The 115,343-nt window shown below is 59.8% G+C and carries 93 protein-coding genes, 1 tRNA gene, 2 pseudogenes and 1 riboswitch (2 of these 97 running past the window's edge); of the genes and pseudogenes, 44 read left to right on the forward strand and 52 right to left on the reverse strand.

Annotated elements, in window-relative coordinates; all coding sequences use genetic code 11:
- From hscA to AWB64_RS01830, 7 genes are all read right to left on the reverse strand, one after another.
- Positions 1-1,687, reverse strand: the 5' portion of a protein-coding gene (gene hscA / locus AWB64_RS01800; protein WP_060816903.1) for a Fe-S protein assembly chaperone HscA. The gene continues 179 nt to the left of window position 1, outside the view; the window shows 1,687 of its 1,866 coding nt (coding positions 1-1,687); its start codon is at positions 1,685-1,687; its stop codon lies off the left edge, out of view.
- Positions 1,688-1,743: 56 nt separating this feature from the next.
- The gene (gene hscB, locus AWB64_RS01805; RefSeq protein ID WP_060816904.1) at positions 1,744-2,268 is read right to left on the reverse strand and encodes a Fe-S protein assembly co-chaperone HscB; all 525 of its coding nucleotides are present in this window, start codon (positions 2,266-2,268) and stop codon (positions 1,744-1,746) included.
- 85 nt (positions 2,269-2,353) lie between these two features.
- Complete coding sequence (gene iscA / locus AWB64_RS01810) at positions 2,354-2,677, reverse strand: iron-sulfur cluster assembly protein IscA (protein WP_060816905.1); 324 nt, start codon at positions 2,675-2,677, stop codon at positions 2,354-2,356.
- Between the two features lie 142 nt (positions 2,678-2,819).
- On the reverse strand, positions 2,820-3,248 hold the full coding sequence (gene iscU, locus AWB64_RS01815) for a Fe-S cluster assembly scaffold IscU (RefSeq protein ID WP_060816906.1): 429 nt from the start codon (positions 3,246-3,248) through the stop codon (positions 2,820-2,822).
- 58 nt (positions 3,249-3,306) lie between these two features.
- Positions 3,307-4,530 carry an IscS subfamily cysteine desulfurase gene (locus AWB64_RS01820; protein WP_060816907.1) on the reverse strand — a complete coding sequence of 408 codons (1,224 nt, stop codon included), beginning with the start codon at positions 4,528-4,530 and terminating at the stop codon, positions 3,307-3,309.
- Positions 4,531-4,607: 77 nt separating this feature from the next.
- Positions 4,608-5,135 (reverse strand): Fe-S cluster assembly transcriptional regulator IscR, encoded by a 528-nt coding sequence (gene iscR, locus AWB64_RS01825; RefSeq protein WP_056352494.1) that lies wholly within the window; start codon positions 5,133-5,135, stop codon positions 4,608-4,610.
- Between the two features lie 153 nt (positions 5,136-5,288).
- The gene (locus AWB64_RS01830) at positions 5,289-5,771 is read right to left on the reverse strand and encodes a low molecular weight protein-tyrosine-phosphatase (protein ID WP_060816908.1); all 483 of its coding nucleotides are present in this window, start codon (positions 5,769-5,771) and stop codon (positions 5,289-5,291) included.
- A 660-nt stretch (positions 5,772-6,431) separates the two neighbouring features.
- Between AWB64_RS01830 and AWB64_RS01835 the strand changes: the two genes are divergently transcribed.
- Together AWB64_RS01835 and AWB64_RS01840 are read left to right on the forward strand one after the other, a co-directional pair.
- The gene (locus AWB64_RS01835; RefSeq protein WP_060816909.1) at positions 6,432-6,932 is read left to right on the forward strand and encodes a hypothetical protein; all 501 of its coding nucleotides are present in this window, start codon (positions 6,432-6,434) and stop codon (positions 6,930-6,932) included.
- 182 nt (positions 6,933-7,114) lie between these two features.
- Positions 7,115-7,912: an IclR family transcriptional regulator gene (locus AWB64_RS01840; RefSeq protein WP_060816910.1), complete on the forward strand. Its 798-nt coding sequence runs from the start codon at positions 7,115-7,117 to the stop codon at positions 7,910-7,912.
- Positions 7,913-8,000: 88 nt separating this feature from the next.
- Here the strand turns inward: AWB64_RS01840 and pbpG are convergent, their stop codons facing one another.
- Positions 8,001-9,206: a D-alanyl-D-alanine endopeptidase gene (gene pbpG / locus AWB64_RS01845; RefSeq protein WP_060816911.1), complete on the reverse strand. Its 1,206-nt coding sequence runs from the start codon at positions 9,204-9,206 to the stop codon at positions 8,001-8,003.
- Positions 9,207-10,200: 994 nt separating this feature from the next.
- On the opposite strand from pbpG, the gene AWB64_RS01850 reads away from it, so the two are divergent.
- The gene (locus tag AWB64_RS01850; RefSeq protein ID WP_060816912.1) at positions 10,201-10,776 is read left to right on the forward strand and encodes a phasin family protein; all 576 of its coding nucleotides are present in this window, start codon (positions 10,201-10,203) and stop codon (positions 10,774-10,776) included.
- A gap of 194 nt (positions 10,777-10,970) precedes the next feature.
- On the opposite strand, the gene lpdA is transcribed toward AWB64_RS01850, so the two are convergent.
- From lpdA to aceE, 4 genes and pseudogenes are all read right to left on the reverse strand, one after another.
- Positions 10,971-12,707 carry a dihydrolipoyl dehydrogenase gene (gene lpdA / locus AWB64_RS01855; RefSeq protein ID WP_060817167.1) on the reverse strand — a complete coding sequence of 579 codons (1,737 nt, stop codon included), beginning with the start codon at positions 12,705-12,707 and terminating at the stop codon, positions 10,971-10,973.
- Positions 12,708-12,875: 168 nt separating this feature from the next.
- Positions 12,876-13,088 (reverse strand): annotated as a pseudogene (locus AWB64_RS32685) (biotin/lipoyl-containing protein); the annotation flags it as partial.
- Positions 13,089-13,315: 227 nt separating this feature from the next.
- Positions 13,316-14,986 (reverse strand): dihydrolipoyllysine-residue acetyltransferase, encoded by a 1,671-nt coding sequence (gene aceF / locus AWB64_RS01860; RefSeq protein WP_060816913.1) that lies wholly within the window; start codon positions 14,984-14,986, stop codon positions 13,316-13,318.
- 86 nt (positions 14,987-15,072) lie between these two features.
- Entirely contained in the window at positions 15,073-17,772 is a 2,700-nt protein-coding gene (aceE, locus tag AWB64_RS01865; RefSeq protein WP_060816914.1) for a pyruvate dehydrogenase (acetyl-transferring), homodimeric type, read from the reverse strand.
- Positions 17,773-18,076: 304 nt separating this feature from the next.
- Here aceE and fixL point away from each other — a divergent pair, with 304 nt between their 5' ends.
- The 4 genes from fixL to AWB64_RS01885 all read left to right on the forward strand — a co-directional run bounded on the left by fixL (position 18,077) and on the right by AWB64_RS01885 (position 24,911).
- A complete protein-coding gene (gene fixL, locus AWB64_RS01870) occupies positions 18,077-20,605 on the forward strand; it encodes an oxygen sensor histidine kinase FixL (protein ID WP_060816915.1) in 2,529 nt (842 codons plus the stop codon).
- Entirely contained in the window at positions 20,602-21,249 is a 648-nt protein-coding gene (gene fixJ / locus AWB64_RS01875; RefSeq protein ID WP_060816916.1) for an oxygen response regulator transcription factor FixJ, read from the forward strand. Before fixL ends, fixJ begins: the two co-directional genes overlap by 4 nt.
- 488 nt (positions 21,250-21,737) lie before the next feature.
- On the forward strand, positions 21,738-22,601 hold the full coding sequence (gene folD / locus AWB64_RS01880) for a bifunctional methylenetetrahydrofolate dehydrogenase/methenyltetrahydrofolate cyclohydrolase FolD (RefSeq protein WP_060816917.1): 864 nt from the start codon (positions 21,738-21,740) through the stop codon (positions 22,599-22,601).
- Positions 22,602-22,778: 177 nt separating this feature from the next.
- The gene (locus AWB64_RS01885) at positions 22,779-24,911 is read left to right on the forward strand and encodes a M3 family metallopeptidase (protein ID WP_060816918.1); all 2,133 of its coding nucleotides are present in this window, start codon (positions 22,779-22,781) and stop codon (positions 24,909-24,911) included.
- Between the two features lie 71 nt (positions 24,912-24,982).
- On the opposite strand, the gene AWB64_RS01890 is transcribed toward AWB64_RS01885, so the two are convergent.
- Positions 24,983-26,257 (reverse strand): amidohydrolase family protein, encoded by a 1,275-nt coding sequence (locus tag AWB64_RS01890; protein ID WP_060816919.1) that lies wholly within the window; start codon positions 26,255-26,257, stop codon positions 24,983-24,985.
- Positions 26,258-26,520: 263 nt separating this feature from the next.
- On the opposite strand from AWB64_RS01890, the gene xth reads away from it, so the two are divergent.
- Positions 26,521-27,297, forward strand: a complete 777-nt coding sequence (gene xth / locus AWB64_RS01895; RefSeq protein WP_060816920.1) for an exodeoxyribonuclease III — start codon at positions 26,521-26,523, stop codon at positions 27,295-27,297.
- A 32-nt stretch (positions 27,298-27,329) separates the two neighbouring features.
- Here xth and ntrC read toward each other — a convergent pair whose 3' ends face one another.
- The 3 genes from ntrC to glnA all read right to left on the reverse strand — a co-directional run bounded on the left by ntrC (position 27,330) and on the right by glnA (position 31,691).
- The gene (gene ntrC, locus AWB64_RS01900; protein ID WP_060816921.1) at positions 27,330-28,835 is read right to left on the reverse strand and encodes a nitrogen regulation protein NR(I); all 1,506 of its coding nucleotides are present in this window, start codon (positions 28,833-28,835) and stop codon (positions 27,330-27,332) included.
- 137 nt (positions 28,836-28,972) lie between these two features.
- A complete protein-coding gene (gene glnL, locus AWB64_RS01905; RefSeq protein WP_060816922.1) occupies positions 28,973-30,118 on the reverse strand; it encodes a nitrogen regulation protein NR(II) in 1,146 nt (381 codons plus the stop codon).
- A gap of 157 nt (positions 30,119-30,275) precedes the next feature.
- Positions 30,276-31,691, reverse strand: a complete 1,416-nt coding sequence (gene glnA / locus AWB64_RS01910) for a type I glutamate--ammonia ligase (RefSeq protein ID WP_060816923.1) — start codon at positions 31,689-31,691, stop codon at positions 30,276-30,278.
- 331 nt (positions 31,692-32,022) lie between these two features.
- Here glnA and AWB64_RS01915 point away from each other — a divergent pair, with 331 nt between their 5' ends.
- Positions 32,023-32,487 carry a rhodanese-like domain-containing protein gene (locus AWB64_RS01915; protein ID WP_060816924.1) on the forward strand — a complete coding sequence of 155 codons (465 nt, stop codon included), beginning with the start codon at positions 32,023-32,025 and terminating at the stop codon, positions 32,485-32,487.
- Between the two features lie 28 nt (positions 32,488-32,515).
- Here AWB64_RS01915 and AWB64_RS01920 read toward each other — a convergent pair whose 3' ends face one another.
- The 5 genes from AWB64_RS01920 to AWB64_RS01940 all read right to left on the reverse strand — a co-directional run bounded on the left by AWB64_RS01920 (position 32,516) and on the right by AWB64_RS01940 (position 36,745).
- Positions 32,516-33,328, reverse strand: coding sequence for a competence/damage-inducible protein A (locus tag AWB64_RS01920; protein WP_060816925.1), 813 nt, complete (start codon positions 33,326-33,328; stop codon positions 32,516-32,518).
- A gap of 22 nt (positions 33,329-33,350) precedes the next feature.
- On the reverse strand, positions 33,351-34,208 hold the full coding sequence (locus AWB64_RS01925; protein WP_060816926.1) for an EI24 domain-containing protein: 858 nt from the start codon (positions 34,206-34,208) through the stop codon (positions 33,351-33,353).
- A gap of 159 nt (positions 34,209-34,367) precedes the next feature.
- Entirely contained in the window at positions 34,368-35,393 is a 1,026-nt protein-coding gene (locus AWB64_RS01930) for a sterol desaturase family protein (RefSeq protein WP_060816927.1), read from the reverse strand.
- Positions 35,394-35,475: 82 nt separating this feature from the next.
- Positions 35,476-36,498 carry a YVTN family beta-propeller repeat protein gene (locus tag AWB64_RS01935; protein ID WP_060816928.1) on the reverse strand — a complete coding sequence of 341 codons (1,023 nt, stop codon included), beginning with the start codon at positions 36,496-36,498 and terminating at the stop codon, positions 35,476-35,478.
- Positions 36,491-36,745: a hypothetical protein gene (locus AWB64_RS01940; protein WP_060816929.1), complete on the reverse strand. Its 255-nt coding sequence runs from the start codon at positions 36,743-36,745 to the stop codon at positions 36,491-36,493. Before AWB64_RS01940 ends, AWB64_RS01935 begins: the two co-directional genes overlap by 8 nt.
- A gap of 279 nt (positions 36,746-37,024) precedes the next feature.
- Here AWB64_RS01940 and AWB64_RS01945 point away from each other — a divergent pair, with 279 nt between their 5' ends.
- Positions 37,025-39,601 (forward strand): YadA-like family protein, encoded by a 2,577-nt coding sequence (locus AWB64_RS01945; protein WP_063493142.1) that lies wholly within the window; start codon positions 37,025-37,027, stop codon positions 39,599-39,601.
- Between the two features lie 86 nt (positions 39,602-39,687).
- Positions 39,688-40,224, forward strand: coding sequence for an outer membrane protein assembly factor BamE (locus tag AWB64_RS01950; RefSeq protein WP_157766563.1), 537 nt, complete (start codon positions 39,688-39,690; stop codon positions 40,222-40,224).
- Between the two features lie 68 nt (positions 40,225-40,292).
- Here AWB64_RS01950 and hrpA read toward each other — a convergent pair.
- A pseudogene (hrpA, locus tag AWB64_RS01955) lies at positions 40,293-44,192 on the reverse strand (ATP-dependent RNA helicase HrpA); the annotation flags it as partial.
- A 535-nt stretch (positions 44,193-44,727) separates the two neighbouring features.
- Between hrpA and AWB64_RS31840 the strand changes: the two are divergent.
- The 4 genes from AWB64_RS31840 (at position 44,728) to proP (ending at position 49,116) form a co-directional block, all read left to right on the forward strand.
- Positions 44,728-44,967, forward strand: a complete 240-nt coding sequence (locus tag AWB64_RS31840) for a hypothetical protein (protein WP_167353891.1) — start codon at positions 44,728-44,730, stop codon at positions 44,965-44,967.
- Between the two features lie 330 nt (positions 44,968-45,297).
- Positions 45,298-46,668, forward strand: coding sequence for an amino-acid N-acetyltransferase (gene argA, locus AWB64_RS01960; protein WP_060816933.1), 1,371 nt, complete (start codon positions 45,298-45,300; stop codon positions 46,666-46,668).
- A gap of 94 nt (positions 46,669-46,762) precedes the next feature.
- The gene (locus AWB64_RS01965; RefSeq protein ID WP_062876899.1) at positions 46,763-47,038 is read left to right on the forward strand and encodes an oxidative damage protection protein; all 276 of its coding nucleotides are present in this window, start codon (positions 46,763-46,765) and stop codon (positions 47,036-47,038) included.
- Positions 47,039-47,649: 611 nt separating this feature from the next.
- Positions 47,650-49,116, forward strand: a complete 1,467-nt coding sequence (proP, locus tag AWB64_RS01970; RefSeq protein ID WP_060816935.1) for a glycine betaine/L-proline transporter ProP — start codon at positions 47,650-47,652, stop codon at positions 49,114-49,116.
- Between the two features lie 22 nt (positions 49,117-49,138).
- On the opposite strand, the gene AWB64_RS01975 is transcribed toward proP, so the two are convergent.
- The 4 genes from AWB64_RS01975 to AWB64_RS01985 form a co-directional block, all read right to left on the reverse strand.
- On the reverse strand, positions 49,139-49,612 hold the full coding sequence (locus AWB64_RS01975; RefSeq protein ID WP_060816936.1) for a metallophosphoesterase family protein: 474 nt from the start codon (positions 49,610-49,612) through the stop codon (positions 49,139-49,141).
- Positions 49,613-49,675: 63 nt separating this feature from the next.
- On the reverse strand, positions 49,676-50,260 hold the full coding sequence (locus AWB64_RS01980; protein WP_060817168.1) for a TMEM175 family protein: 585 nt from the start codon (positions 50,258-50,260) through the stop codon (positions 49,676-49,678).
- A gap of 140 nt (positions 50,261-50,400) precedes the next feature.
- The gene (locus tag AWB64_RS32485) at positions 50,401-50,523 is read right to left on the reverse strand and encodes a hypothetical protein (protein WP_279616242.1); all 123 of its coding nucleotides are present in this window, start codon (positions 50,521-50,523) and stop codon (positions 50,401-50,403) included.
- Between the two features lie 118 nt (positions 50,524-50,641).
- Complete coding sequence (locus AWB64_RS01985; protein WP_060816937.1) at positions 50,642-51,619, reverse strand: ferritin-like domain-containing protein; 978 nt, start codon at positions 51,617-51,619, stop codon at positions 50,642-50,644.
- A gap of 394 nt (positions 51,620-52,013) precedes the next feature.
- Between AWB64_RS01985 and AWB64_RS01990 the strand changes: the two genes are divergently transcribed.
- Together AWB64_RS01990 and AWB64_RS01995 are read left to right on the forward strand one after the other, a co-directional pair.
- Positions 52,014-52,098 (forward strand) — tRNA-Leu (locus AWB64_RS01990).
- Between the two features lie 142 nt (positions 52,099-52,240).
- Positions 52,241-52,612 carry a hypothetical protein gene (locus tag AWB64_RS01995; RefSeq protein WP_060816938.1) on the forward strand — a complete coding sequence of 124 codons (372 nt, stop codon included), beginning with the start codon at positions 52,241-52,243 and terminating at the stop codon, positions 52,610-52,612.
- Between the two features lie 16 nt (positions 52,613-52,628).
- Here the strand turns inward: AWB64_RS01995 and AWB64_RS02000 are convergent, their stop codons facing one another.
- The 5 genes from AWB64_RS02000 to AWB64_RS30720 all read right to left on the reverse strand — a co-directional run bounded on the left by AWB64_RS02000 (position 52,629) and on the right by AWB64_RS30720 (position 55,064).
- Positions 52,629-53,054: a response regulator gene (locus AWB64_RS02000; RefSeq protein ID WP_244163904.1), complete on the reverse strand. Its 426-nt coding sequence runs from the start codon at positions 53,052-53,054 to the stop codon at positions 52,629-52,631.
- A gap of 13 nt (positions 53,055-53,067) precedes the next feature.
- Complete coding sequence (locus AWB64_RS02005; protein WP_060817169.1) at positions 53,068-53,700, reverse strand: response regulator; 633 nt, start codon at positions 53,698-53,700, stop codon at positions 53,068-53,070.
- A 136-nt stretch (positions 53,701-53,836) separates the two neighbouring features.
- Complete coding sequence (locus AWB64_RS02010; protein WP_060816940.1) at positions 53,837-54,430, reverse strand: ferritin-like domain-containing protein; 594 nt, start codon at positions 54,428-54,430, stop codon at positions 53,837-53,839.
- 151 nt (positions 54,431-54,581) lie between these two features.
- Positions 54,582-54,743: a DUF1328 family protein gene (locus AWB64_RS30715; protein WP_075643217.1), complete on the reverse strand. Its 162-nt coding sequence runs from the start codon at positions 54,741-54,743 to the stop codon at positions 54,582-54,584.
- A 144-nt stretch (positions 54,744-54,887) separates the two neighbouring features.
- On the reverse strand, positions 54,888-55,064 hold the full coding sequence (locus tag AWB64_RS30720; protein WP_075643218.1) for a DUF1328 domain-containing protein: 177 nt from the start codon (positions 55,062-55,064) through the stop codon (positions 54,888-54,890).
- Positions 55,065-55,276: 212 nt separating this feature from the next.
- Here AWB64_RS30720 and AWB64_RS02015 point away from each other — a divergent pair, with 212 nt between their 5' ends.
- Positions 55,277-56,683, forward strand: a complete 1,407-nt coding sequence (locus AWB64_RS02015) for a sensor histidine kinase (RefSeq protein ID WP_060817170.1) — start codon at positions 55,277-55,279, stop codon at positions 56,681-56,683.
- Positions 56,684-56,991: 308 nt separating this feature from the next.
- A complete protein-coding gene (locus AWB64_RS02020) occupies positions 56,992-57,132 on the forward strand; it encodes an entericidin A/B family lipoprotein (protein ID WP_060816941.1) in 141 nt (46 codons plus the stop codon).
- A 66-nt stretch (positions 57,133-57,198) separates the two neighbouring features.
- On the opposite strand, the gene AWB64_RS02025 is transcribed toward AWB64_RS02020, so the two are convergent.
- Positions 57,199-58,311: an EamA family transporter gene (locus tag AWB64_RS02025; protein ID WP_082850333.1), complete on the reverse strand. Its 1,113-nt coding sequence runs from the start codon at positions 58,309-58,311 to the stop codon at positions 57,199-57,201.
- Positions 58,312-58,723: 412 nt separating this feature from the next.
- A riboswitch (TPP riboswitch) is annotated at positions 58,724-58,854 on the forward strand.
- Positions 58,855-59,083: 229 nt separating this feature from the next.
- On the opposite strand from AWB64_RS02025, the gene thiC reads away from it, so the two are divergent.
- The 5 genes from thiC (at position 59,084) to AWB64_RS02045 (ending at position 64,343) form a co-directional block, all read left to right on the forward strand.
- Positions 59,084-61,015, forward strand: coding sequence for a phosphomethylpyrimidine synthase ThiC (thiC, locus tag AWB64_RS02030; protein WP_060816942.1), 1,932 nt, complete (start codon positions 59,084-59,086; stop codon positions 61,013-61,015).
- Positions 61,016-61,289: 274 nt separating this feature from the next.
- Positions 61,290-61,502 (forward strand): YMGG-like glycine zipper-containing protein, encoded by a 213-nt coding sequence (locus AWB64_RS02035; protein WP_060816943.1) that lies wholly within the window; start codon positions 61,290-61,292, stop codon positions 61,500-61,502.
- A gap of 213 nt (positions 61,503-61,715) precedes the next feature.
- On the forward strand, positions 61,716-62,144 hold the full coding sequence (locus AWB64_RS02040) for a hypothetical protein (protein WP_060816944.1): 429 nt from the start codon (positions 61,716-61,718) through the stop codon (positions 62,142-62,144).
- Between the two features lie 245 nt (positions 62,145-62,389).
- Complete coding sequence (locus AWB64_RS32490) at positions 62,390-62,521, forward strand: hypothetical protein (RefSeq protein ID WP_279616243.1); 132 nt, start codon at positions 62,390-62,392, stop codon at positions 62,519-62,521.
- A gap of 223 nt (positions 62,522-62,744) precedes the next feature.
- Positions 62,745-64,343 (forward strand): L-lactate permease, encoded by a 1,599-nt coding sequence (locus AWB64_RS02045; RefSeq protein ID WP_060816945.1) that lies wholly within the window; start codon positions 62,745-62,747, stop codon positions 64,341-64,343.
- 15 nt (positions 64,344-64,358) lie between these two features.
- On the opposite strand, the gene arfB is transcribed toward AWB64_RS02045, so the two are convergent.
- From arfB to recC, 4 genes are read right to left on the reverse strand one after another with little or no spacing between them, the layout of a single operon-like run.
- The gene (arfB, locus tag AWB64_RS02050; RefSeq protein WP_060817172.1) at positions 64,359-64,763 is read right to left on the reverse strand and encodes an alternative ribosome rescue aminoacyl-tRNA hydrolase ArfB; all 405 of its coding nucleotides are present in this window, start codon (positions 64,761-64,763) and stop codon (positions 64,359-64,361) included.
- Between the two features lie 5 nt (positions 64,764-64,768).
- Complete coding sequence (locus AWB64_RS02055; RefSeq protein ID WP_060816946.1) at positions 64,769-66,751, reverse strand: AAA family ATPase; 1,983 nt, start codon at positions 66,749-66,751, stop codon at positions 64,769-64,771.
- Positions 66,748-70,425, reverse strand: a complete 3,678-nt coding sequence (gene recB, locus AWB64_RS02060) for an exodeoxyribonuclease V subunit beta (RefSeq protein ID WP_099050470.1) — start codon at positions 70,423-70,425, stop codon at positions 66,748-66,750. Before recB ends, AWB64_RS02055 begins: the two co-directional genes overlap by 4 nt.
- Positions 70,422-73,802, reverse strand: a complete 3,381-nt coding sequence (gene recC / locus AWB64_RS02065; protein WP_060816947.1) for an exodeoxyribonuclease V subunit gamma — start codon at positions 73,800-73,802, stop codon at positions 70,422-70,424. The genes recB and recC overlap by 4 nt, the downstream gene beginning before the upstream one ends.
- Positions 73,803-74,078: 276 nt before the next feature.
- On the opposite strand from recC, the gene AWB64_RS02070 reads away from it, so the two are divergent.
- A complete protein-coding gene (locus AWB64_RS02070; RefSeq protein ID WP_060816948.1) occupies positions 74,079-76,571 on the forward strand; it encodes an FUSC family protein in 2,493 nt (830 codons plus the stop codon).
- A 16-nt stretch (positions 76,572-76,587) separates the two neighbouring features.
- Here AWB64_RS02070 and AWB64_RS02075 read toward each other — a convergent pair whose 3' ends face one another.
- Both AWB64_RS02075 and AWB64_RS02080 read right to left on the reverse strand, forming a co-directional pair.
- Positions 76,588-76,791 (reverse strand): hypothetical protein, encoded by a 204-nt coding sequence (locus tag AWB64_RS02075; RefSeq protein ID WP_060817174.1) that lies wholly within the window; start codon positions 76,789-76,791, stop codon positions 76,588-76,590.
- A 121-nt stretch (positions 76,792-76,912) separates the two neighbouring features.
- A complete protein-coding gene (locus AWB64_RS02080) occupies positions 76,913-77,389 on the reverse strand; it encodes an Lrp/AsnC family transcriptional regulator (RefSeq protein ID WP_060816949.1) in 477 nt (158 codons plus the stop codon).
- A 146-nt stretch (positions 77,390-77,535) separates the two neighbouring features.
- On the opposite strand from AWB64_RS02080, the gene AWB64_RS02085 reads away from it, so the two are divergent.
- Positions 77,536-78,081 carry a cysteine dioxygenase family protein gene (locus AWB64_RS02085; RefSeq protein WP_099050471.1) on the forward strand — a complete coding sequence of 182 codons (546 nt, stop codon included), beginning with the start codon at positions 77,536-77,538 and terminating at the stop codon, positions 78,079-78,081.
- A gap of 15 nt (positions 78,082-78,096) precedes the next feature.
- Here the strand turns inward: AWB64_RS02085 and AWB64_RS02090 are convergent, their stop codons facing one another.
- Both AWB64_RS02090 and AWB64_RS02095 read right to left on the reverse strand, forming a co-directional pair.
- On the reverse strand, positions 78,097-80,691 hold the full coding sequence (locus AWB64_RS02090; protein WP_082850351.1) for a mechanosensitive ion channel family protein: 2,595 nt from the start codon (positions 80,689-80,691) through the stop codon (positions 78,097-78,099).
- A 122-nt stretch (positions 80,692-80,813) separates the two neighbouring features.
- Entirely contained in the window at positions 80,814-81,272 is a 459-nt protein-coding gene (locus tag AWB64_RS02095) for a BCAL1086 family glycoprotein (protein WP_060816950.1), read from the reverse strand.
- A 319-nt stretch (positions 81,273-81,591) separates the two neighbouring features.
- Here AWB64_RS02095 and AWB64_RS02100 point away from each other — a divergent pair, with 319 nt between their 5' ends.
- The 6 genes from AWB64_RS02100 to AWB64_RS02125 all read left to right on the forward strand — a co-directional run bounded on the left by AWB64_RS02100 (position 81,592) and on the right by AWB64_RS02125 (position 92,513).
- Complete coding sequence (locus AWB64_RS02100; protein ID WP_060816951.1) at positions 81,592-81,897, forward strand: hypothetical protein; 306 nt, start codon at positions 81,592-81,594, stop codon at positions 81,895-81,897.
- Positions 81,898-82,499: 602 nt separating this feature from the next.
- Positions 82,500-83,330: an IclR family transcriptional regulator gene (locus AWB64_RS02105; RefSeq protein ID WP_060816952.1), complete on the forward strand. Its 831-nt coding sequence runs from the start codon at positions 82,500-82,502 to the stop codon at positions 83,328-83,330.
- Positions 83,331-83,893: 563 nt separating this feature from the next.
- Positions 83,894-85,264 (forward strand): MdtA/MuxA family multidrug efflux RND transporter periplasmic adaptor subunit, encoded by a 1,371-nt coding sequence (locus AWB64_RS02110; RefSeq protein ID WP_060816953.1) that lies wholly within the window; start codon positions 83,894-83,896, stop codon positions 85,262-85,264.
- A 44-nt stretch (positions 85,265-85,308) separates the two neighbouring features.
- Positions 85,309-88,428, forward strand: coding sequence for an MdtB/MuxB family multidrug efflux RND transporter permease subunit (locus tag AWB64_RS02115; protein ID WP_060816954.1), 3,120 nt, complete (start codon positions 85,309-85,311; stop codon positions 88,426-88,428).
- 4 nt (positions 88,429-88,432) lie between these two features.
- Positions 88,433-91,750, forward strand: a complete 3,318-nt coding sequence (locus tag AWB64_RS02120; RefSeq protein ID WP_060816955.1) for an efflux RND transporter permease subunit — start codon at positions 88,433-88,435, stop codon at positions 91,748-91,750.
- Positions 91,751-91,856: 106 nt separating this feature from the next.
- Positions 91,857-92,513 (forward strand): SDR family oxidoreductase, encoded by a 657-nt coding sequence (locus AWB64_RS02125; protein WP_060816956.1) that lies wholly within the window; start codon positions 91,857-91,859, stop codon positions 92,511-92,513.
- On the opposite strand, the gene kdpE is transcribed toward AWB64_RS02125, so the two are convergent.
- The 5 genes from kdpE to AWB64_RS02150 form a co-directional block, all read right to left on the reverse strand.
- Positions 92,489-93,187: a two-component system response regulator KdpE gene (kdpE, locus tag AWB64_RS02130; protein ID WP_060816957.1), complete on the reverse strand. Its 699-nt coding sequence runs from the start codon at positions 93,185-93,187 to the stop codon at positions 92,489-92,491. The two genes, AWB64_RS02125 and kdpE, sit on opposite strands and share 25 nt — an antisense overlap.
- Positions 93,184-96,027, reverse strand: coding sequence for a DUF4118 domain-containing protein (locus AWB64_RS02135; protein ID WP_060817177.1), 2,844 nt, complete (start codon positions 96,025-96,027; stop codon positions 93,184-93,186). Before AWB64_RS02135 ends, kdpE begins: the two co-directional genes overlap by 4 nt.
- 287 nt (positions 96,028-96,314) lie before the next feature.
- Positions 96,315-97,289: a quinone oxidoreductase family protein gene (locus AWB64_RS02140; RefSeq protein ID WP_060817178.1), complete on the reverse strand. Its 975-nt coding sequence runs from the start codon at positions 97,287-97,289 to the stop codon at positions 96,315-96,317.
- Positions 97,290-97,351: 62 nt separating this feature from the next.
- Positions 97,352-97,741, reverse strand: a complete 390-nt coding sequence (locus AWB64_RS02145) for a methylglyoxal synthase (RefSeq protein WP_060816958.1) — start codon at positions 97,739-97,741, stop codon at positions 97,352-97,354.
- Positions 97,742-97,758: 17 nt separating this feature from the next.
- Positions 97,759-98,538: an SDR family oxidoreductase gene (locus AWB64_RS02150; protein ID WP_060816959.1), complete on the reverse strand. Its 780-nt coding sequence runs from the start codon at positions 98,536-98,538 to the stop codon at positions 97,759-97,761.
- Positions 98,539-98,927: 389 nt separating this feature from the next.
- Here AWB64_RS02150 and upp point away from each other — a divergent pair, with 389 nt between their 5' ends.
- The 10 genes from upp (at position 98,928) to AWB64_RS02200 (ending at position 108,926) form a co-directional block, all read left to right on the forward strand.
- Entirely contained in the window at positions 98,928-99,581 is a 654-nt protein-coding gene (upp, locus tag AWB64_RS02155; RefSeq protein WP_060817179.1) for a uracil phosphoribosyltransferase, read from the forward strand.
- Between the two features lie 360 nt (positions 99,582-99,941).
- Positions 99,942-100,670, forward strand: a complete 729-nt coding sequence (locus tag AWB64_RS02160; RefSeq protein WP_060817180.1) for a YebC/PmpR family DNA-binding transcriptional regulator — start codon at positions 99,942-99,944, stop codon at positions 100,668-100,670.
- 338 nt (positions 100,671-101,008) lie between these two features.
- Positions 101,009-102,298 (forward strand): phosphoribosylamine--glycine ligase, encoded by a 1,290-nt coding sequence (gene purD, locus AWB64_RS02165; protein ID WP_060816960.1) that lies wholly within the window; start codon positions 101,009-101,011, stop codon positions 102,296-102,298.
- A 170-nt stretch (positions 102,299-102,468) separates the two neighbouring features.
- Complete coding sequence (gene hemF, locus AWB64_RS02170; RefSeq protein WP_060816961.1) at positions 102,469-103,392, forward strand: oxygen-dependent coproporphyrinogen oxidase; 924 nt, start codon at positions 102,469-102,471, stop codon at positions 103,390-103,392.
- Positions 103,393-103,495: 103 nt separating this feature from the next.
- Positions 103,496-104,152, forward strand: a complete 657-nt coding sequence (locus AWB64_RS02175) for a nicotinate-nucleotide adenylyltransferase (protein ID WP_060816962.1) — start codon at positions 103,496-103,498, stop codon at positions 104,150-104,152.
- A 4-nt stretch (positions 104,153-104,156) separates the two neighbouring features.
- Positions 104,157-104,597 carry a ribosome silencing factor gene (gene rsfS, locus AWB64_RS02180; protein WP_060816963.1) on the forward strand — a complete coding sequence of 147 codons (441 nt, stop codon included), beginning with the start codon at positions 104,157-104,159 and terminating at the stop codon, positions 104,595-104,597.
- A 64-nt stretch (positions 104,598-104,661) separates the two neighbouring features.
- On the forward strand, positions 104,662-105,132 hold the full coding sequence (rlmH, locus tag AWB64_RS02185) for a 23S rRNA (pseudouridine(1915)-N(3))-methyltransferase RlmH (RefSeq protein WP_060816964.1): 471 nt from the start codon (positions 104,662-104,664) through the stop codon (positions 105,130-105,132).
- 68 nt (positions 105,133-105,200) lie between these two features.
- Complete coding sequence (locus AWB64_RS02190; RefSeq protein ID WP_060816965.1) at positions 105,201-105,821, forward strand: Maf family protein; 621 nt, start codon at positions 105,201-105,203, stop codon at positions 105,819-105,821.
- Between the two features lie 7 nt (positions 105,822-105,828).
- Complete coding sequence (rng, locus tag AWB64_RS02195; RefSeq protein ID WP_060816966.1) at positions 105,829-107,298, forward strand: ribonuclease G; 1,470 nt, start codon at positions 105,829-105,831, stop codon at positions 107,296-107,298.
- Between the two features lie 275 nt (positions 107,299-107,573).
- A complete protein-coding gene (locus AWB64_RS02200) occupies positions 107,574-108,926 on the forward strand; it encodes a Fic family protein (protein WP_060816967.1) in 1,353 nt (450 codons plus the stop codon).
- A gap of 35 nt (positions 108,927-108,961) precedes the next feature.
- On the opposite strand, the gene AWB64_RS02205 is transcribed toward AWB64_RS02200, so the two are convergent.
- The 3 genes from AWB64_RS02205 to AWB64_RS02215 form a co-directional block, all read right to left on the reverse strand.
- Positions 108,962-109,324 (reverse strand): hypothetical protein, encoded by a 363-nt coding sequence (locus AWB64_RS02205; protein WP_244163905.1) that lies wholly within the window; start codon positions 109,322-109,324, stop codon positions 108,962-108,964.
- Positions 109,325-109,765: 441 nt separating this feature from the next.
- A complete protein-coding gene (locus AWB64_RS02210; protein ID WP_157766564.1) occupies positions 109,766-110,128 on the reverse strand; it encodes a hypothetical protein in 363 nt (120 codons plus the stop codon).
- A 56-nt stretch (positions 110,129-110,184) separates the two neighbouring features.
- A complete protein-coding gene (locus AWB64_RS02215; protein ID WP_060816970.1) occupies positions 110,185-110,523 on the reverse strand; it encodes a hypothetical protein in 339 nt (112 codons plus the stop codon).
- Positions 110,524-110,619: 96 nt separating this feature from the next.
- On the opposite strand from AWB64_RS02215, the gene AWB64_RS02220 reads away from it, so the two are divergent.
- Entirely contained in the window at positions 110,620-110,874 is a 255-nt protein-coding gene (locus AWB64_RS02220; protein ID WP_060816971.1) for an Arc family DNA-binding protein, read from the forward strand.
- Here AWB64_RS02220 and AWB64_RS02225 read toward each other — a convergent pair.
- Positions 110,871-112,169 carry a HEPN domain-containing protein gene (locus tag AWB64_RS02225; protein ID WP_060816972.1) on the reverse strand — a complete coding sequence of 433 codons (1,299 nt, stop codon included), beginning with the start codon at positions 112,167-112,169 and terminating at the stop codon, positions 110,871-110,873. The genes AWB64_RS02220 and AWB64_RS02225 overlap by 4 nt on opposite strands.
- A gap of 70 nt (positions 112,170-112,239) precedes the next feature.
- Complete coding sequence (locus AWB64_RS02230; RefSeq protein WP_060816973.1) at positions 112,240-112,959, reverse strand: hypothetical protein; 720 nt, start codon at positions 112,957-112,959, stop codon at positions 112,240-112,242.
- Between the two features lie 476 nt (positions 112,960-113,435).
- On the opposite strand from AWB64_RS02230, the gene AWB64_RS31260 reads away from it, so the two are divergent.
- Positions 113,436-114,740, forward strand: coding sequence for a DnaJ domain-containing protein (locus AWB64_RS31260; RefSeq protein WP_060816974.1), 1,305 nt, complete (start codon positions 113,436-113,438; stop codon positions 114,738-114,740).
- Positions 114,741-114,903: 163 nt separating this feature from the next.
- Here the strand turns inward: AWB64_RS31260 and AWB64_RS02240 are convergent, their stop codons facing one another.
- Both AWB64_RS02240 and AWB64_RS02245 read right to left on the reverse strand, forming a co-directional pair.
- Positions 114,904-115,191 carry a hypothetical protein gene (locus AWB64_RS02240; RefSeq protein ID WP_060816975.1) on the reverse strand — a complete coding sequence of 96 codons (288 nt, stop codon included), beginning with the start codon at positions 115,189-115,191 and terminating at the stop codon, positions 114,904-114,906.
- Between the two features lie 47 nt (positions 115,192-115,238).
- Positions 115,239-115,343: the 3' portion of a putative phage tail protein gene (locus AWB64_RS02245; RefSeq protein WP_060816976.1), read on the reverse strand. Its footprint extends 1,851 nt past the window's final position; the window shows 105 of its 1,956 coding nt (coding positions 1,852-1,956); its start codon lies beyond the right edge, outside the window; the stop codon is at positions 115,239-115,241.

Here is a 115,343-nt window from a genome sequence, read left to right on the forward strand (position 1 = left end):
CGGCCGCATCGAGCAATTCGCTGTCGGCGCTCAACGCGGCTTGCGATGCCTCGACCAGACGCTGTGCATCGACCTGCGCTTCACGCAGCGCGCGGGCGCGCATGTCGACTTCGGCCGTGGTGAAGCTTTCTTCCAGCATGCGGGCGACGTCGTCGTCGGCGAGACCGTAGGAAGGCTTGACCACCACCGACGCCTCCACGCCCGACAATTGTTCACGCGCGAATACGGACAGCAAACCATCGGCGTCCACCTGATAGGTCACGCGAATACGCGCGGCGCCAGCGGCCATCGGCGGGATGCCACGCAGTTCAAAACGCGCAAGCGACCGGCAATCGGACACGAGTTCGCGTTCGCCTTGCACCACATGAATTGCCATCGCGGTCTGGCCGTCCTTGAACGTCGTGAAATCCTGCGCGCGCGCGACTGGAATGGTCGAATTGCGCGGGATGATTTTTTCCGTCAAGCCACCCATTGTTTCGACGCCAAGCGACAGCGGAATGACATCGAGCAGCAGCCAGTCATCGCCCTCCGCGCTGCGATTGCCCGCGAGCATATCGGCCTGGATCGCGGCGCCGAGCGCCACGACCTGGTCGGGATCGAGATTGATCAACGGCGGCTGGCCGAAATACTCCTCGACCGCGCGCCGGATCACCGGCATGCGCGTTGCGCCGCCGACCATCACGACGCCCTTGATCTCCGACGCCGAGACCTTCGCGTCGCGCAGCGCCTTACGCGTCGGGGTCAACGTGCGGGCGACCAGTGCGGCGGTGAGCGTGGCGAACTCGCTTTCGGTGATCGTCAAATCGATCTTCTGACCGTCGGAGAACGTAGCCTCGACCCGCGCTTCGGGCGCGGACGACAACGCCTCCTTGGCCGTGCGCACGTGATCCAGAAGCAGGCGCACGTCTTCGGGCGTTGCCGGTTTCACATTGGTTTTCGCCAACACGTGCCGATACACCGCGACATCGAAATCATCGCCGCCGAGCGCCGAGTCGCCGCCCGCCGCGAGCACTTCGAAGACGCCTTTAGTGAGCTTGAGAATCGACAGGTCGAAGGTGCCGCCGCCAAGATCGTAGACCGCGTACAAACCTTCCGATGCATTGTCCAACCCGTAAGCAATGGCAGCGGCAGTCGGTTCGTTGAGCAGGCGCAACACGTTCAGGCCGGCGAGTTTCGCGGCGTCCTTGGTGGCCTGGCGCTGCGCTTCGTCGAAGTAGGCGGGCACCGTGATCACCGCGCCGACCAGGTCGTCGCCAAGTGAATCTTCCGCGCGATACCGCAATGTGGCCAAAATCTCCGCCGACACTTCCACCGGACTTTTCACGCCATCGACAGTACGAATCTGCACCATGCCCGGCGCATCGACGAAATCGTAGGGCGCGTTTTCGGCGCCTTCCACCTCGCTCTTGCCGCGGCCCATGAAGCGCTTCACCGACACGATCGTATTGCGCGGATCGAGCGCCGCTTCTTCCTTCGCGATCCGGCCGATACGCCGTCCGCCCTTCTCCAGATACCGGACAACCGAAGGCAGCAGGTAATGACCTTCTTCGTCGGGCAGCACTTCGGCCACGCTGTTGCGCATGGCGGCCACCAGCGAATTGGTCGTACCGAGATCGATACCCACGGCGATGCGTCGCTGATGCGGCGCCGGCGCCATGCCGGGTTCTGAAATTTGGAGTAAAGCCATCGTTGATCTATGGGGTTGGTGTCGTCTGGTTTTAATGCGAGGGCTGCGCGTCCCGATCAGTCGAGCTTTTCGATCTGGTTGCCGATCTCGCTCGCCACGCGCTCAATGAACATGAGCTGACGCACCGCTTCGCTCGCGGCCTGATCGGCGTGGCCGTCGATCAAAGCCGCCAGTTTTTCGAAGCGGATACGCTCCTGGTCGCGCAGTTCGTCAAGCAGGGTTTCGAGCGCGCCTACGTTCTTCGCTGCCGCCGCGTCTTCAATATTCTCGCGCCATTCCATTTGCTGCATCAGGAAGGCGGGTTCCATCGCCGTGTTGCTCTCGGCGTCGGCGTGTACGCCACGTAGCGACAAAATGTACGTCGCCCGTTTGAGCGGATCGCGCAACGTCTGGTAGGCCTCGTTCGCCCGCGTAGCCCACTGCATGGCAACGCGCTTTTGCGCATCGCCCGCCGCTGCGAACCGGTCGGGATGAACCTGCGCCTGCACCGTGCGATACGCTTCGTCCAGCTTGGCGGAATCGATGGCGTAAGCCGGCGGAAGACCGAACAGGTCGAAGTGACTGTCGTTGAGCGTAGCCATGGAAGGAGAAGTTGATAGACTCAAAAAGCAGTGACGCTAAAGAAAAAGGCGGCACGCGCCGCCTCTTTGCTGTTCTTTCAAGATGCTAGACGCGAAACGATTCGCCGCAGCCGCATTCGTCTTTCACATTCGGGTTGTTGAACTTGAATCCTTCGTTCAGCCCTTCGCGCGCAAAGTCCAGTTCGGTGCCGTCGATATAAGCGAGGCTCTTCGGATCGACAATGATCTTCACGCCCGCCGACTCGAACACCTGATCTTCCGGCGCGAGTTCATCCACATATTCGAGCTTGTAGGCGAGGCCCGAGCAGCCGGTCGTACGCACGCCAAGGCGCAGGCCGAGGCCCTTGCCGCGTCGAACCAGATACTTCTGCACGTGCTGTGCTGCCTTGTCCGTCAACGTGATTGCCATAGTCTCTCATCGGCAGCGGTTGTGCCCGGTGAACCACTTTCCGGTCTCGTACGCTGCAGCCTTGCTTTGAATCGAAAACCAGGGCGCCTGGATATTCTTGAAACCACAGCGCCCTTCCCTGATAACTGACTGCGTGAAGCGCTTACGCCGCGTGTTGCTTCGCTTCCACCGAAGCGGTTTCCGCAGCGCCCGCACCGTGACGTTGCTTGTAGTCCGCAACGGCGGCCTTGATTGCGTCTTCAGCGAGGATCGAACAGTGGATCTTCACCGGCGGCAATGCCAGTTCTTCAGCAATGTGGGTGTTCTTGATCGTCAGCGCCTGATCCAGCGTCTTGCCCTTGACCCACTCGGTCACGAGCGAGCTTGAAGCAATGGCCGAACCGCAGCCATACGTCTTGAACTTCGCGTCTTCGATCACGCCGTCCGCGCCCACGCGGATCTGCAGCTTCATGACGTCGCCGCATGCAGGCGCGCCGACCATGCCGGTGCCGACCGTATCGTCATCCTTGCCGAACGAACCGACGTTGCGCGGGTTTTCGTAGTGGTCCAGAACCTTGTCGCTATAAGCCATGATTCAAACTCCTTGAATTCGTATGCGTGTGCGCTCGAACGCGGGCGCAACTCGTTGCTCAGTGTGCAGCCCACTGGATCGACGAAATGTCGATGCCGTCCTTATGCATTTCCCAAAGCGGCGACAAATCCCGCAGCTTCTGAATCTTGCCCTTCAGCAAATTGATCACGTAGTCGACGTCCTGCTCGGTCGTGAAGCGCCCGACCGTGAAGCGGATCGAGCTGTGCGCGAGTTCGTCGTTGCGGCCAAGCGCGCGCAACACATACGACGGTTCCAGCGAAGCCGATGTACAAGCCGAACCGGAAGACACCGCCACGTCCTTCACTGCCATGATCAGCGATTCGCCTTCAACGAAGTTGAAGCTGATGTTGAGGTTATGCGGGACGCGCGTTTCCATGTCGCCGTTCACATACACCTCTTCCATCTCAGACAGGCCTTTCAACAAGCGGTCGCGCAACATGCGCACGCGTTCGTTTTCTGTCGCCATTTCTTCACGCGCGATGCGGAAAGCCTCACCCATCCCGACAATCTGATGGGTCGCGAGCGTACCCGAGCGCATGCCGCGCTCGTGACCGCCGCCATGCATTTGCGCTTCAATACGAATGCGGGGTTTGCGACGCACGAACAACGCGCCGATACCCTTCGGGCCATATGTCTTGTGCGCCGAAAAAGACATCAGGTCGACTTTCAGCTTCTGCAGGTCGATTTCGATCTTGCCGGTGGCTTGCGCGGCATCGACATGAAACACAATGCCTTTTGCCCGCGTGATCTCGCCAATGGCCGCGACGTCCTGAATCACGCCGATTTCGTTGTTCACGTTCATCACGGACACGAGGATGGTGTCCGGCCGGATCGCGGCCTGGAACTTCTCCAGATCGAGCAAACCGTCGTCCTTGACATCCAGGTACGTGACTTCGAATCCTTCGCGTTCGAGTTCGCGGCAGGTATCGAGCACGGCCTTGTGCTCGGTCTTCACCGTGATGATGTGTTTGCCCTTGCTCTGGTAGAAATGCGCCGCACCCTTGATGGCGAGGTTGTCCGATTCCGTTGCGCCGGACGTCCAGATGATTTCACGCGGGTCGCAATTGACCAGCTTCGCCACATTTTCGCGCGCTTCTTCGACCGCCCGCTCCGCATCCCAGCCGTACTGGTGACTACGCGATGCCGGATTGCCAAACTGCTCGCGCAGATACGGGATCATCTTGTCCACCACGCGCGGGTCGACCGGAGTCGTTGCGCTGTAGTCCATGTAGATGGGCAGGTGGGGAATGTCGTTATTCATCAGTTGCTCCGGGGATTAACTCAATTGGCTCTTTCAGGCGACACAGCCGCGCCGGTTCTTCAGGCATGCGGCAACCGTCAGCCAGCCAGGTTGAAAACGGAATTCGGTCCTTTCGGCGCCACGCGCGCAGGCTCTACTCCAGCGGTGTCGGCACGGCGATCGCGCAATACCGCCGGCGATCCATCGCGTGCGCGCTGCTGGTCGACAAGATCTTTCAGCGATACCGAGTCGAGATACTCGACCATCTTCTGATTGAGCGTGGACCAGAGCTCGTGGGTCATGCAGTGGCCGTCATGCTGCTTCGTGCCTTCGCATGCGCCCTTCCCGCCACACTGCGTGGCGTCGATAGGCTCGTCCACAGCAATGATGATGTCCGCCACCGTCACGTTCTCGGCACGGCGCGCGAGATTGTATCCGCCACCCGGACCCCGCACCGACTCCACAATTTCGTGGCGGCGCAGCTTGCCGAACAACTGCTCGAGATAGGAAAGCGAGATGTGCTGGCGCTGGCTGATTCCGGCCAACGTCACCGGGCCCTGCTCCTGGCGCAATGCCAGGTCGATCATCGCCGTGACGGCGAAACGGCCTTTCGTGGTGAGTCTCATAGTTTGTAAGCTACCGGGGGCGACTGCTAATACTCGATGATTTTGCTCAAGTATAAATAACCTACGGATTTAGTCAAGTATCTCAGGCTGTTTTTATTAGGAAATTACTGAGATGTTTGCCCGACAAAATCTGCATGCGGCTCGCGCGCGGCTTCAAGCCACCAGTTGCGTCCGAAGCGCCTTGAGCAATCCTTCGCAAGCGTCTTCGCACTGATCGAGAACGCGCTCGAAGCCTTCGTCGCCGCCGAAATACGGATCTACGACAACGCGACTGTCGTCACGGGTGGCGAATTCCATGAGCAGGCGAATCTTGTCGCGGTGCTCAGGCGGACACGCTTTCGCGAGTGCAGCGGCGTTCGCGTCGTCCATTGCGATCAGCAGGTCGAATCGCGCAAAGTCTTCCTCGCAAATCTGCCTGCCGCGCAGGACCGACAAGTCGTAACCACGCGCTTTGGCCGCACGCTGGGCGCGTTCGTCCGGAGGCTGACCAACATGCCAGTTGCCCGTACCGGCTGAATCAACGACGACACGGTCGGAAAGCTTCGCCTTCCCTACCTGATGCAGCATCACCGCTTCAGCGCTGGGCGAACGGCAAATGTTGCCAAGGCACACAAAGCAGATGGCGATAGTGTTCATCGGATTCCGGGCAACATTGGCGTCGGGCGTCGATAGGCTTCAACAGAAGCATCGATCCAGCTTCGCTACCTTCCCGCATGTTGCCAGGCAAGCGTACGCGAACAGTCCCGAATTATACAAAGGACCACGCTTTCACGCCCAAACCATGCATTCAGAACGTTTGTGAAACTGTGCCTGCTGACGAGTTCGCCGGGACCGCACCATCTGGCTCGACCAAGCCTAAAGAAATAGCACGCGCAAATTCGGCGCTGACGGTCGCAGCGCTTTGAGAATGCGTCGCAGTCCGGGCCACCGGATGAACTGCATGGCAATAACTTGCAAGCACGAGCGGCACAAGCATGGCGACGGGCCAATAGGTCGATATTGTCTTTTTCATTTCTAACCCTTTCTTGTATCCCATGGGCTGACGGGCCCACTGCAGGATGCTTGAATTTTAAGGGTTAGTCCTGATCCGATAAAGGCGCTGGAACACAAAGCATTGTTGCAGTTGTGTCAACAGCGCATGCCGGATCGGCGTTGAGTTTCCATGTAACCCGCGCCGTCAATAGATTTCAGCTCGCGCGCGCCCGTTACCGAAGAGATAAAACTTTACAAACTTCTTGCGACATCCTGCCTTCAATGCTGTCAGATACGGTAATCAATCACCGTTTGTAATCCACCATGAAACTCGTAGCTGCAGGCCTGGTCCTTGTTTCGTCCGCACTCGTTGCGGGCTGTGCCGTTTATCCCGACGGCACGCCTGCCTACGCGACCGGAGGTTATTCTTCCTATCCAGCGTATCCGGGCGGATACGATCCCGGCTACTACGGCGCTCCGGTCGTGCAATCGGGCGTGGTCATCGGCGGCGGATATTACGGTGGTCCCGGCCCGCGATACTGGGATGACGGTCCCGGATATCGCCGTCCACCGCCGGGTGGATGGGGCGACCGTGGCGGTGATCGTGGCAATTACCGTGGCGGCGACAGAGGAGACCACGGCGGCCGCGGCGGCCAGCAAGCCGGTGGCGGTGGTCCGCAAGGCGGCCGGCCGCCTCAGGCTGGCCAGCCGGTGGCGTCGCCGCCACCGCAACAACAGCAGGCGCGTACGCCTTACGTCGGCCGCTCGAACTGGAATAAGCCGTCGCCGGTTCAGGGACCGCAAGGCTCGGAACGAAACCACTAACACCTATCGCATTTTTCTCAGCAAGCCGTCCCCGATCATCTGGTCCGGGACGGCTTGTTCCATGTAGCGCCGTATCCGTTCCAAAAAACGCGACCACGGACGATGCCGCCCGTCTTTCGCACTTTTCACAATACGAGATACAATCACATTTCCGCTGTTTGACGTATCAACTGATTTTTTCCATGAGCGATACGAACCCGGAATCCAGAACGTCCATACAGGTGATCGAGCGCATGATGCGCCTGCTCGACGCGCTTGCCGCGCACACCGACCCCGTCAGCCTCAAGGAACTCTCGCAGAGCACGTCGCTGCACCCCTCGACTGCGCACCGTATCCTGAACGACATGGTGACCTGTCGTCTTGTCGACCGCTCCGACCCGGGCACGTACCGGCTCGGCATGCGTCTGCTGGAACTCGGCAATCTGGTCAAGGCGCGTTTATCGGTTCGTGAAGCCGCCATGCCGCCCATGCGCGAACTGCATCGCGAAACCGGACAGACGGTAAACCTGTCGGTGCGCCAAGGCGACGAGATCGTCTATATAGAGCGCGCTTATTCGGAGCGCTCGGGCATGCAGGTCGTGCGCGCCATTGGCGGACGGGCGCCTTTGCATCTGACATCGGTGGGAAAACTCTTTCTCGCCGCCGACGAATCTGCGCGAGTGCGCGCGTACGCCACGCGCACAGGTCTTTCCGGCCACACCCAGAACAGCATTACGGATCTCGCCAAGCTCGAACGGGAATTGTCGTTCGTGCGCAGTCAGGCGTGCGCGCGGGATAACGAGGAACTGGAACTCGGCGTGCGCTGCATCGCAGCCGGCATTTATGACGATACGGGGCGGCTGGTGGCGGGTTTATCGCTATCGGCACCGGCAGACCGGCTGCAGGATTCCTGGCTGAGCCAACTGAGCGGCACCGCGCTCGAGATTTCGCGTTCGCTGGGTTATCGGCCGGAACCGGGCGCCGACTCTCAGCAGCGTTAGACGCCTGCTATCTTGAATTCGCCAAAGTAAAAACCCGGTTCTATCCTTCGATAAAACCGGGTTTTACATTTGCGGATTCACGTGCCGCTCAGGTGCCCCCGCCGCCCACATCCGCACTCGTGATATGCGGTTCGCCAGCAGTTTCAAGGAAACCACGCAGACGGCCGGCATCGGCGAAACGTGAATACTTGCCCGACGAATCCAGCAGAATAATGACGACCGGACGGCCATGGATGGTCGTTTGCATCACAAGGCATTCGCCCGCTTCGTTGATGAAGCCCGTTTTCTGCAAGCCAATGTCCCAATTCGGATTGCGGATCAGCGCATTCGTGCTGTTGTAGGCCAGATTGCGTTTGCCGGTAAATACGTCGTAGCTGCGGTCGGTCGAGAACTTGCGGATCAACGGATACTGATAGGCAGCATTGACCATCTTTACGAGATCACGCGCGCTCGACACGTTCAGGCTCGTCAATCCCGTCGAGTTTTCGAAGTGCGTGTCGGTCATGCCGAGCATCTTCGCCTTTGCATTCATGGCGGCAATAAAGCCAGGCCGGCCATTCGGGTAATAACGCGACAACGCCGCAGCGGCGCGATTCTCGGACGCCATCAACGCAATATGCAACATGTCTTCGCGGCTCAATTCGGAGCCAACGGCCAGACGTGAACCGGTGTACTTCTCGTAGTCGCGGTCTTCGTCCGTGACGCTGATTTCCTCGGTCAGCGGCGCTTTCGAATCCAGCACGACCATGGCGGTCATCAGCTTCGTGATCGACGCAATGGGCACAACGGCGCGCGAGTTTTTATCGAACAGGGTTTCCGACGTATTCTGGTCTACCACGTAGGCGACGCTCGAACGCAACGCAAGGCTATCCGGCGTTTCGTGCAATCCGAACGCCTGCCCGACAGTCGGCGGACGCGGCTGATACGCCACCGAACGCACAGCAGCGCGGCGGCCGTGAGCGTCCATCCGATAACTCACCCGATGCCGGCGCGCACCGCGTGCAACGGGCGCCGCCTCGTCATCAGCCGCGGCCGCAACGACGGCAGCTTTCGCGGCCTTCGCACCCTTCGGCGCGCGCGCAGCAACCTTTAACGGCTTGGCGGGTTTCGCTTGCGGTGCGGTAACCGGTTTTGCGGCTTTCTTGGAAGACTTGGAAGTGGAGGTCTTGGCGAGAGCGTCGACCGGTGCGGCCGCGAAAGACGTCGCGAGCGCCACCGATACGGCAACCGACAGCGCGGTGCGGACTGCAACGCCGTGGATCACCCTGAGCGACGAAAACATTTCGGTTTTCATTAGTGTTCTTTTCTGGACCGGCGAGAGAGTGTCGCCAGTGTAGTAAAGCTTCGAAAAATTAGCAATATTAAGCACTTATAGGCAGTACTTAAACCGGATTGTAAGAGACGGGTCGAAAGGGCAATACCGTTTCAGGTCTAAGCGTAAAAAAACATGACAATCAGCACAATCGATGCGATCGCCATAAGCAATTGCCAAGCCATGACTATCAGCGGGCTAACGGCAATAGTTGGTGAAACTTGAGACACTTTTTGAGGCAGCCCGAAAGGGGTCCACAAAAACATGGCGTCCACGTTGAAAGCGAATAATTTCGTAAAAGGCGAGTGCGACGACAGAAGTGAAGCTTTTGGATATGACGTACCACAGCTCAACCGGCAATTCGACCGTACTCATCCCATTTTGTTCATACAAAATTTCACGATATCCAGCCGATCCGGGATGTTAACGTTTGTTTAACATTTTTGGTGTACTGCGTTTCAAACCTTTTCAAATACCGGTGTTAACCGGTAAGCGCGGCGTGCTCCACCACTCTCCGACCTCGCCGCGACCGAGTGGTCGGGATGATGCAGACGATGTCACAGCCATTCGCCATGACGACGCGACAGCCAAGCGCGCCGCGCGCATTGGCGCGGCGTTCGCGCGCAAATGGAAGCACGAACAGTTACCGCGACAACCCTTCACTGAAATGAAATTCCAGTTTTTTGAGACGCAATCCTAGCATCTGAATCGCAAGTGCACCCCGCCCCAATCTGGTGCAGGCGATAATGAAATATAGTTCCATATCTGGCCGGGAGCTCACGTAAGCCTTTGTTTAATAAGATTTCATCTGATGTTGCGACGCACAAAAAGATACTTGACAACTTTAGGAATATGCCTAAAATGGGTTCCATGTTGCGACGCACCAATAGCCGTTCGCCTCATAAGGTTGCCCGGTCTCGGGCACCACAAAACCCACGACCCGCGTTGATGATGGGTCGACCTTCAGGAGCGTGATATGACCCTTTTGACCCCGGAACAATTCGCCGCCGCCAACAAAGCCCAATTCGACACGCTGTTCGGTCTGACGAACAAGGCGTTCGAAGGCATGGAAAAGCTGCTTGAGCTGAATTTGCAAGTCGTGAAGTCGACGCTGGCCGAGAGCCAGGAAAACACGCAACGCGTGTTGTCGGTGAAAGATGCGCAAGAACTGCTCGCACTGCAAGCCAGCCTGGCTCAGCCGGTCGCGGAGAAGGCCCTGTCGTATGGCCGTCATCTGTACGAAATCGCATCGTCCACGCAAGCTGAATTTGCGCGCGTTGCCGAAGCCCAATATGAAGACCAAAACCGCAAGGTTCAGGCACTTGTCGACAACGTCGCCAAGAACGCACCCGCAGGTTCGGAAACGGCTGTCGCCGTGATGAAGTCGGCTATCACCGCCGCCAACACCACGTACGAAACGATTCACAAGGCAAGCAAGCAAGCCGTTGAAATCGCCGAAAGCAACTTCAACGCAGCCGCTACGGCCGCCACGAAGGCTGCATCGCAAGCAACAGCTCAAGCTTCGCGCGCTGCTGTAAAGAAGACCGTTTAAACCTGTCTTTCAAGCATTCACGCATGGAAAATCCGGTGTGAATAAATGAATCTGGCGTAGAAGTCAAAAGCCGCTCCAGCTCGTGTTGGAGCGGCTTTTTTACGTGCCGTCGCCTCTGCAAGCGCGGCCTGGGAAAACAAAAAGCGGAGCATTCTTCACAGAATGCTCCGCTTCTATTGTTCAACCGCCAGCGTTTATTTCTTGCGCTGCGGCGGCAAGTCCGTACACACGCCTTCGTACAACTCCGCGGCCATGCCGATTGACTCGCCGAGCGTCGGATGTGGGTGGATCGTCTTGCCGATATCCTCCGCGTCCGCGCCCATTTCGATCGCGAGGCACACTTCGCTGATCAGGTCGCCCGCACTCGTTCCAACAATACCGCCGCCAATGATCCGGTGCGTCTCTTCGTCGAAGATGAGCTTGGTAAAGCCTTCGTCGCGGCCATTGGCAATCGCGCGTCCCGATGCAGCCCACGGGAACACCGCCTTGCCGTACTTGATGCCTTCGGCCTTGCATTGATCTTCGGTCTTGCCAGCCCATGCCACTTCCGGATCGGTGTAGGCCACCGACGGAATCTGCAACGCGTCAAAGTACGCCTTCTCGCCATGCGCCGCTTCGGCGGCAACATGGCCTTCGTGCACGGCTTTATGCGCGAGCATCGGCTGACCTACCAGATCGCCGATAGCAAAAATATGCTCCACGTTCGTGCGCAGTTGCTTGTCCACGTTGATGAAACCACGATCCGTCACCGCCACGCCGGCCTTGTCCGCACCGATCTTGCCGCCGTTCGGACTGCGCCCGACGGCCACGAGCACGAGGTCATAGCGTTGTGCATCGGCGGGCGCTTTTTCGCCCTCGAAGCTCACGTAGATGCCGTCGTCCCTGGCTTCCGCCTTGGTCGTCTTTGTCTTGAGCATGACGTTGGAGAAGCGCTTGGCGTTGAACTTCTCCCACACCTTCACCAGGTCGCGATCCGCGCCGGCCATCAGGCCATCGAGCATTTCGACCACGTCGATTTGCGCGCCCAGCGCCGCATATACCGTTGCCATTTCCAGGCCGATAATGCCGCCGCCAATCACCAGCATGCGTTTCGGAATCTGCCGCAATTCGAGCGCGCCGGTCGAGTCGACCACACGCGAATCTTCCGGCATGAATGGCAGCTTCACCGCTTGCGAACCGGCCGCGATGATCGCCTTCTTGAACTGCACGACCTTCTTTCCGCCCTCGCCTTCGATCTCCATGTGATTCGGGCCGACAAACTTGCCAACGCCGGTCACGACCTGGACCTTGCGCGCCTTCGCCATGCCGGCGAGACCGCCCGTCAGTTTCTTGACGACGCCTGACTTGAAGTCACGCAGCTTGTCGAGATCGATCGTCGGTTCACCGAACGAGATGCCGTGATGCGCGAGCGCCTTCGCTTCTTCGGTGATGGATGCGGCGTGAAGCAAGGCTTTCGACGGAATGCAGCCCACATTCAGGCATACGCCTCCAAGCGTCGCATACCGCTCGACAATGACCGTGTTCATGCCCAGATCGGCCGCGCGGAACGCGGCGGAGTACCCGCCGGGACCAGCGCCGAGCACGAGCATGTCGCATTCGATATCGGCCGAACCTGCGAACGATGCAGCCTTTGGCGCGGGCGCGGCGCTCGCCTTTTCGGCGGGCTGCGGCGCGGCGGTCTGCGGCTTTTCCTCGACCTGGCTGACACCGCCGCCCTGGGCTTCGAGCGTGAGGATCACTGAGCCTTCGGAGACGTTGTCGCCGATCTTGACCTTCACTTCCTTGACCGTGCCCGCCATGGGCGACGGCACGTCCATGGTAGCTTTGTCGGATTCGAGCGTGACGAGCGACTGCTCTTTCTCGACCGTATCGCCGGCCTTCACATGGATTTCGATAACAGGAATGTCCGAGAAATCGCCAATGTCCGGCACCTTGACGTCCTGCGATCCACCGCCTGCGGGTTTCTGTTCAGCAGGCTTGGAAGCCGCGGCTTCTTTCGGCGCAGGTGCCGGTGTTTCGGCATTGGTTTCTGCCGGAGCAGCGGGCTTTTCGGCCGGTTTCTCGCTGCCTGCGTCGGCGGTTTCCACGATTGCGATCACGGTGCCCTGTGAGACTTTATCGCCGGCTTTGACCTTGACTTCCTTGACTGTGCCAACCAGGTCGCTGGGCACTTCGATGGACGCCTTGTCGGATTCGAGTGTCAGCACGCCTTGTTCTTTTTCGATGGCGTCGCCGGCCTTGATATTGACTTCGATGACGTCGACGTCTTTGAAATCGCCGATATCGGGTACTTTAAGTTCGGTGAGACTCATGTTGTCCCCTAAATAGGAAGCTGGCAGAACCCTCTTGAAACGCAAAGCGTAGCGATCGGTTCTGCCGTCGGCAGACTTGCCTTTCTTTGCTTATCTTCTTTTGGCAATCGCCAAAGAAAACAAGTGCCGCCCACGCGAAGGGCGACTGACAAGATGCAGTGCGAGGCAAGTTCAATGAGAAGCGCGGCAGACCACACAATCAGCGGCCTGCCAGGCACTAAAAAAAATCACAGACTTACCCGGCGAAAATCCGCCAGCACAGCAGAAAGATAGGCATTGAACCGCGCGGCCTCGGCGCCATCGATCACCCGATGATCGTAAGACAGCGACAACGGCAGGATCAATCGCGGCACGAACGCCTTGCCGTCCCAAACCGGCTTCATTGCGCCGCGCGACAAGCCGAGAATGGCCACTTCTGGCGCATTGATGATCGGCGTGAAATGCGTTCCGCCGATCCCGCCCAGCGACGAAATCGAGAAACATCCGCCCTGCATCTGATCCGGCTTCAGCTTGCCTTCGCGCGCGGCCTTCGAGAGCTCGGCCATTTCCTTCGCGATATCGGCGAGACCCTTATTGTCGGCGTCGCGAATCACCGGAACCATCAAACCGTTCGGCGTATCGGCGGCAAAACCGATGTTGTAATACTGCTTGAACACGAGGTCATCGCCGTCAAGGCTCGTATTGAACGTCGGGAATTTCTTGAGCGCGGCAACAACCGCCTTGATCACGAACGCGAGCATGGTGAACTTCACGCCGGCTTTTTCGTTTTCCTTGTTCAGCGTCACACGCAACGCTTCGAGGTCGGTAATATCGGCTTCGTCGTTGTTCGTGACGTGCGGAATCATGACCCAGTTGCGATGCAGGTTCGCGCCCGAAATCTTCTTGATGCGCGAGAGCGGCTTTGGATCGACCGGACCGAACTTCGTGAAATCGACCTTCGGCCACGGCAGCAGGTTCAGCTCGCCGCCACCGGCCGGCGCGGCGGCCGCGGTTGCCGCAGGCGCCTTGCCCTGGCCCGTCATCACGCCCTTCACGAACGCGGTGATATCCGCTTGCGTGATGCGGTTCTTCGGGCCCGTGCCGGTAACGCTCGACACGTCGACGCCAAGCTCGCGCGCGAACTTGCGCACGGACGGCGACGCATGGCTCGACGTGCGCGTGCCGCCTTCGCCTGCGGGAATCGCCGGCGCGAGCGCGAGCGCGGACGGCGCTTCTTTTTGCGCCGGAGCAGCTTGAGCTTGAGCAGGCGCGGCACCCTTCGGTGCTTCCTGCTTCGCCGCGACGGGCGCTGCGGCAGGCGCCGGCGCGGGCGACGAAGCGCCGCCTTCCAGCACCAGGATCAGCGTGCCTTCCGACACGGCGTCGCCGACCTTGACATTGAGTTCCTTGACCGTGCCCGCCGTGGGCGACGGCACGTCCATGGTGGCCTTGTCGGATTCGAGCGTGACGAGCGATTGCTCTTTCTCGACCTTGTCGCCGACCTTCACGTTCACTTCAATAACCGGAATGTCCTTGAAGTCGCCAATATCCGGCACCTTCACTTCGACCGCTCCGCCACCTGACGCGGCTGCGGGCGCAGCGGCTTCCGTAGTTTTTTCCTGCGCCTTTTCCTCGGCCGGTTCCGCGGGCTTTTCGGCGGCCTTGGGAGCCGCAGCTTCGCCGCCTTCCAGCACGACGATCAACGATCCTTCAGACACGTTGTCGCCCACCTTGACCTTCACTTCCTTCACCACGCCGGCTGCCGAACTCGGCACGTCCATGGTCGCCTTGTCGGATTCGAGCGTAACGAGCGATTGCTCTTTCTCAACCGTATCGCCCGCTTTCACCAGCACTTCGATTACCGGAATGTCCGTGTAATCGCCGATATCCGGCACCTTGACTTCGATCGCTTGACTCATTGTTTATTGTCTCCTGGGTCGCGACACGAAAATCGCCCAGTCAAAGGCCGGGCGACTTCGCGCAACAACACTCGGGGGCCGATGCGTTAAACCGTCATCGGGTTGGGTTTGGCGGGGTCGAGCTCATACTTCTTGATCGCTTCGGCGACGACCTTGCGGTCGATCGTGCCTTCGTCGGCAAGCGCATTGAGCGCCGCGACGGTGACCCAGTAGCGGTCGACTTCGAAGAAATGGCGCAGCTTTTCGCGCGTGTCCGAACGGCCATAACCGTCCGTGCCGAGCACGACAAACTTGTTCGGCACGAAACCGCGAATCTGGTCGACAAGTGCACGCACATAATCCGTCGATGCAACCACAGGACCCTTCGCGTCCTTCAGCAAATTCGTCACGTGAGCGACACGGCGCTCTTCTGTCGGATGCAACAGGTTCCAGCGCTCCACGTCCATGCCATTGCGCGCCAGTTCGGTGAAACTCGGGACGCTCCAGAGATCAGCAGCGACGTTCCAGTCGTTCTTCAACAGGTCGGCGGCGGCAATCACTTCATTGAAGATCGTGCCCGCGCCCAACAGTTGAACGCGCGGCGCTTTTGCATCGGCATCGGACTTGCGGAACGCGTACATGCCCTTGACGATATCGCTTGCGACGGAATCGCTCTGCGGAATCGCCGGATGCTCGTAGTTCTCGTTCATGACCGTGACGTAGTAGTACACGTCTTCCTGTTCGGCCACCATGCGGCGCAGACCGTCCTGCATGATCACCGCGAGTTCGTAGCCGAAGGTCGGGTCATAGCTCACGCAGTTCGGCACGGATGCCGCCCACATCAGCGAGTGGCCGTCTTCGTGCTGCAGGCCTTCGCCGTTCAGTGTCGTGCGTCCGGCCGTGCCGCCGAGCAGGAAGCCACGCGAGCGCATGTCGCCGGCGGCCCACGCCAGGTCGCCAATGCGCTGGAAGCCGAACATGGAATAGAAGATGTAGAACGGGATCATGATCTCGTTATGCGTGGAGTACGACGTCGCCGCCGCAATCCAGTCGCACATGCCGCCCGCTTCGTTGATCCCTTCCTGCAGGATCTGGCCGGTTTCCGATTCACGATAGAACATCAGCTGGTCGGAATCTTCCGGCACGTACTTCTGGCCGTCCTGATTCCAGATACCGATCTGGCGGAAGAGGCCTTCCATGCCGAACGTGCGCGATTCATCGGGCACGATCGGAACGATCCGCTTGCCGAGCGCCTTGTCCTTCAGCAGGATATTCAGGATCCGCACGAACGCCATGGTCGTGGAGATCTCGCGGCCCGGACCCGTGCCCTTCAGCACCGGTTCGAACACCGACAGATCCGGCACCGGCAGCGACTCGGCTTTCTGACGGCGCGCCGGCAGATAACCACCCAGTTCCTGGCGGCGGGCGCGCATGTACTCGAGTTCCTTCGACCCTTCTTCGAACGTCAGGTACGGCACGTCGGCAATCTGGTCGTCGGGGATCGGCAGCTTGAACTGATCGCGGAATTTCTTCAGCTGATCCGTGTGCAGCTTCTTCTGCTGATGGGTGATGTTCATGGCCTGACCGGCTTCGCCCATGCCATAACCCTTGATGGTCTTGGCGAGGATGACGGTCGGCTGGCCCTTCGTCTTCGATGCTTCCGTGTAAGCCGCGTAGATCTTGTGCGGATCATGGCCGCCGCGATTCAGGTTCCAGATGTCCTCGTCGGACCATTCCGCGACCATCGCCTTGAGTTCCGGCGTGTTGAAGAAATGCTCGCGTACGTACGCGCCCGATTCCGACTTGTAGGTCTGATATTCGCCGTCGACCACTTCCATCATCCGGCGCATCAGCGCACCGGTTTTATCGCGGGCGAAAAGCGAGTCCCAGCGGCTGCCCCACACCACCTTGATCACGTTCCAGCCGGCGCCACGGAATTCGCTTTCGAGTTCCTGGATGATCTTGCCGTTGCCGCGCACCGGACCGTCGAGACGCTGCAGGTTGCAGTTGATCACGAAGACCAGATTGTCCAGGCGCTCGCGTCCGGCCATGCCGATTGCGCCGAGCGATTCCGGTTCGTCCGTCTCGCCGTCGCCGAGGAACGCCCAGACCTTGCGGTCGCCCGCCTTGGCGATACCGCGCGCATCGATGTACTTCATGAAGCGCGCCTGATAAATGGCCATGATCGGGCCAAGACCCATCGATACAGTCGGGAACTGCCAGAAGTCCGGCATCAGCCACGGATGCGGGTACGACGAAATGCCCTCGCCGCCCACTTCCTGACGGAAGTTGTCGAGCTGGCTCTCTTTCAGGCGGCCGAGCAGGAAAGCGCGGGCATATACGCCCGGCGACGAGTGGCCTTGCACGAACACCAGATCGCCGCCGTGTTCGGGCGACGGCGCGTGCCAAAAATGGTTGAAGCCGACGTCATACAGCGTCGCGGCGGAGGCAAACGAAGCGATATGACCGCCCACGTTCGTGTCCTTGCCCGCGCGCAGCACCATGGCAATGGCGTTCCACCGCGTGTACGAGCGAATCTTGTGCTCGATGTCCTGGTCGCCGGGGATCTTCGCCTGCGCAGCAACCGGGATCGTATTGATGTATGGGGTATTGGCTGAAAACGGCAGATGTTCGCCATGCACGCGAGCGAATTCGATCTGCTTTTCGATCAGGTAATGCGCGCGATCCGGGCCTTCCGCCGAAATCACGCCATCGAGAGCCTCAAGCCATTCGGCAGTTTCCTGGGGATCTTCGTCGTCCTTGGCGTTGGCGACATATTTCATCACTTCGTCGGGTACAGCTGACATGCTCGTCTCCTGATTTGAGGAACGCTCTGTGAACAGTCGACGCGAGCCTTGTTGAAAACCGCAGGATCAACCGCGGAAAACGATGGGGACAAGCGCGCGTGCGGCAATTCTAAAGAGGCTCTAAACGGTAAAGCAAGCAATTTTTCGAATCATGAGAGTCAATCTCATAATGCGGAAAAATGCTGCAACGCACCGTGGGATAAGGACTTTTTGAGAGATGTTTAGTGTCCTTGCGATCAAATGCCGAGGTTTTGAAGCCTTTTTACGCCTTTTAACAGTCCTTCGCTGCGTTACAATTGCGCGCATGTTGACCGACCGGCTTTTCGCACGCTCGGCCCGCTCGTCGAAGAAACTCAACGACACGGCGCCGACCCGCTGGCACCACGGACCGTGGTGGTCGAACTCGTATTTGCTCACGCCGCTGATATCCATTCTGGTCTTTCTCGTCGTGATGAGCCTCATTTTATGGAGTCTCAACCGGCGCGAGCAGCAGCAGCAAGAGGACACGCTGTATCGAAATGTCGCATGGGCACAGCAGCAGATCCGGCTGTCCATGACCGGCGCGCAGGAACAGATCCAGGCGCTTGCACGCGACATTGCGTCGGGTCACGGCGATCCCCAGTCATTCCAGAGTTCGACTGGCGACATCATGCAGGGGCATCCCGAGATCCTCTACATGAACTGGTACACGGCGCAGCACAAGCCGCGCTGGCCCAATACGCCCTTGCCCGTGCTGGGCTCGCGGCTCGCGAAACCGACCGACGCGCAAATGGACGACGCGGTCCAGGCCGCCTTCGACGAAGCCCGCACCACGCGCCGCCAGATCTACTCCCCGCTGCTCTACGACGATATTGGCAACGGCTACATCACGTTGCAAACGCCGGTTTATCGTGACCGCGAATTCCTCGGTTCGATCGCGGCGGTGTTTTCCATCGAAGGGATTCTCAAGCACGACATTCCCGGCGAACTTTCCGCGAAGTACAAGATTTCCATTACCGACCTGAACAATCGCGAACTCGCCACGACCTCCACCCGGCCGCGTCTGCCGCGCGACATGTTCTACGACTTGCCGCTCGACCCGCCGGGACAAGGGGTATCGGTACGCGTTTATTCGTACCCGCAACTCACGAATTTCACCAACAACACACTCGTCTGGCTCGTGGCCGGACTGTCGTGTTTTGTGTTGTGGAGCTTGTGGAGCCTGTGGAAACACACGCGCCAGCGTTTTGAAGCGCAGCAAGCGCTTTACGCCGAGGCGTTCTTTCGCCGCGCCATGGAAAATTCGGTGCTGATCGGCATGCGTGTGCTGGACATGCACGGCCGGATCACGCACGTGAATCCCGCGTTTTGCCGCATGACGGGCTGGGACGAAAGCGATCTCGTCGGCAAGGTGGCGCCCTTTCCGTACTGGCCGAAAGACGCTTATCCGGAAATGCAGCGGCAACTCGACATGACGCTGCGCGGCAAGGCGCCTTCGTCCGGGTTCGAGCTGCGCGTGCGCCGCAAGGACGGTTCGTTCTTCCACGCACGGCTCTACGTGTCGCCGCTGATCGACAGTTCGGGACGCCAGACGGGCTGGATGTCGTCGATGACCGACATCACAGAGCCGCGCCGCGCGCGCGAAGATCTCGCCGCCGCGCACGAGCGCTTCACGACGGTGCTCGAAAGCCTGGACGCGGCCGTGTCCGTGCTTGCAGCCGACGAAGCCGAACTGCTGTTCGCGAACCGCTATTACCGGCACTTGTTCGGGATTCGTCCGGACGGTCACCTCGAGCTTGCGGGCGCGGGTTTCGATACGGCGCAGGCGTCGTCGGATTCCATCGACATGGTCGATACCTACGCCGGCCTGCCCGCCACCGCGCTGACCGAAAGTACGTCGGACGCGCAGGAAGTCTATGTGGAAGGCATCCAGAAGTGGTTCGAAGTGCGCCGCCAGTACATTCAATGGGTCGACGGTCATCTCGCGCAGATGCAGATCGCGACAGATATCACCACACGCAAGCAGGCGCAGGAACTCGCCGACCAGCAAGAAGAAAAGCTCCAGTTCACCAGCCGTTTGATGACGATGGGCGAAATGGCGTCGTCGCTCGCGCACGAGCTGAATCAGCCGCTCGCCGCAATCAACAATTACTGTTCGGGCTGCGTCGCGCTCGTGAAATCGGGCCGCATGACGCAGGACGCGCTGTTGCCGGTACTTGAAAAAACCGCGCAGCAGGCCGTGCGCGCGGGCATGATCATCAAGCGCATTCGTGAATTCGTGAAGCGCAGTGAGCCGAAGCGTCAGCCCACGCGTGTCAGCGATATCGTCGCGGACGCCGTCGGTCTCGCGGAAATCGAAGCGCGCAAACGCAAGATCCGGATACTGACCGAGATCCGTTCGCGTATGCCGGTGATCCATGTGGACCCGGTGCTGATCGAACAGGTACTTGTGAACCTGCTCAAGAACGCCGCGGAAGCCATGCATGACGCCAAGCCGAATGCCATCGACCCGGTGATCCGCGTGATCGTGCAGCGTACCGATGGCGGTTTTGTCTGCATCAGCGTGGTCGATCAGGGTCCGGGCGTGGACGAAGCCACTGCGGAGCGCCTGTTCGAGCCCTTCTACAGCACCAAGTCCGACGGCATGGGCATGGGCCTGAATATTTGCCGGTCGATCATTGAGTCGCATCGTGGACGGCTTTGGGTGGTGAACAATATCGACACCGCCGGAAACGTCACGGGCGCGACATTCCATTGCAGTTTGCCAATCGGAGAAGCCGATGGTCCGGGTAATAGCGGACCGGAGGCTCTCAGCCATCAACCCACACAACAAACTGTTACGGGAGAGCTATGAGCACAGTCACCACTCAGGAAACCGTCTTTGTCGTCGATGACGACGAAGCCGTGCGTGATTCTTTGCGCTGGCTGCTTGAAGCCAATGGCTACCGCGTCTCGTGTTTTGCGAGCGCCGAAGCGTACCTCGATGCGTACCTCCCGATCGCCCATTCCGGCGCGATCTCGTGCCTGATACTCGATGTGCGCATGTCGGGCATGAGCGGGCTCGAGTTGCAGGAAAAGCTGATTGCGGAGAATTCGCTGCTGCCGATCATTTTTGTCACGGGTCATGGCGACGTGCCAATGGCCGTGTCGACCATGAAGAAAGGCGCGATGGATTTTATCGAAAAGCCTTTCGATGAAGCCGAGTTGAGGAAGCTGGTCGAACGCATGCTGGATAAGGCGCGGACCGAGAGTTCAAGCGTGCAGCAGCAGCGCGCCGCGGCAGAGCGGTTGGGCAAGCTTACGGCGCGGGAGCATCAGGTGCTGGAGCGGATTATCGCTGGGCGACTTAATAAGCAGATCGCCGATGATCTGGGGATTAGTATCAAGACGGTTGAGGCCCATCGGGCGAATATCATGGAGAAACTTTCTGTGAATACCGTCGCCGATTTGTTGAGACTCGCGCTTTCTAATAAGCCGCAGACACAGCAGGCGCAGTAGGGGGGTTTTATGGGCGCCCAGGTGCTTTGATGGACTTGGGCAGCCCTAGGCCGAGGTTCTGCTTTTTAGGGCTTTGCGCATTCCCTGTTCGTTGTTCCTCTTTAGCACTGTTAGCCACTGTCCGTGGCGGGACTTCATTTCTTTTTCCAACGGCGAAAAAGAAACGAAGCAAAGAAAACGCCTTCCAACCGCTAATTCTTAAGTGTCCCGAGCGTGCACGTACATCTGCTTGGGACTTCAAAAGAACCGTTGCCGCCGTAATCACCGTTAGCTGAAACCCTTCCCCTCCGTATCCCTACATCCACACGCTTCGCCACCAGCGTTCTCGGGCTAGAGCAACCGGCTCGTTGAGCACCTTGTCAGCGGCAGCCTTCGTGCCGGTGAAACGCCGTCCGGTATAATTTGAGCTTGATGCAGTCCTGCGTCACGCAGCCTGCCCTCCCGCACTTTTCCGAAAAGCGGCGGACTTTCCCCCGCCGAAATCTTCCATGACCGCCCAAATCATCGACGGCAACGCCCTCTCCAAAACCCTTCGCGCCAATGTCGCCTCCCGCGCCGCCGCCCTGACCGCCCGCGGACAGCAACCCGGCCTGGCCGTCGTTCTTGTCGGCGAGAATCCGGCCAGCGAAGTCTATGTGCGCAACAAAGTGAAGGCGTGTCAGGACAACGGGCTGCATTCCGTATTCGACCGCTTTCCGTCATCGCTCACGGAAAGCGAACTGCTCGCCCGTCTCGATGACCTGAACAACGACCCCAATATTCACGGCATCCTGGTTCAGTTACCACTGCCAAAACATATCGATAGCCATAAAGTCATCGAAGCAATCGCGCCTGCCAAAGACGTCGATGGCTTCAACGTCGAGAACGCCGGCGCCCTGATGACCGGCAAGCCATTGTTCCGCCCCTGCACGCCATACGGCGTAATGAAAATGTTCGAAGCCCACCAGATCCCGCTCGAAGGCGCTAATGCCGTGGTGATCGGACGCTCGAACATTGTCGGCAAACCCATGGCCATGCTGCTGCTCGAAGCCGGCGCGACCGTCACCATCACGCACAGCAAAACGCGCAATCTCGCGGCGCTCACCCGCAATGCAGACGTGGTCGTGGCGGCAACCGGCCGGCGCAACATCCTGACCGCGGACATGGTCAAGCCAGGCGCCACGGTAATCGACGTAGGCATGAACCGCGACGAAAATGGCAAGCTGTGCGGCGACGTGGATTTCGCAAACGTGAAGGAAGTCGCCGGATTCATCACGCCCGTGCCAGGAGGAGTCGGGCCAATGACCATCACCATGTTGCTCGTGAATACCATCGAAGCCGCCGAGCGCGCCATGCAGCAAGAGCGCGACTGATTTCCTTCCACGCAACGATCGCTCACATTGCGTCAATCGCAGCCGTAGTCAGAAACGATTTGAGAATCGGCCAAGGCGTCCCCACAATAGACTTATCACCGCCGATTTGGCGCGTCGTGTTTCGCGGCGCGTCTTCGCGTTTCTTCTTTGAAATTTTCATCCGAGACCGGGAGAGTCATGTCCAGTTCGACACCATCGAATACCGCGAATCACGCTCAGTCCCAAGTCCACGGCAACCCGCTGCTCGACTTCTCCGACCTGCCCCTTTTTAACGACATCAAGCCGGAACACGTCACGCCCGCGCTGGACGTGCTTCTCGCCGATGCGAAAGCCGCCGTCGATCACGCCGCCGCACCGGACACGCCAGCGACGTGGCACGACATCGTGGAAAGCGTGGAGCGCGCGAGCGAACGGCTTTCGCGCGCGTGGGGCGTCATTGGCCACCTGAACGCCGTCGCCGACACCCCCGAGTTGCGCGCCGCCCACGCGGAAAATTTGCCACGCGTTACGGAGTTTTCCGCGAGCGTTGGACAGAATCTGGCGCTCTACGAGAAATACAAGGCGATCGCCGCGAGCAAGGAACATGAGGCGCTGACGGCCGAACAAAAGAAGTTGCTCAGCAACGAGTTGCGTGGCTTCCGCTTGTCGGGCGCCGAATTGCCGGAAGACAAGAAGCCCCGCTTTGCGCGCTTGCAGGAAGAACAGGCGGCGTTATCGAAAGCATTTTCCGATCACGTCCTCGATGCCACTAACGCGTTTTCGTACATCGTGACGAATGAAAGCGAGCTTGCAGGTTTGCCGGAAGACGTGATCCAGGCGGCGCGCGAAGCCGCGCAAAAAGAAGGCAGCGAAGGCTGGAAATTCACATTGCACTTTCCATCGTATTTTCCGGTCATGCAATACGCCGAACATCGGCCGCTGCGTGAAGCGATGTATCGCGCCTATGTGACGCGGGCGTCCGAGTTGGGGCCGAACTACGGCCATGGCAAGCCAGAATGGGACAACACGGCGAACGTGGTCGAGCAATTGAAACTGCGCGACGAAGAAGCGCACGCGCTCGGCTACCAGAACTTCGCCGAGGTTTCGCTCGCGCCGAAGATGGCCGAGTCGCCCGCCCAGGTGGTCTCGTTCCTCGAAGATCTCGCAGTGCGCGCGCGGCCCCACGCGGAACAGGACTGGATGGAGTTGCGCGCGTTTGCCGCGACCGAGCTGGGCATGCCCGAACTGCAACCGTGGGATTCGACCTTCGCCGCCGAACGGCTGCGCCAGCAACGCTATTCGTTCTCCGAAAACGAAGTGAAGCAGTATTTTCCTCAGGAGGCGGTGTTGAAGGGCTTGTTCAAGGTCACGGAGACCCTGTTCGGCGTTTCGATTCGTCGCGACGAAGCCCCCGTCTGGAATCCGGACGTGCGCTTTTTCCGCGTGGAAAACAAGGATGGCTCACTCGTCGCGCAGTTCTACCTGGACCTGTATGCACGCGAAGGCAAACGCGGCGGCGCATGGATGGATGACGCCCGCTCGCGCCGCAAGAGTCAGGACGGCAAGGTACAGACGCCGGTTGCGTACCTGACCTGCAACTTTTCGGCGCCAGTGGGTGGCAAGCCGGCCTGCTTCACGCACGACGAAGTCATCACCCTGTTCCATGAGTTCGGCCATGGCTTGCACCACATGCTCACGCGCGTCGATGAACTCGGCGTATCTGGCATCAACGGCGTGGAATGGGATGCTGTCGAACTGCCGTCGCAGTTCATGGAAAATTTCTGCTGGGAATGGGACGTTCTCACCGACATGTCCGGTCACGTCGACACCGGCGCCACCTTGCCGCGTGAGCTCTTCGACAAGATGCTGGCCGCAAAGAACTTCCAGAGCGGCCTCGGCACCTTGCGCCAGATCGTCCTTTCCATGTTCGATATCCAGCTTCACAGCAACTACGATCCGGCAGGCGCCACGAACGTCAACGATTTCGCACGCGAGATCAACGAACGTTTCCACGTCGTGCCACAAGCGCCCTTCTCACGCTGGACCAACACCTTCACGCACATTTTCGCGGGCGGGTATGCCGCGGGTTACTACAGCTACAAATGGGCGGAGGTGTTGTCGGCCGATGCGTATGCAGCATTTGAAGAAGCCGCGACGGTTGGCGGCGGATCGGTGCTGGATGCTGAGACTGGAATCCGCTACCGTCGCGAGATTCTCGAAGTTGGCGGCAGCCGGCCAGCGATGGACTCGTTCAAAGCATTCCGCGGCCGTGAGCCGAATATCGACGCGCTGTTGAGGCATAACGGCATGTCGCCTGCCGCTGCGCATTGATCGAGCAGGCCTCCCGAGTTCGCAGGGCGGTTCCGGCGCAAGCCGGGACCGCTTTTTTTACCCCGACATTCCTATCTGTCCAGCCGGAAATCGACTTGCTCCGGACGCCCTTCCAGGCTCAGGCTTGCTCGCATTGAAGGAGCTCGGCTGACTACCTTGCCGCGCCGAAGTACGGCGGTACGGGCAGCCCGCAACCTGATTGCTTCAATAGGATCGCGCGCATCCAGCATCACGCAGTCCGCGTTGTTGCCCACCGCAATTCCATATCCTTCAATGCCCAAAATCTTCGCGGGCGTTGTGGTCACTGCCTCGAATGCGGCACACATTGCATCCACGCCCGTCATTTGTGCGACGTGCAATCCCATATGCGCGACTTCAAGCATGTCGCCCGAACCGAGGCTATACCACGGGTCCATCACGCAGTCGTGGCCGAACGCCACATCGACGCCTGCTGCCATCAGTTCAGGCACGCGCGTCATGCCGCGGCGCTTCGGGTATGTGTCGGCGCGTCCTTGCAGGGTGATGTTGATCAGTGGATTGGCGATCACAGCCACGCCGGAATCGCGGATCAACGGAATCAGCTTGCTCACATAATAGTTGTCCATGGAATGCATCGATGTAACGTGCGAACCGGTGACACGGCCCTGCAAACCTAGCCTATGCGTTTCTGCCGCAAGCGTTTCAATGTGCCGCGACATGGGGTCGTCGGACTCGTCACAATGCATGTCCACGCGCAAACCCTTCTGCGCCGCAAACTCGCATAGCAGCCGGACGGATTCGGCTCCATCGGTCATCGTGCGCTCGAAATGCGGAATTCCTCCGACGACGTCGACACCCATCGATATCGCGCGCTTCAGGTTCTCAAACGCACCCTCGCTTCGCAGAACGCCGTCTTGTGGGAACGCTACAAGTTGCAAGTCGAGATACGGTTTTACTCGACGCTTCACTTCGAGCAGCGCCTCCACTGCGAGCAGACGCGGGTCGCACACGTCGACGTGCGAGCGGACTGCAAGCAAGCCGCGTGCGACGGCCCAATCGCAATACTGCATTGCCCGGTCAATCAGCGCCTCTTGGGTGAGCACGGGTTTCAGTTCTCCCCATAACGCGATGCCTTCCAGCAGCGTTCCCGACGCGTTCACGCGCGGCAGCCCATAGGACAACGTGGCGTCCATATGAAAATGCGCATCCACGAACGGCGCTGTGACAAGTGAGCCCGCAGCCTCGATTTCTTCGGGGGCCGTCGCGTCAAGTCGCGATTCGATGGCGGCAAACCGGCCATCCTTAACGCCGATATCCACAGGATCGCGCGAATGGGCGAGCACGGCTCGCCGAATGATCAGGTCCATGGGGCTGTCCTTTTGCTGATGTATTCGGGACATTGTAGCGGCCCGGAAAACGGAATTTCGAGCGCGTGAAGCACGTTAGCCATTCGGTCTACTTCAAGCGCCGGACGATGCACGCGAAACTACGGCTTCGGGTGATTTAAACGCTGCACGTCATAGAATGGCGTCTTGAGTCAAAGTGACTTGACGCTCAAGCTACGTATGCACGAAGCTGCGTTCGCGCTAGAACTCATCACCGTACAGAATACATTCCGAGCATCCACTAAATGAAAATCGCCACCTGGAACGTCAATTCGCTCAAAGTCCGTCAGCAACATGTCATCGACTGGCTGGCGACGAGCGGCGTAGACGTGCTGTGCTTACAGGAACTCAAGCTGACCGACGACAAATTTCCCGTCGCCGAACTGGAAGCCGCGGGCTACAAGAGCTGGTACGCCGGACAGAAGACCTACAACGGCGTGGGCATCCTGGTGCGCAGCGGTCTCACGGTCGACGAAACCACAATCGTGCGCAATATCCCCGCTTTCGAAGATCCGCAACAGCGCGTGATTGCCGTGACGGTAGAAGGCGTCCGGATCATCTCAGCCTATTTCCCAAATGGACAGGCGCCGGGCACCGAGAAATTTGCCTACAAGATGCGCTGGCTGGAAGCGCTGCGCGACTGGATACAAGTCGAAATGAAAAGCTATCCGCAACTGGCCCTGCTCGGCGACTACAACATCGCGCCGGAAGATCGCGACGTGCACGACCCGAAAGCATGGGAAGGCCAGAACCTTGTTTCACCCGATGAACGCGCGCATTTCGTGCAACTCATAGAACTCGGTCTCACTGATACCTTTCGCAAATTCGAGCAGCCGGAAAAACTCTTTACGTGGTGGGATTACCGCATGCTCGGATTCCGGCGCAACGCGGGATTGCGCATCGATCACATTCTGGTGACGGCCGAACTCGCCGCGCGCTGCACGGCCTGTGAAGTGGATAAAGTGCCGAGGAAGTGGGAACAGCCCTCGGACCACGCGCCGGTGATCGCGACCATTAGCTAAATGAAGCGGGAACGTTGCCGTTCCCGCTTACATCAAGCATCCAGATGCAATTCCTGGATCTTGCGCGTGATCGTATTCCGGCCAATACCCAGACGTTCGGCCGCTTCGACCTTGCGGCCACGCGTGAAATCGAGCGCTTCGCGGATCACTGCAGCCTCGAACCGCCGCGCGAGTTCATCCATGACGTCGGCGGTGTTCTCCCGCAGCAGGCGCGCAACCTCCGTGCGCAAGCCGTTCTCCCAAATACTCGCGGGAATGCCTGCAGGCGCACTGCCGAGCGCAACAGGCAAGCCATTCGGACCGCTCGCCAAAACCGCACTCGACGACGCCCCGCCCTCCGCTGCCGAAGCCGTCAGCGACGTACTTTCGCCCGCATATTCCTGCGTCGGCGTAAGGTCTGGCGGCAGGTCCTTGCGTTCGATTGTCTGCGCCGGCGCCATCACGGTCAGCCAGTTGCATAGATTCTCCAACTGCCGGACATTACCGGGAAACGGCAGCGATGCAAGAAACGCAAGCGCATCTTCGGATACACGCTTCGGTTCCACGCCCAGATCGCGCGCGCTCTTTTGCAGAAAGTGGCGCGTGAGCAGCGCAATGTCCTCGCTGCGCTCCCTCAAAGCGGGCAACCTCAATCTGATCACGTTCAACCGGTGATACAAGTCCTCGCGAAACAGACCCTGGCGCACGCGCGATTCGAGATTCTGGTGCGTCGCCGCGATCACGCGAACATTCGCCTTCAACGGGTTATGCCCGCCCACGCGATAAAACTGCCCATCGGACAGCACCCGCAGCAAGCGCGTTTGAAGATCGAACGGCATATCGCCGATCTCATCGAGGAACAGCGTGCCGTTTTCCGCCTGCTCAAAGCGTCCCTGACGCATGGCCTGCGCGCCCGTGAACGCGCCGCGTTCGTGCCCGAACAACTCGGACTCGAGCAGATCCTTAGGAATCGCCGCCGTGTTCAACGCAATGAAGGGTCCGTTCGCGCGCGGGCTATGGCGGTGCAGCGCGCGTGCAACAAGCTCCTTTCCGGTGCCTGATTCGCCCGTGATGAGCACAGTGGCGGCGGAATGCGACAGACGTCCAATAGCGCGAAACATATCCTGCATTGCCGGCGCCTGGCCGAGCATTTCAGGCGTTTCCGTGACACTGTTGTCGTAGGCCGCTTCGCCGCGCATGCTTTCGTCGACCGCACGGCGGATCAGTTCCACCGCTTTGTCGACATCGAAAGGCTTGGCAAGATACTCGAACGCGCCGCCCTGAAATGCGGCAACCGCGCTGTCGAGATCGGAGAACGCGGTCATGATGATGACCGGCAGACCGGGCAGCTTGTCGCGCACGGTTTGCAGCAATTCAAGACCCGATCCACCCGGCATGCGGATGTCGGACACGAGCACTTGCGGGCTTTCCTGTTCGAGCGCGGTCAGCGCATCGCGGACGCCGGAAAAACTGCGTGTCGCGAAGTTCTCTCTTGCGAGGGCTTTTTCAAGCACCCAGCGGATGGATTGGTCGTCGTCTACTATCCAGATCGGCTTCATAAAAGTTCGGCGAGATATCTTCGTGTGGTTCGGTTTAAGCCCGTCGAAACGGTCAGGCGCATCAGCGCTTCAAAAATATCGATGAACCCTCGTGATTGATCGTTGAATGATTGGCCACGATTGCCGGGCACGGCCGCTTATCCTTCAAACGGCAACAGGATGGTGAACTCGGTGCAGCCCGGCTTGCTTTCCACTTCAATCAATCCATCGTGCTGCTGCACGAAGGTCTGTGCGAGCGTAAGGCCAAGTCCGCTGCCGTCTTCCCGCCCGGATACGAGCGGATAAAAGATCCGGTCACGTATTTCCTCCGGAATGCCTGGACCATTGTCAGTGATATGCAAGTCCAGTGCCAGTTTGTGTAAGCGTTTGCCAATCGTCACTTTGCGTGCAATACGCGTGCGCAGTTCGATGCGCGCATCGCCTTGTGAAATGCGTTCGCGCAACGCTTCCGCTGCATTACGAACGATGTTGAGCAACGCCTGGATCAACTGCTCCTTGTCACCGCGCAGGTCGGGCACGCTCACGTCGTAGTCGCGATCGAGCGTGAGGCCACGGGGAAACTCGGCAAGGATCACGGCGCGCACGCGCTCGCAGACTTCATGGATGTTCACATCGCCCACGATATGCGGATGACGATGCGGCTCCAGCAACCGGTCGACAAGCGTCTGCAGCCGGTCCGATTCCTTGATGATGACCTGCGTGTATTCGCGCAGTTCGTCACGTTCACGCGCGCCCAGTTCGAACTCGAGCAGTTGCGCCGCGCCCCGGATGCCGCCAAGCGGATTCTTGATTTCGTGCGCGAGGTTGCGAATCAGTTGTTTGTTGACCGCGGTCAGATCATGAATGCGCTCTTCGCGATCGGTCTTCAGATGCCGCTCGTTTTCGAACAGTTCGAGCAGCACGTAATTGGGCGCGGCCTCCAGATACGCGACGATTGCATGTACATGCAGCGGCTCGCGGCCGGGACGTTCCAGCACGGCATCCAGATGGGTCGCGTTGAACCTGTGATCAGCAATCGACGCAATCGTCGATACCAGTTCGTCCGCATTGGCGAACAATTCGGGCCACGCGGTTTGAGCCAACTGCTTGCGCGAACGTTCGAGCATGGCTTCGGCCGACGGATTCGCAAATGCGATCTTCAGCGTCGACTTGTCCAGCACAAGCACGACCGTAGGCAATGCTTCCATGCCCGGCAGCAGATTGGTGGCGACGAGCGTGGCGTCGTCGGACAGCGAATTGTCGGGAGGACTCTTTCTCGCCTTGATGAGATTCTTGAGAACCATCGTGCTGTGAGACCCGGTCTTGAAACTGTGAGACGAAGATCCGGCGATTAAAAAAAGGGACGGCGCGCCGTCCCTTTTTGTTCACCTGACACTTCTGCTTCGCGTCGAGCGGCGCACTTCCCCGGCTGCCGGAAAACGAAGTGCGCGCGCCATCCGCTTACAGCGAGTAGTACATCTCGAATTCGATCGGATGCACAGCCTGGCGATAGCGCTGCAATTCCGTCGTCTTCAGTTCGATATACGCGTCGAGCATCGAATCCGTGAACACGCCGCCCACCGTCAGGAACTCGCGGTCAGCGTCGAGTGCGTCGAGCGCCTGATCCAGGCCGGCACACACGGTCGGGATCTTTGCATCTTCTTCCGGCGGCAGGTCGTACAGGTTCTTGTCCGCTGCTTCGCCCGGGTGAATCTTGTTCTGCACGCCGTCCAGACCGGCCATCATCAGCGCGGAGAAGCACAGGTACGGATTCGCCATCGGATCCGGGAAACGCGTTTCAATGCGGCGGCCCTTCGGATTCGCCACGTGCGGAATGCGGATCGACGCCGAACGGTTCTTGGCCGAATAAGCCAGTTTCACCGGTGCTTCGAAGTGCGGAACGAGCCGCTTGTACGAGTTCGTCGACGGGTTCGTGATGGCGTTCAGTGCGCGCGCGTGCTTGATGATCCCGCCGATGTAGAACAGCGCGAATTCCGACAGGCCTGCGTATCCGTCGCCGGCAAACAGGTTCTTGCCGTCCTTCCAGATCGACTGGTGAACGTGCATGCCCGAACCGTTGTCGCCAACGATCGGCTTCGGCATGAACGTCGCCGTCTTGCCATAGGTGTGCGCCACATTCTGAACGATGTACTTCAGCCGTTGCGTCCAGTCAGCGCGCTGAACCAGCGTCGAGAATTTCGTGCCGATTTCGTTCTGGCCCTGGCCCGCCACTTCGTGGTGATGCACTTCGACCGGAATGCCGATCTGCTCGAGCAGCAGACACATTTCCGAACGGATGTCCTGGAACGTGTCGACCGGAGCGACCGGGAAGTAGCCGCCCTTCGTGCCTGGACGGTGACCGGTGTTGCCGCCTTCGAACTCCATCGACGACGACCACGGCGCTTCTTCCGAACCGACCTTGACGAAGCAGCCCGACTGGTCCGCGCTCCAGCGCACCGAGTCGAAAATGAAGAATTCAGGTTCCGGACCGAAGAAAGCCGTGTCGCCCAGGCCCGAGCTCTTCAAATACGCTTCAGCGCGCTTCGCGAGCGAGCGCGGATCGCGTTCGTAACCCTTGCCATCCGACGGCTCGACGACGTCGCACGACATCACGAGCGTCGACTCTTCGTAGAACGGATCGACAAAAGCAGTATCCGCATCCGGCATCAACAGCATGTCCGACGCTTCAATGCCCTTCCATCCGGCGATAGACGAACCGTCGAAAGCGTGGCCGCTTTCAAATTTGTCTTCGTCGAATGCCGAGACCGGCAGCGAAACGTGTTGTTCTTTACCGCGCGTGTCGGTGAAACGGAAGTCGACAAACTTGACGTCCTCGTCCTTGACGAGTTGCATGACGTCGGCCACGGATTTGCTCATTACCTATCTCCTGATTAACAAAATCGACGAACACTCATTCGCCGCCTAACCGATTCGAAACCATCGGTACAGTCAAAAGCAGCTTCCATGCCAAACGCACCATTATTGCGCTAAGCGATTGAAGCTGCGCGCTTTTTCGGGGACCCGAGATTGTCTTGGAATCCGTGCACTCGCCATAACGCACCAATTTCGTGCATGCAGCCGTGCGACCCATAACGTTAGCACTGATTCAGGGCGATTCAAACTCTGCGCACCATGCTGATGCATCTATCAACCAGTGATTGGCACGCTAGAATGCCTGATTAAAATGTCCGGTTGGAGACCTTCGTCCATGAGCACACTCGAACAGTTGTATGCCAGAAGTACCGCCCGCGCAGTCGAGAACCAGCTTCCGTACGCTGGCGCTGTTCTTCCTGCCGAGGCCTTCGAACTACTGCAACTCGATCCTTCCGTACGCCTCGTCGACGTCCGCACACGCGCTGAATTAGACTGGGTCGGGCGACCCGCCATCGACACCGCCCAATACGCGCATATCGAGTGGATTCAATATCCGGGCTCTGTTCCCAACACCGCCTTTATTCAGCAGCTAGGCGAGCTCGCCGCGCCCGATACACCGATTCTGTTTCTCTGCCGAAGTGCTGCACGCTCGAAGCTCGCAGCCATAGCTGCTCAAAAGGCAGGCTTCACAAAGGCATTCGACCTGCTCGAAGGCTTCGAGGGCGACAAGGATGGACAAGGTCACCGCAAGACCATTTCCGGATGGTGCTTTCGCGGCTTGCCCTGGCTCGGCGCATAAGCGATATCGGCCGGACCGTCAGCAAGGCTTATTGCGCCGCGCCCGGCTCGACTTCCACTATCTCGCCGCCCAGCGCCGTTACGCCTTCGCGCAATCGTTCAAACGCCGCATTCGCCGTCTCCGGCTCACCCTTGACGCCCAGGTCGATATGGGCACGCCCAAACACGGCGCCGCGGGCGGTATCGCCTACGCTTGGCAAGCTGAAAACGCGCACGCCCGCGAAATCACGTTCGATGGATTCCATCAGCGGCGTAATCCGCGACTCCGGCAAGCCAAAAACGAACAAGGACCGCTCGACATAAGGCGTCGCATGATGCAATTGGGCGTATTGGGTGTCGAGCACCCATTCGATCATGGGCCACGCCATGACCGGAAATCCAGGCACGAAATGGATATTGCCGACCGAGAAGCCTGGAATGCGGTTGTAGCTGTTCGGAATGATGCTCGCGCCCTTCGGGAACGTGCCCATGTTCAACCGGTGCAGGTTGTCCGGCGCATTCAGGTCGGCGGGTTTGTCGCCGGCCGTTTCCCGGATGCGCGCACGGATCAGCTCCGCCGCTTCCGGATGCAATTCAAGCGGTACACCTAAGGCCGCAGCCGCGCACTGACGCGTATGGTCGTCGGGTGTGGCGCCAATACCGCCCGTCGAGAACACGATGTCGCCAGACGCAAACGCCCGCTTGAGCGTGGCCGTGATGCGTTCGCGGTCGTCGCCGATGTATTCCGCCCAATCCAGCGACAATCCGCGCGCCGACAACAATTCGATAACTTTTGGCAGATGCTTGTCGGTTCTTCGCCCGGACAATATTTCGTCGCCAATGATGATCACGCCAAAGCCCATGAATGCTCCCTGATCTTAGAAATTAGCCGGAAATTCGCAGCTCGGCGGGCGCGCTGGAACCGCTCAGCGGAGGCGACGCGGACGTGGTTTCCGCCCGCAGGCGCTCAAGGGCGTGCAGACAATAGTGCCCAAACCAGAGCGCCGAAAAAACTAGAATGAATGCATAGATCCAGATCGTCGCCGCGGCCACGACCGGAAACAACGGCAACAGCCAGACCGACCAGGCCCACAGCATGGTTGGCAGAGACCCGAGCAAACCGCTGATCACGCCGATACCGAACAACGGCCAACGTGCGCGCCGCACAATAGCGCGCCGCTCTGTAGCGCTCGCGTGCAATGCGAGTGCGTCGTAAGTCATTACACGGTACGTAAGCCATCCCCACAATACAGGCGGAATGATCGCGAAAAACGGCGGAATCAGCCAAAGCGGCAGCGTGACGATCAACAGTACGAGACAAACGACCGTGGTAATGACCGAATGCCCAAGACTGCCGTACCACGATCCGCCGCGCCGCATTTCAAGCGATGCGTATTGATGCCGTGTCAGTAACTTGATCACTGAAGGCATCGAAAGCGTCGCAATGAGCAACAAAATGGTCACGACGATCAACGGAATTGCCATGACCACGATAAAAAACGGCGCGATCACCGCATGCAGCGACGAAAAACCGACAGAGTCGAAAAGCCGGTACATGGCCGATGTAAGCGCCCAGCCGTCAAGCCAGTTACGCGCGGCACCCGTCAGCGTCTGCCAGAAAAACCATAGGACAGCGCCCCATGCAACCGACGCCACGGCGAACGGCATGAAGGTAAGCCAAAGCATTCTCGGATGAAAAGCGTTCGCGAGAGCGCGCACGAACGAACGCAACAAGTCATTCATGCAAAGGTCGTTTGAGATGGAAAGAAGACAGGATAAACCAGAGAGCGCATGACGCGCTGCTCGTCCGGATGGCTAACGCTGGACGGAAACGCAATTCGCCGGCGAGAGCCGGCGAACAAGACCTAATGCCTTACCGAGGGAGGCGCGATCAATCGGCAATCAGACGGCAGCAGCGTCCGAATCCGAATTGGGAGCACGAGTCGCGCGGTGCGACCTGATGCGCTCACCAATGCGTTTAAACGCGAGCAGATGTTGCGCGATGAAGCCATCGCCATAATCGCGCCCTGGGACGTCGGCCACCGGCAGCTGATCGCGAATGCCCGTGGGCTCGATATCGCGATTCCACGACACGCTTCGGAAAAGCATGTCCCACCACGGAAACAGTACGCCGAAGTTGCACCCGTACGTTGTGCCTTCGTGACCGTAGCCGATCGCATGATGCCGCCGGTGAAACGACGGGCTGACTAGGAGACGCTCGCCAAGCCACCCAAAATGCACCCGGATGTTTGCGTGCTGGACACTTTGCATCAGGTTCGTGATCGCCAGGAGCACCACGAACTGCGACGGTTGCACGCCGATCACCAATGCGACTGCGGCAAAGAAACCCGCCTGCAGGATATTGTCGAGCAGATGGTTGCGGTCGTCGGTCCATAGCGACATTTTCTGCTGGCTATGGTGAACCGCATGCAATTCCCACCAGATGCCGATCCGATGCTCCATCCGGTGATACCAATAACCGGCGAGATCGAGCACGAGCAGATAGATGAAGAACGCGACAATCGGCTGGGAGGTCACGCCCGGCCACAGATTATCGAGTTCGATATTGGAAATGTTGTGCAGCCGCAGCCAACTTTGAAAACTGTCGAAGAACGGCTGGAACGTGAAGAAGAAAAACAGGTTCAGGATGCCCAGCTTGACAATCCATGTGTACAGCGCGTCCACGCGAACGCCTTTGCGGTCCGGCCATTTTTCAGCGGGACGCAGCGCCTCCAGCGGCCGAAGGATGGCGTACATGACCAGAACTTCGAGCACACCGACGATCACCCAATAAAGCGCGTCATATGTGTCCTCGTCGTAACCCATCAGGCCGACCTTGAACAGGAATGGCTGCACCACGTCTATGTACAGCCATGTCTGCATTGTCGAGACGACCGTGTCGAGCATGGAAAGGATGGAATGAAACATGAAACTCCGCAATCGTTACCAAGCGCCCTAACAAAAGACCGCCATTCAATCTTCAATGCAGGCGGTGAATCTGTCCACCGTTTCAGCCGCCATTCGGGCCAAACACCGGCGCCCGGTCGAAAAAATAAATCCCGTGCGGTGATCGGCCGACTGCAATTGTCTGGATAAGCTTACGATTTGTCAGGTCGATAATCCCGACCTTCTTTGCGAACCGGAATGTAACCCAAAGATAGCGCTTGTCCGCGGAAAGTTCCATGTCGTCCGGACCTGGAAGCAGTCCGGTGATGTCCCCGGCGTTCGTGAGCGAATCCTGGTCGATGATGCTGATCGTGCTCGCAACCCGGTTCGACACCAGGACGTGCTGGCCGTCCGCCATCGAGCGGAAATTGTGCGCGCCATTACCCGTCTTGATGGTCTTGACGACCTTCTGGTTACGCCAGTCAACCACCGCGACATAGTCCGCGCCCGTCATGCCGACCAGCAGGTATTTGTCGTTGGGTGTCATCCAGACGCCGGCAGGCACGGGGCCGACCTTCATCTTCCATTTCACCGTCTGCGTGGGCAGATCGATCGCCGCTATCTCGCCGGATACCTGAAGCGAAATAATGGCGGTCTTGCTGTCGTTCGTGAACGCGATATGGCTCGGCATGACGGCGAGCGGGATGCGCTTCGCGATCGAAATGTTCTTGCCGTCATAGTGGTAGATGTCCAGCCGGTCGAGCCGCAAGCCGGTCGACACAAACCACTTGTTGTCCGGCGAAAACCCGACCTGGTACGGGTCCTCGATGTTTTCGACCCAGCGCTGCGGTTTTCCCGTCTTGGGATCGACGAACATCAGGTTATTCGACACCGAGTTCGCGACGATCAGCGACGCGTTGTCGGGCGTCGCCATCAAGTGGTGCGGTTCCTTGCCGGTCGGAATGGTGGACACGACCTGACGTGTGGCCTCGTCGATGAGACTCAGCGTGGCTTCGCCGGAATTCAGCACGATCACGTTGTTGGCGTGGGCCGGCGCGCCCATTGAAAAGGCAGCGATCAATACGGCAGTTGCAGCAGTCGCGCGAGAAAAACAGCGCGAGAAAAGAATACGGGAAGGATTACGCATGAAAACTCAAGTCGAAAAACAGCCACCATTGTAGAACGATTGCGCTTCCAAGAGGTTGAGCCGGCGCAGGTTTCGCGCATTTTTTCAGCAATGCTGCGTGAATGCCACGGTGGCCCGATTTTGAGGCGCTGCTTCGCGGAACGAGGCGCACATCGCCCGGCCACTGGCTTTGAAAAAGAAGTTGGGTGGGGCCGAAAAGTTGCGACAAAAATCCATCAAAAACCATCAAATTCCACACTAATTTCATTTGTTTTGCAATCCGAATCGATTATTGGATTACTCGATCAATTTAGGAAAGATCGTGTATATCGCCAGCGCTACAACACGGATGATCCTGAGCTTCTGAGTCCGAAGCGCAGCAACGTAGGCACCCTGTTCAACGCCCAAGCGGGCCAGAATTTGCAGACGGGAAATCCCCGTCATCGGGAATGCTCACGTTCAGTGCCCCAGGAGTGCGGGCACAAACGCGAATGTTCTACCAATCAATCCGACATGTATTTGTCAAATTGTTAGACATCCTTCTTTTATGAATAGAATTTTTAAAGCAGTCTGGAACGAAACCTCGGAGACATGGGTTGCGGCCTCCGAGACATCGAAATCGAAGAGCAAGCGCTCGTCAACAGCGGGCAAGCTGGTTATTGCGCAAGTCGCGATGATCGGCGGCCTGATGGTCGCGTCGTCCGCACATGCGCAGGTCAGCGACGACTGGACTTCCCCTGCGGGGAGATTAATGGCTGCGCCCGTGATGACGGGAAATAACGCTTATGCCGCCGGGGAGGACGCGGTTGCTGAGGGTGATTTCTCTACGGCGATTGGCAGCCTGGCGTCAACAGAGGCAAACAATGCAACCGCCATCGGCACGCAAGCACGTGCGAGCGCTGCGAACGCCATGGCTGCCGGCAACTACGCTACCGCTCAGGGCGAGAACGCAGTAGCTGTTGGTAACAATTCATTTTCGGCGGGAACAAGCTCAGTAGCTATCGGCGACAACACGTCGGCGCAGCGCGATTACACAGTTGCTATCGGAAGCAACGCCATGGCTTCGGCCGCGCAGGCGAGTGCGATAGGCATGAACGCCGTGGCTTCAGGAGAAGCTTCCAATGCGCTGGGCGCTAACGCCACTGCGGCTGGCCAGGGGGCAACGGCGATTGGCGCTTCGGCTCAGGCTCAAGCGCCAATCGCGACCGCGCTGGGCTCGAACGCTCTGGCATCCGGCGTCGAGTCAAGCGCACTTGGTACCGGTGCTACCGCCAGCGGCGTCGGCGGCGTCGCGGTCGGATCGTTCGCGTATGCAGCCCAAGACAGGGCTGTTGCAGTCGGCACCAGCTCAGCAGCTGTCCAGGACGCTGTCGCGGTAGGGGCCGGTGCATTGGCGACTAAAACAGAGTCGATCGCCGTCGGGCGCTCTGCCGTTGCTTCGGCAGCCGATGCGGTTGCCCTCGGCACTTCTGCACAAGCGCAGGGCGCAAGCTCGTTTGCTGCAGGTTATGAAGCAAACGCAGCAGGCGACAATGCAGTCGCAGCAGGTGTGTCTTCGATCGCCTCCGGCACCAATTCCGCCGCACTGGGTTCGAATGCCGTGGCATCCGGCCTCCAATCAAGCGCACTTGGCACCAGTGCTACCGCCGCCGGTCTGAGCAGCGTCGCGGTTGGTTCGTTTGCATATGCTGCCCAAAACGGAGCAGTTGCCGTCGGCACCGACTCAGCAGCCGCTGAAAACGCGATCGCGGTAGGCCCCGGTGCATCGGCGAGCCAAACTGAGTCGATCGCCGTCGGTCGCTCTGCTGTTGCTTCCGCAGCCGATGCCGTTGCCCTTGGTACGTCTGCACAAGCACAGGGCGCTAATTCATTCGCTGCCGGCAACAAGGCTAATGCGGCGGGAGAGAATGCAGTCGCAGTCGGCAATGCCGCGAACGCAGCATTCGCGAACTCCATTGCAATTGGCAACAATGCAATCGCCGATTCGGCCAACAGCGTCGCACTCGGTGCGGGATCGGAAGCAAAGATCGGCGCTCAATCCGGTTACGCAGCTTATGGCTTGTCCGGATCGCAGAGCTCGACCGGTGAAGTCAACGTTGGTGGCCGTACCATCAGCGGTGTTGCGCCCGGTGCGGCAGACAATGACGCCGTCAACGTCGCCCAATTGAAGGCAGTAAGCGACCAGTCTTCTGCCGCGATCGCGGCTGCGACGGCAGCGAGCGACGGTGCAGTCAAGTACGACCGAAACGCAGACGGCTCGGTGGACCATCAAAACGCGACGCTGGAAGGCAATGGCGGCACGAGTATCCACAACGTCGCGGCAGGCGTGGATACAACCGACGCTGTGAACGTTGGCCAGTTGAACGACGCCATCGGTCAAGTGAATGCATCCATGGGCGACGCAGTCAACAACGCAGTCGCAAGCGCAGTTAATAACGCTGTCATCGATGCAAAAGATCCGCTATTCAGCGCCGACGGTTCGCGAGACACGGACGCAGCATCGGCAACCGGCGTGCACTCGATTGCCGTGGGCGCACAGGCAGTCGCTACAGGAGCGGGTTCCGTCGCCGTGGGTAGCGGCGCTCAAGCTACCGCTGACAACGCAGCAGCATTTGGCCAAAACGCCTTGGCGAGCGGCTCCGGTTCGGTGGCAATGGGCAACGGCGCGCAAGCATCGGCCGCAAACACCGTGGCGCTCGGCCAGAACTCGGTAGCAGATCGCGCGAATACGGTGTCGGTCGGCGCCGCCGGCAGCGAACGTCAGATCACGAACGTCGCGGCCGGCACGCAGGGTACCGACGCGGTCAACGTGAATCAGTTGAACCAGAGCACTGGCAGCACGCTCAAGTCGGCCAATGACTACACCGACTCGAAGACCGAAGGCACGCGCCGCGACGCCTACGCTGGCACGGCATCGGCACTCGCGGTCGCAGGTTTGCCGCAAGCCGTGTTGCCCGGCCGCGGCATGGTAGCGATCGGCGGTGGTACGTATGGCGGGCAGTCGGCAGTGGCGATCGGTGTATCGCAGCTTTCTGACAACGGCGTTTGGGCTTACAAGGTAAGCGGCACCACGAGCACGCGCGGTCAGTTCGGCGTGTCGGTGGGCGCAGGCATGCACTGGTAAAGCCAGTCAGTAAGAGGATGTGTGTCGCGGGCAGGCTGGAAGCCCGCGACATCGAATTAACGAAAACAACGGAATCCGATCAAGAGATGAACCTCACTCTCAGCAAACCATCGCGTGCACTTCCCTTCGCAGCCGCGCTCGTCGTGGCGCTTGGGTTGTCAGCGTGCGGCACGGGCAGCCGCCTTTCGAACAACGGCGGTCAAGACCAACTGGTGTTTCCGGCGCCTTCGTCGGCGTCGAATATCGGCGGCAGCTACCCCCTGACCGAAGCGTTGCGAAAACTCAAGCCCGGCATGACCAAGAACCAGGTTGCGAGCCTTCTCGGTAATCCGCAATTCAGCGAGGGTTTCTTCGGCGTTCGCGAATGGGACTATGTGCTGAACGTCACAAATGACGCCGGCGCGCCGCAAATGGTGTGTCAGTTGAAAGCGGTGTTCACTTCGCGAGATGAAGCTCGTAATTTCTATCGGAAATGCGGTGACAACGTGGAAACGCTTGCCGATGGTAAATGGCAGAAGTACGTCGTAGCGCAAGTCAGCACGCAGGCAAGCGGTCCGGTTAGCACCGAACCTGTTGTTCTTTCCGGCGCGCCACTCAGTATTGAAGTGGAAACAGCAAAATAATTCTGCAGGACTTTCAAGGCGCGAGCCGGCATTCAGCCGTGTCTCGCGCTTTTTATTTTCCCTATCGCTTATCGCTGCATTGAATCCCAGACCTTATATAAGCGCTTGACTGATATTGGCATGGGCGTGCGAAGCTCTTGCGCAAATAGCGACACCCGCAGTTCCTCCAGCAACCATCTGTATTCGCTCAGTCGCGCATCCGCTACCCCGCCGCGTTGTGCAATCGCCCTCTGATAATTTTGCAGCAGCGGCGCAATCTCCGCCGACAACCGCGCGTCTCGCGCCGCATCCGCCTTCAACTTGTCGATACGCAATGCCATTGCATTGAGGTATCGCGGGAAATGGGATAGCTGCGCATAAGGCGTATCGATAATAAAACGCTTGCCTATCAACGCGTTCAGCTGCGCGGCCATATCCGCATACGGCGTACCGAATGATTTGGCCTGCGCCAACTTCTTCGTCACCATTGCGTAGTCCATCAGAATCTGCGCGGCGAGCCGGGCAATTTCCTGAGCCAGCAGCGTCAGCCGGTTTTTCCCCTGATCACGCCGTGCATAGAAATCCACGTCGTTATCGGGAAGCGGATCTTGCAGGCACGCGCGATCCAATGCTGTTTCAATGATCTGGCCCGCCAGTTCCTCCTGCGTCCCGAGCGCCATGTAATGCAACGACATTTCACGCAAGCCGCCAAGGTTGCGCTCGAGATAACGGATCGGCTCGCGCAACTGCAGCGCGAACAATCGGCGCAAACCCGCGCGATGAATTCTCGCCGCCTCTTCCGGCGAATCGAATACCTCGACGTCGCAATGCGTCGCGCGATCGACCAACGCGGGATATCCGAAAAGCGTTTGCCCGCGCCGTCGAATTTCGAGTAGTTCAGGGAGTTTTCCGAAGTCCCAAGTGGTCAGGTTTTCATACAGCGCGGTACTCGAACTGCTGCCCGACAAATCCGATGTGGCGGTGTTTCGCGTAATTGGTACTGCTGCATCGCTGCCGATGTCCAGCGTCGCACCCGCTGCAAGCTTTTGGAAATGCTGCTGAGCCTGGCCGCCGAGTTCCGAGCGCAACTGCGCGAGGTTACGGCCCATCGCGAGTTGCCGCCCGTGCTCGTCGATGACCTTGAAATTCATGAATAAGTGCGCCGGCAGCGATTCGAGCTTGAAGTCCGACGGTTTCATCGCGATCTGCGTCTGCTCGCGAATATCGGCGATCAGCGCTTCGAGCAATCCACCCGCGCCGAATGTCTTCCCGCTATGTCGCTCGATCACGCCCGCCGAAAATTCGGGCAACGGCACAAGATGGCGTCGAAGTTTTTGCGGCAGCGACTTCAAGAGCAACTGCACTTTCTCTTTCAGCATGCCGCGCACGAGCCATTCGGAACGGCGGGCATCGACTTGATTGAGACCGAACAAAGGCACTGTCAGCGTCACGCCGTCGCGCGGAGAACCAGGCTCGAAGTGATAGGTCAGCGTCATTTCGATACCTGCCATGGTCATCCGTTTCGGAAACAGGTCAGTCGTGATACCGGCAGCTTCGTGACGCATCAGGTCGTCGCGAGACAGGAACAGCAAACGCGACGATCCTTCTTTTTTCTCCTCGTCGCGATACCAGCGTTCAAATGCCGCGCCCGAATAAATACCTTTGGGAATCAGCGAATCGTAGAAACCGAAGATCAGTTCGTCATCGACGAGCACGTCCTGACGGCGCGACTTGTGCTCCAACTGTTCAATATCCGCGAGCAATTTGCGGTTATGCGCAAAGAAGGGCAAACGCGTTTCGAACTCGCCATCAACCAGCGCGCCGCGAATGAACAGCTCGCGCGCACGATCCGGATCCTGTTTGCCGAAACTCACACGGCGACGGGCGTAAACCGTCAGGCCGTGCAGCGTGGCGCGCTCGAAGGCCGCAACCTGTGCGGCTTTTTTCTCCCAATGCGGCTCTGCAATCGATTTGCGCAACAAATGTGCGCCGACTTGTTCAAGCCACTCGGGCTCGATCTTCGCGATGCACCGCGCGTACAAACGGCTTGTCTCAACAAGTTCGCCCGCCACGACCCACCGCCCTGCCTTCTTCAAAAGCGCAGACCCCGGCCACAGATAAAACTTGATGCCGCGAGCACCGAGATAATACGGCTCGTCGTCGGCCTTCAAACCGACGTTGCCGAGCAAGCCCGTCAGCAGCGCGAGGTGAATCTGCTCGAACGTGGCTTCCGATTCGTTCAGCCGCCAGCCGTGTTCGCGCACGACGGTCAGCAGTTGGGAATGCACGTCGCGCCATTCGCGCAAGCGCACGTGGTTCAGGAAGTTTGCGCGGCAGGCGTCGGTGAGTTGCTTGTTGGATTTCTTGTGCGCGATCGCGTCCTCGAACCACGACCAGATTTTCGTCCATTGCAGGAATTCCGAGCGTTCATCGGCGAATTTCTTGTGTGCGAGATCGGCTTGCTCCTGCGCCTCGATCGGCCGGTCGCGCGGGTCCTGCACGGACAACGCACTCGCAATGATCAACACTTCGCGCAACGACTGGTGATCCCGGGCGGCCAGGATCATCCTGCCGACTCGCGGGTCGAGCGGCAAACGCGCCAGTTCGCGGCCGAGCGGCGTGAGCGCATTGTCGTCGTCGACAGCGCCGAGTTCGTTCAGCAACTGATAGCCATCGGCGATCGCGCGGCCCGGCGGCGGCTCGAGAAACGGGAACGTTTCGATAGCCGTCAGGTGCAGCGACTTCATCCGCAAGATCACCGACGCGAGCGACGAGCGCAGGATTTCCGGATCGGTGAATCGCGCACGCAGGGCGTAGTCGTCTTCTTCGTAAAGGCGAATGCACACGCCGTCGGCCACCCGACCGCAGCGGCCCGCGCGCTGATTCGCCGAGCTTTGCGAGATCGGCTCGATCTGCAACTGCTCCACCTTGTTGCGATACGAATAGCGTTTTACGCGAGCGAGGCCGGTATCGACGACATAACGAATCCCCGGCACCGTCAGCGATGTTTCCGCAACGTTTGTCGACAGCACGATGCGCCGCGCGTTGGACGCCTTGAACACACGCTCCTGCTCGGCCGCCGACAAGCGCGCGAACAGCGGCAGGATTTCCGTATGCGGCGGATGGTGCTTGCGCAACGCCTCGGCAGCTTCACGGATCTCGCGCTCTCCGGGCAGGAAAACGAGGACGTCGCCAGGTCCTTCGCGACAAAGTTCGTCGACGGCCTCCACGATGGCTTCCATCAGGTCGCGATCGTTTTCACGCTGGTTTTTCGGACGGTCTTTCTGAGCGTTGGCACTAGTCGCGCCTGGATTCGGGCCGTTCGTTCCCTGCGCCGACTTCACCGCGGCGCTTGTCTCTTCAATCGGCCGATACCGCACTTCCACCGGATACAGGCGCCCGCTTACTTCAATCACCGGCGCGGGTTTTTCATCGCTGCCGAAGTGACGCGCGAACCGATCGGCATCGATGGTCGCCGATGTCACGATCACCTTCAAATCCGGTCGCCGCGGCAGGATTTCGCGCAGATAGCCAAGCAGGAAATCGATGTTCAAGCTGCGCTCGTGCGCTTCGTCGATGATGATGGTGTCGTATGCGGCGAGCAGCGGGTCGGTCTGCGTTTCCGCCAGCAAGATGCCGTCCGTCATCAGTTTCACGGAGGCGCCGGGCGACAGGTTGTCCGTAAATCGGACCTTGTAGCCGACAACCTCGCCAAATGGCGTGCCGAGTTCTTCCGCGATCCGCCGTCCCGTCGCCGATGCCGCGATCCGTCGAGGCTGCGTATGTCCGATCAGGCCCGTTCCGCCCGCGCCGAGGCCACGGCCGAGCGCGAGACAGATTTTCGGCAATTGAGTGGTCTTGCCCGATCCTGTTTCACCGCTGACGATCACGACCTGGTTTGCCTGGATCGCGGCGGCAATTTCATCGCGTCGGGCCGAAACGGGGAGCGCTTCAGGAAAATGAATCGGTGGAATCGGATTCGGCGCGATCACTCGGACCGGGCGCGGGTTGTCACGGTTGTGCGGGCGCGCGTCAGGACGTGCGGAAACAGGTTCGGGACGCGTGCGCCGGGGACCGTTATCAGACGGACGCGGATGGTCGGCCCCTGTTTTTGCACGGTTGGGAGCGATGTCCTTCGGCTGGCTGCGCACGGGTGGAACGTCGCGTTCGGTCTCACCCACGGCACTTGCAGGCCTGCCTTGATCCCCCACGGAAGAAATCTCATCCGACCCGGACCGAGGATTGCGAATTGCAACGGCCTCTGCACCCTGTTGCTGCCCGGCATGATGGCGATTGCCGCTGCGATTGCGATCCGGCTTTGCGTCGCGCCTGGGCGGCGCTGCTTTAATGTCGCTAATCTCGCGCGTGCGCTCCGCAAAAGGAAGCCTGGAAGCGCCCGGCTTCTTCTCGGTTGCGGGCAAAACCTTTGATTCTTTTCGCTCGGCAACTTCACGTGCGCGAGAGGGCGGCATCTGTTTGCCGGATGCCGGTTCGCCCGCAAGCGCATGTTCGCGGCGAGGCGGCATGGAATCGATTGCGCTGGGAGCGTGCCGCGCGGCCGGTGGAGTCGAAGGCGGTGCAATTGCCTTTTTTGCGGCTGGCCGTTCGGTCGCTTTTCCCGCGATCCCCCGCGCATTAGCCGCCGAGGAATCAGGCGATGTCGCCTTGCCGGTCAATCCAGCCAGCTCCGCCAAAGACGACAACACCGACAACCCGCCGCGCACTTCATTTTTCTGGGCGGAAGGCGACGATTCCTTCGGCTGACGGGTTGAAACGGCCGGCGAATTTCCCGATCCTTTCACATCTGTCGCAACATTTTTTTTCGATGCCGCCTGAGACGCGCCCGGACCCGGCTTCCCGCCCCCAACCGGCGTCCCCGATGCCCCCGCAAACCGCCGCGCGGCCGCTTCCTTCTTGCGGTTCTGGGCGTTACCGCCAGAATCTTCCGCGTCGTTTTCCCCATCGCCTTCGCGTGCCGCGGCATCGCGCAGCAGGGCTTCACGCAGCTTTTTCAACTGCTCCTGGGGGTCAAGCTTGTCCGCATCGGCGGGACGTTTAGAAACATTCGGCATAGCGCAGCATTATAATCCCGGCATGAATACTCAGACCGACCTCCCCGCCGCGCAGCCGCCGGTTTCCGCCGAGCAAGAAGCGCCTGATCAACACGCCCAGTTTGTCGACTGGATGCGTTCCGTCGCCCCTTATATCCACGCGTTCCGGAACAAGACCTTCGTGGTCGCGTTCGGCGGCGAGCTGGTGCAGGAAGGCAGGCTGAACGCCCTGGTTCAGGACGTCGGACTGTTGCACGCCATGGGTATTCACGTCGTGCTCGTGCACGGCTCGCGACCGCAGGTCGAAGAACAATTGAACCTGCACGGCGTGGAGTCGGAGTTTTCGCACGGCCTGCGAATCACCGATGCCCGCGCGCTCGAATCCGCGAAAGAAGCGGCTGGCGAAGTGCGCCTCGACATCGAAGCGGCGATCAGCCAGGGTTTGCCCAATACGCCCATGGCGCATGCGCACATCAGCGTGGTATCGGGCAATTTCGTGACAGCGCGGCCGGTCGGCATTCTGGATGGCGTCGATTTCCAGCATACAGGCGTGGTCCGCAAGATCGACGGCGATTCCATCCGCCATTCGCTCACCAGCAGCAAGCTCGTCCTGCTCTCGCCGCTCGGCTTTTCTCCCACGGGCGAGGCATTCAATTTATCGATGGAAGATGTCGCTTCGGCTGCAGCCATCGCACTGCGGGCCGACAAGATCATTTTCCTGACCGAAACCCCGGGTCTGGTCGATGAAAACAACGAGCTCGTGCGGGAAATGTCGCTTGATGACGCCTACCGCCTGCACGAAAGCGGTGAATTGCAGGGCGACGCCGCGTTCTACCTGAAGCACACCATTCGCGCGTGCCGCGGCGGCGTGGCGCGGGCGCATATCATTCCCTACGCGCTCGACGGCAGCATTCTGCTGGAACTGTTCCTGCACGACGGCGTTGGCACGATGATCTCGTACGAGAATCTGGAAAGCCTGCGCGAAGCCACGCCAGATGATGTCGGCGGGATTTTGACGCTCATCGAGCCGCTGGAAATGGACGGCACGCTCGTGCGGCGCGGCCGGCACCAGATCGAGCGCGACATCGATCATTTCTCGGTGATCGAGCACGACGGCGTGCTGTTCGGCTGCGTGGCGCTGTATCCGTACACGCAGGAACGCATTGGCGAAATGGCCTGCCTCACCGTTTCGCCCGAAGCGCAAGGCGCGGGCGACGGCGAGCGGCTGCTCAAGCGCGTCGAACAACGCGCGCGGGCGCGCGGTCTCACGCATATTTTCGTGCTGACGACGCGTACCGAACACTGGTTTCTCAAGCGCGGGTTTGTGAAGGTGACCGTCGACGATTTGCCGGAAGACCGGCGCCGCCTCTACAACTGGCAACGCAAATCGCTCGTATTGATGAAACAGCTCTAACAACTTTAATCAGAGACGCTTTGCACCGGCTGCCAGCGCAAGTCACGCGCCGCGAAACGAAGCGTCCAGATAACCCGCTACAGGAGAATGACAGATGGCTCGAATGATTCAATGTGCGAAGCTCGGCAAGGAAGCCGAAGGACTCGACTTTCCGCCGCTGCCGGGAGAACTCGGCAAGCGGATCTACGAAACGATATCGAAGGAAGCGTGGCAAGGCTGGCTCAAGCAGCAAACCATGCTGATCAACGAGAACCGCCTGAACATGGCCGATCCGCGCGCGCGCCAGTATTTGTTGAAGCAGACGGAAAAGTACTTCTTCGGTGAAGGCGCCGATACCGCTCAAGGCTACGTTCCGCCTGCGCAAAGCTAGTCCACGGCCGCCTTGCCCGAGGCGGAAAGTGCGTGATGAAAGCCGGTCTCCCGAGACCGGCTTTTCCATTTCAGGACGCCCGGAACGCTGTCTCGAAAAAGGTCCCGCCGCGTGGCCATTTGCGCATCTTCTTGCATCGTGCTAACATCTCCTTCTTTCCAACTGCAATTCAAAGTCAATTTCTCAAGACCGAGCCCAAAGCGAAGCGCTGAAGCCTTTGCCCCAAGCGTCATTCAAGAGATACCGGCAAGTGATTGTGGAGGCTTCCACGGGTCCTGATCTGTCCGTGGACGTTGTTCCCAGGCCTTCTCAATCCGCGATACAGCAAACCGCCGTACCGCCGCAAAAAATGCGGCGCCTGAACGGGTTTCGTTGTGTCCAGCCTTCAATTCAAGCGGTACCACGAAGTGTCATTTCGCGACCATCGTTGCGGGTCATGAGCTTGGCTCAAGAGCATTGTCGGCGCATGCACAGCGCCTCAATCCGTTGGCGAAATCCAAGGCACTGCCCCTCGCCTCGTCGCGAAACTGCACTTTCCCGGCAACGTGCGCTCAAGCGCACAGGCTGACCGTCCGCGGGGCGGGTCAGCGATACACCTGGAGCTTTTCTTCATGGCAACACCGAACGACGGCCTCTGGCGACAACCTCAAACCGAAAAAGACCTGGCGCTCGCCGATATCACCATCGTCGACAAGGCGCTTCTCAAGCGCGCTGTCGGCGCCATGGCGATCGGCAATGCTATGGAATGGTTCGATTTCGGCGTGTACAGCTACATTGCGGTGACGCTCGGCAAGGTGTTCTTTCCGTCGAGCAATCCGGGTGCGCAACTGATCGCCACCTTTGGCACGTTTGCCGCCGCGTTTCTCGTGCGCCCACTTGGCGGCATGGTATTCGGGCCGCTTGGAGACCGCATCGGCCGCAAGCGCGTACTCGCCATGACCATGATCATGATGGCCGTTGGCACGTTCTGCATCGGCCTGATTCCGGCTTATGGCAGCATCGGCATCTTTGCGCCCATCCTGTTGCTCGTCGCGCGACTGCTGCAAGGCTTCTCGACCGGCGGCGAATATGGCGGCGCGGCGACCTTCATCGCGGAATTCGCGCCGGACAAACGGCGTGGCTTCCTCGGCAGTTTCCTGGAATTCGGCACGCTTGTGGGTTATGTGCTGGGCGCCGGTTGCGTGGCGATACTGACCGCGACCATGTCCGAGCAATCGCTGCTTTCGTGGGGCTGGCGCATTCCGTTTTTGATCGCCGGGCCGCTCGGTTTGATCGGCTTGTATATCCGGCTGAAGCTTGAGGAAACGCCAGCGTTTCAACGCGAAGCCGACAAGCGCGAAACCGAGGCGCACAGCACGCCGAAAGACCAGTTCCGCGACATGCTGCTGCAAAACTGGAAGCCGATGCTGCAATGCGTCGGGCTCGTGCTGATCTTCAACGTCACGGATTACATGGCGCTGTCTTATCTGCCGAGCTATCTGTCGGCCACGCTCAAATTCAACGAAACGCACGGCCTGTTCATTGTGCTCATCGTGATGGTGCTGATGATGCCGATGACGCTGTTCGCCGGCCATCTGTCAGACAAGATTGGCCGCAAGCCCGTGATGCTGTTCGGATGCGTCGGACTCCTGCTGCTTTCGATGCCGGCGCTCACGCTGATCCGCATGGGCGACGTGCTGCCGATCTTCAGCGGCATGCTGATTCTGGGCGTACTGCTGTCGTGCTTTACCGGCGCGATGCCCTCGGCACTGCCCGCGCTGTTCCCGACGAAGATCCGCTATGGCGCGCTCGCAATCGGCTTCAATGTCTCGGTGTCGCTTTTCGGCGGCACGACGCCGCTCGTGACGGCGTGGCTGGTTTCATCGACCGGAAACCTGATGATGCCCGCGTACTATCTGATGGGCGCGTCGGTGATCGGCGTTGTTTCGGTCCTCGCGCTGCATGAAACCGCAAGAAAGCCGTTGAAGGGTTCGCCGCCGTCGGTTGGCTCGCGCTCGGAGGCGCACGCCGTGTTACGTGGGGTGCGGCAAGCCGCCGAGATGGACGAGCGCTTGACGGACGCGACCGCGCACGCGTAAGAGAAATCCAGCGGCGCAGGTGTCACTCCACCAGCGTCACGATCTCGACGCCCACCGCGCCGCCTTCTAACACCATGATCCCGAGCGTTATCGGCAATTTGAAGCGGCGCGGACCGGCGCTTCCCGGATTGACGAAAAGCGTCGCGCCACGGCGCTCGACCAGCGGCTTGTGCGAATGACCGGTGATAACAACATCGATGCCGTCGAGCCGCCTGGGGACATCGGCGATATCGTGCACGACATGAATCGCCGTCTCGCCCAAGCGCAGGGTCACGGCTTCCGGGAGTTCATCGATACGCGCGCCTGAGTCATTGTTGCCGCGAACGGCAGTGACGGGCGCGAGTTTGTTGAGCGTATCGAGCACGGCGGGACTGCAGATGTCGCCCGCGTGAATGATGTGCTCGCAGCCCCGCAGCGCGTGAAGCGCTTCGGGGCGCACGAGGTTGTGAGTATCGGAGATGACGCCGATGCGAATGGCACGAACGGTAGATGACATGGGCTTCGCTCACAGGACTTCACTCCCGAAGCGTAGCACCGATCATGCCGGTCTCAGCGGCTCTCATGGCTCCTCGGTCATCAGCACTTTTTCCACCCGGCGATCGGGCACGAGCCAGACGATAGCCACGATCGCGTACAAGGCTGCCGCGATCCATGGCTCCCAAAAGGACGCCGCGATTGCAACGAGATAAAGGACTACCGAGAGCTTGCCCTTGATGTCGGATCCGATTGCGCGCTCGAGCATGGAGTTCGCGCCATGCAAGCCGATCAGTGCACGCGTGAGGATGAACCACGCGACCGCCGTCATGAAGAGATCGAAACCGTATAGCGCGGTGGGCCAGGACGCGAGGTGATTCTCGCCCATCCAGTTGGTGGTGAACGGAAGCAGGGACAGCCAGAACAATACGTGCAGGTTCGCCCACAGGACGCCGCCATTGACCCGCTTGGCCGCGTGCATCAGGTGATGATGATTGTTCCAGTAGATCCCGACATACACGAAGCTCAGCACATAAGCGCAAAAAACGGGAATCAGCGTGCCGAGTGCGGCGAGATCGGCGCCATGCGGCACCTTGAGTTCCAGCACCATGATCGTGATGATGATGGCGATCACGCCGTCGCTGAATGCTTCGATCCGGTTCGTACCCATCTGCATCCTCGCTCGTTACATGACTGAACCGACCTGAACGCGCAGCGTGGCGCTGCACGCGCGCTGCAAATTATGCGCGAGCGTGCCGGCATTGTCGATTTAACGTGAACGAGGTAAAGCGTGCGATGACCGCACGGGTTTTACCCGGGCATCGCGGTATGAAGCCACTGAAGCAGTTGCAGGCCCGCACCCGCCGCGATGATCGACAAGCCGAGTCCGAGCCGCGTACGCTCGCGCCATGCGCCAATAGAAACGTTTTTCATGATCGCCTCCTGAAATCCGATGTTCATCGCGAAGAAGCGCCGGGTTCCGCATGACCCCACATGCGAGAACCGGCGCCGCTCACTTCACCTAAGCACACCCCACCCCACAACTCAACGCTCAGGCGAACGCGCTGCTCATGTGCAGCGTGCCGTTGACGCCCGCCGGGAAGAACCCGCCCTGCGTCACCGCGCCCTTGTTCAAATACACGATGTTAAGGACATCGTCATAACTGCGGCTGAACGCGAGACCGTTCGCATCGAGCGGCACGATGTTCGAGCTTCCCGCCGTCGCGCCGGTGATGCCTTGATCCACGTCCGTGGAGGCATCGAGGGAATCGCGGGCGTCGGAAATCTGCTGCACGGTCGTATAGATGGAAGGCGTCGTCATGCCACGCGAGAACAGCACGGTGCGCACAAGGCCCGCGTGGTATGCCTCGGCCGCGAGAATGCCGGCGGCCGCTTCCAGATACGTCTTGTTCGTGATCAGCGGCGATGCGCCTTTATAAGCCGTCACACCCACGTCTTCGAAGATGAATGCGCCGATCAGGAAGTTCGTCGGGCTCGAGTACGGATTGAACACCTGACCCGGGCCGATCACGCCTGCTGCCTGCGCCGCCAGCGAAAACGCGCCCGTCGCGCTGGTGCCGCCGACGTCGAGCGCCGGCATTGCCACGGCAGAGGCGCCCAGCGCCGTACGCAGGAAGGTGACGTGTTCGAGTTCATCGCGGGCGATTTCGGCAGCGTAGGCGCCGACCAGCGGGTCGCCGGTGAAATCCACCTTTTGCCCCGGGATCACCGTGCCGGGCGTGCCCGCGCCGCTCATCAAGCTGGCCGGCAAACCCGCGCCCGTCACTGCATAGGCGTAGAAGCTGGCTTCGAGGTATTCGAGGTTGAGCGCGAAGTTGAGAATATCGGCATCGCTCGGACCTGTCTGGGCATTGGCGTTATCGCCGGAACTCCCGCCGCACGCGCCAAGTATCGTGCCGCCGACGAGCCCCAATCCCAGCCCGCCCGCGCTTCTGAAAAACTGCCTGCGTTTGGCCAGTTTGCTGGCTCGGCGTTCGAGGATATCGAGGATCGCAATTTCTTCTGCCATGACTATCTCCTTACCTGCACTTTGAGTAATTGACCGAACGGCACCGCGTCGTCCACAGCCGAGCGAAAGCAGCGGCTGCGCCCTGGAACAAGGTGCCGTGATGCATGAAACATGAGGACGAGGTAATGAAGACAGGCCGGAGCGAGGAACCTCAATGCCATCAGGACGGCTGATCTTCACGTAGCTAGATACGCGAAGCTGCAATTGAATGGATGCATCCGGTTGCGAATATATTTCTGTTTCTTTCTTGAAGCGGGGGCGGGTCAACCCTTGAACGGGTTTCTTCGATTTAATGAGCGCAAGCGGTAAAGCACGTGAAACGGACACGCCGCAAGCGTTCGGCAATGCTCCGGATTGGCCCCCGCGCCGTCCGATGGTAGAATGCCGTCCGCTTGGCGGGGTGATGAAATTGGTAAACATAGCGGACTTAAAATCCGCCGCCTAACGGCTTGCCGGTTCAAGTCCGGTCCCCGCTACCAGCCACCCGAAACTTCTTCGAAATAACGGGCAGGGACGGGCGGGCGCCCGAGTCCGCGCGCTGTGCTCCGGTCAATCTGCCAATGCCCGCCGGCTGAAGTAGACTGCACGTTTCATCAAGCTTCTCTATTGGCGCGAGCCCACATGAAATATCGAAGCTTCTATACCGTCGTCGCCGCGGCCCTTCTCGCCGGAACCGCCGGCTGCACCGCGGCCTACCAGAACGCCCAGCTATGCAAGGCGAAGATGGTCGAGACCTATCCTGCCTCCAGCCCGAAGCTGACCTACGAAATCCCGCGCGTGTCCTATCGCGGCACACGTGTAGTGGTGGAAGGCACATACACAATGAAAGTTGCGCCGGCGGCCGCGACCCCGATCAAAACCACGAAGTCCGCCGTACCGGCCGCTGTCGAGTGCACTTTTGCCGGTGACCAACTACGCACGTTTCAATGGCTGACACCCGCCAGTCTCGCGCAGAAATATCCGTTGCAACCCGATCAGGCCGACGCGCAATGATGGCGCGCAGACGCGTTCAGGCCCGGGCGCGCGCGTAAAGATGCAGCGCGTCGAGAACGCGATCGAATTCGAGGGATTTATCGAAGAAATGGCGCACGCCATATTGCAAACAGCGCTCGCGATAAGCTGGCAACGCATGGTTGGTCAACACGGCGGCGAAAGTTGAATCGGTGATACCGGTACGTTGCAAGTAGGACAGCACTTCTATGCCAGAGCCGCTTTTCAATTGCAGGTCGACGATCACCGCGTCGAATCTCGCCGATGCCAGCAACGCAATCGCGCCCTCGGGCGTATCGGCCCAGGCGCTCACCTTCAGCTCGCCCGACGCATCAATAGCCTCCACGAGGCTACGCCGGATCAGCGGCGAATCCTCTATCAGCAAGACGCTCAGCGGCCGCTTCTGCGCGAGGCCGGTTTCGTCGGCGATTGTTTGTTGGCCCACGGCGGGCATCCTCCTACTCGATCAACCCGTTCTTGATGGCGTAATACGTCAGATCGGCATTGTTCGCAAGACGCATTTTTTCGAGCACCCGCGCGCGATACGTGCTGATCGTCTTAACCGATAAATGCAGCTCGTCCGCTATTTCTGTCGGCAGTTGTCCACCGGCGAGCTTGCAGAAAATCTGGAATTCGCGCTCCGACAATGTTTCGTGCGGACGCTCGGCAGCAGGTTTTTCCAGCTTGTCCGCGAGCGCATCGGCGATGAATTCCGACAGATATCTATGCCCGCGCGCAACCGTGCGAATGGCGCGCACGATTTCGTCGGGCGCCGCGTCCTTGTTCAGATAACCGTTCGCGCCGGCGCGCAGCAGATTGATCGCGTACTGGCTTTCCGGGTACCCGGAGAGCATCAGCACGCCCTGCTCCGGACGAATCTGCTTGATTACGCGCAACGTGTCGATGCCATTCTTATCCGGCATTGCAATATCGAGCAGCACCACGTCGAATGCGCTTTCGCGCACGAGCGCAATGGTCTCGTCCCCGGTGGACGCCTCGCCGGCCACTTCCATATCGGGTTCATCGGCGACGAACTGCCGGAACCCGCTTCGCACAATGGCGTGATCGTCCGCTATCAACACTCGAATCATCTGCGCTGCCCGCGGCCCCTTGGTATCGATTAATAACGACTCATTGTACTGACGACGCGCGGCGGGAATCATCCCGCCGCGCGTCATGTATTACTTCCGGTCATTGCTTCCGGCCGCCTGCAATCGAAATTCAATATCAGCCGTCAAGGCCGTCGAGCAGATCGGCCATGTCGTCAGCGTGCTCTTCTTCGACTGCGAGAATTTCTTCGAAGATCCGGCGTGTGGTGACGTCCTTCTCGCCCAGATATCGGACAATTTCCCGATACGTATCAATGGCGATGCGTTCGGCGATCAGATTCTCGCGGATCATATCGATAAGATTGCCGCCTTCCTTGTATTCGGAATGCGAACGCGAAGCCAGGCTTTCCGGCGCGAAATTCGGCTCGCCGCCCAACTGGACGATGCGTTCAGCGAGCGTATCGGCGTGTTCCTGCTCTTCGGTCGCGTGTTCCGCGAATTCGGTGGCGACAGCTTCCGAATGGATGCCCTTTGCCATGAAGTAATGGCGCTTGTAGCGCAACGTGCACACAATTTCAGTGGCAAGCGCGTCGTTCAGCAGCTTGAGCACGACTTCCTTGTCGGCGCCGTAGGTCGAGGTGATCGGACCATCGTCCATGTGCTGACGGGCGTCGGCTCGAATCTTTTCCACGTCCAGCACGAACGGATCGGACTTCTGACCCGCTTGATTCGACTGGACCGGTGCGGCTTTGACAGCAGACGATTTCGACATTGATGTACTCCAGATTGAGGGTTTTGCGTTCAGCGACTGACGGATACCGAACAGATATCGGGGCTTGCAGATGGCCGGGGCAGATCGTATGCGGCGCTCTTTTCCTCGTCCGCATACGGCGTGCCTGGTCTTCATCGAACGTGACCGGTCATCACGTTCGGAACACGCCAAGCAACAAGGTCACGACAAACACCACCAGGAAAATGTAGAACAGGATTTTCGCGATTTCAGCCGCGCCAGCGGCAATTCCTGTAAATCCGAACACTGCGGCAATAATCGCAATGATGAAAAAAATGACGGCGTAATGAAGCATGGTGGCCTCTCCGTCTGGACGAATTTTCAGGCTTCGGACTGCTTTGCCTGACAGGGCGCGAACGGAACGCTTCAATTGAGCGTTCCATCCAACCCACAAACCGCATAAAAAAATCAGCGGGCAAAACCAAAGGAACGCGCGTCGCTAATCGACTATTTTCTTTGTCACCACAAAGCCGAGCACGAGGAACACAACGCACAGGATCAGGAACAGCACGAACAGGAACTTCGCAATGCTGGCCGCGCCCGCTGCAACGCCGGTGAAGCCGAGCAAACCCGCAACGACGGCGATAATGGCGAAAAACAGTGCCCACTTCAACATGATCGCTACCCCAAAGAGTTGATTACTAACCGGATGGTAGCGGCGGCTCCGCTGACTTCCATCTGGACGCTGGCCGTTTTTGTTGTAGGACAGCGCCGACAATTGCTTTCAAACGTCTTGGATTGCTGCGTTTCGTATTGATCGGTATCGATTCGAAGGCCTTGCATCGGATTGAAAAGCTACACTGGCTGCATGAAAACACGACGATCCCTATGACTTCCTCCTTGCATGATCGCAGCGCAGCGAGTCCGCCCCGGAACGTCGCGCGCCACGCCGCCCGGCTCAACCTGCGGATCAACGGCTGGATGCGCCGCTGGAGCTGGGCCGTCGCAATGACCGTGGCCATTGTGATTACGGTCGGCGGACTCGTGATCCTCGAGTCGGGACGCATGCGCATTGCGGCGGAATACGAGACCGCGCTCGAAGCCAAGGGCGCGACCACGCTGCTGACGGCGCTGAATGGCGATATTGCGTCGCTCAGCGCCGACGGACGGGCGCTCGCTTCGGCGCCGGACGCGGCGGCTATTGCAGATTACAAGGCTGCGGCAAGCCGCATTCGCAGCGCGGTGACGTCGCTTGACGCCTATTACCGCCGCAAGGCCGACGACACCGCGCTCGCCAGTTTCCAGCAACTCAGCACGATCCTCGATACCCGCATCAATGCTGGACCGACCGCGCAGGCCGCCGCAAATCCGGACACGCTCGCGCCCAGCCTTGCCCTGTTGCGTCTTAACGAAGAGCGCCGGGCGCAAGCCGCACTCGAGGCAAGCCGCGCCGACCAGCGTATCTCCACCTTCTGCGTGGGCGCGTTGTGCGCGCTGAACATCGTGTTGTTCCTGCTGCTGTTTCGCAACCTTGGCATTCAACTCGACAAGCAGGATCGCGTGCAGCAAAAGCTGATTACGCAACAGGAAGAACTGGATCAACTCGTGTTCGAGCGTACGCGGCAACTCGAAGCGCTCGCCTGGCATTTGCAATCGGTGAGTGAAAACGAGAAGACGGAACTCGCCCGTGAACTCCACGACGAACTGGGCTCCATACTCACCGCCAGCAAGATGGACGTAGCCTGGGTCAACAACAAGCTGAGGAACGTGAAGCCCGCGATAGAACCCGCGGTGGCCGAAAAGCTCGGCCGCGCGCTGGCCAATCTGGATCAGGGTATTGCGTTGAAGCGGCGGATCATCGAAGACATGCGGCCTACCGTGCTCGCCAACTTCGGCCTCGTCACGGCGCTGCGCACCCTTGCCGACGAAACTGCGCAGCGCACCGGCTGGACGCTGGAACTCGCCCTGCCCGAGGACGACATCAAGCTCGGCGAAGAAGTGGAAATCGCGTTGTTTCGCGTCGCGCAGGAGTCGCTGACGAATGCAGCGAAGTACGCACGCGCATCGCGTGTTTCCATCGCGCTGGCGCTGGATGAGGAGCGTGTGTCCATGCATGTTGCGGACGACGGCGTCGGTATTCGCCCGCAGGATTTGCTGCGCACGCATACGCATGGGCTTCTGGGCATGCGGCAGCGGGTCAGCGCACGCGGCGGGCGCATCGAGATAGAGCGGCGTGAGCCGCACGGCACGGACATCCGCGTGACCATGCCCCGCGTGCGCAACTTTGCGCAGTAATCGTTCGCGTAGGAGTGCGCCGACATCGGTTGCAGAGCGCTCCTACACAATTAAAACATTCGCGCCTACAGCCTCGCGACTGGCAATTTTTTAAGATTCTTCAGACCGGTGCGGTCGATGGAAACTGTCCAGCCAATAATTGATTCAGGCGAAGACGTTTCGTGATCGGTCGTAACCAAAAGCCACGATGTATTTCGCTGGAACGCGCTTTTTCATCAGCGCGGCGTGGCGGGGATTCGAACTTCGGGCATGTGCGGCATACGCCGCAATGCCCATATCAATCGCAGCATACTCAAGGGGAATTGCTCATGACTCGACTCATCGCTTTGTTGCTGATCGCAGGAACCGCCGCGCTTGCAGGCTGCAATACGACTGCTGGCGCTGGCCAGGACATCTCGAAGGCCGGCAATGCAATCACGAATTCGGCCGACAAGCACAACCCCGAGTAATTGAAACGCGTCCGGATGCATGAAAAAGAGCCTCCCTTGGGAGGCTCTTTTTCATGCATCCATGTGTCAAACCAGCCCGCGCCTCTTGTAATCGAACCAGAACGACAAACCCACGCTAGCAAGGATGATCAGCGTCGCCATCACCGTCCATTTCGTGATTACCTCGCCCAGGAACAGCGCGCCGATCACCACGGCCACGACCGGATTCACGTACATGCAACTGCTCGCGATAATCGGGCTCGTGTGGCGAATCAGGTACGCATAGGCCACGTAGGCGGCCATTGAACCGACCAGCATCAGGTAGAGATACGACAGGAACGGCGTGAACGCCATGCTCACGATGCGCTCGCCCGACACCCATGCAACGATTGTCGCCATCAGGCCGCCGAGCCCGATTTGAAGAGCCGTCGACACCAGCAGGTCCGAAGGCAGCTTGAGCCGGCTCGCAAGATGAGAGCCGCCGGCCCAGAAGATCGCGCCGCATAGAATCGCGAGACTGCCGGCGGTGGAACCGGACGACGGATCGCCGTGATTCAGCAACGCAATACCGACCAGCCCGAGCCCGACCGCGACCCATTCGCCCTTCGCCACCTTGCGCCCGGCAATCGCGGCGATCACCGTGGCGAACAGCGGCACGGTCGCGACCATGACAGCGGCTGTTCCGGTTTCGACGGTCCGCATGCCGAACGCGAGCATCCCGCTGGATAACCCCACGAGCAGCGTGCCGACCAGCGCCGCATTGCGGACTTCCGCAGCCTTTGGCCAGACCGGATTGCGCCGCGCGGCGAAGATAAACAAGCCGATTCCGGCGAACAGGTTGCGCAAGCCGGAAAGCATCAGCGGCGGAAAGGCCTCCAGCGACAAGTGCACGGCCATATAGGTCGAGCCCCACACCAGATAAACCACGCACAGTGCAAGCGCGATCCTGCCGCCGCGCGTTGCCGGCAGGCGGAAAGGGAAATAGCCAGGAAGATTGAATGGCCGGCGCGGGCGGACGTCGATTCCTGCTTGCGGCTGCGTTGCGCCGGGCGGGAACGCATTCGTCTGTATGGCGTCCGGCGTTTGTGCGTCAGTCGCTGGCTGCGGGAACGGCAACACCTCCGCCGAAGCCTGCGGCGTGGGCGGAATGTATTGCGGGGACGACGAGGACGACTGCGGCGGCGGCAACGACGTAGACATCCGTTACTCCGTACCAACAGCAAAATTGGCTGGCCAGGCGGCCAAGCGCGAGAAAACGCCCGGGACAGCGTTCAGGACAGCCGGAACCGGCCCGGCCGGCAACCGGTGAACCGATGAACGGCACGCATGCCGCCTGGACATCGCGGCAAAACGGGCAAGGCAGAACAACATGTCGGAAGCAGCAGAAAAGGGTCGGGCATCACCATGCCGAAGCTCGATACCAGCTTGAAAACCGGCGCGAACCGCCGCGATCAATGGGCCCGGGCCGGACAGCACGAAAAAAATCCATGCGCATCCGGGAAAACACCGTGGCCGCCACGCGGTGGACGCTATTATGCAGTAAGCGCAGTACGCACACGCGAGAACGTTACAGATGGTTGCCAACTCGCTACGCCGAGGTGTATTGTTGCGGCTGCTAACGCGGGGGTCCTGCGCTGCACATCGCAATCCGTCTGTCTGGATTGTCCGTGTGTCGCGGGTGAGAAATACCCTTTGAACCTGATCTGGATAATGCCAGCGCAGGGAAGCGTTCGGATTTTGCCGCGCCGGGGTCTTTTCTCTTCTTCTCGCGCATCCTCGCCGAATCCGCCGCCTCCTCTCTCTGCTTTTTCTTCGGTCTCCCGTAGCTAGCGTTTGATCCAGCCGTTTTTCGTGCGTCGTGCATCTGTATGCATTCACGCCGGCGGCTGGGAACAGCCGTCCCCGCAACCATCTGCATGGGACCGGAGTCAGGCGCGCACGCGCCAACTCCGGCCGACACAGGAGAAACCGCATGAATGCCAACCCGAAATTCCTGTCCGCCGACGCCGTCGTCGATGCCGCCGCCATCGCGCCGCTGCCCAACTCGCGCAAGATCTATGTGACGGGTTCGCGCCCGGACATCCGCGTGCCGATGCGCGAAATCACGCAATCGGACACCAACGAGAGCTTCGGCAGCGAGAAGAACCCGCCGGTCTACGTCTACGACACCTCCGGTCCCTACTCCGACCCGCAAGCGCACATCGACATCCGGTCGGGCTTGCCGGCGCTGCGTCAGTCGTGGATTGAAGAACGCGGCGATACCGAATCGCTGAGCGGTCTCTCAAGCGATTTCGGCCGTGAACGCGCCGCCGATCCCGCCACGGCCGACCTGCGTTTCAAGGGCTTGCACCGCACGCCGCGCCGCGCCGCTGCGGGCAAGAACGTCACGCAGATGCACTACGCGCGCCAGGGCATCATCACGCCGGAGATGGAGTTCGTCGCGATCCGCGAAAACCAGCGCCGCGCCGAATATCTCGAGTCGCTTAAGAAAAGCGGCCCGAACGGTGAAAAACTCGCCGCGATGATGGGCCGCCAGCATCCCGGCCAGGCGTTCGGCGCAAAGGCGTTCGGTGAAGGTGCGCCGAAGGAGATCACCGCTGAATTCGTGCGCGAGGAGATTGCCCGCGGACGCGCGATCATCCCGAACAACATCAACCATCCGGAAAGCGAGCCGATGATCATCGGACGCAACTTCCTGGTGAAGATCAACGCGAATATCGGCAATTCGGCGGTGACGTCGTCCATTGGCGAGGAAGTCGACAAGATGACGTGGTCGATCCGCTGGGGCGGCGACACGGTGATGGACCTCTCCACGGGCAAGCACATTCATGAGACGCGGGAATGGATCATCCGCAACAGCCCGGTGCCGATCGGGACCGTGCCGATCTATCAGGCGCTCGAAAAGGTCAACGGGAAGGCCGAAGACCTGACGTGGGAAATCTTCCGCGACACGCTGATCGAACAGGCCGAACAGGGCGTGGACTACTTCACCATTCACGCGGGCGTCCTGCTGCGCTACGTGCCGATGACCGCGAACCGCATGACCGGCATTGTCTCGCGCGGCGGTTCGATCATGGCCAAATGGTGTCTCGCGCACCACAAGGAAAGCTTCCTGTACGAGCATTTCGAGGACATTTGCGAAATCATGAAGGCTTACGACGTGGCCTTCTCGCTTGGCGACGGCCTGCGCCCGGGTTCCATCTACGACGCCAACGACGAAGCCCAGCTCGGCGAACTGAAGACACTCGGCGAACTGACCCAGATTGCGTGGAAGCACGATGTGCAAGTGATGATCGAAGGCCCGGGCCACGTGCCGATGCAACTCATCAAGGAAAACATGGATTTGCAACTTGAATGGTGCGACGAAGCGCCGTTCTACACGCTCGGACCGCTCACAACGGACATTGCGCCGGGATACGACCACATCACGTCAGGCATTGGCGCTGCGATGATCGGCTGGTTCGGTACCGCCATGCTGTGCTACGTCACGCCGAAGGAACACCTTGGCTTGCCGAACAAGGACGACGTAAAGACCGGCATCATCACGTACAAACTCGCCGCGCACGCCGCCGACCTGGCGAAGGGTCATCCGGGCGCGCAGGTCCGGGACAACGCGCTGTCCAAGGCGCGCTTCGAATTCCGCTGGGACGACCAGTTCAATCTCGGCCTCGATCCGGACAAGGCCCGCGAATTCCACGACGAAACCCTGCCGAAGGACTCCGCCAAGGTCGCACATTTCTGCTCGATGTGCGGCCCGCATTTCTGCTCGATGAAGATCACCCAGGACGTGCGTGAATATGCGGCGAAACAAGGGGTATCGGATGTCGAGGCGCTGAAGCAGGGCATGCAGACCAAGGCGATCGAGTTCGTGAAGAAGGGCGCGGAGATTTACCAGCGCACGTAAGAAAGACGCGTGCCTCAACGCTGACGCTCAAGCCTGCTCCGGGCTACGTAAGAAACGGCCTGCCATACGTTGCGTGTGGCGGGCCGTTTTAGATTGGCACGCGCGCGATTTGGCTAATGTCTGCGGAATACGGCGATCAGGCACTGTTTCTGCTTAATGATTGAAAGAATCGGCAGAAACCAGTCTCGTCGTCCGGGGTGGACGCAAGACCGGAGCGAGCCGTTTCCGCAACACCCTGTCACATCTTCGTGGATCATCGATTTGGAGAGTTGAAATGGACAAGATCAAACAGATTGGCGCTGCTGCTCTCGTTGTCGCACTTCTCGGCGGCCTGTCTGCCTGCGATCAAATGAGTACCCGTCAACGCGATACAGCCATCGGCGCCGGCGTTGGCGGCGTTGCGGGCGCGGCCATTGGCGGCAATGCGCTTTCGACTGTCGGCGGCGCCGCCGCTGGTGGGATTATTGGCAATCAGGTCGGCAAGTAAGCCTGAGGAGACGGTTCTTCGTATCCGCCGCGCGGCCTGCTTCCCTATAGGCGGCCGTGCGCCCTTTCCCGCAAACCCTTCACGATATTGAAACACGTCGAAATATTGGCATCTGCGTGAATGCTTCCCCGCATTTCTTCGATGCGCTAGGCTCCTGATACCAGTCATTGTTCTTCCGAACATCGCGTTTCGACGCAACCCAGGAGTGGCATCATGAACCCGAAGCTCGCAGCCGCTGCCCTTGTTGGCGCTTTGAGTCTGAGCGGCTGTTATTACGTCCCTTACGGTTATTATCCGACGGCATACCCCGCTTATCCCGGCGCGCCCTTGGTCAGCACAGCACAAACGCAGCGAGAAATTCCCGTTGCGCCCAACGGCGCTTCCGATGCGGCGGCCGCGCAGGCATATGACAACGCTCAGGCCGACACGCAAGCCAACGCTCAATCAAGCTCCGGCACATATGCCGTCGCTGCGCCCCCGCCCGTGGTCTACGCGCCGGCCTACTATCCGAGTTACCCGGTCTATGCGCCCTACCCAGCGTATTACGGTTATCCGTATGGCTATGGTTATGGTGGCCCCTCGGTGTCGATTGGCTTTGGATGGTGGGGCGGCGGCGGTGGGCACGGTCATTACCATCACTAAGTAACGGGTAATTCAAGTGCTGCATTAGCACCCTTGCATTACCCACCTTCGTATTACGTACCCTTTACGCAATCGATGTAAGGCTTTCACACAGGCCCCGCTGCAGCAGCGCGGCCTGTTTTGTTTGCAGAAAGCCTTTCGCTCGCCAAAGCGCCTTGTATGTCATTCGGCTTGATCTGGCACGTTTTTGGCTTATGCCACCCACGAAAGCGCCGCGTTGCGCGCTCTGCCAGGGAAATCCTCATATGCTTGTCTTCGCGCTGATCCTGCTCTGGCTTGCAGCTTGTCTCGGCGTGCTTTCTGTCTGGGTACTGCGCGATGCGTCGGCGGACGACGTCTCGCCGACCAGCCCTGCACGCGAACCGGCCGGTCGCTGAAGCATTAGGGCATGGGTATTCATTCCTTGACCTCTGTCCACATCGCTCTATTCTTAGTCGATGCACATTAGGCGACCGCTTACTTAAGGTTGCTTGCTTAAGGTCGCTTGCTTCAGGCCAATTTGCCTAAAGCGTCCAGAGGCGCTGATGTCTGAAACCGCAATACCGATCGCCAGAATCGGGACCGCTGCGCCTTATTCACAATAAAAACCAGGAGACTTTCATGTTTCATCAGATTCTGACGCCAGTCGGCGGTTCGCTCGGCTGGTCTTTTCTTGTGGCGGCGTTGCCCATCGTTGTAGTGCTCGTGTTACTCGGATGGGCGCGCAGGCCCGCGTGGCAGGCATCGCTCGCGGGACTCATCGTTGGAATCGTCGTGGCGATTGCCGTATGGCATTTTCCAGTGGGACTGGCGATCGACTCCGTGGCGGCAGGCGCTGTGTTCGCCGTCTGGCCCGTGATGTGGATCGTCTTTGCGGCCATCCTGCTCTATAACATCGCGCAGCGCTCCGGGCGCTTCGAAGCGTTCCGCACGTGGATGATCGATAACCTGCCGAACGACCGCCGCATCGTGCTCGTGGTGATCGGTTTTTCTTTTGGCGCGCTGCTGGAAGGCATTTCCGGGTTCGGCACGCCGATCGCGATCACCAGTTCATTGTTGATCCTGCTCGGCTTTCCCACGCTGGAAGCGCTGACCTTCACCCTTATCTTCAACACGGCGCCTGTCGCATTCGGCGCGCTGGGCGTGCCGATCACCGTGCTCGGCGCTGTTACCCATCTTCCGACCGACGCCTTGGCCAAGATGGTTGGCCGCCAGTTGCCATTCTTCGCGCTGCTGCTGCCGTTCTATGTGATTGGCGTGTACGCGGGCTTTCGCAACATGCTCAAGATCTGGCCCGTGCTTCTGGTAGCCGGCGGGTCATTCGCGCTTACGCAATTTGTGACGTCGAACTTCATCAGTTATTCGCTCACCGACGTTTTGTCGTCGCTTGTCTCGCTCATCCTCACCATTGCGTTCTTGCGCGTCTGGAAACCCGCGCCGGACGAGCGCTTCGCCGTGAACGTGGACCGCGTCGCCCAGACGCGCGGGAAACTTTCCGGTGGGCATGGCTGGGTGCCGTGGATTGTGGTGTCGGTGGTCGTGATCGTGTGGACGGTCGCCAAGATCTTCATGATCGGCGATGTAAAGGTCGCCTGGCCTGGACTCGATAAAGCCGTCTTCATCACGCTTTACAATCAGCCGTACGCCGCAATCTGGGATTTCCAGCCGCTCGCCACAGGCACGGCGATCCTGGTCGCGGCGATCATCACCGCGTTGATCGTGCGGCTGCCGGCGCGTGAGTTCGGGGCATCGATCGCCGACACATGGATTCAGACCCGCATCGCCATCCTGACCGTGGCGACGATCGTAGGCCTCGCGTACCTGATGAACTACTCCGGCATGAACTACACGCTTGGCCTGGGCGTGGCGTCGGTAGGCGCGTTTTTCCCGCTGGTATCGGCGTTCCTGGGTTGGGTCGCCGTGTTCCTGTCCGGCAGCGATACATCCGGCAATGCGCTATTCGGCAACTTGCAGGTGGTCGCGGCGCGCCAGCTCAATCTCAACCCGATCCTGATGGCGGCGACCAACTCGTCCGGCGGCGTGATGGGGAAAATGATCTCGCCGCAAAACATCTCGACGGGCGTTGCCACAACCGAACTCAAAGGCAAGGAAGGCGTGGTGTTCGCGAAGACCTTCAAGCACTCGATCCTGCTGACTGTGTTACTCGGCGTCCTCGTCTGGCTGCAGCAAAACCTGCTGACTTGGATGATCCCGCATTGAAGGCTCTCTGGCGTCTTACTCCCCGACCACTCGGCCGCGCGTCGCCTTGACGGCGCCGCGGCGCACTTTTCCCTCCACCCTTCTCACCTGCGATGCACGCGTCGGTTTTGTCGCGACGCGTGTACGCCGGACAATACTCACGCGCTGGACCATCTCGTCGAGCCGCGCGAGCGCGGCGGCGCGATTCATGTCCTGCGTCCGGTGTTCCTGCGACTTGATGACGATCACGCCGTCGCGCGTGATACGGCTGTCGCGCAACGCGAGAAGGCGCATCTTGATGGCTTCCGGCAGCGACGACGCGCGGATGTCGAAGCGCAAGTGGATTGCGCTCGATACTTTGTTGACGTTCTGGCCGCCGGCGCCCTGCGAGCGCACGGCGATCAACTCGACCTCGTTCGGCTGGATCGCATGACCGATCACATGATTCACGATGCTGCCTCCACAATGCGCGCAGCCAGACCCGAGTCACGCCGCGTTGGCGTCTGGACGGCCTGTGCAAACACGGCCGCCGATCCAATCACGTCCACGCGGCTGCGCGCCCGCGTGATCGCCGTATAAACCAGTTCCCGCGACAATACCCGGCCAAAAGTGCTCGGCAGCACGAGCGCAGCGTGATCGAACTCCGAGCCTTGCGATTTGTGGACCGTCAGCGCGAAGGCCGTGTCGTGAGGCGGCAAGGCGGCGGGCGAGATGGCGCGCAGCGTCCCGTCGGCCATGCGGAAGCAGACCTGCATGGCGCCACTCGCCGTTGGCAATGCAATGCCGATGTCGCCATTGAACACACCGAGCGCATAGTCGTTGCGCGTGACAATCACCGGGCGTCCCGCGAACCATTGCGCGCCCGCCCCCAATGTCACCGATGCCGCGGCCCTCACCCACGCCGACACGCGAGCGTTGATTTCATCGACACCACGCGGTCCGTGGCGCGTTGCTGCAAGCACGCGAAACCGGTTGAGCGCATCGAATAGCGGCGTCGCGTCACTACCTGCTGCAAGCGCTTGGGCGAGCGCGCGGGCGTAAGGTTCGAATCCGGCGTTCAAGTGCGCGAGCGTGCGGTCGGCGAGATGCTGCCCAGAATCCTCGATAAGCGTTGCAGTGCCCGCTTCCGTCAACGTGGCAAGTGCTTCGTCCACCGAACCGCCGCGAATGGCAACCGACAATCTGCCGATATCCGACTCCAGTCCGAACCGGTAGTTGCGCTGCAGCCAGACAGCACAATCGGTGAGCGGGCTTTGGATTTCCGCCATAACGACAGTGGGCGCGGGCGGTTGCCACTTGAGTTCAGCATAGGCATCGCCCTCGGGAACCAAATAACCTGGTTCATCGAACCATGCGGGTTCGGGGTCTGGCGTGAATGGCGCCCGATCTTCTTCAGCACCGGGCAACTCGCCGATAAACCGCTCCACCGGCGCCCCCAGCGCTGTGGCAATCCGCGCGGCGGCGGCCTCGCTGAAAACCGGCCGCGCGCTCAATTCCGCGAACACCGCACCCGCTTCCACGGCCGCCAACTGGTCTTTGTCTCCGAGCATGATGAGCCGCGCATCCGGCGCGACCGCTTCCAGAAGATGCGCCGCCAGCGCGACGTCGATCATGGATGCCTCGTCGATCACGATTACGTCGAACGGCAACGGATTGTCCCGGTGATGACGGAAGCGCCCGTTCGTCTGCGTGCCGAGCAGCCGCTGCAATGTGAACGACGTGTTGGGCAAGCGCGCGGCGATCTCTGGCGGCAGACCGCCGGCGCGCTCGGCCAGCGCCTCCTGCATGCGCTGCGCCGCCTTCCCTGTCGGCGCGGCAAGTGCGACACGCAAGGCGGGGTTCTGATCGAGCAGACAGGCAAGCACGCCAACGACCGTGGTTGTCTTACCGGTCCCGGGGCCGCCGCTGACGATGGTCAGGCGCCCCGATAACGCCACCAGCGCCGCCACGCGTTGCCAGTCGATGCCATTGTCCGGACTCTTCGAAGCCGCGAAATATCGCCCTATACGCGCTTTCAGTTCCTCCGGCGCGACCGCGGCGAAATCGGTTCGCGACCGTTCGACCAACGCCTGCGCGAGCCGGCGTTCATAATCGAAATAACGCGCGAGATAAATGCGCTCGCCGGAATCGATAACAAGCGGCAGAAGGTCTGCCGCGACTTCCTTGCCATCACACACAACGCCGCTCGCAAGCAAGGCCGCACGCACAGCGCCGGGCTGTTCGCCGTAGCGCCGCGCCAAGGCGCCGAGCGCGATGCATACGTGGCCTTGTGCCGTCGCCCGGCTGACCGCGAACGCCGCACGCTGCGCCCATCGGGTATGGTTCGCGTCGGCCTGCAGGCGCTTTGACAGCATGCCGATCCTGCGGGCAAACCCATCGGCGAGCGCCAGGCTTTCGTCGGGGATCAGATTCAGATCTGGCGCGTTCATGCGGCGACTCCCTGCATCAGGCGGTCGAGCGCCTCGATCAGTTCAAAGGACGGCCTGCCGGCATGAACTCCCGCGGGTTCGCCGCCATCGCGCCAGTGTGGGCGCACGCCGCGAACAAACAAATACAAATAGCCGCCTATGTGCCGCTCGAACGCGTAATCACGCAAGCGTAAGCGCAAATAACGATGCAACGCGACGACGTAAAACAGCGCCTGCAAATGGTACGCATGCGAAGCCATTGCAGCGGCAAGCGACGCCGCGCCGTAATCGGCCGGTGTCAGGCCCAGGTGATTCGACTTCCAGTCGACGATCCAGAAGCACCCTTCGTGTTCCACGATCAAATCGATAAAACCCTTCACAAAACCGCGCAATGTCGCGGCTTCAAGTGCGACATCGGGGAAACCATGCGCCACGAGCACACGGCGCAACGCCGCGAAGTCCAGCGATTGCGCCGGGAACAGGAACTCGAGTTCGTTCATGCGCCGTTTCGACGGAATCATGTCGAGGCGCATGCCCGGCACGAGTTCGGTCGAGACCGTGTCCGCGAGCAGACGCGACATCATCAAGGGGAGATCGGTGTCCGGCGCGTCGAAGACGGAGAGCGGAACCGGGTGTTCGTGAAGCGCGTCCTCGATTGCTTTCGGCCACTTTTCAGGGTCGGTGAAATCCGCGAGTTCATACATCCGGTGCAGGCACTCGCCCGCCGATGGTCCACGCGGAAACGCGAGGATATCGTCGGGATCGAGCTGAACTGGCGTTTCGGGCAACGGAGGTTCGGAAGAAGCAATGTTGTCGATACGGCCATCGTGGTCGGGGCGTTCATCGGCGGATTGCGGCTGATTCGATTCCTCGCGCGCGCCGGCCGCGATCATGGAACTGAAGCTTGCGGTCCGCCAGCTATCGCGCAACACACGCTGGCTTGTTCGAGGCTCGGGCGCAAAGGCGGAATCGCGGCGCACGACCAACGGCTCCCGAATATCGATAACCGGCAACGGCTCGACCGAAATCGACCCGGTCGCAAGCGCTTGCCAGCCGCCGATCACGTCGGCCTCTTCGGGCGGGTCGGAAAGCCAGTCGCTGAACTCCCTGCCCGCGCCCGCCACCAGCCAGTTGAGCACGCTGCGCCGCGATTCCTTCGCCGACTTGCCGATCAGATACACCCCGCCCACCACGTAGCATCGGTACACCGCACGCGTCAACGCCACGTACACAAGCCGTGCGCGTTCGGCCGCCTGCTCGCGCGTGGCGAGCCCCGAAGCACGTTCGCCTTCTTCATCCGTGTAGCCGTAATGCAGGATTGCCGCGCCTTCGTCGTGATACTCGCGAGCGTCGGGAAGTCCCGACGAAGGCGGATCACGCAACGCGCCGTCGTTGAGGAATGGACAGAACACTACAGCGTATTCAAGACCCTTCGATTTATGCACCGTCACGATCTGCACGAGATTGCGGTCCGACTCCAGCCGCAATTGCGCGTCCTCTCCACCGCTCTGCTCGGCACGCTGCGCGGCGAGCCAACGCAAGGTCGGCGCAATGCCCGGTTGTACCGCGCCGCGAGCCTGGATCAACTCGGCCAGATGATTGACGTTGGTCAGCCGCCGTTCGCCGTCCGGACCCACGACCAGACGCTGCGCAATCCGCAACTCGCGCGCGAGCGTGCGCCACATGACGGCGAAGCCGCGCTCGTGCCACAGCATGCGATAACGCGAGAACCGTTCGACCCAGCTCATGGCGTCGGCGGAATTTTCCACAGTCTCGCTATGCTCCATGTTCCACAACGCGGTTGCGTCGAGTCCGAGCCAGTCGGTTGCGAGCGCGGCGCGCAAACGCCGAAGATCGCCCGGGGTATCGATAGCCGCCAGCACGCGTTCAATCTGCTCGGCGTCTAGCGTGCCGAACACCGATGCCTGCGCCAACTCAACGCTGCCCACGCCCCAGTTTGCAAGGACACGCTTGACGAGACTTCCCTGCCGATGCGTCTGCACAAGCACGGCGATCTGCCCCGGCGACAACGGCTTTTCGCCGATCATGACTTCGCCATTCTGGGCACCACGCAACAAGCGCACGATTTCCGCCGCGCACGCCTCGGCAGCCTGACGATTTGCGTTCGTCTTGGAGAGCACCGAGTCGCCTTGTGGCAAGAGCCACACGCAAAAATCGGCGGTATCGGAATAAGCGGCTGAAGCGGTGTTGTCGATCAACGGCTCGCGCTCGCGCGTCCCTGCGCGCACTGGCTGATAGGTCAAGCCATCAAGAATGAACGCTGCCGGATTGGCGCTGAAAATGCGATTGCAGGCGTCGATGATCGGCGCCGTGGAACGCTGGTTGACCGCAAGTGTGTATCTCGCCGTCGCCTCCTCGCGCGCCTTGAGATATGTATGCAAATCCGCGGCGCGAAAACTATAAATGGCCTGCTTCGGATCGCCGACAAGAAATAGCGGACCCTGCGGCGCAAAAATCGTGTTGAAAATGGCGAACTGCAGCGGATCGGTATCCTGGAACTCGTCGATCAACGCAGCCGGGTAGCGGGCACGAAGGGCATCGGCGAGCCACGGGTTGGCCTCGAGCGCCTGATACAGATTGGACAGCAAATCGTCGAACGACACCACGCGGCGCGTGCGCTTTCGCGCCGCCAATTCGAGCGGCGCGTAATCGAGCCATTCACGCACGATCCCAAGCCACGCCGCGCGCTGCGCCGCTTCCGCGGCGGCAGCGGCCGCGGCGAGCGTCTCCGCATGGTCGAAGAACGCATGCGACGGCGGCTCGTTCTTTACCTTTGTGCCTTTTTTCAGCGCGCTTGCCGTCAGTTTCAGCGCTTCCTTTGGCGGTGCGGCGTGACAGTCGTTATCGGCGAAATAATCGGACCATGCGGCAATCGCAGCATCGATCAGCGCACGCTTGTGCGTGGTCTTGCTGAGCTTCGCTTCGGCATCCACCAGCAATTGCACGATCGCCTCGCGTTCCGCATGCCATAGCGCGCACGCGGTATTGAACAACGCCCGCGCATCTTCTCGCGCGCCTGTCTCCAGTTCTCCCCAGCGCAGCGCGGCCAGCGGCTTTTTCAAGCGCCGCGAAAGCTGCGCATCAAGCGACGCTGGCCCCGCGCCCCGGCTCACGAGCCACGCGGCGAACGACGGATCGTGCGCCGCTGCAGGTTCGACCCGCTCACGCCAGAAGTCCGCGGCCATTTCGAAACGCAGCGCGCTGTCGTCGGCTTCCAGTTCGAATGCGAACGGCATGGCCGCAGCGAACGGCGCCTCCTGCAACGCGCGCTGGCAAAACGCGTGGATGGTGTGGATGGCGGCTTGATCGAAGGTATGCAGCGCGATCTGAATACGCTTGAGCGCCTCTTCAGGGTCGACGCGCTCAAGCGTGGTTTCGAACAGGCGCTCAATGAAAGCGTCCCCTGCCGAATCACCGGTTCCCATTGCATGCGCGATCTGTACAAGCCGCGAACGGATGCGCTCGTGCAACTCGGCCGTGGCCGCTTTCGTGAACGTCACGACGAGAATGGCGTCGGCGGCAAGCTTCTTTTCAAGCAGCAGCCGCACATACAACGCGCAAATATTCCAGGTCTTCCCCGTTCCCGCCGATGCTTCGATCTGGTTCACGCCGTCGAGCGAACACTCGAAGACATCGAGTTCGGCGGCGGCCAGTGTTGTTTGCTTGTCCATCATGCCTCGCTCCGCACGTGCTGCATTAGCGGCTCGAAAACGACACGAGCCAGCGTGGCGAAGGTTTCATCGAGCCGCAGCTCAGCGCCGCGAAATGCAATGCGTAACGCGGGATCGTCCGACTCGCCGCGCGTTCTATCCGATATCCAGACGCCCTGCGCCTTGGACTCGCTTTCAGCCACCCATGTCCACGCGGTCTTTGGAAAAAACCGCAACGGCAGGCGACGTCCCGCACGATACAACGCCGTGAGCGTGGCGAGATGCGAACAAGGATCGGCGACTGGCGTCAGTTCGAAACCGCTCGATTGCGCGCCGCGTCCATGCCATACGGTACGTCGCGGCCCATCGGGCAATACCGCGCAATAAGCCAGATGCGCAAGCCATGCGCTGAGATAATCGCGCGCACGCGGCACGTCATATCGGTAGATGATCTGGCCTTCGTCGGTCAGCAAGTTCAACGTGCCGTGAAGTTGGATTGGCTGCAAGGCGTCGGCTTGCAAAGCCGAGTCATGGCGGCCGAACAGTTCGGCATTGGGCCAGCGCGGCTTGATATCGAGGCTATAGGGTAAGCGCGCAGCGCCCTCCCCAGTCGCAATCCGCACGCGATTGGCAAGCGAATGCAAGGCCCCGATCTCACGAGATTGCCATACGCCACCTGTCGCGCCGCCCGGCATTTCAGGACTTGCACGCGCGACACGACGCGCACGCTCGAGCGCACGGGACTCGCCATCGGGGGTGAGCGCAAGCAACGACGGCAACACGCGATCAGCAAGCGCGGAACGGCCGGGATATTCGAGTTCGAACGGTTCGGTGTCGCCGAGTTCGGTTTCCGCGTCGAACAGCGCGATGCCAAGACGATCCCGCAGGATCGCGCGCGCCGGATGACGCCAAAAACGCTCGAAGTCGTCGAAGGCGATGGGTTCAGCGTCTTCCGGTGGCAACGGAACGCTGAAGAACCTGACAGCCGGTTCAGTCCTGCCGAGCGCCAGCGTTCGCGCGAGCTCAGCCCGCTCCGGCTCGTAGGTGAACAATGGCGCACTGAAGTACTCAGGTGCGAACGGCTGCAGCGGATGCTCGAACACGAAGCGTCTGCGCGCCGCTTCAAGCTCTTTTGGTGACGCGCTTTTGCCCGCCACTGTCTCAGCAAGATGATCGAGAAGTTCATCGATCAGCGCCGCGGGCGGCAACGTTGCGTTGTCGCGAATGCTGCGTCCGGTATAGGCGATCATCAGGCGATCGCGCGCCGACAACAGCAAATCGAGAAACAGGTTGCGTTCGTCGTCGCGGCGCTGCCGATCGCCAAGTTTGCCGAAACTCGCCATCAGGTCAAACTCGTCGGCGCGCGCGAGACTCGGCAACATGCCATCGTCCATGCCGAGCAAACAGATCACCCGATACGGCAAGCCACGCAAACTCGTCAACGACGAAAACGTCACACCGCCCCACGGCACACCGCCACGCGCGGCGTCGTCGAGCGCATCGGCAAGCGCGGTGCGCAGCACGTCGGCGGAGATTTCGGTTTCCGCAGCGCCTTCGTTCATGGAAAGCATCAGTGAGTCGAGCGTTGCGCGGACATCGGCGACTGAATCGGCGAAAGGCAGACCGGCGTCGAAGAACTGCGTGAGCGCTTCAAGCAAGGTTTGCGTCCAGGCTGACGGCGTGCGCGATATGGCGACGCTTTCGGCGAATGCATCGATATCGTCAATAAACCGCGTCAGTCGCCCGAGCAACTCCGAATCTGATCCATTCGCACCCTCGACAGGAAGCCATTCGTCCACAGGAGCGCCGCCATCAGGCAGCGCATAACCGAGAAAGAGCCTTGTCAATGCATCGGAAAACGTATGACGGGCAGCGGGAACGTCTGCGCCGCTAACGGCCGAAGGCGCAAGACCGCGCCGCGCGCCCGCCGCAGCGAGCCATGTCTGGGCGGTCTCCAGCGCGACGGAATCAATGCCGTATCGCGCGGCCACCGCATCCACCCGCAACCATTCGATCAGTTCGGGCGCACCCACGCTGCGCTCCGGCAGCGCGAGCCACTCGAGCAGCACCCGCGCGACCGGATTTGCCTGCGATGGCGGCAAGCCCGTGATGCGGTACGGAATACGCCGACGTTCTCCCGCAGCGCCGGCGGGCGAGGTGCCGAACACGCCATCTATCAACGGCCCTGCCGCCGCGAGATCCGGAAACGCCACGAGCACGTCGGACGGCTGAAGCCCCTCTATCTGGTCGAACCAGCCAAGCAGACGGTCGTGCAGCACTTCAAGCTGGCGCGACAGACTGTGGCAGACATGAATCTCGATCCCAGGTTCGAGCGCATGGTCGGGCGCAGCCGGCTCGCCAAGGTCGAGAATGGCGTTCTGCACGTGCGCAAGCCAGGTTGGCGTTGCATTGTGCTCGAAATGACTGGCCTCCCGCGATGCCGCGCTTTCCGTCAACTCATGCAGCATATGCAGTTGCGCCTGCGTCTGCCGGCCCCATTCCGCGAGCAGCGGATGTCCAACCTGCTGAAAATCCAGCTTGCCCGCAAGTTCGAGTTGCTCGACTCGCGCTTCGCTCACAATGTCGAACCAGAACTCGCGGCAGGGATTGATGGCGTAGACACGCACGTCGATCCAGCGTGACAGTTCGCGCAACAGGGCGATATGCAGCGGCGGCATGGTCGGCAATGCGAACACGCTCACGCGCTCGGGCCATTCGGCCTTCATCACGGCGTCGAGATCGAGCTTCGGCGATTCAGTCAGGAACTTGTATGCAGGCGGCGTTGGATCGCGCGCGCCGGTGTCTTGCGCGAGATCGGCAAGAAGCGCCCGCCATAACTCGGCCTGCCAGCGTTCGTCTTCCCGCTGAATCGCGCTCGCGTTCGGCAAGCGCGGACCATTTGCTTCGAGCGCGCCGCCAGCGGCCGCCAGGATCGACCCGCCTGCCTGCCAGTGCAGCAGCCATTCAGGCCGATACGTCAGGTAGTGATCGAACACCGTCGCAATCCGGCGCGCGAGTTCATAGCGCATGGAATCGTCGGCGGCGTCCAGATACGCGTGCAACCGCGACGAACGCTCGGGCGCGGCCTCCGCCATTGCACCAAGCAGCCGGAAGCAGCGCCACACCAGCCGGTCTGGCGCGAAAGGCGAATGCTCGGGCACGGGCAGCACACCGCCGATTCGCGCCCACAGCCACTGCGCCAGATAGCACAGGTCCACGTTCGCGCAAATCCCGAAACGCGTCGCCATGTCGAGCTCCAGCCGCCGCCGCACCGCGGCGCTCGGCACGATGACGGTCTGGCTTGCGAAGGGATCGCCGTCATTCAGCGCGAATGCGGCAACGTCGTCCAGCAACGCCTGAGACAGCGTTTCATGACGGTTCGAATAGAAAAGTTCGAGCATGGATCCTGCTAGTTCAGCGTGAAAGGCAACGGCTCGTTCGGCAAAAGCCAGGGACGTGTCGCGAGGTGAAACGACAGGATAGCAAAGGCCGTTCTCCGCGACGATTCGGCTGAATGGCCTAGGTTTCGATGCCACCGAGTTGGGTTAGACTCGAAGCCACAATGAAGCCGGGCCGAGCGCCAAGTGGCATACCGGCACTACACCGGGCCGCATCCACGTCATGAACTTACCCGATTGACACCACTGAAACGGCCCGGGCAGCAAAATAGGAAGTCGATGCGTTACTCGCTAGAAATCAGAAAATTTATTTATAGCCAGTATTTTTTCGGCGGCTTGCGTATCGCGCTGGGCGTCTCGCTGCCGGCCGTCATCATGCTGACCGTTTTTCACAATCGAGAACTCGGGTTCACGATTGCGACCGGCGCATTGGGCGCGTGCGTGGTGGACATGCCGGGTCCGCTGAAGTACAAGCACAACGAGATGCTGGCGTGCACGGTGATCGGATTTTTATCGGCGCTTGCCACGGGCATCGCGAGCGCGAATGTGGTGACGCTCTGGCTGACCGTCGTGCCGCTCACGTTTGTGTTGTCGCTGATCGTGGTGTACGGAAACCGCTGGCCGCAGATCAGCTTCGCCACGCTCTTCATGATGATCGTGACGCTGGAAGATCATTTCACGCCGATGCAGGCGCTCATCAATGCTTCGTGGATTCTGGTCGGCGGCCTCTGGTACACGTACTGGGCCACGCTTGTCAGCCGCTGGCTGGTCTATCGGATCGAGCGGCAGGCGCTCGCAGAAAGCGTCTTCAGTTGCGCCGAGTATCTGCTCGCGCGCGCGGACTTCTACGATCTCGACGCCAACATTGACGAGTGTTATAGAAAGCTGATCGAAAAGCAGATTCTCGCGGTCGAACGCCAGGACGCGGCGCGCGACATCGTGCTGCGCAACCTGCCGAAACTGCGCAGCGGCAAGCTCGATCCGCGCCGCGCAATGCTCTTCAACCTGTTCATCAACGTGGTGGATCTGCACGAAATGTTCGTGGGCGCACACACCGATTATCCGCTGGTGCGCAACACGTTCGGCGGCGCGGACATCCTGATCTTCTACCGCGACCTCATGCGCAAATCCGCGCTCGATCTCGAAGACATTGGTCTTGCTGTGCTTCAGAACCGTCCGGCGCGCCCGAAAATCAACGTGAAGGCGGAATTGCGCGCAATCGAATATGAGCTTGACCAGATGCGCAAGCATGAGGTGCCGCAGAAAAATCCCGAGGCGTACTCAGCGGTGTCGTCGGCATTCAGACGGCTCTGGAGCGCAACTCGCCTCATCGACAAGATGCGGCGTCATACACGGCACGATCCCGGCATCACGGAAACCGAGATCCGGGTCGATCCCAAACTGTCACGCTTCGTGTCGAGCCGGCGCGTGCCGTTCATGCAGATTTTCTCGAACCTGACCATGTCGTCGCCGAGCTTTCGCCATGCGCTGCGTGTGACGATTGCTGTTGGCATCGGCTTCTGGATCGGGCGGCTGCTGCCGCTGACCAACGCGTACTGGATCGTGATGACCACCGTCATCATTCTCAAGCCGGGTTATTCGCTGACCAAACAGCGCAATGCCCAGCGGATCGTCGGCACGGCCATTGGATGCACGGCCTGCGTCGGGCTGATTTTCGCGGTGAAGGACCCACATGTGCTGCTCGTGGCCATGTTCGCGTGCATGGTGATGAGCTATAGCCTGCTGCTCTTCAACTACACAGCGAGCGTTGTGTTCACGTCGGCCTATGTGCTGCTGATGCTGCATTTGCTCGCGCCGGGCGGGATGCGCCTGATCGGTGAACGTGCAATCGATACCGCCGTGGGCTGCGCCATCGCCATTGCCGCGAGCCACCTGTTCCCGTACTGGGAATACCGGCTGATGGGCAAGCAGGTGCACGACATGATCGGCGCAATGCGCAACTACCTCGAAGCAAGCTGGTGGTGGACCGGGAAGCCTGCGGCGCAAGCGGAACTAAAGAGCGCGGCGAATGGAGCGAATGCACCTCTTTTCGCCGATGCCAATGCGGCCACTGCCGAAGCAAGCACTACGGCGCTGGCAAGGGCAGCGGTGCCGGCTTTGGCATTGACCGAGCAGGATGGCAGTGCGTCAATGACCGCGCCCGCAAACGAAGCGGGCGCCACTGCAACGGCCACCTCCAAAACCAAACCGGTTAGCGGCGAAAGCACCGCCGCGACTGCTCAATCGGGTGCGTCGGCGGCAGCGGCCGAGGCTGCGTCCGCTCTCGACAGCGATTTCCGCTACCGGCTTGCACGCAAGAACGTGCACATCGCGTTCGCGAATCTTGGACAGGCGTTTCAACGCATGATGCTCGAACCGAAAGCGCAGCAGAAATTTGTTCCCGAGCTAAATGACCTGCTCGTGCGCAGCCATGTGCTTGCGTCCCAGATCACGGCCGCGGGGCCGCTACTGCAATCCGTGGGGAAATCCGCGGCGGGCCACGCCGCGCAACCGGTTCAACGGGCACTGACCGTGATTCGCGACAATCTGACACAGGCGCAAGAAGGCGTACCCGCGCCCGAGGATCAAGCGGAGCAATCGAAGCAACTGACGGTCGAACTGGATTCAATGGTAGTTGGCGCGGAACGGGCAGAAGATATTCCGTTTGACGCCGTGCAGGACCTGAAGCTGCTTGCTCACCAGTGCAAGCAAATGCTGACGGCGTCGTTTCTGATTCGCAAGAACGCGAGCCTCATCAATTTGCCCGAATGACCCGCGGACAACGCATTTATTGCGACGCGCCCGTGGCGGGCACGGCGGGCACTGTTGTACTGGACGCCGGCGTTGCGTTCTCGTGCTCGTAGTCGCGTTTTTCACGGATCGCGTTGAAAAACAGCGTCCCGATCACGAGCAGCACTACGACCACAATAAGAATGCTGATCGCGAATGTGGGATTCCTGCGCTTCGGGCCGTGGCGGCGGTCATCGGTCATGAAAATCGAGGCTCTGGTGGTTTGGACGAAGCGCACGATCTTACCCGAGGCTGATTTCAGATGGATTGCGGCGCCCGCGCCATAAATCTCATAAAACCGGGCCCACAGTGCCGGCGCCCAGTCAATTACCGGTAAGTCCAAGCGGCGGCCTGACGGGCAGCGCGGTGGAATATTTGATCTGTTCCATCGCGAAACTCGAACTCACGTCATATAGCGGAATGGCTCGAATCAAGGACTTGTATACGCGGTCATAGTCATCGATATCCGACACCACCACGCGCATCAGGTAGTCCGTTTCCCCGCTCATCCTATACACCTCGACCACCTCGGGAATATCCCGCACGGCGCGCGTGAATTCTTCTGCCCAGGTCTGCGTATGCTGGTTGGTTTTCACCGCGACGAACACCGTGGTTCCCACGCCCAGCTTGCGCGGATCGCACAAGGCGACCTGCGCGCGTATCACGCCTGCCTCCTTCAGCCGCTGAACGCGTTTCCAGCATGGCGTCTGCGAGAGATTCACCCGCGTCGCCAATTCCGCGATGGGCATGGTGACATCCTCTTGCAGCAGTTCCAGCAACTTGCGATCGATAAGGTCCATGCCTAGAGCCGCCCTTGTAGGAAATTATTCTACTTTTGCCCAACTTCACGAAATTATATGGAAACTTTTTTCACGAGCAAACCGGTATAAATAAGCTTCCGACGAATGCAGATTTACTGCCCCTTATCCCGACCGGATCTCGCGCCATGCCTCTTATTCCCGACATCGTCAACATGGAATCGCCGCTCACGCAGTTGTCTCATGCGCTCGACGCCGCGTGCCACCTCGATCCAGCATCACCGCACTTCATGCGTCACGTTCGCGCGGCACTCACGAAGTTATCCGTGGAGCCGGGGCTCTTATCGGCCGCGCAACGTCAAAGCAGCGTCGACGGCTACACGCGGCATCTGCTGTTCGCCGATCCGCTTGGCCGCTACGCCGTCGCCGCCCTCGTGTGGCGCGCCGGGCAGATGAGTCCGGTACATGGCCATCACACCTGGTGTGCCTACACGGTGGTCGAAGGAACATTGACCGAAACGCTGTTCTCATGGGACGCCGACGCACACCGCGCCGTCGAAACCCGCCAGCACGAGCGGGCTTGCGGAGCCGTTTCAGTAGTGGGAGCCGGACGCGGTGCGATTCATCGCTTGGGGAACGCATCGGCGGGTCGGACCGCCGTCTCCATTCATGTCTATGGCGTAACGGGCGCGCAAATCGCAACGCACGTGAACGACCTCTTGCAAGCTGCCTGAGAAGCTGCCTGAGCGCTACGCTTTCCCCGGCGCCGACGCAGTCGGAATCTGCGGCGGAACCTGCACGGACTGATCCGTTGCCGGCGGCGCGGGCTGAGGCTCGTGCGAAATATCACGGGCCTCCGAGACGGCGCTGCGAACGGCTGGGGAGACTGGCGGCATCGGCGCGAAATCCTTCACCTCGTCCAGTTCCTCCCACGGCGCGTCCTTGCCCGACGATTCCTTCGATACCCGCAACTGCATCTGCGGCACCGGGACATCCATCCCGATCTCGTCCATCTTCCGTTTGACCCTGACATTGAACGCCCGTGCGACGCTCCATTGCTTCAGCGGCAGTGTCTTGATCTGCCCCTTCACGACCATCCAGTTGGGATCGAAACGATCGAGTCCCCACACTTCGATTGGGCCGAGCATCTCGCGTCTGTAGCGAAAATCTGCTTTCAGCTCCGCGCCCACTTCGCGGATCATCTGCGTCACCTGGTCCACATCAGCCGAGAAAGGCACCCGCACTTCGAACACGGCATAGGCGAAATCACGCGACAGGTTCTTGACGATCTTGATCTGCGAAAACGGAATGGCGTGAATGGCGCCCTGCCCGTCACGCAGGCGCACCGTCCGGATGGTCAGCGTCTCCACCACGCCGGCGTGGCCGCCATCGACTTCAATGGAATCCCCCACGGAAATGGTGTCTTCGATGATGATGAAAAGCCCCGTAATCAGGTCGGCGACCAGCGACTGTGCGCCAAACCCCACGGCCAGGCCGATCACGCCCGCGCCCGCAAGCAAGGGCGTCACGTTCAATCCGAGATTTGCGGCCGTCACAATGGCGGCCGTAGTCAGCAGCGCGACAAACACCACGTTACGTATCAGCGGCAGCATGGTGCGCGCGCGCATGCTTGGCCCTCGCCCCTTGCCGCGCGGCGCGTTGGGATTGAGCGCCTCCTGAATCCCGGTGTCGATGATGATCCATACCAGCCACGAGACAAAAATGGTCAGCAGGATGGCGCTGACGGCATGCGTGATGCCGCGCGCGGCAACACTTTCCTCGGCCAGGTTCGCGAGCGAAAATCCCCAGAGATGCGACCACAACTCGAGAAACGCCAGCCAGATAAACAGCACCAAAAGCCGGCCGAAATACCTGACGAGCCGCCGCACATAGGCGGATTGCCGGCGCGTCTTGCGTTCAGGCAGCTTAGTGACGTGCAATACGATTGCGCTGAGAAACAAGCCGATCACGAGCAGCCCGGCGCTCGCAATATCGAGTTGCAGCACGTTTTCAGATGTACCAATGCCCGCCAGCGTCCCGACCACGGACACAGCGACAAGCAGCAACATGGGCAGATGCCATAGCGAACCGAACACCTCGAACGTTTCGGTCGCGGCCTTGTGACGGCTGCGCTGCTCGTAGGAACGGCTGCGGATCAGATGAGCGACGGGCCGCTGGAACGCCAGCGCGAAGTAACCAACCAGAATAGCGGCGCACATGTTAGATACCGTCGAAATCAGCGCGGATAGATTCGTGCCGAGCTGCTGCGCGACATCGTAGTTGGCGGCTGCGTCCCCGAGCGCACCGAGCGTGCCAATCACAAACAACAACCGGCGCGCATGGACAATCAGCACATTGACCGCCACCCGGCGATGCGCCGAGCCAAACAGCGAAAACATGATCAGGCAGATCGACGAGAAAATCGCGCCCGCGACAATCGCGTAAGCCGCGACCATCGCGAGCGTGCGGCCGAGCGAAACCGGCATCATCCGCACGAAAGTGAGCGCCGCGACGAACGCGAACAAATACGGCCCGACCCGGCGCAACGTGAAAATCAACAACTCCCGGGTGCTGGGATTGGGATGCAGCCCGAAATGAAAGTTGTAGCGGGCGTGGATGCGCCGCTGAAGGTACACGAGCAGGAAGGCGCACGCGCCCCAGCCAGCCAGCGTCAGAAAATAGTTGAGCAAAGTCCGGCCAAACGGCTCGCGGCTTTGACCCGAGACGATCGTGAACAATTCGTTGCCGGCGGCATTCAAACGGCCGCCCCAGTAGTTGAGCGGCGTGTGGCCGCGGCTGATATCGGCTTCGATGTTCGACAAACCCGACGCGATCGCACCGAGCAGCCCCGTTTTGGGCGTGATGGCCGCCACCACGGAGGACGCAGCCGTACTGGAACTTGCCGCCGATGACTCCACCGCCGCGCTCGCGTCCGCAGCGCTTGCCGCTGGTGTGGACCCATCGGCGGTCGTGGCCGCGACCGGAGGCAGCGTACCCGACTCGGCATCGCGCTTCGCGTCGCGGAGTTTCTTCAACTGAGCAACGAGCGCGGTGCGCTGGCGGTCGCTATCGAGTGCGGAAATCACCGTGTCGAGCGAGCGCGTCAGATCCGCATTGGTCGCGGGAGTCGTGGGAGTCGCGGGCGTGTCGGACGCCCCGGACGTGAATGCGGGAACGGCCGCCGCGTCGGACGCCGCCTTAGGCGTGATCAATTCCTGAAAAGATGGCAATGCAAGCGCCGGCGGCGCCGCATAGGCATCGAGCGTAAAACCTGTGAGGGCTGCAAAAACCGCTGCAGCAAAGACCAGCGCGCCAGCGAGCGCCCGGATTCGGCTTGGCTTCATGGCGGTATGGAATGTGTAAAAGACCGCCAGTTTAGCCGCTGCGCCGAAATTATCTTTAGACGAAACGGTCAGGCGCGTAACGAAATGTTGCGATGACAACCGTTGCAAGCCGAAGCTTGCCGTCACTTGTCCATGTCGGCGCGTGCGTTTCCCGGATCGGATGAAGCGGCCGGCGCGCTGGACACTCCGCTCGCCGCGCCCTGGGACCCGGGCGTCCCGCTTGCCGACCACGCCTGGAGTCTGCGCCCCGCCGATTGCAAACCCGCGCCGGTATCGCTGGCGGCATTGGCGATCGCCGCGTTTGTCGCGCTTGCCGCGCCGACCAGATTGGCTCGCGCCGTGGCCGCCACGCCGCTCGCCGACAGATCCGGCAACGTGCCCGCCGACTGGATATTCTGCTGAGCCGATTGCTTGACCGAATCGACGTGCTGTCCGACAAAGTTGGCTGCCTGATCGAATTTCTGGCCGGCCTGGCTCGCGGCGTTATTCCATCCGCCCATGGCCTGGCCTGCCGCCGCGTCGTGTTTTTCGCATGCGGCAAGAAACCCGATCACGACAATCGCGCCTGCCAGCCGGTTCATTCGTTTAATTCGTTTGGTCTGCATTGCGGTCATTTCTCATCTTCCCTCATCTTCCTTCAGGGACGTGCGTTTTGCAGCGCGTCCAGTTTCCATTCTTCACCGGTCCAGAAATCCAGCCGCCTACGCCGTACAAATAATAACCGCCGCTGCTCGCCGCTTCCTCTCCACGACCTGCCGTTAGCCGTTTGGCCAAGTTTTCAGACGTCCCGTCGCTCGCAATCTTAACAATTCGACCCGATTTCAGACGCTTCTGATTCATTTCATGTGCGGCTCTTTCTATAGTGCGGACCACTCTTGATTTCCATTGCGAAGTGTCGTCATGATCCTCATGAACTTGCTGGTCGCCCTGATCGCCGGACTGATTCTTTTTGAACCGTTTACCCGCGCGCCTGTCTCCCGTTCTGTGCGCTTTACGGGGCATCGCAACCGCGCGAAACGCGCCTTTTTCCAGGCCGGGGCGGCCTTGTTCGCGGCGCTGATCATCGCGACCAGCGAGCCGTCGCCGGAGCATGTGTCGCCAGTCCTGGTCCTGAGCAGTTCTGCATTGCTCGCAATAGCGGGGCTTTATTGGGCTTGGCGCGGAACGCGCTTGCTCAAACCAGGCAAGATGTTCTCGGCGCATTGACAAGTCGCGCAGCGCAGATCGCGCAGTACTCCGTATTTTGAAAGGCCGCATGGGTTAGAGATCAACCCTCACCGGGTGATTTCGGGACAACAGTCGACGCTCAGAAGTTCACTGGAAAATACTAAACAATCGTCGACTCCGTTAGACCGAAAAAATAGGATGACGTACTGAATTTCCGGTCTGCGAGTATCTGGATCGAACGTTGTAGTCCGGCTACAGCGCTGCATGAGCATATGACACGGATAAAAAAAAAGGCGCTACGTTGCCGTAGCGCCTTAAAAGTTCTAGCCATTCCGAGGGCCGTGCTAGAACCTGAGAGCTGGTGATCGATTGCCCTGGCGAGCCGCAAGGATACGTATTCAACCAGTGCTTTCGAAATCGGGTTCCATTTTTTACGTTATGCGAAACCGAGTCAAGCGAAATTTCAGGGGATGAGCGACTATCCAACGGTACGGTACACAGGTTTAATGACAAAAACGGGTCCAGCGGACGCATCTTCCGGCGGCTGGTTGATACGATTCGACGAGAGGGCGCTCGCCGTCGGTCAGCATCATGGATTGGCGACGTATGACCCTCCAACGAAACCAAGTTCCGAAAAATAAATGCACACAACTGAGAGCCGGCCGCCGAGCCGGGAAAAAGAAAAAGGGCGTGACGGAGAAGAAGTCGTCGCGTTATCGCGAGGGCTGGATGTTCTGAGGCGCATTGCGGCCGCCGACGCGCCGGTCAGCAACCGCGAACTCGCGGAATGGACGGGCATCCCCAAACCAACCGTTTCGCGCCTGACGGCCACCTTGGTAAGCGCCAATCTATTATTTCAATTACCTGACAGCGAGCGATTCGTCCTCACCGCCTCCGTCCTTGAATTGAGCAACGGCTTTCTGCGCAACTTCGACATCAGGGCACGCGCGCGGCCGTTCCTCATCAAGCTGGCCGACAGGACGACCTTGAGCGTGCATCTGGCGGTGCGCGACCGTCTGGACATGGTCGTTATCGATACGATCCGGCCGCGCTCGGCAGTGCTCGTGTCCCGTCTCGAAGTGGGCGCGCGCATGGATCTGGGGCGTACGGCGGTCGGCCGCGCATATCTGGCTGCGCTTGCGGAGCCCGACCGGGACAATCTGGTCGAAAGCCTGCGCACAGCGTCTGGCGACGATTGGCCAAGCATCGACAGCGGTCTAAAGCCGGGTTTGGAAGACGCGCTGCGCCGCGGCTTCGCCATTTCGACGGGCGAATGGCATCACGGGCTGAACGCGGTCGCAGCCGGCTTTGTGGGGCCGTCCGGGCAACGCTACGCCGTGAACTGCGGTGGCGCGGAATATCAGGCTCCGCGTGACGCATTGCTCGAGACCGTTGCGCCCGCGCTGCTCGAATGTGTCGCGAGCATCACGAACGAGATCGGTGGCACGCCGACCGCACGCCTGAGCGAATAGCGCGTGTTTCCGGGCAGCGGCGCTGCATGATCTATCGATGCAGCGTCGTCCATTCGTTTTCCCGCCGGTTGAAAGTCCAGCCAAAGCTTTCGATTTCATTTCATCGAGCGCACCAATGCGCGCATAAAGTTAGCAAAACCGATCACCCGCGATCGTCTCTATATGCGTCGACAAGGCCGCAGCACGCGCCTGACAGGAGTACGGAGCGCCTCAGCACAGCCCGAAACGTCGCGCGACACCCTCCTCACAGTACGAGCAAGTTCATGTAACGCTCGTAATCAATCGAAAGAAAGATAGCTGGACTGCAAGGAAGCGCGGGACGTAGCATCATGCTTCGCGCGCCGGGCCACCGCTCAAAAGTTATCATTCAACGCTTTGCGCGACCGCTTCGGGGCGCCATGACGCCATTATCGGGACTGATGCGTCGCGGCCTTGTGCACCGGCATCAAGGCAAAACGATTCCAGGCACGCTTTAAACAGTCATCACAAGCCGAGGCAGGCCGTGCGCCAGCGCATCATCAAGACAGCTTCCAAGCCCACCGACTCACCGAGCCACTGAAACGATGGACGAACAAAAAAACCACCCAGCGCCACCGCCTCACACTGAACCGCGTTCGCCCACCTCCCAGGCTTCCACTCCCCATCCGACCGCATCCCGTCCTCGCCGCCGCAAGCTGCTGTGGATCGTCGTGCTGGTGCTGATCGTGATTGGCTTGCTGGTGTGGCATCCGTGGAACCGGGGCAGCGCCGACAACACGCAGCAAGCGCGGCAGGCAGGCGGCGGCCGGCGCGGCGGTGGCCAGGGCGTGGGCGCGCAGCCGCAACCCGTCCACGTTGCGACAGTCACGCAGGGCGAGATGCCGGTGGTGATCAACTCGCTTGGAACGGTTACGCCGCTGGCATCGGTGATAGTCAAGACGCAAATCAACGGCACGCTGCAAGAAGTCGCGTTCCGTGAAGGCCAGATGGTCAGGAAAGGCGACTTGCTCGCACAAGTCGACCCGCGTCCCTATGAAATATCGTTGCGTAACGCGCAGGGCACGCTTGCGAAGGACCAGGCGTTGCTGCAAACCGCGCGCCTCGATTTAAAGCGTTACAAGATGTTGCTTTCGCAAGACTCCATCGCAAGCCAGCAAGTGGACACGCAAGCTTCGCTCGTGCAGCAACTCGAAGGCACCGTGAAGTCGGATCAGGCGAACGTGGACACGTTCAAGCTCGATCTCACTTACGCACGCATCACGGCGCCGGTGTCGGGCCGCGTCGGCTTGCGCCAGGTCGATCCGGGCAACTACGTGACCACAGGCGACACGAACGGCGTGGTCGTCATTACGCAGCTCCAGCCCATCAGCGTCATCTTCACCACGTCCGAGGACAACCTGACCGCCATCCTGAAGCCCTTGCACGCGGGCTCGAAGATGTCGGTGACGGCGTATGACCGGGCCAATACAACCTCGCTGGAAAGCGGCTATCTCGAGACAGTCGATAACCAGATCGACACCACCACCGGCACCGTCAAGCTGCGCGCGAGCTTCGACAACAAGGAGTCGCTGCTGTTTCCGAACCAGTTCGTGAATACCAAACTGCTGGTCGATGTCATCAAGGACGCGACCATCGTTCCAACGCCTGCGGTACTCAACGGCTCGTCGGGCGCGTTTGTGTACGTGGTCAAGCCGGACAATACGGTGACGGTGCGCAATGTGAAGATCGGTCCTGTCGATGGTGAACGCACCAGCATCAAGACGGGGCTGCAGGTGGGCGAACGCGTGGTGATCGACGGGTCGGATCGCCTGAAGGAAGGCGCGAAGATCACCATTCCGGGCGATGCGCCGAAGGGCGCATCCGGTGCAGCGGCGGCGTCGGCGGCGTCGGCGGCCTCCGGCGCGCGTGGCGCGTCCGGCACGCATCGCGGCCGTCACCGCTCGCAACCGCAATAACGCTTGAAGCACTCATTGACGCACATTAACCGCACCGATACCGCATGAATCCATCGCGTCCCTTTATTCTGCGTCCGGTCGGCACCGCGCTGCTCATGGCGGCAATCATGCTGGTCGGCCTCGTCGCGCTGCGCTTCCTGCCGCTATCCGCGCTGCCGGCGGTCGACTATCCGACCATCCAGGTGCAGACGTTCTACCCGGGCGCATCGCCGGACGTGATGACCACGGCGGTCACCGCGCCGCTCGAAAAGCAGTTCGGGCAGATGGCGAGCCTGAACCAGATGTCGTCGCAGAGTTCCGCGGGCGCCTCGGTCATCACGCTGCAATTCAGTCTCGACTTGCCGCTCGATATTGCCGAGCAGGAAGTGCAGGCCGCGATCAACGCGGCGGGCAACCTGCTGCCGTCCGACCTTCCCGCGCCGCCGATCTACGCGAAGGTGAACCCGGCCGACGCCCCCATCATCACGCTTGCCATCAGCTCGAAGACCTTGCCGCTCACGCAAGTCCAGGATCTCGCCGATACGCGTCTTGCCCAGAAGATTTCCCAGGTCGCGGGCGTGGGTCTCGTGTCGGTCAGCGGCGGCAACCGTCCGGCCGTGCGGATTCAGGCCAATACGCGGGCGCTGGCGTCGTACGGGCTGAACATCGACGACTTGCGCACGACCATTTCTAACTTGAACGTCAATACGCCGAAGGGCAATTTCGACGGCCCGTCGCGCGCCTACACGATCAACGCGAACGACCAGCTTACCGACGCCAGCGCCTACCAGAGCGCGGTTGTCGCGTACAGGAACGGCCGGCCCGTGATGCTGACGGACGTGGCGACCGTGGTCTCGGGCCCGGAAAACACCAAGCTCGGCGCGTGGGTGGACAGCACGCCGGCCATTATCCTGAACGTGCAGCGCCAGCCGGGCGCGAACGTGATCGCGGTGGTCGACAGCATCAAGAAGATCCTGCCGCAACTGCAATCGGCGCTGCCGGCCGCGCTCGACGTGCGCATTGTCACCGACCGGACCACGACCATTCGCGCGTCCGTGCGCGACGTGCAGTTCGAACTGGCGCTCTCCGTGGTGCTGGTCGTGCTCGTGATCTACCTGTTCCTCGCGAACATCTGGGCCACGCTGATTCCGAGCTTGTCCGTGCCGGTGTCGCTGATCGGTACGCTCGCCGTCATGTATCTGTGCGGTTTTTCGCTCGATAACCTCTCGCTGATGGCGTTGACCATTGCAACCGGTTTCGTGGTCGATGACGCCATCGTGATGATCGAAAATATCGCGCGATACGTGGAAGAAGGCGAAGCGCCGCTGGAAGCCGCGCTGAAGGGCTCCAAGCAGATTGGCTTCACCATCATTTCGCTGACGGTCTCGCTGATTGCAGTGCTGATTCCGCTGCTTTTCATGGGCGACGTGGTGGGCCGCCTGTTCCACGAGTTCGCGATCACGCTGGCCGTGACCATCGTGATTTCCGCGATCGTCTCGCTCACGCTCGTGCCCATGCTGTGCGCGAAACTGCTGCGCCATACGCCGCCTACCGAGACTCACCGGTTCTCCGCGCGCGCGCATCAATTCATTGATTACGTGATCGGGCGTTATGCCGTCGCGCTGACGTGGGTGCTCGACCGGCAGCGCTCCACGCTGGTGGTCGCGTTGCTCACGCTGATATTCACCGCCCTCCTTTACATCTGGATTCCGAAAGGATTTTTCCCGATCCAGGACACGGGCGTGATCCAGGCGATCACGCAAGCGCCCCAAGCTGCTTCCTATCAGGCGGTGGCCCAGCAACAGCAGGCGCTCGCTGCACAGATCCTGAAGAATCCCGACGTTGAAAGCCTGACGTCCTTCATTGGCGTGGATGGAACGAACATCACGCTGAACAGCGGCCGGATGCTGATCAACCTGAAACCGCGCGACGACCGCAGCAGCACGTCGAGCGACGTGATCCGCAACCTGCAGCAAGACGTGGCGAATATTCCCGGCATCCGGCTTTACATGCAGCCGGTGCAGGATCTGACCATCGATTCCACGGTCAGCCCGACGCAATATCAGTTCATGCTCACCGATCCCAATTCGGCCGAGTTCGCCGAATGGGTGCCAAAGCTGACAGCGCGTTTGCAGCAGTCGCCCGAACTCGCCGATGTCGCCACCGATCTGCAGCAGAACGGGCAGTCGGTGTACGTGGAAATCGACCGCTCGACGGCGGCCCGTTTCGGCATCACCCCGGCCACGGTCGACAACGCGCTTTACGATGCATTCGGCCAGCGCATCATCTCGACCATCTTCACGCAGTCGAACCAGTATCGCGTGATCCTGGAGAACGAACCAACCGACGCGCACTACAACGAAATCCTGAGCGGCATTTACCTGCCGTCATCGACTGCGTCGAACGGGCAGGTGCCGCTCTCGGCCATCGCGACGTTCCATGAACGCGCCGCGCCGCTGCTCGTCACCCATCTCGGCCAGTTCCCGGCAACCACGGTGTCCTTCAACCTCGCGCCCGGCGCGTCGCTCGGCGCGGCCGTGAAAGCCATCGATCAGGCCAAGCAGGACATCGGCTTGCCGGCGTCGTTCCAGATCCGCTTCCAGGGCGCCGCGCTCGCGTTCCAGGCGTCGCTCTCGAACGAACTGTTCCTGATCCTCGCTGCAATCGTCACCATGTATATCGTGCTTGGCGTGCTGTACGAGAGCTTCATCCATCCGATCACGATTCTCTCCACGCTGCCCTCCGCCGGCGTCGGCGCGCTGCTTTCGCTGATGATCACCGGGCACGATCTCGACATCATCGGGATCATCGGCATTGTGTTGCTGATCGGGATTGTGAAAAAGAACGCCATCATGATGATCGACTTCGCGCTGGAGGCCGAGCGCGAGCAGGGCAAGACGCCACGCGACGCCATCTATCAGGCGTGTCTGCTGCGCTTTCGGCCTATCCTGATGACGACCATGGCGGCGCTCCTCGGCGCGTTGCCGCTGATGCTCGGCTGGGGCGCGGGTTCCGAGCTCAGGCGACCGCTCGGCGTGGCCATTGTCGGCGGGTTGATCGTCTCGCAGATGCTCACGCTTTTCACTACGCCAGTGATCTATCTCGGCTTCGATTCACTCGGCCGCCGCGTGCGTGCGCGCTTCAACCGGAACGCGCCGCCCCGTCCGGTCGCCGACGTGGAGTAAGCCCATGAACCTGTCGCAACCGTTCATCGCGCGCCCGGTCGCTACCACGCTGCTGGCAATCGGCATTGCGCTGGCAGGCTTGTTCGCGTTCACCAAGTTGCCGGTCGCGCCGCTGCCGCAGGTCGATTTCCCGACCATTTCCGTGCAGGCGAGCTTGCCGGGCGCGAGTCCCGAAACGGTCGCGACCAGCGTGGCGAGTCCACTGGAACGCCATCTCGGTTCGATCGCGGACGTCACCGAAATGACGTCGCAGAGTTCGGTCGGCGCGGCGCGGATCACGTTGCAATTCGGCTTGAACCGCGACATAGATGGCGCCGCGCGCGACGTGCAGGCCGCCATCAATGCGGCGCGCGCCGATCTGCCGACTTCGCTCAGAAGCAATCCGACGTATCACAAGGTCAATCCCGCCGACGCGCCCATCCTGATCCTGGCGCTCTCCTCGCCCACCCGCACGGCGGGTTCGCTCTACGATTCCGCCGCGACCGTATTGCAGCAAACGCTTTCTACAGTACCGGGCGTGGGCGAAGTCGACGTGAGCGGCTCGGCGAATCCTGCCGTGCGCGTGGAACTCGAACCGGGCGCGCTGTTTCACTACGGCATTGGCCTGGAAGATGTGCGGGCGGCGCTTGCTTCGGCAAATGCAAACAGTCCGAAAGGCGCAATCGAGTTCAACGGCACGCACTTCCAGCTTTACACCAATGACCAGGCCACCAAGGCCGCGCAGTATCGCGATCTTGTAGTGGCGTACAGGAACGGCTCGGCCGTGCGTCTGAGCGACGTGGGCGAAGTGGTCGATTCGGTCGAAGACCTGCGCAACCTGGGGCTGATCAACGGCAAGCGCGCAGTTCTCGTGATCCTGTATCGCCAGCCGGGCGCGAACATTATCGATACCATCGATCGCGTGAAGGCCATGGTTCCGCAACTCCAGGCCGCCCTTCCCGCCGACATCGAGATCACGCCGACCGCCGATCGCTCCATCACGATCCGCTCGTCGCTGCATGACACGGAAGCCACGCTGATCATTGCAGTGGCGCTGGTCGTGATGGTCGTGTTCCTGTTCCTGCGCAACTGGCGCGCGACGCTGATTCCGAGCGTAGCGGTGCCCATATCGATCATCGGCACGTTCGCGGCCATGTATCTGCTCGGCTTTTCGCTCGATAACCTCTCGTTGATGGCGCTGACAATCGCGACCGGCTTCGTGGTCGATGACGCCATCGTGGTGCTGGAAAACATCGCGCGGCACATAGAGAACGGCGTGCCGCGCATGAAAGCCGCGATTCTCGGCGCGCAGGAAGTGGGGTTCACGGTGCTGTCCATGAGCATTTCGCTCGTTGCCGTGTTCCTGCCCATTCTGCTGATGGGCGGCATTGTCGGGCGCTTGTTCCGGGAGTTTGCGCTGACGTTGTCGCTGGCGATTGCGGTGTCGCTTGTCGTCTCGCTGACCGTCACGCCCATGATGTGCGCGCGGCTCTTGCACGAACCGCACAACCAGAAGCCGCCAGGCCGTTTTTCGCGCTGGCTGGAGCGCCAGTTCGACTCCATGCAGCGCGGTTATGGACGCTCGCTCGGCGTGGCGCTGGCACATCCGCGAATCGTGCTCCTCGTGTTGCTCGCAACCATCGGGCTGAATGTTTATCTGTACATCATCGTGCCGAAGGGATTTTTCCCGCAGCAGGATACGGGGCGGATTGTCGGCGGGATCCAGGCTGACCAGAGCACGTCCTTCCAGGCAATGAAAGGCAAGTTCTCCGACATGATGAAGATCGTCCAGGCCGATCCCGCCGTGGAAAGCGTCGCGGGTTTCACGGGCGGCCGTCAGACGAATTCGGGCTTCATGTTCATTTCGCTCAAACCCAAGAAAGACCGCAAGGTTTCCGCCGACGCCGTAATCCAGCGCCTGCGCCCGGCGCTCTCCAACGTCGCGGGCGCGCGCACGTTCCTGCAGGCCGTTCAGGATATCCGCTCGGGCGGCCGGCAATCGAATGCGCAATACCAGTTCACGCTGCTCGCCGATTCCACCGCGGACCTCTATAAGTGGGGGCCGAAACTCACGGACGCCCTGCTCGCCCGCCCCGAACTCGCCGATGTCAATTCAGACCAGCAGCAAGGCGGCCTGGAATCGTTTGTCACGTTCGACCGCGCGACGGCGGCGCGCTTTGGCATCAAGCCGGCCCAGATCGACAACACGCTGTACGATGCCTTCGGCCAGCGCCAGGTTTCCACCATCTATAACGAACTGAGCCAGTATCACGTGGTGATGGAGCTCGCGCCGAAATACTGGCAAGACCCGGAGATGCTCAGGCAGATCTACATCAGCACGTCGGGCGGCTCGGCGAACGGCGCGGCCTCCACGAATGCGTCGACGACCACGTCATCCTCGTCAGCGACGAGCGCAACCACCACGACCACGGCAGCCGACGCCTCATCGAGCGTGAACAGCGCGCTCGCGCTTGCCTCCATTCGCAACAGCGCGACCAATGCGATTGCGGCCAGCGGCAAGTCGAGTTCGTCGTCGGGCGCGGCGGTATCGACGTCGAAGGAAACCATGATTCCGCTCTCGTCCATCGCCAAATTCGGCCCGGGGAACACGCCGCTGTCGGTGAATCACCAGAGCCAGTTCGTGGCATCGACCATCTCGTTCAACCTGCCGCCCGGCAAATCGCTTTCGGACGCCACCGCTGCAATTTACGAGACCATGGCGACCATAGGCGTGCCGGCAACGGTTCGCGGAAGTTTCGCGGGCACGGCGCAGCAGTTCCAGGATTCGACCAAGGATCAGCCAATCCTGATCCTGGCGGCGCTCGCGGCGGTTTATATCGTGTTGGGGATATTGTATGAAAGCTATATCCACCCCATCACGATTCTTTCCACGCTGCCTTCGGCGGGTATTGGCGCGCTGCTGGCGCTGCTGTTGTTTCGGACCGAGTTCAGCATCATTGCCTTGATTGGCGTGATCCTGCTGATCGGGATCGTGAAGAAGAACGCCATCATGATGGTCGACTTCGCGATTCAGGCGCAGCGCCACGGGGCGTCGACTTCACGCGCGGCTATCGAGGAAGCGTGCTTGCTGCGCTTCCGGCCGATCATGATGACGACCGCCGCCGCGTTGCTTGGCGCGTTGCCGCTCGCGTTCGGAACGGGCGAAGGTTCGGAGATGCGTGCACCGCTCGGCATCGCAATTGTCGGCGGTTTGATCGTGAGCCAGTTGCTGACGCTTTACACCACGCCGGTCGTTTATCTCTACATGGACCGCATCCGTATCTGGTCGGAAAACCGCCAGGCACGCAGAGGTCAGCAACGCCCGGCGAGCGTGACGGAATAAAAACGGGAATCCTGCACGATGCATGCAGAGCGCGTGCGCAATGCAGGATTCGCGAAAATGGCTTAACGTCTCCTTCAGGCCCACAACCACAAGGAGCATTTCAGCGATGAAAGTCCTGCTCATCGGCGCACATGGCCGCACCGGCCGCCACGTTGCCCGGCAACTGCGCGCCGCATCTCTTCCCTTCAAGGTCTTGCTGCGCAAGTCGGCCCAGCGCGGCGAGTTCGCGGCGCTGGGCGCGCAGATCGTGCTGGGCGATCTGACGCACGATTTCTCCCACGCCTTCGACGACGTCACGCACGTCATCTACGCGGCGGGGTCGGCGGAGAGCGAAGGTGTGAACGAAGAGCGCGCCATCGACCGCGACGCCGTCCAGCACACGGCCGATTACGCCAAGCGCCGCCGCGCGCAGCAACTCGTGGTGATCAGCGCGATCTCGGCTTACTGGCCGGAATCAAGCACGCTTCAGCTCAAGCACTATTCGAAGATGAAACGCGAAGCCGATGATTACGTGCAGGCAAGCGGCGTTCCCTACGTCATCTTGCGGCCGGGCGCGCTATCCGACGAAGTTGGGCGGGGAACGATCGCCCTTGCAACCACTCGCAACCCCAGCACTTTGCCGGTTTCACGCGAGGACGTGGCGCGCGTCACGGTGGCGTGCATTACACGAGGCGTGCGCGATGAGGTGATCGGGTTCGTGGGCGGCAACACGCCCATAGACGCGGCGCTCAATACCGTTCAAACCGCCCCGACCAGCCGATAACCCACGCCCGTTTCCGTCACAATGTGCTCCGGCTGCGCGGCGTCGCGCTCGAGTTTCTGCCGCAGATGCGCCATGTAGATGCGCAGGTAGTGGTGGCTTTCCACGTGCGAGGGCCCCCACACTTCGCGCAGCAACTGGCGATGCGTCAATACCCGGCCAGCATGCCGGACAAGCGTGGAAAGCAGCCGGTATTCGATGGGCGTCAAATGCACGGGCGCGCCCGCTCGCGTGACCTGACGCAGACCAAGGTCGATGGAAACCTCGCCGAATTTCACCAGCGGCGACTCGTTCGACGCAGCCTGATTACGCCGCCGCAAATGCGCACGAATCCGTGCCATCAATTCCGACACACCGAAGGGCTTGGTCAGGTAGTCATCGGCGCCGGCATCGAGTGCAGCAACCTTCTCTTCTTCTTGCGTGCGCGCCGATAGCACGATCACCGGCAGTTCCGTCCAGCTTCGCAGTTCGCGGATCACATCAAGCCCGTCGGTGTCGGGCAAACCGAGATCCACGATCAGCAGATCCGGCTTGCGCGTGGCCGCTTCCACCAGACCTTGCTTGCCAGTTTCAGCTTCATGCACGGTGATGCCTTCAGCTTCCAGCGATGCCCGCACGAAGCGGCGAATCTGCTTTTCGTCCTCGATCAGCACGACAGTAAGGGTGGGTTCGCTCATGAACTTTTCGGGCGGGACGAAGCGGAATCGATGAAGTCTTGTTCGGTTTCATCGGAGAAAGCCGGGACCGGTGGCGGCGGAGCAACCGGCAACGTGAACCAGAAGCGCGCGCCTTCTATGTGTGCGTTCGGGCCACTCCCGTTTGTACCGTTACCGAGGCGGTTATTCGCGCCGATCGTACCACCGTGCGCCTCCACGATCGCACGGCAAATCGAAAGCCCAAGGCCGATACCCGGTTTCGCCGACTCCTTTTCTCCACGCGTGAATTTCTCGAAGACGCGGTCCTCCATGTTTGCCGGAAGACCCGGACCGTTATCGTCGATATAAACGCGCACGAAAGGCTTGCCGCCCACATCGATGCTTTCGGCGCCGATCACCAGTTTCGAGCGCGGCGGCGTGTATTTCGCGGCGTTTTCAAGCAGATTGGAGAAGAGCCGCTCCATTAGCACGGCGTCGAGTTGCAGGAAAGGCAGGTCCGGCGGCAACAGAACCTCGACCGGACGGCCATCCAGCACACGCCTGCACGCGCGTAACGCCGCCCCTACCGTTTCTTCGAGCAGCGACCATTGCAGGTTCAAGCGCAGACCGCCTGCCTGCAACCTCGCCATGTCGAGCAGGTTCGTGACGATACTCGTCATGCGCAGCGATTCGTCGTGGATGGCGGAAATCAACTCGGCATTTGCCGGCGAACGGGCGTCGCCATGCGCCTCGGCCAGCATGGACGCAAAGCCGACGATGGTCGTGAGCGGCGTGCGCAGGTCGTGCGAGATGGCGGACAGCAGCGAATTGCGCAGCCGCTCGGACTCCATGCTCACAAGCGCATCGCGCGCAATGTCCACGTAATGCACGCGTTCGAGCGCAAGCGCGATCTGCGCGGCGAACGCGTCGAGCATGCGTTTTTGCTCGGGGACATCGAGTTCATTGACGTTGTGGGTCGCTACTGCCAGCACGCCACGCGTGCGCATCGGCGCTTTCAGCGGGAGATAAAGCGCTGCCGCTGCGGGCAGCGTGTCAGTCCCGCGCCCAGCCGGCTTTTGCTGGTCGTAGACCCATTGACCGACGTCCAGGTCAAGCGCGCTTTGCGCAAGCAGCCACGCCGCGGCCACCGGCTCCGTGGGATCGAGCTTCTGACGGATTTTATCGGCGGAATCGGGCAGCAGGATGGCAACCTTCGCGCGAAACACTTCGCTCACGTGCCGCATGCCGATACCCACGATCTGCTCGGTCGCGAGCGCCGCGCCGAGTTCCCGGGCCATGGCGTACATGGCGCCTGTACGGCGCTCGCGCTTCGATGCGACGCGCGCCTCGCGCCGCAGGCTCGACGTGAGGTGGCTGATCACCAGCGAGGTCAGCAGCATGCCGGTAAAAGTCAGCAGATATTGCGTGTCCGTGACCGACAACGACATGCGCGGCGGCACGAAAAAAAAGTCGAACGCCGCCACGCTCAGGAAGGACAGGAGCACGCCCGGACCGCGCCCGATTCGCGCCGCCGTGTAGATCACGCCGACCAGATACAACATGACAAGATTGGCCAGATCGAAGCGATCACGAATCTGGCTGGCGAGCGCCGTGATGACCGCGCAAATAGCAACGGCATACAGATAGCCGCGTGGCGCGGTGCGTTGCTCACGCGCCATGCTCAATGCGTCGCGCCAGTGCGTCCCGCTGCCTTCCTCCCTTGGCGGGCGGGTTGCGCCTTTTCCGTCTTCGCGCGCGCGAATCAGCGTGAGGTCCAGGTCACCAGCCAGTTCCGCCAGCCGCTCGCCGAACGGGCGTTTTAGCCAACGCCCGAACCCGCGCCGCGCCGACGCTCCCGCCACGAGCTTCGATGCATTGCGCGCCTGGGCATAACCAATCAATGTGGCAACGGCATCCGCGCCGGCCAGCGTGACTGTCTCCGCGCCAAGCTCAGCCGCCAGCTTGAGCGCTGCAAGCGTGCGTTCGCGGAGGGCATCGGAAAGCTTTTGCAGGCGTGGCGTTTCAACGTACACCGCGATCCAGTCGGAACGCAGGCTTGCCGCGAGCCGCGCCGCAGCACGCACGAGCGTAGGCGCTTCTGGTCCCGGGCCTATGCAGACCACCAGCCGATCGCGCGCCTGCCAGATGCGTTCGATGGATCGATCAGCCCGATACTCGCGCATCTGGGCATCGACGCGATCCGCCGTACGGCGCAACGCGAGTTCCCGCAGCGCAATCAGATTGCCCTTGCGAAAGAAGTTGCGAACAGCGTGTTCCGCCTGCTGCGGCATGTAAACCTTGCCGTCGCGCAGCCGTTCAAGCAGTTCTTCAGGCGGGAGGTCGACTAGCGTTACTTCATCGGCTTGATCCAGCACGCGGTCGGGAACCGTCTCGAATACCCGGATCTGCGTGATCTGGCCCACGATGTCATTCAGGCTTTCCAGATGCTGCACGTTGACCGTGGTGTAGACGTCAATACCCGCGTCCAGCAACTCATGCACGTCCTGCCAGCGCTTCAGGTGACGCGCGCCGGGGACGTTCGAATGCGCGAGCTCATCGACCAGAATCAGTTGCGGATGGCGCAGCAACGCACCGTCGAGATCGAAGTCCTGCAGTGCGTGGCCGCGGTACATGATCTGCGCCAGCGGCAGTTGCTCCAAATCCTCGGTCAGCGCCGCCGTGTCTGTCCGGCCATGCGTTTCCACGATGCCGATCACCACGTCTTCGCCCTGCTCTTTTCGCCGCCGCGCGGCGAGCAGCATGGCGTAGGTTTTCCCCACGCCCGCCGATGCGCCAAAAAATATCTTCAGCCGCCCGCGATGACGCTTTTCTTCCTCTCTTTGCAGCTTGTCGAGCAGTTCGTCTGGGTTCGGGCGGTTCATGTTCTGGCGTTCAGGCGCGCTCGCTTTGATGGCAAGCATGAGTGTCTTCGACGTTGAATTCAAAAAGCGTCGATATACGGCATGTCCCAGTATGCTTACCTGGGCGTGACTTGTATGCTCCGCCATTCGGCCATGAGGTGTGCCGGGTTATCCGTTATGCCGGGTAATGCGCGATGGCCCGAACATTAAGCGTATTGGCATAAAGACCGGATCAAATGTCCATCCGCACGTATAAAAAACGCGTAAACGCAACGGGCGGCACGCGTCAGTCCGCCCCGTTCATTCGTTCAAGGCAATAAGATTGTGGACCCGGTTGTCCGCCGTGCCTCCAGGTCCTCATGAGCTTTTGCGGCATCGGCTAACGGATAACGCTGCCGCACGCTCGTTTTGACCTGGCCCTTCGTCAGTACATCAAAGAGTTCACTTGCCATTTCCTCGAGATCGCTGCGCTTGGCTATATAGCTGAACAACGTCGGGCGGGTGAAATAAAGCGAGCCGCGCCCCGCGAACTCCGATGAATCAATTGGCGGCAATGGACCCGACGTGTTGCCGAAACTCACGAACATGCCGAGAGGCGCGAGGCAGTCAAGCGAGGCCGTGTACGTGTCCTTGCCGATCGAATCGTAGACCACGGGAACACCCGCGCCATTCGTGATTTCGCGCACGCGCTTCGTGAAGTCCTCGCGGGTGTAGACGATCGGATGATCGCAACCATGCGCCTTCGCGAGCGCCGCCTTCTCGTCCGATCCAACCGTACCTATCACCGTTGCGCCAAGCGCTTTTGCCCACTGGCAGGCCAGCATGCCCACCCCGCCGGCCGCTGCGTGAATCAGCACGGTGTCGCCCGCTTTCACACGATATGTCCTGCGCAGCAAATATTGCGCGGTCAGACCTTGCAGCATCACGGAAGCGGCGTCCTCGTAGCCGATGGTATCGGGCAGGCTCACCACATATTGCGTCGACATGACCCGCTCTTCGGCATAGGCGCCCGGTGGCCGCGAGGCATAGGCCACCCTGTCGCCCACCTTGAAGTTGGTCACGCCCTCGCCGACCGCGGTGACATCGCCCGCCGCTTCCATTCCAATCCCACCCGGCAGCGGCATGGGATAAAGGCCGGTACGAAAATACACATCGATATAGTTCAGGCCCACCGCATGATGCTTCACGCGAATTTCGCCCTTACCCGGCGCGCCCACTTCCACATCGACCCATTTCAATACTTCAGGACCGCCCGTTTTTTCGAATCGAATTGCTTTTGTCACCATTGTCTCCATGTTTCGGACGCTTACGCGTCCAATGAACAGCAAGTCCCGCTGAGCCTGGCCTACGCGGCCCGACCTAGCCGGAGCTTCAGGTCGTCGAGGATCATGCGGGCTGTCGAAAGATTTGTGGCGCACGCGACGTTGTGGACGTCGCAGGCGCGCACCAGAGCATTGATGTCGGGCTCGTGCGGCTGTGGCGTCATCGGGTCGCGCAGGAAGATCACTACGTCTACCCGGCCCTCCGCCAACTCTGCGCCAATCTGCAAGTCGCCGCCGAACGGCCCTGAAAGCTTGCGCTCCACCTCGAGCCCATGGGCTGCCGCGATACGCGCGCCGGTCGTGCCGGTTGCGAGCAGCCGGCACTGCGCAAGCGTGTCGGCAAACTCGCCGGCGAGCGCCACGATGTCGTCCTTCTTCATGTCGTGCGCGATCAACGCGACGCGTGGGTTCATCGAAAGTCTCTCCGTTATCAATACGTGCCCGGATATGCGCCGCCGTCGATCAGCAGGTTCTGCCCGGTAATGTAGCCCGCGTGAACGCTGCACAAGTATGCGCACGCCCGGCCAAACTCTTCCGGCGAGCCGAAGCGGCCGGCAGGCAACTTGGCCATCCGGCGTTTCTTCGCTTCTTCCACGGTAATGTTGTTTGCCTTGGCGTCCGCGGCGAACGTGGTGATGAGCCGGTCAGTGTCGAAGGAGCCTGGCAGCAGGTTGTTGATCGTCACGCCGGTTGCCGCAACCTTTCGCGACAGTCCCGCGATAAACCCCGTCAGCCCCGAGCGCGCTCCGTTCGACAAACCGAGCACATCGATAGGCGCCTTCACCGACGAACTCGTGATGTTCACGATCCGACCGAAACCGCGTTCGATCATGCCGTCGAGCGTCTGCTTGATCAGCTCGATCGGCGTCAGCATGTTCGAGTCGAGCGCCTTGATCCAGTCGTCCCGGGAAAACTGCCTGAAATCGCCCGGCGGCGGCCCGCCCGCGTTATTCACGAGAATGTCGGGTGCCGGACAGGCAGCGAGCGCCGCAGCGTGCCCCTCGGCAGACGTGATGTCGCAAGCCACCGGCGTCACGTTCACGCCATAGCTCGTCCGGATGTGTTCGGCCGTCTCTTCCAGTGGTCCGGCCGTGCGCGCCACGATCACCAGATTGACCCCCTCGGCGGCAAGCGCTTCGGCACAACCGCGCCCCAAACCTTTGCTTGCCGCGCACACGAGCGCTGTGCGCCCCTTAATTCCCATGTCCATCGCTGCCCCTTTGTAGTTGCCCGCTTCAACAGGTCCGCATCCGCTCAAGCCGGATAATCAGTACCGGGCCGATTCCTGGCTTGCAATCCGGCTCGCCATCCGGCGCATTGGATCGCGTGATGCAATTCTAGAAGAATGAGGGATTGGGCGTCGGCCGCGCAATAGACCGGATGGCCTATCGTCCGCAATCTCCGGTTTTAGCACGTCTAATTTGGGTAAACTGGCGGCACTGCCTAAGCTCGGCACTCGATAACCACCCCGCTCGCGCACTCGGGAACCCGAATGTGCGTTCGGACAAGCTGATCCAATGCGGCTCCTGCATCGAACAATTTGCAACACATGCACCACCCGAATCCACATTTAATGCCGCGGCAACCGCGCGAAACGCCATGAACCAGGACAGCCGCTTTCCGAATCTTTTCATCCTCAATCACCCGCTGATCCAGCACAAGCTGACGCATATGCGGGACAAGGACACGTCCACGCGCACGTTCCGCGAACTGCTGCGCGAAATCACTTTGCTGATGGGGTATGAAATTACCCGCAACCTGCCGCTCACCACAAAGCGGGTCGAGACGCCGCTGGTCAGCATCGACTCGCCGGTTATCGCGGGTAAAAAGCTCGCTATCGTGCCTGTGCTGCGCGCGGGCATCGGCATGTCGGATGGCTTGCTCGACCTGATTCCGTCGGCCCGCGTCGGGCACATCGGCGTGTATCGGGCGGAAGATCACCGGCCGGTCGAGTATCTCGTGCGCCTGCCGCCCGACCTGGAGGAGCGCGTGTTCATCCTGTGCGACCCCATGCTCGCAACCGGCTATTCCGCAGTGCACGCGGTCGACGTCATGAAGCGGCGCAAAGTGCTGGGAGAAAACATCATCTTCGTGGCGCTGGTCGCGGCTCCCGAAGGCGTGAAAGTCTTCTCCGACGCCCACCCCGACGTAAAGCTTTACGTGGCCTCGCTCGACTCTCATCTGAACGAACACGCGTACATCGTCCCGGGTCTGGGCGACGCCGGCGACCGGCTGTTCGGCACTAAGAACTGACGAACAGGAAGACAGGTCCGCGAGTTTGCGCGTGACCAATGTAGGGCCAAAGCCTGTTGGCCCAGCGCGCCATGATAAAATTCGGGTCCGCCAAATGCACGGTGCAAGGCCGAAAGGTACGGATTCAACGCAATCCTCGTTGCTGAAACGTTACGGCTCGACCAGCCAGGGCGCGGTTTGCGACGAAATTCGGGCGAAATGTACTCTCGCGACCGCACAATCTTCGGCACCGGCGAGCCTGCTGCACAGACAACCGAACAGGTTGCCGCCCGGCGCAAAACGCTGCGCGGGATAGCTGTACAAGGCGACGACATTGACACACAGGCGCGCGGGAAAAACTCGCGCGCGATGGAGAAAGGTATGGCGGGTCATTCAAAATGGGCCAACATCAAGCATAAGAAAGCAGCGACCGACGCCAAGCGTGGCAAGGTCTGGACGCGTCTTATCAAGGAAATTCAGGTCGCGGCGCGCATGGGCGGCGGAGAAATCGACACCAATCCGCGTCTGCGGCTTGCCGTCGAAAAGGCCTACGACGCCAACATGCCCAAGGACAACATCAACCGCGCGATCCAGCGCGGCGTAGGCGGTGTTGACGGCGCGACCTATGAAGAAATCCGCTACGAAGGCTACGGCATTGGCGGCGCGGCGATCATCGTGGACACCATGACGGATAACCGGACCCGGACGGTCGCGGAAGTGCGCCACGCGTTTTCGAAGTTCGGCGGCAACATGGGCACGGACGGGTCGGTTGCGTTCATGTTCGACCATGTCGGCCAGTTCCTGTTTGCCCCCGGCACGTCAGAAGACAAGCTGATGGAAGCGGCGCTCGAAGCGGGCGCGGACGACGTGGTGACAAACGAGGACGGCAGTATTGAAGTAGTGTGTCCGGCCAATGACTTTCAGAAAGTGAAAGATGCGCTGGAAGCAGCTGGATTCAAGGCCGAGGTTGCCGAAGTCATCATGAAACCGCAGACCGAAGTCGAGTTCACCGGCGAAGACGCTGCGAAAATGCAGAAATTGCTCGACGCGCTGGAAAATCTGGACGACGTGCAGGAAGTCTATACGAACGCAACAATCGACGAAGAATGATGGCGAGCTGGTGAGGCGCTTGATTTCCCGCACGGGAAATCACAGTACCCGAAGGCCAAGCGCCGCATGCACTTCTGGCCCGATTGGTGCATGCGCGTTCAGCAGTGAGTTCGAATGTGCACAAAAAAGCCGCTAGCGGCGTTTTGACAGCAGGAAGTCGTGTGACGCAGCCACAACCGGCGCGAGCGCTTTCCGCTTCTCAATTGCCCGGTGGCCAGTGGCAATCATTCGAAACGCAGCAAAGCAAAACCGCGGAGGCGCGGCGAAACGGTTCAGAAGAAACGCAACCGCTTCGTTTCGCCAGCCGCCACGAATTTCTTAAGGTCTTCGAGGTTTAAATGAAGTTACTCGTCGTCGGTTCGGGCGGTCGCGAACATGCGCTCGCGTGGAAGCTCGCACAGTCGCCGCGCGTGCAGATGGTTTATGTCGCGCCGGGCAACGGCGGTACGGCTCAGGACGAACGTCTGCTGAATGTCGATATTACCGATCCCGCCGCGCTCGCCGATTTCGCTGAAAAAGAACAGATCGCGCTGACCGTGGTCGGCCCTGAAGGCCCATTGGCCGCGGGTATCGTGAACTTGTTCCGCTCACGGGGCCTGAAGATTTTCGGCCCGACCAGAGAAGCGGCGCAACTGGAAAGCTCGAAGGATTTCGCCAAGGCGTTCATGAAACGCCATGCCATTCCCACAGCCGAATACGAAACGTTCACGGACATCGCCGCCGCGCACGCGTATCTCGATACCAAAGGCGCGCCAATCGTGATCAAGGCCGATGGGCTGGCCGCGGGCAAAGGCGTGGTCGTGGCTACAACACTGGAAGAGGCGCATGCGGCGGTCGATTCCATGCTCGCCGACAACAAGCTGGGCGACGCCGGCGCGCGCGTGGTGATCGAAGAATTCCTGGATGGCGAAGAAGCGAGCTTTATCGTCATGGTGGATGGAAAGCATGTGCTGGCGCTGGCGTCGAGCCAGGACCACAAGCGCCTGCTGGACGGCGACAAGGGTCCCAACACCGGCGGCATGGGCGCGTATTCGCCTGCGCCCATTGTCACGCCGCAGTTGCACGCACGCGTGATGCGCGAAATCATCCTGCCGACCGTGCGCGGCATGGAGCAGGAAGGCATCCGCTACACCGGTTTTCTTTACGCCGGTCTGATGATCGACGCGCACGGCAACCCGAAAACGCTCGAATTCAATTGCCGCATGGGAGACCCGGAAACGCAGCCGATCATGGCGCGCCTGAAGGGCGATTTCTCGAAGGTCGTTGAACTGGCGATCGCCGGGACGCTGGCGACGGCCGAAATTGAATGGGACCGGCGCACGGCTCTGGGCGTGGTGCTCGCGGCTCATAATTATCCGGACACGCCGCGCAAGGGCGACCGGATCAGCGGCATCCCGGCGGAAACGCCGGAAGCCGTGACTTTCCATGCGGGAACCACGCTGGAAAACGGCAAGCTCACCACGTCGGGCGGACGCGTCTTGTGTGTGGTCGGTCTGTCGGATTCGGTTCGCGGCGCGCAGTCCGTCGTCTACGATACGATCAATCAGATCACGTTCGACGGCATGCAGTATCGCCGGGACATTGGATATCGGGCGCTCAATCGCAAGGCGCCGGATCGACAAAGCTGATCGCGCATCGCTGAACGGCTCGCGTGGCCGGCGGCCGCAAATCAGTCAGCAGCAATCAGGCACTGCACTGCCGGACCTTCGCGTCCGGCAGTGCGTTTTTAGAACAAACGAAGCGAGAGCAGGCAAACGCCTTCCCGCCCGCCCCGCATACCAGAAAGCAAAGCAGCACCATGACCGATTCGACCCATAACGTACACGCTGTGCGCACCTATCTCACCGGTTTGCAAAAGCAGATCGCGGAGACGCTCGGCGCGTTCGATGGCACCGAATTCGCTATCGATTCCTGGCAGCGTGGGCCGCAAGAGCGGCTGCGAGGCGGCGGAAGTACCCGGATTCTCGAAGGCGGCCAGTTTTTCGAGCGCGGCGGCATTGGTTTTTCAGACGTGGCCGGCGATTCCCTCCCGCCTTCGGCGAGTGCGGCGCGCCCGCAACTGGCCGGTCGCGGCTTCGAGGCAATGGGTGTGTCGCTTGTCATGCATCCGCGCAATCCGCATTGCCCGACCGTGCATATGAACGTGCGCCTCCTGATCGCGACGAAACCCGGCGAAGCGCCGTTGTTCTGGTTCGGCGGCGGAATGGATCTGACGCCGTATTACGGCTACGAGGAAGACGCACGCCATTTTCACGGCGTGTGCCGCGATTCGCTCGCTCCGTTCGGCGCAGATCTGTACCCGCGTTTCAAGAAATGGTGCGATGAGTACTTTTATCTCAAGCATCGCAATGAAGCGCGCGGTATAGGCGGGATTTTCTTTGATGATGTCGCCGAACCCGGCTTCGACGAAGCCTTCGCCATGATGCGCAGTGTCGGCGACAGTTTTTTGAGCGCGTATCTGCCGATCATCGAACGCCGGCGCGACACGCCGTATGGCGAAGCAGAGCGGGAATTCCAGACCTACCGGCGCGGCCGCTATGTCGAATTCAACCTGGTATTTGACCGCGGCACGTTGTTCGGACTTCAAAGCAGCGGCCGTACGGAATCCATCCTGATGTCGATGCCACCGGTTGTCACATGGCGCTACAACTGGACACCGGAAGCCGGGACGCCCGAAGCGCGGCTTTATTCGGATTTCCTCACAGCGCGAGAGTGGGTTTAAATAGCCACGGGAATATGAGAAATTCGCGCTACAACCTTTGTGCTCCGTCCCCCAAGAGGACAGTCCACTGAAACCCGATCTTCCTTGTGCTCGACGTGTCGGCTTGCTGGGCGGCACGTTCGACCCGATCCACGACGCTCACCTGGCGCTCGCGCGGCGTTTTGCCGAGCTGCTCGATCTCACTGAACTCGTCCTGCTGCCCGCTGGCCAGCCGTGGCAAAAAAAAGACGTTACGCCAGCGCATCACCGGCTCGCGATGACCCGCGCGGCAGCGGATTCGCTGCGTATTGAAGGCATGGAGGTGACCGTCGCGACCGATGAAATCGATCACGATGGCCCGACTTACACCGTGGAAACGCTGGCGCGCTGGCGCGAACGTGAGGGCGAAGATGCCTCGCTGGCGCTCCTGATCGGAGCTGATCAGCTCGTGCATCTGGATTCCTGGCGCGACTGGAAGCGCCTGTTCGACTTTGCGCACGTGTGCGTGGAGACGCGCGCGGGCTTCGATGTCTCCACGGTGTCGCCCGCCGTCGCCCGTGAAATTGCGGCTCGCAGCGCCACGGCAGAAGTGCTCCAGTCCACGCCGCACGGCCATCTGCTGATTGATTCGGCGCTGACGCTGGAAGTGTCCGCGACCGAGATTCGCGAGCAGCTTGGCGAGCGCCTCGAGGCGCACGCGGCAGGCAAGATCGCAGCCGACAGTCATGTACCGTCCGCCGTATGGGACTATATTGTTCAACACCACTTGTACCATCGGTAAAAATATGGAAATTCAAAAGCTTCAACGCGCGATCATCGACGGTCTCGAAGACGTCAAGGCGCAGGACATCAAGGTGTTCAACACTACTCACCTGACCGCCCTTTTCGACCGCGTGATCGTGGCGAGCGGGACGTCGAATCGTCAGACCAAGGCGCTTGCGAACAGCGTGCGCGAAAAGGTCAAGGAACTGGGCGGCGACGTCATCAGCACCGAAGGCGAGGAAATCGGCGAATGGGTGCTGGTGGATTGCGGCGACGCCGTTGTCCATATCCTGCAACCGGCATTGCGCCAGTACTACAACCTCGAAGAAGTCTGGGGCGACAAGCCGGTCCGCGTGAAACTGCAAAGTTCCGGCGGATTCGGCGGCGCGCGTGTCACGGCTGACGAGGACGACGAAGACGAGGAACCGGCCGCCAAGCCGGCGCGCAAGACCACGCGCCGCTGAGCCTGGATCGCCGCGAACGCGCCGCCTCGCTTGAGAGCGAGCAGTTCGTACGCGCTACGCTGCCATGAAACTTCATATCCTCGCAGTCGGCCACAAGATGCCCGACTGGATCGCCACCGGCTTCGACGAATACGCGAAACGCATGCCGCCCGAGCTGCGTATCGAATTACGCGAGATCAAGCCAGAACAGCGCTCGTCAGGCCGTAACGCCGAGAGCGTAATGGCGGCGGAGCGCGTGCGCATCGAGGCGGCGTTGCCCAAGAACGCCCGTCTGATCGTGCTCGACGAACGCGGCCGCGACTGGACCACGATGCAACTCGCCGGCGCCCTGCCTGACTGGCAGCAAGATGGCCGGGACGTGGCCTTCGTGATCGGCGGCGCGGACGGTCTGGACCCGCAAGTCAAGGCACGTGCTGAAGTCTTGCTGCGTGTGTCGAGCCTTACGCTGCCGCACGGGATGGTCCGCGTGCTGTTGGCCGAGCAGCTTTATCGCGCGTGGAGCATCACGCAAAATCACCCCTATCATCGCGCGTGAACGGCAACTGGCCCATTGAAGCATCGATGCGCTGAGCCGCTGGCGCGTGCGCTTCGAGGATTGCCTGAATGCCATCGATCACGTATCCGTTTGTTTATCTCGCATCGCAAAGTCCACGGCGGCGCGAGTTGTTGCAGCAACTCGGCGTGAAATACGAACTGCTGCTGCCGCGCCCGGATGAAGACGCCGAAGCACTGGAAGCCGAGCGTCCTGGCGAAGCCGCCGATACCTATGTTCTTCGCGTTTGCGTGGCCAAGGCACATGCCGCGCGTGCTCGCCTTTTGGAAGGCAAGCATGTTCCTTCGCCCATTCTCGTCGCCGATACGACCGTCACGCTCGATGGCGACATCATGGGCAAGCCGGACGACGCCGGGCATGCCGTCGCAATGCTCGAACGTCTCTGCGGACGCGATCACGAAGTGCTGACGGCGCTCGCGGTGCTCAACGCAGAAGGCGAATTGCTCGAGCCGGTCCTGTCGCGTTCGCTCGTGCGTTTTGCGGCCGTCGAGCGTGCTGCACTGCAACGATACGCCGCCACCGGCGAACCCCTCGGAAAGGCCGGTGCATATGGCGTTCAGGGACGCGCGGCGGCGTTTATCGAACGGATTGAAGGGTCCTATTCGGGTATCATGGGCCTGCCTCTTTTCGAAACAGCCGCACTCCTGCGCGTGGCCCGCGTCGACTTCTAAACCGTCCATGAACGAAGAAATCCTGATCAACGTCACACCGCAGGAAACCCGCGTTGCCCTCGTTCAGCAAGGCGCGGTGCAAGAGCTTCACGTCGAGCGCACCCTGTCGCGCGGGCGTGTTGGCAATGTGTATCTCGGCAAGGTCGTGCGCGTGCTGCCGGGCATGCAGTCAGCGTTTATCGATATCGGACTCGAGCGGGCTGCGTTCCTGCATGTGGCCGATATCTGGCATCCGCGCATTGCCGGCGAAACGCATTCGAGCGCGCCGCATATTCCTATCGAAAAAATCGTATTCGAAGGGCAGGCGCTGATGGTCCAGGTGGTGAAAGATCCTATCGGCACGAAGGGCGCGCGGCTTTCCACGCAGGTAAGCATCGCGGGACGCACGCTGGTTTATCTGCCGCAAGAACCACATATCGGGATTTCGCAGAAGATCGCGAGCGAAGCCGAGCGCGAGGCCATTCGTGCGCGGCTCACGGCGGTTTTGCCGGTGGACGAAAAAGGCGGCTATATAGTGCGCACGATTGCGGAAGATGCAACGAGCGAAGAACTCGCCGCCGATGTCGCGTATCTGCGCAAGACCTGGGCAACGATTGTCGCGCAGGCTCAGCGCGTGGCGCCGACTTCGTTGCTGCATCAGGATCTGAATCTGGCGCAGCGTGTATTGCGCGATTTCGTCAACGATGAAACCTCGCGCATTCAAGTCGATTCGCGCGAGACTTATCAAATGCTTGCGGATTTCGCTGCCGAGTTCACGCCGGCTGTGGCTTCGCGCGTGCATCACTATGCGGGCGAGCGGCCGCTTTACGATCTCTATAACATTGAAGCCGAGATTCAGCGGGCATTGTCACGGCGCGTGGACTTGAAGTCCGGCGGTTATCTGATGATCGATCAGACTGAAGCCATGACGACTATCGATGTGAATACGGGCGGTTATGTGGGCGCCCGAAATTTCGACGACACCATCTTCAAAACCAATCTTGAAGCGGCTCATACGATTGCCCGGCAATTGCGGCTGAGGAATCTGGGCGGGATCATCATTATCGATTTCATCGATATGGAGAACGTCGAGCATCGTGATCAGGTTCTCGGTGAATTGAAAAAGGCGTTGTCGCGGGATCGGACGCGTGTGACGGTCAATGGATTTTCTCAGCTTGGCTTGGTCGAGATGACGCGAAAGCGCACGCGCGAGTCGCTCGCGCATGTGTTGTGCGAGCCGTGTCCGACTTGCGATGGAAAGGGCCAGGTCAAGACGCCGCGAACGGTGTGTTATGACGTGCTGCGCGAGATCATGCGCGAGTCGCGGCAATTCAATCCGCGCGAGTTTCGCGTGGTGGCGTCGCAGCAAGTCATTGATCTGTTTCTGGAGGAAGAGTCACAGCATCTGGCCATGCTGATGGACTTTATCGGCAAGCCGGTTTCGCTGCAGGTGGAGTCGAATCTGAGTCAGGAGCAATACGATATTGTATTGATGTAAGTCAGGATTGTTGACTGGTAAAGGACTTAGCTTAGTTTTTCGTGGTATTCCGCGTTTTAGCTACTAATCTAGCCACTAATAATCGTAGTGATGCTTGGGTCAACAGTATCAAAATTCAATTGGGCAAGCACCGTCATGGATCGAAGCATAGATGCCAACACGGCAATGGGACTGCTTTCAAAGCCACCACGCTGAATTCCGAGGGATAATCCGACTACCTAGCCCTAAATAGGCCGTGACAGAAAACTGACCAGAGTCAAATACGCGAGGAAGCTGTGAACCTTAACGAAAAACTTACGAAATTAGATTCTGTCAAAGCTGAAATTGATGCTCAACGGCCCATAAGCGCTGATCAAGAACAGAAGCTGATGCAAAAGTTTCGGCTTGACTGGAATTACCACTCCAATGCGATCGAGGGCAACTCTTTATCGATCGGCGAAACGGCGGCGTTGATCAGCTACGGATTAACGGCAAAGGGAAAACCATTCAAGGATCATCTTGACATATCCGGCCATGACACCGCATTGTCCGCATTGGTTGATTTAGTGCGTAATCAAGAGCCTCTGACTGAACATGTGATCAGAGGGCTTCACGAACTAATGCTCGGTGGGACGCACGATGTATCGACTGTTGACGATAAAGGCGGAAGAACCACAAGGACTATTAGAGCGGGTCAATATAAATCCAACCCAAACCATGTGCAGACCGAAGGGGGCATAGTTCGGCAGTTTGCATCTCCAACCGAAACACCTTTAATGATGGCAGACCTACTTGCTTGGTATAGGCAAGAGCTGGCCGAAAAAACGTTACACCCAGTTGTTTTCGCGGCGATGTTCCATCACCGATTTGTAGCCATTCACCCATTCGACGACGGTAATGGACGAATGGCCCGCATCATCATGAACATAACTCTCATGCAGATGGGGTATTCGCCTGCGATTCTCAGAATCGAAGACCGCAACCCTTATATTTCCTCCCTAGTACAGGCCGATGCCGGCGAGCTTAGCTCGTTAATTGATCTAGTGGCAGACGCAACGCTGCGGTCAAGCGAACTGTTTGTAAAGGCTATTAATGGCGGAGCAATTGATGATTTGGGAGATTTCGACAAGCAACTTCTGTTACTTAGGCAATCTGTCTTGGACAACAATGAAGCCGAGTCGCCTGCAACTGCCGCCGAAATGCTAGCTGTTTGCGAAAATCTTTTGATCCCAGCTTATCGACGTATCGAGCAACGACTTGAACATATTGCTCCAATGTTTGCATCGGCAGCTACCAACAGTATTGCAACTCTGCAAGACGGCACTAATATTGTCCAAAAAGACTTGGGGCAGCTAGCAGCGATTCTACCTGCCGCTGCGGCCGGAAGACCGTTTTTGCAAATGCAGTTGTTCTTCCAAGCCCGCGCGTTCGCAAAAAATGCAAAACAAGACTTCATGATTCAAGTTATGTGCAATTTTGGAAGAAATGATTTTGTCGTTACTTCTACATTGACTGGAATACAAACTGGGGAACATTTTAAGTCCGACTATGCAAGAGTATTTACGGCTGTCGATAGTGAACAGCTCGCGAAGTTAATACTGACTGATGTCTTGGCGTCTATCAACAAGATCGTTCGCCCTAACAATTAGCAGCTGCCTATTTGCGGATTAAACGTCGTGTGCATTCAGTATCTTTCATCGTTTGCAGATTTGGTATTCATAAACCGCCGTAACTGCCAGCCGCGGATTTCTACAAGAGCATGCGCCCATTCGGTTGGCGAAAGGATGCGCCAGCCCGGCTCAGGCCGCGGCCACAATCTCTTTATACGAAAACTCGAAATGTCGGGCCAGTTTGGTCCAGTCGGGTTCGCGGAAGCTGAATGCGTATAGAGCGCGACATAAGCCGGGATGTCTGCGAGCTGAGCAAGTCGCAGGATAACCCCCGATGGTTTCTCTTGGTCAATGTCGCGCGCCACTTCAATCAGCGCCAACGGTAACTTCCCCGCATCGTCGTATTCGGTGAAAACAACCGAATCGAGATCGACCATCGTCAAAGACTCCGCTTCGATAGCCGGCAAGTATCTGCGAATCGATGGTGCGCGGTGCCACATCCCATATGATCGGTCCCGCAGTTCATAGCGCTCAGTACGCATGAGCGGCTCCTAGAAGGGCCGCAGCGCATTAGATGCCCACGGCAAAATGTTAAGTTGGTGGAAGCAAATCGCCGGCTCAGTTACTAGTCGGCGCGCAACTTGAGTTTCTTTCCAAATCGCAAACTACTTTCGTCGCATCCGAGGCGCGCTGCATATAGTCCTCCCTGATGATGCGAGCATTGTGCAGTCCAGTCGCCGCTGAATAGCTCGTTTTGCCGAATCAGATCGACGTAAAGCAGCCAGTGCTAACCGTATAACTTTAGCGCGCGGTCATCAGGGACGACACGCTGGTCCTTTCCGGTCGGACTGCTCTGGGAAATTTGACTTACCCCGGCTTTACTCATTTCCTGAGTTCCTGAGCGCGAACTCCTTACCCATCGACGCCAAATTACGCAACGAGGTGTTATCGCTTGCCAGATCGGCGATCACCCTGAAGATTTGCGCGATATGGCGAAAATCGTCTTTTGCACGCCGAGTAGCCGCCAACTGGAACAAGTAATCATCAACGCCTTTCTCGAACGCTTGGAGCGATTGTTCCGAGATAGCGTTAAATTCATCTTCGGTCACAAACCCGAGGCTGGCCGGCATCGCCTTCTCCTGCCATTCGAACCCGGCCTCGCGCCAAAAGCAGTCCAGCGTTTCGCGCTGAGTGAACGCAGCATAACCAGCAGATCGAGCCGCAGATAATATTTCGCTCATGTCCCGTCCAATGAGCGGTAGATCTGCTTCCGATACTCGGGGGCTGCCTACTGTGTTCACGATTTCGCTCCGCATGTTTCGTTACGTTCGATCTCTTCATCTAAGGCACCAATGGAGAAGTTCGTCAGCGCTACGACGGCTGCGTGAAAGCCGCCAATGATCATGGGTTCAAGGACAACATCTTCGAAACTTTGTTTGGAGACGGTATTGGCTAAGATCACGCGATTGATTGCTTGGATGCCTTCCAGCGCATGCAAGACATTGTGAAACGTCGTCCCGTGAAGGGTGATATCGCCTTTGAAGCGATCGAACGTTTCGTTAAGCATGGCTAGGTTCTCGAACACTGGCTCGGCAGACGGTTGCTCAGTGGCTTTCACGGCGGAAACGGATTTCATGGGTCGCTCCTCAAAAAGGGGGTTTGCTCTGCTCACGGCGCAATATAGCACCGTGCTTTATTGCATGCAAGCACCGTGCTGCATTAATATAAGGCCATGGCTAGAGACGACCCCCAAATCAATTTACGAATTCCCGCTGATCTGAAGGATCGGCTTGACCGCGCATCGCTGAAGACCAAGCGTTCACTCACCGCTGAAGTCGTGGCGCGGTTAGAGGAGACATTCAGGGCGGGGAACGAAAAAGATGCTCCTCCAGCGATCGATACAAAGACGATGGATCTCTTTGCGGATCACGTGGCGGGAAAGGTGGTGAAAGCGCTGAACGAAATCGAGAAGAAGCGGACGAATTAAGCGGTGCCAGAATTCGTCGATCGCAACATGTTATGCATTTCGGCCCAAGTGCAGCGTAACAGCATCTCCGCCGCTGCCGCGCTAGCGGGCCTATGCGCCTTCATCAGCTTGCTTGCTCGCCCATGCACCACGTCACCTCGATGACTATACATTCCTTTAAACGCTTGCCTCAAATTCATTCGCTCAGACTCAGTTCGTCCGAGCATATACGCATATCGATCGGCCAGTCGCTCAGTGACATCACGGCGCCCGCCGTCAACCCCAAGCAACGCTTCTAAGCCAATGCATCGCTGCAGAAAAGCGATGCTCTCGTTCGATGTAGCGGAAGAATCGACGTACCACTCCATAGCCGCTCGTATCGGAATGGAATCGGGGGATTTAAGCGAAAGAAACTTGCTCGCAGTGGAAAAACTCAGCCTTACCGCTTGGTGGATATCTTCACCCGTAGTTGCTGCTCTTTTGTTAGCCGTTAGAAGGCTTTTCCCGGGTTTAGAATCCATAACTTCGAGAGGCTCCTTAAAGTACAGTTGCTGCAGGAAGTCATTAAGGTCATACGGTACAGAAACGCCGTGAACCTTATGCCCGGGGCCGCGTTGATCAACAACAAAGCTAGGAAACTGGCCCGCGGTGCTTCGCATATCCCAACGCCTAGGACTGTACCTTTGACCAAGCGTTCCGGTTGCAAGGCCGATGAAGACGAATTGCTTGATTATTGACAGGGCGTCGCTCATGACGTTACCTTCTGGGTCGTCGCTTGCGAACCCACTACCTCTTACTTTGATAAACCGCGACACGCCTGTTCTATTTGATACAACTTCCTTGCCCAATGTCTTGAGCAGGCCATTAGATGGTTTCGCGCTTTCAACATAGGCGCGTAGTTCTTCGCTGAACGACCCGTCTATCAGCGTGATATGTTCAGTAATGGGTATTTCCGCTTGTTCAAGCCGCATTAAGCCACTGAGCGGAACAAACACATCGATGACTGAAGGAATAGCCTCCAACTCCTCCCGGATATTCTGAAATAATCGGTTACTAGTAATGCCTTCGTCGAGGCAAGAGAGGTAGCCAACAAAATTCTCAGGGAAGCTAGTGGCTTCCTGAAAGGCAGTAGTCCAAAATATTTGCAAAAGGTCGCCATAGTCGATAAAGTCCTTCCATGGAGCAGCGTATAGGATTGCGGCCCGCAGTTTTTCAAAAGCATGCGGGTCTCGCACCTCAAAGAGACGAGTAGATGAGAATTCGAGACTCTGTATCAGAGTATGCAGTGCCTCAAGCTGTTTTTTGTTTAAACGCATTTGGTATTTGATCTTTCGGCTTCGTCAAGTCTGCAAATGCCGCATATCAGAATTTGAGACGGTATCGTAGTCAAGCGATCGCCCGCAGAACGTTTTGGTGATCCCTTGCGATTACTTGTAGATGTGTTAGAACGTTTTTCCGAAGGACACCTTTTCCTGTCGATACGCACTCGGCCAGCATCTTCTTATTGAAGCTTGCGTCTTTCTCGTGCATCTTCAACTGCGGTCCAAGTTCAGGATGCTGCCATGGCCCGGCGATGAAAGCGTCAATAGCGTTTCCTAGGAGCACGAACTGAAGTCTCATGCTAAGTACAGAGGAGACGCCCTCAGGCGATCCGATGTCGTGCAGCGGCAACGCGTTCAACGCCGCAACTAGGTTATCCACTACTTTCCGATCGTAAACCGATAGGAGACCAAATCCGATGTCCTTCGCATCAAACGCTTTACGAACATCGACAGCGAAGTCGTTTGCAGATTGAACTATCGCCAACGCAAAGCGCTGTCTGGTGCGTTCTGAATGTTGCTGGGCGCTAAGAGCACTAGCGATCGAAGCGTCGCTTTGCTGTTGCCCGATGCGAAGCGCAATGAAGATCGCCACTATCGAACCTATCGCCTGGACCCATCCCGCTATTGCTTGGCTTCTCGACGGATCAATAAAGAATACTGTCACAACGATTATAAGTGAAGCCGGTATCACTACAATTTGCAGCCGTTGGTCGCCCACCAGACGCGAGCGAAATCGGTCCGCGACAGCAAATAATTTTTTTGAAGGAGGTTGCTGCGTTTTCATGTTTAGTTACGGAGTTAAAAGTGGAAACCCGCCGCCAATGATCCGAGAGCGTTACATACTAGCGGCAATGCGACGGCGCTCATTCTAAGACGCAACCAACTAGATAGCTCATCATAAGCCCAGTTTGATCGGTTCGGCACGCTGGTACGCTGCCCACCCACTAGCCGTAGGTCGCGACGTTCTAAACAATGAAAATTACCGATGGCACACTGCGTGGTGATCGAGTCACGCCCGCGGTTAATTTAGATGACTGCGACGCGCAACTGATGTTGCGTTATATCAGGTTCGATGGCGCTGTAATTGGTCACTTCAGAACGCATCTTGAGCGTGAAAACAATGATCTGGGAGCTTGCTCTTAAAGTTATGGACTATCCAGCCGATAACTACGGTTGGGAGCGGACCTTTAGCCTGTTAACCGTCTGGTATCGCCGCGCTGTTTCCGCGCGGCATCTTAAAGGCGCCCGCTAGGAGACGATATGAGCACGACCTACACACACTACGACAACCTGAAGGTGGCCCGCGGTGCGCCGCCCGAGGTGATCCGGGCTGCGTACAAAGCGCTGAGCCAGCGCTATCATCCCGATAAAAATGACAGTCCTGACGCGACTCGCATCATGCGCATTCTGAATGATGCGTACGCTGTGTTGAGCGATCCAGAACGACGCCGGGTTTATGACCTGTCACTTGAAGAGACTAACCGCGAATCCGTTGAACCATCCACGGAAAACGAAGTGCCTCCTTTTCATGCCGAAGCACCAGTTCCGACTCAGGCTGACCCGCGGCATCCGGCCGTTATCCCAATGGCAGGAGGTTGGAAGCGTTGGTTCGCACGTAGCTTTGATCTTTGGTGGGAGACTATCGCTGTCGTCTTGGTAGGGACGCCATTGTTAGCAAGGTATTCCCCAGGCTATGTCGATTTGGTCAATGGCCCAAGCGGGGCAATGCTCGCCGGCCTGCTTTTCCTTCCCGCTGCCTTACTTCTCGATGCGATCATTTACCGACTATTCGGCAACACTCCCGGCAAAGCCCTTCTTGGCGCGAGGGTCGGAACCATCGACGGCCGTAAGTTGGCGTTCCAAAGCTATCTCGGCCGCAATTTTTCCATGTGGGTGCAGGGACTTGCTTTCGGAATCCCGATTGCGAGTCTTGTCACAATGGGTAACCAATTGAGACGGCTAAACCAAGGAAAGCAGACAGGGTACGACGAACATACCGGCGTTCGCGTCAAAGCTGGGGAAGCCGGTTTCGTGCGTGTGCTTCTCTTCACGGTGGCGTTTCTTGCACTCGTTCTCATCCAAGTTGCCTTAAAAAGTCGAGACCAAGACACGGATCGCATCATCCAAAGCCGGACCGCCCCGGCGGATTACACATGGGTTAACCCGCTTACTCAAGCTACGATGACTGTACCCCGTCAGTGGAAAAGCAGCGTCGAAACTGTGTCAAACGGAAGCACGGCCTATATGTTCACGGAAGCCTCTGGTCACGCCGTTTTAGTTCTGGGCCGAGAAGTCGCGCCGGGATGGGCTACGCCAAATTACGTCCGAGCGTTTAGAAAGAGCGTGGTCGATACCATGACCTTCGACGACGGTGTGTTCGTGGACAATGGGAATATTTGGCAGGCGGACGGGAAAATGAGCAAGCAGGATTTGAAAGTGCACATCGAAATTCAGCGAAGCGGCGACAAATTTTGGCGCATTGTGGCGGTCCAGGACCGACCATACGCATATAGCGATGATATGGTTGCCAACCTAAGCAAAAGCCTTTGGACTACGGTTTGGTGACAACTATTTGGAAGAAAAGCCCCCAGGTTGGCGGGCGCGCATCAGGGCGAGAGTAGCCCGCTGCAAAGGACCGAATCATAGTAATTTAGCCTTGCGCCAGCGCATAGTCTCCATAGTGAAACGGAGAATTTCACGATGCCGACATGTCGCGTGAATTCAGAACTCATTTCGCGAAGGCGTTCGCTGCCTGCAGTTCCGTTCTAATCGCACGAGCCAAATGGCGCGTAACAGACGCACTCTGCGGATCTCCCGAGGCATCAAGTCGGGTCGTACACTGGTCTAGCATGGTCAATGCTCCGGAGATGTCACCTCCGGCGATCAAGTTCTTCATACCGGCAAGGGTTGCAACTGCGTCCGGGCTCACCCAAACTCGCTGACAGAGCAACGCAGCATTGCCCGTTCGAACGTCGATGTCCTTCCCGATATTCGAGAAGTCAATCAAGTCAGCCATAATACATATCCTTAAAATAGTAAGCGCAGCGAGGCAGCGTATATAACTTAGATCGCCAGGTTAGGCGCGGTTATCTTGTTCACTGCGCCGCTGAGGTCGTTGACCCCTGCGCTGTGCTTGAGATTGTTGTTCGAGAAGTTGAAGTTGCTACT

The organism is Caballeronia sordidicola (genome assembly GCF_001544455.2).
Taxonomy (GTDB): domain Bacteria; phylum Pseudomonadota; class Gammaproteobacteria; order Burkholderiales; family Burkholderiaceae; genus Caballeronia; species Caballeronia sordidicola.

Coding starts and splice junctions, on each gene's coding strand:
- hscB (WP_060816904.1), bottom strand. CDS start 2,268: ATGGCTACGCTCAACGACAGTCACTTCGACCTGTTCGGTCTTCCGCCG.
- iscA (WP_060816905.1), bottom strand. CDS start 2,677: ATGGCAATCACGTTGACGGACAAGGCAGCACAGCACGTGCAGAAGTAT.
- iscU (WP_060816906.1), bottom strand. CDS start 3,248: ATGGCTTATAGCGACAAGGTTCTGGACCACTACGAAAACCCGCGCAAC.
- AWB64_RS01820 (WP_060816907.1), bottom strand. CDS start 4,530: ATGAATAACGACATTCCCCACCTGCCCATCTACATGGACTACAGCGCA.
- iscR (WP_056352494.1), bottom strand. CDS start 5,135: ATGAGACTCACCACGAAAGGCCGTTTCGCCGTCACGGCGATGATCGAC.
- AWB64_RS01830 (WP_060816908.1), bottom strand. CDS start 5,771: ATGAACACTATCGCCATCTGCTTTGTGTGCCTTGGCAACATTTGCCGT.
- AWB64_RS01835 (WP_060816909.1), top strand. CDS start 6,432: ATGAAACTCGTAGCTGCAGGCCTGGTCCTTGTTTCGTCCGCACTCGTT.
- AWB64_RS01840 (WP_060816910.1), top strand. CDS start 7,115: ATGAGCGATACGAACCCGGAATCCAGAACGTCCATACAGGTGATCGAG.
- pbpG (WP_060816911.1), bottom strand. CDS start 9,206: ATGAAAACCGAAATGTTTTCGTCGCTCAGGGTGATCCACGGCGTTGCA.
- AWB64_RS01850 (WP_060816912.1), top strand. CDS start 10,201: ATGACCCTTTTGACCCCGGAACAATTCGCCGCCGCCAACAAAGCCCAA.
- aceF (WP_060816913.1), bottom strand. CDS start 14,986: ATGAGTCAAGCGATCGAAGTCAAGGTGCCGGATATCGGCGATTACACG.
- aceE (WP_060816914.1), bottom strand. CDS start 17,772: ATGTCAGCTGTACCCGACGAAGTGATGAAATATGTCGCCAACGCCAAG.
- fixL (WP_060816915.1), top strand. CDS start 18,077: ATGTTGACCGACCGGCTTTTCGCACGCTCGGCCCGCTCGTCGAAGAAA.
- fixJ (WP_060816916.1), top strand. CDS start 20,602: ATGAGCACAGTCACCACTCAGGAAACCGTCTTTGTCGTCGATGACGAC.
- folD (WP_060816917.1), top strand. CDS start 21,738: ATGACCGCCCAAATCATCGACGGCAACGCCCTCTCCAAAACCCTTCGC.
- AWB64_RS01885 (WP_060816918.1), top strand. CDS start 22,779: ATGTCCAGTTCGACACCATCGAATACCGCGAATCACGCTCAGTCCCAA.
- AWB64_RS01890 (WP_060816919.1), bottom strand. CDS start 26,257: ATGGACCTGATCATTCGGCGAGCCGTGCTCGCCCATTCGCGCGATCCT.
- xth (WP_060816920.1), top strand. CDS start 26,521: ATGAAAATCGCCACCTGGAACGTCAATTCGCTCAAAGTCCGTCAGCAA.
- ntrC (WP_060816921.1), bottom strand. CDS start 28,835: ATGAAGCCGATCTGGATAGTAGACGACGACCAATCCATCCGCTGGGTG.
- glnL (WP_060816922.1), bottom strand. CDS start 30,118: ATGGTTCTCAAGAATCTCATCAAGGCGAGAAAGAGTCCTCCCGACAAT.
- glnA (WP_060816923.1), bottom strand. CDS start 31,691: ATGAGCAAATCCGTGGCCGACGTCATGCAACTCGTCAAGGACGAGGAC.
- AWB64_RS01915 (WP_060816924.1), top strand. CDS start 32,023: ATGAGCACACTCGAACAGTTGTATGCCAGAAGTACCGCCCGCGCAGTC.
- AWB64_RS01920 (WP_060816925.1), bottom strand. CDS start 33,328: ATGGGCTTTGGCGTGATCATCATTGGCGACGAAATATTGTCCGGGCGA.
- AWB64_RS01925 (WP_060816926.1), bottom strand. CDS start 34,208: ATGAATGACTTGTTGCGTTCGTTCGTGCGCGCTCTCGCGAACGCTTTT.
- AWB64_RS01930 (WP_060816927.1), bottom strand. CDS start 35,393: ATGTTTCATTCCATCCTTTCCATGCTCGACACGGTCGTCTCGACAATG.
- AWB64_RS01935 (WP_060816928.1), bottom strand. CDS start 36,498: ATGCGTAATCCTTCCCGTATTCTTTTCTCGCGCTGTTTTTCTCGCGCG.
- AWB64_RS01940 (WP_060816929.1), bottom strand. CDS start 36,745: ATGAAATTAGTGTGGAATTTGATGGTTTTTGATGGATTTTTGTCGCAA.
- AWB64_RS01945 (WP_063493142.1), top strand. CDS start 37,025: ATGAATAGAATTTTTAAAGCAGTCTGGAACGAAACCTCGGAGACATGG.
- AWB64_RS01950 (WP_157766563.1), top strand. CDS start 39,688: ATGAACCTCACTCTCAGCAAACCATCGCGTGCACTTCCCTTCGCAGCC.
- AWB64_RS31840 (WP_167353891.1), top strand. CDS start 44,728: ATGGAATCGATTGCGCTGGGAGCGTGCCGCGCGGCCGGTGGAGTCGAA.
- argA (WP_060816933.1), top strand. CDS start 45,298: ATGAATACTCAGACCGACCTCCCCGCCGCGCAGCCGCCGGTTTCCGCC.
- AWB64_RS01965 (WP_062876899.1), top strand. CDS start 46,763: ATGGCTCGAATGATTCAATGTGCGAAGCTCGGCAAGGAAGCCGAAGGA.
- proP (WP_060816935.1), top strand. CDS start 47,650: ATGGCAACACCGAACGACGGCCTCTGGCGACAACCTCAAACCGAAAAA.
- AWB64_RS01975 (WP_060816936.1), bottom strand. CDS start 49,612: ATGTCATCTACCGTTCGTGCCATTCGCATCGGCGTCATCTCCGATACT.
- AWB64_RS01980 (WP_060817168.1), bottom strand. CDS start 50,260: ATGGGTACGAACCGGATCGAAGCATTCAGCGACGGCGTGATCGCCATC.
- AWB64_RS32485 (WP_279616242.1), bottom strand. CDS start 50,523: ATGAAAAACGTTTCTATTGGCGCATGGCGCGAGCGTACGCGGCTCGGA.
- AWB64_RS01985 (WP_060816937.1), bottom strand. CDS start 51,619: ATGGCAGAAGAAATTGCGATCCTCGATATCCTCGAACGCCGAGCCAGC.
- AWB64_RS01995 (WP_060816938.1), top strand. CDS start 52,241: ATGAAATATCGAAGCTTCTATACCGTCGTCGCCGCGGCCCTTCTCGCC.
- AWB64_RS02005 (WP_060817169.1), bottom strand. CDS start 53,700: ATGATTCGAGTGTTGATAGCGGACGATCACGCCATTGTGCGAAGCGGG.
- AWB64_RS02010 (WP_060816940.1), bottom strand. CDS start 54,430: ATGTCGAAATCGTCTGCTGTCAAAGCCGCACCGGTCCAGTCGAATCAA.
- AWB64_RS30715 (WP_075643217.1), bottom strand. CDS start 54,743: ATGCTTCATTACGCCGTCATTTTTTTCATCATTGCGATTATTGCCGCA.
- AWB64_RS30720 (WP_075643218.1), bottom strand. CDS start 55,064: ATGTTGAAGTGGGCACTGTTTTTCGCCATTATCGCCGTCGTTGCGGGT.
- AWB64_RS02015 (WP_060817170.1), top strand. CDS start 55,277: ATGACTTCCTCCTTGCATGATCGCAGCGCAGCGAGTCCGCCCCGGAAC.
- AWB64_RS02020 (WP_060816941.1), top strand. CDS start 56,992: ATGACTCGACTCATCGCTTTGTTGCTGATCGCAGGAACCGCCGCGCTT.
- AWB64_RS02025 (WP_082850333.1), bottom strand. CDS start 58,311: ATGTCTACGTCGTTGCCGCCGCCGCAGTCGTCCTCGTCGTCCCCGCAA.
- thiC (WP_060816942.1), top strand. CDS start 59,084: ATGAATGCCAACCCGAAATTCCTGTCCGCCGACGCCGTCGTCGATGCC.
- AWB64_RS02035 (WP_060816943.1), top strand. CDS start 61,290: ATGGACAAGATCAAACAGATTGGCGCTGCTGCTCTCGTTGTCGCACTT.
- AWB64_RS02040 (WP_060816944.1), top strand. CDS start 61,716: ATGAACCCGAAGCTCGCAGCCGCTGCCCTTGTTGGCGCTTTGAGTCTG.
- AWB64_RS32490 (WP_279616243.1), top strand. CDS start 62,390: ATGCTTGTCTTCGCGCTGATCCTGCTCTGGCTTGCAGCTTGTCTCGGC.
- AWB64_RS02045 (WP_060816945.1), top strand. CDS start 62,745: ATGTTTCATCAGATTCTGACGCCAGTCGGCGGTTCGCTCGGCTGGTCT.
- AWB64_RS02055 (WP_060816946.1), bottom strand. CDS start 66,751: ATGAACGCGCCAGATCTGAATCTGATCCCCGACGAAAGCCTGGCGCTC.
- recB (WP_099050470.1), bottom strand. CDS start 70,425: ATGATGGACAAGCAAACAACACTGGCCGCCGCCGAACTCGATGTCTTC.
- recC (WP_060816947.1), bottom strand. CDS start 73,802: ATGCTCGAACTTTTCTATTCGAACCGTCATGAAACGCTGTCTCAGGCG.
- AWB64_RS02070 (WP_060816948.1), top strand. CDS start 74,079: ATGCGTTACTCGCTAGAAATCAGAAAATTTATTTATAGCCAGTATTTT.
- AWB64_RS02075 (WP_060817174.1), bottom strand. CDS start 76,791: ATGACCGATGACCGCCGCCACGGCCCGAAGCGCAGGAATCCCACATTC.
- AWB64_RS02080 (WP_060816949.1), bottom strand. CDS start 77,389: ATGGACCTTATCGATCGCAAGTTGCTGGAACTGCTGCAAGAGGATGTC.
- AWB64_RS02085 (WP_099050471.1), top strand. CDS start 77,536: ATGCCTCTTATTCCCGACATCGTCAACATGGAATCGCCGCTCACGCAG.
- AWB64_RS02090 (WP_082850351.1), bottom strand. CDS start 80,691: ATGAAGCCAAGCCGAATCCGGGCGCTCGCTGGCGCGCTGGTCTTTGCT.
- AWB64_RS02095 (WP_060816950.1), bottom strand. CDS start 81,272: ATGAACCGGCTGGCAGGCGCGATTGTCGTGATCGGGTTTCTTGCCGCA.
- AWB64_RS02100 (WP_060816951.1), top strand. CDS start 81,592: ATGATCCTCATGAACTTGCTGGTCGCCCTGATCGCCGGACTGATTCTT.
- AWB64_RS02105 (WP_060816952.1), top strand. CDS start 82,500: ATGCACACAACTGAGAGCCGGCCGCCGAGCCGGGAAAAAGAAAAAGGG.
- AWB64_RS02110 (WP_060816953.1), top strand. CDS start 83,894: ATGGACGAACAAAAAAACCACCCAGCGCCACCGCCTCACACTGAACCG.
- AWB64_RS02115 (WP_060816954.1), top strand. CDS start 85,309: ATGAATCCATCGCGTCCCTTTATTCTGCGTCCGGTCGGCACCGCGCTG.
- AWB64_RS02120 (WP_060816955.1), top strand. CDS start 88,433: ATGAACCTGTCGCAACCGTTCATCGCGCGCCCGGTCGCTACCACGCTG.
- AWB64_RS02125 (WP_060816956.1), top strand. CDS start 91,857: ATGAAAGTCCTGCTCATCGGCGCACATGGCCGCACCGGCCGCCACGTT.
- kdpE (WP_060816957.1), bottom strand. CDS start 93,187: ATGAGCGAACCCACCCTTACTGTCGTGCTGATCGAGGACGAAAAGCAG.
- AWB64_RS02135 (WP_060817177.1), bottom strand. CDS start 96,027: ATGAACCGCCCGAACCCAGACGAACTGCTCGACAAGCTGCAAAGAGAG.
- AWB64_RS02145 (WP_060816958.1), bottom strand. CDS start 97,741: ATGAACCCACGCGTCGCGTTGATCGCGCACGACATGAAGAAGGACGAC.
- AWB64_RS02150 (WP_060816959.1), bottom strand. CDS start 98,538: ATGGACATGGGAATTAAGGGGCGCACAGCGCTCGTGTGCGCGGCAAGC.
- upp (WP_060817179.1), top strand. CDS start 98,928: ATGAACCAGGACAGCCGCTTTCCGAATCTTTTCATCCTCAATCACCCG.
- AWB64_RS02160 (WP_060817180.1), top strand. CDS start 99,942: ATGGCGGGTCATTCAAAATGGGCCAACATCAAGCATAAGAAAGCAGCG.
- purD (WP_060816960.1), top strand. CDS start 101,009: ATGAAGTTACTCGTCGTCGGTTCGGGCGGTCGCGAACATGCGCTCGCG.
- hemF (WP_060816961.1), top strand. CDS start 102,469: ATGACCGATTCGACCCATAACGTACACGCTGTGCGCACCTATCTCACC.
- rsfS (WP_060816963.1), top strand. CDS start 104,157: ATGGAAATTCAAAAGCTTCAACGCGCGATCATCGACGGTCTCGAAGAC.
- rlmH (WP_060816964.1), top strand. CDS start 104,662: ATGAAACTTCATATCCTCGCAGTCGGCCACAAGATGCCCGACTGGATC.
- AWB64_RS02190 (WP_060816965.1), top strand. CDS start 105,201: ATGCCATCGATCACGTATCCGTTTGTTTATCTCGCATCGCAAAGTCCA.
- rng (WP_060816966.1), top strand. CDS start 105,829: ATGAACGAAGAAATCCTGATCAACGTCACACCGCAGGAAACCCGCGTT.
- AWB64_RS02205 (WP_244163905.1), bottom strand. CDS start 109,324: ATGGTCGATCTCGATTCGGTTGTTTTCACCGAATACGACGATGCGGGG.
- AWB64_RS02210 (WP_157766564.1), bottom strand. CDS start 110,128: ATGAGCGAAATATTATCTGCGGCTCGATCTGCTGGTTATGCTGCGTTC.
- AWB64_RS02215 (WP_060816970.1), bottom strand. CDS start 110,523: ATGAAATCCGTTTCCGCCGTGAAAGCCACTGAGCAACCGTCTGCCGAG.
- AWB64_RS02220 (WP_060816971.1), top strand. CDS start 110,620: ATGGCTAGAGACGACCCCCAAATCAATTTACGAATTCCCGCTGATCTG.
- AWB64_RS02225 (WP_060816972.1), bottom strand. CDS start 112,169: ATGCGTTTAAACAAAAAACAGCTTGAGGCACTGCATACTCTGATACAG.
- AWB64_RS02230 (WP_060816973.1), bottom strand. CDS start 112,959: ATGAAAACGCAGCAACCTCCTTCAAAAAAATTATTTGCTGTCGCGGAC.
- AWB64_RS31260 (WP_060816974.1), top strand. CDS start 113,436: ATGAGCACGACCTACACACACTACGACAACCTGAAGGTGGCCCGCGGT.
- AWB64_RS02240 (WP_060816975.1), bottom strand. CDS start 115,191: ATGGCTGACTTGATTGACTTCTCGAATATCGGGAAGGACATCGACGTT.